The sequence below is a fragment of the Caballeronia sp. SBC1 genome (genome assembly GCF_011493005.1).
Classification (GTDB): domain Bacteria; phylum Pseudomonadota; class Gammaproteobacteria; order Burkholderiales; family Burkholderiaceae; genus Caballeronia.
Window position 1 is genome coordinate 2,868,366 of the sequence record NZ_CP049156.1, and the last position, 114,339, is coordinate 2,982,704.

A 114,339-nucleotide genomic window follows, 5' to 3' on the forward strand; every position below is an offset into this window, starting at 1 on the left:
CGGCGTGGTATCCGTCGATACCGCCGTCGCTCACCTGACCGGCGCGTTAGGAAAACCGCTATGGCTGATGCTGCCGTTCGCGGCCGACTGGCGCTGGGGTATCGATACCGCCTCGACCCCGTGGTACCCGAAAGCACGCTTGTTCCGGCAGCCGAAACCCGGCGCATGGGACGATGTGGTGGGACGGGTGGCGAGCGAGATAAGCGCTTCGTAGTACGGGTTCAGAAGCGCGGGTTCAGAAGCGTTGAATGCACAACAAAAATCCCTCGCCATTGGCGAGGGGATTTTTGGTTTCAAAGCCGGCAAATATCACGCCGTCTTGTATTGACTCCGCGCTTCCGACGATCGATACAACACCAGCGTCGCGATCAATCCGCAGACCGCGGCAACGGCCATCCACGCGCCCGGCGCCGCCTTGTTACCCGTTGCGTGAATCAGGTACGTGGAGATAGCAGGCGTGAAGCCGCCAATCGTCGTCGCCAAGCTATACGCTAGCGAAAACCCTGTGGTGCGGACTTCGACCGGCATGACTTCGGTGAGCGCCACGACCATCGCGCCGTTGTAGCTGCCGTACAGGAACGAAAGCCACATCTCCACGCCGAGCAAGCGCAGGAACGATGGATCGGCGACCAGCCACTGCACGGCCGGATACGACGTGAGAATGGTCAAAATCGTGAAGAACAGCAGCACCGGACGACGGCCGACGCGGTCGGAAATAGCACCGGAAAGCGGCAGCCACACAAGATTCGACAAGCCGATGAACACCGTCACCACCAGTGCATCAATGGAGGAAAGCTTGAGCACTTCCTTGCCGAAGGTCGGCGTGTAGGCGGTGATCATGTAGAACGATACGGTGGTCATGATGACCATGCCCATGCCTGCAAGCACGATGCCCCAGTTCGCGAGCATCGACTTCATGATCTCGCCCATCTTCGGACGGTGTTTGCGTGCAAGGAACTCTTCAGTTTCCTGCAACGAACGGCGAATGATGAACAGGAACGGCACGATCAGGCAGCCGATGATGAACGGCACGCGCCATCCCCACGACGTCATCTGGTCGGGCGGCAGGATGCGGCTCATGCCTACACCGATCAGCGCGGCGAACACAACGGCTACCTGCTGGCTACCGGATTGCCACGAGCAATAGAAGCCCTTGTTGCCCTTGGTCGCGATCTCGGAGAGATACACCGACACACCACCCAGTTCTACGCCAGCGGAGAAACCTTGCAGCAGACGTCCGAGTAACACGATGATCGGAGCCACCACGCCGATAGTCGCGTACCCCGGAATCACCGCAACCAGCAAGGTGCCGACAGCCATCAAACCCAGCGTAAGGATCAGGCCCTTGCGTCTTCCGTGATGATCGATATACGCACCGAGCACGATGGCGCCAATCGGCCTCATCAGGAAGCCGGCCCCGAATACAGACAACGCGAGCATCAGCGACGCAAATTCGTTACCGCTCGGGAAGTAGGTCTTGGCAATGGCCGAGGCGTAATAGCCGTAGACCATGAAGTCGTACATTTCGAGAAAATTGCCGCTGACAACGCGGAACACCGACTTCACCTTCGACTCGTTCGCGGGCGTTGCATGTGACGGGCTGGACATGGCTATCTCTAAAGACAGTGGCCGGATCCCGCTGCTGATGCGCCGTGAATCGACCGGGTGTTGACGACAACCCGGTAGCGTTGCACCGGATGCCTGTGTAAGCTTCGCCCTGCTTAAAACGGCGAAAAATGCTCAAAACAATGCGAAAGCGCGATCAATAAACGCGAATCAGGGTTAACCATAGCAACACTAAAACCATGCACGTCACCAATGTTACAGCGGGAAAGTGAAATTCGCCTACCCGGAACATCGCGCATGTGCAGGGGAAATAACATTAAAACTTCCTTACCTATGTCCATCTATCAGGCTGCATTTTCTGATCCGTCATGGCCCGTCGTGCTGCGGCCAGCCACGTCTGCCGATGCGCAAATCATCGCCGGCATGCACGCGCAAAGTTGGGCGTCGGCGTATCGGGGGATCTTGCCCGACGACTTCCTCGATCGCGAGATGCCGGCCGAACGAGAAACGCACTGGCATGCACGATTCGAAGAACTGGCTGCAGGTGCGGGCGAGGTATTGATCGCTATTCAAGATGATCGGCCAATTGGTTTCGTTTGCCTGGTTGCACCCGATGAAAACGGCAGCGTACTCGTGGACAATCTGCATGCGCTACCGGAAGCCAAAGGCAGCGGGTTGGGCACTGCAATGCTGAGCGTCGCCGCGCAATGGGCGCGCGATCGTGGCGCGACCAGCATGCATTTATTTGTACTTGAGCCGAATGTTGCAGCGATTGGTTTCTATGAGTCTCGCGGATGGCGACTGGCTGGCCGCGAAGCCGACACAATGGGCGGCATTGATATTATCGCCCTGCGTTATGTCCTGCCTATCGGCTGATACCCCGGCGATTCTTTTGCCTTCGCGGATGGGTCGTTGTAGTCACGTTCGACGCCTGTATGCCCGCTTGAAAGCACGTGTACGGATAGTCATGCGTCGTGCGCTGAAACGTCCGTTGCGTCCGTGTCGAATCAGTGAATTTTTTCACTCCAAACGCCCAATAATCGCAGAACTAAGAAGGTCCTGCGCGACGCGCGCAAGCTGGCGCCGGGGATTATCGTCAGCTGTTCTGCGGCCGGTCCGGGCAAGGTGACCTATTCAACACCTTTGCGGCAACAACCGGGCGACGTCCACACGGCTGCCCCTCTTGTTCGTTCGTTGAGCAGTCCTGACGCCCGCTTTCGGGAATAAGAAAAAGATGAATGCTCCTATGGTCTTTGTAGAGGGGGCGATCTACGTCTGACGACGCTGTTACCGCTTGCCGGATGCGGTCGTTTTGAGCGCTACCCCAATCATCAAACCCGCTTCCGATTCTGAGACGGTTCATGCATCCGCTGCGTCGAGCGCAACGGTGGTGGTTACGTCGGCTTTGCCTTCGGCTGACGCTTCTGCGGCAGCGAAGACTACGGCTTCGGCAACAGTGAGCCGCCGGTGAGCAAGGCCCCGAGTGTGAGCATGATGGCTCGCGAAGGACACACTGCCACACGCAATTCTGTCTCGGTACGCGCAACCAAAGCGCGGACGGTCGTGCATCCTCTGGAACGCCATGGTTCGAAAGCCAAGGCGAAAGACCCGCGCGACGGTCATCGGTACGAGGCGATATATCGGCGGCATGGGCATGAGTATGAGTATGGAGCGCCAGTTTATCGCAGCACTGGGAATGAGGCGCCGCTCGCATCCCCGGGGCGCCGGCGTTGTTTTTCTATCCAATAGATGGTGTATTACGTCGCTCTGTTCCAGGACAAAAATTTCTGGCGCGTCGTGAAATCACAGGACGATGCTCGTGTTGAAACGGTGTACGCGCAATTCGCCCGCAAGAGCATGCGCTTGCCGAGGGCGAGATCAAACGCACGCAGTTGCAGGCGCAGAAGGCATTGCTCGAACGTGTCATTGCGGTCTCGAACGACGAGGCGCAGCGCCTGACCGCCGATCTTTCCATTGCACGGGCGCAGTAAAGCGAAGTGTCGCAACGTCAACAACAGATGCAGGTGGAATCGGCGGCGTTGCTGAACGAGAAATCCGTCGCCGAGCGCAAGTTGCTCATCTTGCAGCGGCAGGTTCAGCAACTTCAGGATCAGAGCGAGGCAGGACTCGTTCAGTAACGCTCAAGCTCGATCTGGCGTTTGATCCGGGCAACCACGTAGCACCAAGAAGGCCGTTCCAACTTTCGTCTTGGAACGGCCTTTTGTCATCCATCTACTGGAGCTCACTATTGGGCCTCAATACTCGCTGTTCAAACCACGTACGCTTAAAAACGCGTTTCGCGTGCCACGCGCAGGAAGGTATCGAGCAAGGGCGTGCAATCGAGCAACTCGTCACCGCCCGCGCGATGAAACTCCGGATGCCATTGCACGCCCATCACGAACGGTGCACGCCGATAACGCACCGCTTCAATAATGCCGTCGTGCGCCGACACAGCCTCGATGTTCAGGTCACGGCCAATCGTCCTCACCGCCTGATGGTGGATCGAGTTGACGAGCGCTTCGCGGTGGCCCGGAAACATGTTGACGAGCGTGGAGCCATCGGGGAAACGAATCGGGTGGCGATGCTGATCGTATTGCTCGTTCACATGCACGCCGGCCGTGGGGACATCGGTTGCAATGTCCTGGTAGAGCGTCCCGCCGAACGCCACGTTGATCAGTTGGCAACCGCGGCACACGCCAAGCACGGGCTTGCCCGCCTCGATGAACTCATGCAGCAACTCCAGTTCATACATGTCCCGCACGCGGTCGCCGGGCCATTCGTGACGCGTGGCTGCTTCCGTATAGGATTGCGGCGATACGTCAGCGCCACCTTGCAGCAGCAGGCCATCTAGCTGTTTCGCGTAGTCGCGCAGGCGGATGTTGCTCGGATGCAGCATGCCCTGATGGCCGACCGTCGGAATCATGAAGACGAGCACGTCGCGCGACATGACCCAATGCGCAATCGATTCTTCCAGATACTGCAGCGTCTTACCGCGCAGTCCTTTGGCTCCCGGTTCAGGATGAAAAATCCGCGCCGACACGCCAATTCTCAATGTCCGCTGCGTGATCCGCTGACCCGCACGGTCAAAGATCTGACGCGCACGCGCCTTGATCACACGGCCAAACACCGACCACGCGGAATCGCTGTGGCGCAGATACGCCGGGGGCGCCTTCATGTCCGGTGCATCGGGTGGAATGGGCGGCGGACGGAATGTGCCGAAGTCCGGCGCGGCCGCAAATTCCGGCGGCAAGCTGGAAACCGGCTTTGACGTTACGCTTTCCGTGACGCTTTCTGTTGCGTTCAGCGCTTCGGCTGCGGCGGCTTGCGCTTCGGTGGCATTTTCAAGCTCCGCTGCAAGATTGGCCTCGGCTTGCGTCGCGGTCTCGAGCTGCGCTGCGAGGCTCGCCCTGGCATCGAGCGTTTTGTTCGCAGCAGATGCGGGCGTGGCCGTTCCCTGTGTGGTCGGCGTCGTCTTCACCGCCGATGCGCGGGCCTCGGCTGCATCGGCGCGTTGCGCTTTGGCGGTATCGACGGGTTCTACCGTCGACGCGCTACCTGGCGCATCCGTCGATGCCCGTTCAGCCGCCGTATCCTTCGGACCAGGCTGCGCGGCGGCAGCGGGAATATCAGAGCTCTTCGGGGATGACACGGGAGGGACGGCCGGCGCAGCACTACCCGGGATGGAACCCGAAGAATCGGCTGTGGGAGAACCCGTGCCGGGCGCGCCCTGCGTACTTGGCGTTAACGACTCGTTTGACTCATTTGACTCGTTTGACTTGTTTTCGCTCATTCCGTTTATAGGCGCGGGGCGCTGTGAGAATGGTCAGAGTTTAATTATCCGCCTCTGGTCCGGGGGCGGCAAACCATCAAACAATTGCTCACATTATCGGGGAAAACAAAGATTTCATGCTCAAGGATGATCTCTCGGCTCTTCGAATGTTTCTCGCAACGCAATCTGCATGGTTGCGTGGATTTTGACGCACCAGCGCCACAATACCGTGAGCAACAACGCCGCGCAGACGAGCACCGCAATCATCAAGCCGAACGGCGGCAGGATGCCGCCCGAGAGCACCGTCACCAGCAGGAAAACACCGAACATTGCGAGAATCGGGATCAGGCCGGAAATGGCCGATCGCAATGCCCGCGTGAAACGTCCGGCTTTCGCGGGCTGCACGCTCACTTCGGCGAGCATCAGTGCGAGCGAACCCAGTTTGCGATACACCGCAACCAGGAACGGCAGGGACACCAGCAACGCTACGCTCCAGAGCGCGACACGCTGGGCGTTATTGGTGGGCAACCAGCGTGACAGATATTCAGTGGCAAACGGCGCCGCGTAAGACGCTGCGAGGAAAATGGCCGCCACCAGCGCGAGATTCACCGCAATCTGCACCACGATCCGCCGCGTCATGCTGAACAGCGTCGGACCGTCGGTGTCCGGCGAAAGGCTCGCGAGCCATTGCGAATACAGGCCGAACGTGTTCGCAACGGGCACGGGCATTGAGCGGGCAATGCGACGCGTGATCGGATCGGCAGCCTTGATCAGGTACGGCGTGAACAGCGTGGTCAACGCGGAAACCGCGACGGCGATCGGGTACAGGAAGCTGCTTGTCACTTTCAGCGACAAACCCAGCGACGCGATAATGAATGAGAACTCGCCAATCTGCGCAACGCTCATGCCCACACGCATCGACGTGCGCCCGTCCCTGCCCGCGAGGAAGGTGCCGAGCCCGCACGACACGATCTTGCCAAACACGACCGCGACCGTGATGACCGCAATCGGCCACCAGTAATCCACGAGCACCGCGGGGTTCAACATCAGGCCGATGGTCACGAAGAAGATGGCGGAGAACATGTCGCGAACCGGCGCGATCAGGTGTTCAATGCGCTGCAGGTTGCGCGATTCGGCCATGATCGCGCCGATCAGGAACGCGCCGAGCGCAATGCTGTAATCGAGCTTCACGACCAGCAGGCAGAAGCCGAAACAAAATCCGAGCACAGTGACGAGCAGCATTTCATCGCTCTTCGCCTTTGCCACATAGTCGAGCGCGCGCGGCACGATCAGGATGCCGATCACCATCGATACGGTCATGAACAGCAGTAACTTGCCCAGCGTGACAAACGCCATGCCTGCCGAGACGGAACCCGTCTGCGCAATGCCCGAGAGCAGCACTAGCATGGCGATGGCCAGAATGTCCTCGACAATCAAAATGCCAAAGATCAGTTGCGCGAACGGCTCGCCCTTCATGCCGAGTTCGGAGAGCGCCTTGACGATAATCGTTGTGGACGAAATGGCGAGCATGGCGCCGAGGAACAGCGAATCCATTGCGTTCCAGCCGAACCACTGCCCGATTTCGTAGCCGATCCAGATCATCAGCACGATTTCGGAGGCCGCAGCCACGAAGGCCGTCGCGCCGACTTTGAACAGTTTCCTCAGGCTGAATTCGAGCCCGAGCGAAAACATCAGGAATACCACGCCGAGTTCGCCGAGCGTCTGGATGGTGGCTTCGTCGTGGATAAGCTGGAACGGCGGTGTGTAAGGCCCGATAATCACGCCCGCCACGATGTACCCCAACACGACCGGCTGCTTCAGACGGTGAAACAACACCGTGACGACGCCCGCAGTCGCCATGATTACCGCTAGATCTTGAATGAAGCCAATCGCGTGATGCATCCACGAATCCTTACAAAAAGCACACAGGGATGCCGATAATACCGCAATGGTTTTTTACATTGATGACGGAAATGGTCAGACGAGGGGCAAAGCGAGAAACGCCATCAGACAGGGCCGATGGCGGTATGACATGCGGTCGTCAGGTATCCGCGACCAGATACACATTCCGGCCTGATACGGGATCAGGCCGATTGCGGGCAAACGGGCTCAGACCGCCGCTTCGTCTTCTTCGCCCGTGCGAATGCGAATAACACGTTCGACGTCGGTCACGAAGATCTTGCCGTCGCCGATCTTGCCGGTACGGGCCGCACCGATGATTGCGTCAATAACCTGATCCGTTTGTGAGTCAGCCACAACCACTTCGATCTTCACCTTCGGCAGGAAGTCGACCACGTATTCCGCCCCGCGATACAGTTCCGTGTGGCCCTTCTGCCGCCCGAAGCCCTTGACCTCGGTGACGGTCAGACCGGTGAGCCCGGCGCTGGCGAGCGCTTCACGGACTTCGTCAAGCTTGAACGGTTTGATGACTGCGGTGATGCGTTTCATGGCGCGCCTCTTGGAAAATTGTGTGGATAAGCGAGAAAACGGATTTGGGAATCGATGTATTGATTCTAGCTGCGTTTTCACAGTTAACCGCAGAGATCTCGCGCCATAGCACCGAGATCATGCCGTTATCGGCGCATTTACGCGCAGATATGGTGCAAACACCTCAATCCACCGGAATATTCCTCAAATCGTTCATCCAGACGATCGATTCTGAATCGCTCGGCGCGCGCCAGTCACCACGGGGCGACAATGAACCGCCCGACCCCACTTTCGGCGCATTCGGCACGCAAGACCGCTTGAACTGGCTGGTCCGGAAAAACCGATCGAGGAAAATGCCCAGGTGGTGTTTGATGGCCGGCAACGCGTACTCGTTTCGCGCGACATGCGCGCCTTCGGGCCAGTCGCCAACGTCGCGGTCCTTCCATGCGGTGTATGCGAGGAACGCCACTTTCGTTGGCGCAAAACCGAAGCGCAACGTGTAATACAGGTTGAAATCCTGCAACTCGTACGGTCCGATGACGCTCTCCGTCTTTTGCTCCGGATTGCCGTTTGATTTACCGGGGACGAGTTCCGGGCTGATGTCGGTATTCAGGATGTTGACCAGGACATCCGAACCCGAGTTGCCAATTTGCCCGGTCTCCGCGACCCACCGGACCAGATGCGTGATCAGTGTCTTCGGGACGCTGGCGTTGACGTTGTAGTGCGACATGTGATCGCCCACGCCGTACGTGCACCAGCCAAGCGCCAGCTCGCTGAGGTCGCCCGTGCCGACCACGATTGCGCCCTTGAAGTTCGCGAGCCGGAACAGATGATTCGTGCGCTCGCCTGCCTGCACGTTCTCGAACGTGATGTCATATTCCTCTTTGCCCGACGCGTACGGGTGGCCGAGATCCTTCAGCATCTGCTCGCAACTTGGCCGGATGTCGATCTCGCTCGCCGAACAACCTACGATCTCCATCAGTTGACGCGCTTGCAGGAGCGTCCGGTCGCTGGTGGCGAATCCAGGCATGGTCACACCGAGAATATTCGTGCGCGGCAGCTTCAGCCGGTCCATGGCCTTGGCGCAGACAAGCAGCGCGTGGGTTGAATCCAGACCGCCCGAGATGCCGATCACGACCTTCGATATGCCGCTCGCCGAGAGCCGTTGCACCAGCGCCTGCACCTGGATGTTGTAGACCTCGTTGCAGCGTTCGTCGCGGCGCTTCGGGTCGGATGGAACGTAGGGGAAACGCTCCACGACGCGCTCCAGCGGCAATGCTCGGTTGAGCGGCAGATCGAGATTGAAGCGGACCGTTTCGAACTTCGATACTTCGTCGGCATGGCGACGCACTGACTGGCCGAACGTGGTCTGGTGCATGCGTTCACGCGAGAGCCGCTCGAGATCGACATCGGCGAAAACAAGATGCGAGGTGTCCAGGAAACGCTCGGATTCCGCGAGCAGTTCGCCGTTTTCGTAGATCACCGCCTGCCCGTCCCAGGCCAGGTCGGTGGTGGATTCCCCCCTTCCCGCCGATGTGTACAAATACGCTGAAAGGCACCGGGCGGACTGCTGGCCGACCAGTTGATGCCGGTAACTCGACTTGCCGACCACCACGTTCGATGCCGACAGGTTCACCAGCACCGTCGCGCCCGCGAGCGCCGCGAATGACGAAGGCGGCACCGGCACCCAGACGTCCTCGCAGATTTCCACGTGAAAGCGGAACAGCGGCATGTTGGCGATTTCAAACAGCAGCGCCGATCCGAACGGCACTTCGGTACCGAGCAACGTGACGCGATCCGTCGACGCGTTCTCAGCCGCGCTGAACTGGCGTGCTTCGTAAAACTCGCCGTAGTTCGGCAGATAACTCTTCGGCACGACGCCCTGAATCTGCCCTCCCGCGACGACCACGGCGCAGTTGAAGAGCGTATGGTCGACGCGCAGCGGCATGCCCACGATCATTGCAATAGCGAGGTTTTTCGATGCCGCCACGACGGATGCGAGCGCCTCTTCGCAGGCGTCGAGCAAGGCGCGCTGGTGGAACAGGTCGTCGCAGGTATATGCCGGTAGCCCGAGCTCCGGGAACGCGACCAGCACCGCGCCGTTCGCCGCCGCCTGCTTCGCCAGCTCGATGGTTTCGGCCGCGTTGAACGCGGGATCGGCTACACGGCAACGGGGCACGCCTACCGCGACGCGAGCGAAATCGTGGCTGTAGAGATTGAAGAATCGGTTTTTCATCTTGAGCTTGTCCATACGATGCCCCGCATTCGGGGATCCTGTTCCGGCGCATAACGGGTTAAGGGCGGGTTGCGAGTTACCGCTGTGAAAGCGAAAGCATTTCGACATGATGATAAGTCGAGTTGCAGTTTTCGGGCGCCTATTGGATCAAGCGTTAGCCATCCGGTCAGGTTTCGAGCGCGTCAGACGCCCGGCCCTATGCCTTCTTCCTGAAGGGCGTATGCGCTTCCAGCTCCTGGATATGCTGGTCCATCGCCGCCGTTTCTTCATCGAGAAACTCACTGATCGCGTGTGCGAATCGCGGGTCCGCGACCCAATGTGCGGACCACGTGGGCGTGGGCAACATGCCGCGTGACATCTTGTGCACGCCCTGTGCGCCGCCTTCGAAGCGGGCAAGCCGGTTCTCGATGCAATATTGGATTCCCTGCATGTAGCAGGTTTCAAAGTGCAATCCGGAGATGAATTCTTTCGTGCCCCAGTAGCGACCGAACATCACGTCGCCACCAATCATGTTCAGCGCGCACGCGAGCCGCTGGCCATCCGCTTCGGCAATCACGAGCAAGATGCTGTCGGGCGCGGCCGCGTGGATCTGGTCGAAGAATTCGCGCGATAAATACGGCGGATTCCAGTGCTCGCGGTAGGTATTTTCATAACAGGCGTAGAAAAAATCGAGCGCTGCCTCGTCTATCTCCGCACCGCGCAGCCACGTGTAGCTGACGCCGGCGTCGGCCACACGTCGACGATCCTGCTTCACCTTCTTGCGCTTGTCGTGGCTCATGGTGGCAAGGAATGTGTCGAAGCTGTCGTAGCCACCCGGGGCATTTTCCCAGTGAAACTGAACGCCTTCTCGCAGCATGTATCCGGCTTCGGTCAGGGCTTCGAGATCCTGCTCTTGTGGAAACAGCACGTGTAGCGATGAAAGCTCCAACTGCTTCGTCAACTCGATCGCGCCGCGCGCCAGCATCACGCGCTCTTCATGCGTGCCGGCGATCAGGCGCGGTCCGGTCACCGGCGAAAACGGCACCGCCGATAGCCCCTTCGGATAGTACTTAAGCCCATTTCGCTCGAAGGCGTCGGCCCAGGCGTGGTCGAAGACTTATGTCGTCAACCCTTTTGCGAAGCAAAACTGTATGAATAGGGTTTACATGTATTCACTCTTCTGAATTCCGAGGGTCGAGCACGACCCGAGGAGCATGAGGGCAAGCATGCCCGAATGCGGGAGGGGGTCCGGGGGAGGGAAATCCACGTCCACACAGAACCCGCTGGCGCCGCATCAGAGTGCATCCTATAACCGATTGATACTGACCAATCGAGCGAAGCCTACCATGCTGCAAAAAGACGTGCTGGGCCTGGACATAATCGTCGAGTCGGAACGAGACCAAAGAACACTCGATTATCTTATTTCCACTTGTGGCTTCGCGCGAGTGCGCGGGGCGCGGGAGAAACTTCCGGGCGAAACACGTCCCTACGTATCTAATCTCGCTAAATTTCTTGGCGTCACCATCCCTATCGAAGTATTGGCAACACCGCAAAGCGAGGCCCGCCAGCACATCACCGAGTTGAAGGAGCGCCTCGCTAAAAGAAAATGGGACTGAGCCCAGTGGGACTGAGCCCACAAATAGTCGTCGGGCAATTCAAAGCTTTCGCGCTGCGGCCGCCTACTTGCCACCCGCACGCAGAGCGGCCACGTCGTGGCGGTCGGGCGACGGGAAACGGTTCATCCCAGCGAGTTTCAGAATACCTCGGCCTGAAGTTGAGTGGCTTGAGCCGGATTTAGAGAGCCGACATAGCCCAATATGGCTTGCTGCCGATGGGGATTCTCGTTTCCTCGCATCGCGTCGAGGAACGCAAGCCACCTGTCAGGCAATACATGCAGAGAGTGCTGTGACAGCTCGATATTGAAAGCGCGGATTTTGTCGGCCGGCCCTTGTTCTTTTTTCTTATTTAAATCGAAACCACTCTTTTCGGATACGCTCTTAATCTCGGCCAAAATAACCTCCGCCGATGCGTGGTCAGCTAGTGAAATTATTATGTCATCGACATAGACGCTCACTTCTATGCCATCGGCCGCAGTGAGTCTCTTCAAATAATTGCCAAGTGCACTTTTACGCAGACAGATGCTTGCGAGCAAAGTGGACTGCACAAATCCATACGGCAGTATGTAACGCTTTTCCGTACCTTCAGGGAATCTCACTGTCGAGAGATTCGCGATATCGCGAGCTTCACCGTAGCTGTAAATCCCTTTCAGGACACGAGTTATCCGACTGCGATTAATGCGCTGAAAAAAATTCTCGACATCGACATGAATAAAGCAGGTCTGCCCGAGGTGTACTTTTAATGCGGCTACGTGGCCACCATCACGAAGATGGTAGTAGTACGCCGGCGCCTTCCACCGTTGGCTTAGGTCGTCTTTAATTTTCCGTCCAAGCTCTATCGTATCGACGTTAGGAACGAAGACCCATTTCCCAGGTTTCAACTCAAACTTCGAATCCCAGCGAGGTTCCATGATTTTTATAATTAATGGTCACGTTCTTGATGACAGCCCCTGCCAACCGAACGAGTTCGGTTACGAAGGGAATCAATGCAAGAACTAGACGCTGTACGAAAGTAAGATTATTCATAGCAGCTCTCTCCATTCAATCCCGGCTTGTCTAGCGCTGCGCGTAATGACCACAAATCAAAACTGATATGCATATGGGAAAGATATCCGCAATGCTATATCTCGATATCACATAGTGACGCAATGGAGGATAGGCGCCACCAGAGTGCCTATCGCCGGGAGTGCCACCCTACCAAACCAGGGCGAGCGGTGCAAGTAAATTTTACGGGAACAGAACATATTCGGCAAAATGCGTGAATTTGGGAGATGCTGATGCTTACGAATATCGAGCCGCGCAAGAAGGGAGCGCGAATTTGCCCAGACGCCCCCGCGCTTTCGACTGCCAAATACGGCATACCAAGTTGCTCTTGCATCGGTGGAGAGAGCCTTCCCTCTCGGGAGCGGACGTGACACTCGAGCTCGGCCTTGCGCCTGCATAACGCTAAGGAAACGGAGGCTTCTACCAAGAACTGATAAGAGTGACCGCCGATGCACGCGTCGAACGTACGCCTATCTCATAGAAGAGCACTAAGAACCTGACAGGGAATGGGGCAAACTGCATCGTTAGCAGTGGAATCCGCTTCGACCCGCTGGAATATGGGCACTCTACACTCCTTGTGAATTTCACCGATGTATTGGAACGCAGGAGGAGCAAACATGTAAACGCTTCGATTCCGTCGACCGGGGTTCGCTTCGTAGCTTGTACACATGCTTATTCCGGTTCAACCAAGTCAACGCATACATGACACCCTGTAGGCAGCCAACTACAGCGTTTGCCTACCTGCAGCACGATTTTCGCCCACTAGAACTCGCTAGTCACCCATCCTTTAAAATCATGATTTTATTGGATTTTTCCAAAAAACTTGTGTTGAATTTCAACGATTAAATTTAAGTGCAAATCAACTTCATGACAAGCTGTCGCAAGATGGTGACTATAATGCGTCGGCACCTCTTGTAACCGGTCAGTGGCGGTTGACAATTGACTGCATACTATCGTGCTCGGTGACTATGCCATCCTGCACCACACAAACGAATCGCTGGTGAGACAAAGTTCAGAAGCATCGTCTCTACAGCTTTTAATTTCGGTGTTAGAGGTACACGCGCGACCAACAGATGTCGAGCAAGCGATGAAACGAATCGCAAAATTGGTATCAGTGGAAAGCACAGCGCTGAGTAACCGATAAACCGCGGCGCACAACACTCGGGCCGCGACTCTGTGCAAGAACGTAAATAGATGGACCGCATTATGTCGGGGCGTTTTTTTAACGTTGTGTTGGACGACGCGGCACGGATGCCAGGAATCACAGGCATCTGTGCCGGTTTCGAACTCGGTTCGTGGCGGGTGAAACAGTTAGCGACCGTACTTTTTCGCTCCCTGCCTGATTTCTGTCTGCAATATTCCGAGCGCGAAGCTATCAATTTCGATAACGCGATGGAACGGGTAGCAGCCGCTGCCAGAACGATTTACCAAACCGAAAAGTTCAAGAGTCGCGGTGAATTCGGTGAACTTGTTCTGCACGTCGCGCTAAAAGAACTATTCAACACCATACCGGCAATATCCAAGATTTTCTTCAAGGACTCAGTCAACAACACCGTCAAGGGATTCGATGCTGTCCACGTGGTTCCGACCCACAGTGGTCTTCAGCTTTGGCTCGGCGAAGTGAAGTTTTATCAGGATATCAACGCGGCGATTGACGACGTGTGTTCGGAACTCGATGCTCACTTCGAGCGCGAATATTTACGGAATGAGTTTCTACTTCTTGAGCGAAAAATCGATTCAGCGTGGCCGCACGCCGAAAAGCTTCGGGCGCTGATGGACGAAAACGTGTCTTTGGACAAGGTCTTCGAAGCGGTTTGTGTGCCGGTGCTTCTTACTTACAACAGCCCTGTCACCGGTGTCCACACCCAATATTCAGAGCAGTATGTCCACGCAATGACAACCGAGCTTGAAAAACACTACGCGAAATTCAAATCGAAAAACAATCTGACGAACGTCCACGTTCGACTGATTTTGCTTCCCCTTCAAGAAAAGAAACTCTTGGTGGAAGAACTACACAAAAAGCTGGAGGCCGCACAATGCCTTTGAGTCTTGAACGTCTCCGCAAAGAGATTGTGGATGCAAGAACCACTGAGAGCACAGATTGGTTTTCTTTGCTTCGGGACGTCTCCTCATTTCTCAATGCGACTCGTGGTAGCGCCGACGAAGCAAAGGGACAGGAACTTGTCATTCGCCTGCTGGACATGAGACATCTGCTAGGCCAGTATGACTCAATCTTGGATGCCTTCGTGCGGGAAGCAGGATTATTCCCTTACCTCGAGCCCGATAGGCTGGGATTGTCCGACGCCATCGCATACGAAGCCCATAGACCGGCGACCGGCTCAGACACTGTCTTTCATCGAGTGCAAGGGCAGGTCTTCCAATTGTTAATGTCGGGACAGAGTGTCGTGCTCAGTGCGCCGACAAGCTTCGGCAAAAGCCTTATCGTCGACGCGGTTGTTGCGTCCCGGCGCTTTCACAACATCGTTATCGTCGTGCCAACATTGGCGCTACTGGATGAAACGCGTCGGCGGCTGGCTCGGTTCGGGCCGCTGTACAGAGTTATTACGCACTCCTCGCAAAAGCCGGGCGAACGCAATATCTTCGTTCATACGCAAGAGCGTGTCATCGAAAACGAGAACATTAAAAATACGGATTTCTTCGTCATCGACGAGTTTTACAAGCTGAATCCGTCGGACGAAAGTGAACGGGCGCAGACACTTAACTTGGCGTTCTACAAGTTGTCGAAACAAGCGAAGCAGTTCTATATGCTCGGTCCGAACATTCAAGGGATACCCCCGGCGTTTTCCGACAGATTCCGTTGCATCTTCATCAAGACCGACTTCAACACGGTTGTATCGGAAATTCACAAATTCGACGTCGACGATGACCTCCAGCACGCTATACAGCTCTGCTCGCGGCTCAACGAACCGACCTTGATTTACGTCCAGTCGCCCAACCGCGCCAGAACCGTAGCGACTAGGTTAAAAAATGTGTTGTCCGAGTCATCATCTCCCGAGGCTAAAGCCTCCGCCGCATGGGTCCGCGCTAACTTCCATCCACAGTGGATGTTTGCCGCTGCCTTGGACGCGGGAATCGGCGTGCATCACGGCAGACTGCCCCGGTCGCTAACGCAGTTGGTTGTACGCAACTTCAATAAAGGTGCGCTGAAGTATCTCGTGTGCACGTCAACGCTCATTGAAGGCGTCAACACTCGCGCCAAGAATGTCATCATCTTAGATAACAAGATTGCGACGAGAAAGTTCGACTACTTCACGTTCTCAAACATTCGCGGCCGGTCGGGGCGTATGCGCGAACACTTCATCGGACACGTCTACCTGTACCACGAGCCTCCTCAAGAAGACTTGCCGTTCATTGACATACCAATTGTCACGCAATCCGCTAACGCTAGCGATGCCCTTCTCATACAGGTTGATGCCGATGAACTCAGTCAGGCGTCCGCTGACAAGGTCTCTAAGTACTACAATGACCCGTTGTTGCCGCTGGAATTACTCAAAGAAAACGCGGGCATCGACCCGGCGGCGCAGATTGATATCGCCAATGCAATAATTAGCGACTTCCACAATGCGCACGCGATGCTGAACTGGCGGGGATATCCGTCCATACCGCAGTTGCGGTGGACCTGCGAACTAATTTGGAAGTATTTCACCAACGGGCGTTTCAAAAGCGGTGCAGGTAGCGGTTCGCAACTTTCATTTTTGCTTTCGATGACATTGCGAGCGAAACGTTTCGAGGATGCCGTCGAACTGTTCAAGAAAGATGGAATGGATATCGACGAGGCAATTGAACTGACGCTCGATTTCCAACGGCAGTGGGCAGAATTCCGGGCGCCGAACCTTTTATCGGCGCTGAACCGGATTCAACGACATATCTTTGAGCGATACAACCGGCAACCGGGAAATTACGAGGCATACATTGTTCAAATCGAGAACTTGGGCCGGAGCCCCATCGTAAATGCATTAGATGAATACGGAATTCCTACCCAGATAGGCCAGGTCGTGTGGCAGCAGTTAGGTACGCCAGATACGCTCGACCTGACTCTCGACAGACTGCGTAGTTCATCAAGCTTTTTTTCAGGGCTGACGTTGTTCGAAACCATGCTAGTGGCCGAGGTTCGCAACACGCTCTAGCGTTCGGACTTTTTGGGACAAAGGTGGTCGAGTCAACTACTAATGGTAAGCCTATTGGTGTGATTTTCGCTCGGTTCAACTTTTGCCCACCTGCGGCTTCAACGCGTTCGTCCATAAGTGCGAATACCGAGTTGCTTGCCCATGAGTTAACGACTTTCTATGACTAATTTGCGACCTCCACCGCGTCAGCAATTTACGATAGCGCATAAGACTTCGAGGGTACTCGGCACGCTTGTGGAACTCATTTCAGGGGAATGGTTTTTCGTTGTTCTTGACCGAGCGAACGGGGGAAGTATCATTCTGCTCCGCGCGTTATTCGTTGCAATTTGGATTTTTTTCCTGCTGTTACCCGCGGGTTTAGCCCTACATGACGTAATCGACCCCAGTCGACAAGGTACGCAATTCGATTGGCCGCGGCTTTTCCACTTTTGGGACCAGCATGCATCCTGGCTTGCTGTTGTGTTTGGGTCCGTCTACACCGCGCTCTATGCACGATTTGCCGCTCAGTGGCGTTACCTTGCCGACCTGTATAACAAGGTCAAAGAAGCCTCTATTAAATACGCTGGAGAGCCGAATTCCGATGAGCGGATAGCTGAGTGGAAGGCGGGGTTCGTCGAGGACGCACAAGAGCTTCATTTGGCAAAGAAGCGGATTTTCGCCCAAGTCATAAAGCACTGGCTTGCAGATGAAGCTGTGAAGAACGCGTTTGTCGGGTATTCGGGTGGCCCAAAAGACCGCTACCAGAAGTTGGTCGAGGACATCAATAGAGCAATAGGTGAAGACTAACCTTCTGTCGCCAACGCGCTCGTGACTACCCGCAGTAGTCAGGGCGTGCTGCGACATCAAGCCATGATTTTTTCGACGACGTCGAACGGTTGCTTCGCGATGAGCACTTCGGATTGCTGTGAACCATATAAGGCTGAGTGCCGAATCAGACGCGAGGATGGGAACTAATTCTAGATACCGTCAAGTGGACGGTGAGACTTTAATAAACGGCGTCGGGAGCGAGCGTCGTCCGGTCCTTCCACCGGAGTGCGCGCGAAGGGTCTTCCTTTACAGTTCGCTCCGAACACAGCGTTCACATCGGCTCGAGGTCCGCCCTGACGGTGAGTTGCTGCGTTAGTACCAATTCGAGCCCTATACGCGGCTCGTCCTCGACTTGGCCTGTTGCTCGAGTGAAACCCTTTAGCGAGGCCCCGCAGTGCTCGATGCACTTGAGGGAATCCTGCAATGAACCGAGCGTCGCCCTAATAGCAATGAAGAGCAACCATCATTCGTCGAGTGGATTAGAAACTTATGCTGGGGCGCTTAAGGCACGCACTGCGGAACAAAATTTTTCATCCATTTGCGGCATAATTTGCCGTCCATTTCGGGGGAGTAATGACTACAAGAACAAGACGAGTGACGGCCGCCGCCTACGATGTCGATTTATTTCAGGCGTTTGTAAGCGACCCGGACCTTGGGCACGCCATCGAGGCGCTCAAGCGCGCCAACGACATATTCGACATCATCGAACCGCAGGAGACGCAACACTCCCAGATGCTGCAGTGGTTACTCAACCCTCGCGAAGGGCATGGACAGGGCGACGCTCTCTTCAAAGATTTTCTGACAGCCGCGTGGGCGAACTGCGAGGTGCAAGACGGCCCGAATGCGGAGTTCTTTGCCCACTGGACGCCTTCGCGAATCATGATGACAGGGTTCCACTCGGTACTCCTCATGCGCGAGTACCGAATAGAAACCGGAAACCATCTGGATTTTTTCATCGTCGACCCGGTCAACGAGTTTGTCATCGTCGTTGAAAACAAATACAAGTCAATGCACGGTAACGAACAGCTCAAACGTTACCGCCGCTCTGTGCAGCAATTGGTGGCGCGCCACCCGAGTTTTGCGAACTATCACGTGGCGCTTGTTGCGCTTGATAAAGGGCGTTCACAGCAACTGGAATTGAAAGAGTTAGCTCGTTATTGGGTATATCTAGATTACAGCTGGCTGGAGGCCGGCGCGACCCGAGCGGAGGCACAGCTTAAGCGAGGCAACCAGTCCGCGAGTCTGCTTATTTCCTATTGCCAGCGGCAGTCAGGTTACGAGTCACAATCCGAGAAAGATGTTGACACCATGCTATCGCTCCTGACGCGGGAATATCGCCCGCTCCTCAAGCCGCTTGCGGAGGCGCGCTCGACCCGCCTGAGCAAATATCAGGCGCTCACGCTCGGCGACCCGGCGAGCGACCTCTGGCTTTTTACGCAGCACTATCCGGAGCTGGTGAGACGCCTTACGCGGATGAAGAATCTGTCGTTTGTAAAAGCGGACCTTCAGGCGGCCATTCCAGGAAAAAGATTCGTGTTCGAAACCGGGGCCAACTGGATTCAGATTTTCGACTACGGATGGAACGACTACGTCGAGGCGGATGAAAACGACGTCATCTGGTGGCCATTTTACCTTCGGGTCAGGCAGGTCCCACCGCAGCATTTAACAGAAGAGGAGCAAGCCGAGTCAAGCGAAAATCTGTACATGGTGAGCGTCGTCTACCACGAGGGGCACGTGAGGATTGATAAGGCGACGCGGATTCACGCCGCACTGGTTAAAGCGTTTCCCGAGCTGTCGGGTGGGAAGCAAAAGGCCCACATTAGGCGGATAGCTAAAGAAGAAGTCAGGGAAGGCAACCTCATGTCCGAACTTCAACGTCGGTATCGGTTGCTCTCAACGGCGCTTCAAGGCGTTTAGAGCTGGCCAAATACATTTAGTTATTAGGGCGGCCCATCTGAAGACTGTTCGATACAGAGCATCTTCGGTGCAATGGGTCGCTCACCGCCTCCTAAGCCGACTGCTGTTCCGATTTGACGGCCAGAGGGACCATGTCAGATTCTTCTTCCGAGTTTTGCCGCCCAAATTCCAGAGCTTGGCGGCCAGAAGCGTGGCCGCGGACGACTCCGTCTTCTTTAATTGCATGAAAGACAGGAAACCCGAGCGCCTTCGCGAGTTCTCTGACCTCATCGAAGAAAACCTGGCAATCCCACTCCATCGCCTGGCCGACATGTCCAGCATCGCCGTTTTTCTGGTTCCCTCGTGGATACCGACCTGCAGCGTTCGCTTGTTCCATACAATAGTTTTCCAAGTAACGCGCATGCGCAGCATTGAATGCGTCCATGACTCGCGATGTTAATACAAGCGCATGGTGCCAATCAGACCGATTCCATCCGTGATGCTGCAGACGGTGCCCAGCCTGGTTTCCGGTCTGTCCGATATAGGCTTTATCTTCATTTCTCTTGCCAAAGAGGATGTAGACGCTGGGCTTGCACGCCTGCTGCATTTTGAAGAACTCGGCAAGACGCTCTCTCGGTACGTGGGTTGCCTCCATGATGCCGGCAGTATAAATGGCGACCCGAATGGGTTCGAGGTCTGGGCTTTGCTCGGTGATTTGAATGGTCCGGGGTCGAGCTCGCATGGGGGTTGTCTTCAAGTTGGTAAATTTGTATCCTAAGGCGCGATTCGGGAAGCAAACAAGCAATCTTCAGTAGTGAATGATTGCCGACCCGGATGGTATTTTAGCCTCCAGGCTTGGCGTGCAGATTGGACCCAAACTCTCAATAACAGCACGCGGCTCAGGGTCGAACAAGGACGTCGAATTTTTCCGCCGAGGTCTCCCAAATACCCGGCTCATGCGATGGGGGTTCTTCATCGTGACCTCAAGGGTGAAGGATTGAAGGCTGTGAAGCTGAGGGCCCTGATGCGCCGGGAAACGATTTGCATAGCCGAACAACTCGTGCGCGCTGTCCAGGCGTGAGGCAAGGCGTCGTCCCAATCTGCAACACTCTCATGTGCCAGTAGTGCCGACCGAGTACCGTGGTCGCGCCGTATATTGCCAAGACGCGCTCAAGATGCGTGATTACTTCGTCGATGTTCTTCGGGGTGTAGGGGCTGGTCACAGCCGCTGTTCCTGCTGTCTTCGACTTCATTTGGATTTTCCATACCTGTTCGGTCGCAACAGGGTCATTCTTCCCGTTCATCGGGACACAAGCTGTCCGCATCGCCGGCTATCTTTGTTCAATCACGCAAGCATGACTTGAGCGTCCAAGCGAGCCGGTCGAGTGTATGCGACTCAAGTACGGGCGCCAAATTCCGTTAACAAAAATGTAAGCCCGAGATGGTCAATCAGAAAACAAACCGAGGAACACATGACCAAAGAGTTTGACGAAAAGTGGTGGAGCCTGAGCGCTGTCCTGCAAGTCGCAGACAACGAAGACCTGGATATTCTGGTCGAGCACCTCACTGACAAAGGAAACGGGCGCAATACCTTGTCCAAGGTTCACTTCGAACAACTGATGGCTTGCAGGAAAGCCAAGGTCTATGGGCGGAGCGACCGCAATCTAATCGCCGAGGAAATCCGGCTTTTCGGCGGCAATAGTATTGTCAATGCCATGCGTGGCGGAGAAGGCGCCGCTTACCAAGAAATCGTTGGGGACGCTGCGAAGCATTTGAAGCTAGATGTTCATGGCTCGGAACGGGCGTCGTCGGTGGAGACCCAGATTCTTCGTAGGCTGTTTTTAGATGCCCTCGATGCCATGCACGACGACCAGCGTCGTGCAACGCTGTTGAACGTCGGACTGGGTGACCTGCCTGGAACCAAACGAGCGGAAGTTGCAAGTGCGCTGCGTGCAGCGCCTCTGCACGGGGATGTCCGCTTGAATGTTGCCGCTTTCGTCGCCGACAGCACTGCAACGTCAGTTCTTGGTCGGGGGATTGTCGTCGGAGCAAAGGTGGGGCTGGCGCCGACACTTGCAGGCAGCCTCGCTCTGGGCACAGCCTTTATTCCACTGGCATTGGTCTTCGGCGTAGCAGCGCTGGCGAGCGCCGCTTACCGCGTAACCGTGCCGTGCGTTATCCAAGTGGCATACATCCGCCACAAGGCGTATCACAAACTAGAGGCAGGAGGCACCCTTGATGTGGTTGGGGCCGCAGCAGTGTCGGAAAAGAAACCTTGGATGCCGCCTGCGCCAGAAATTAAGATTCCAGACATCAAATTCCCTGCACTACGCATCAAACTGTAAATAGCAAGGTATCGGATTGCTACGGGCTCGCGTGAAGCTGGCCCGGTTCGACTTATGTGTAGCAGCAAAGAACCTTATGGCCCCGCTTAAGCATTTCTGCTCGAGCTCATAGTCTTCGGCGTTAGGTTACGACTCGTAGCGTGCTGCGAGCTTCCGATATTCGGCGGCGAATTCTTCACGCATCGATACAGGCGTGAGGATTTCGACGTTGGCGCCGAACGAGCGGAGCCACCAGCGCAACTTCAGACTCGGAATGACGGTACCTGTCACCCTCAGTCTCCCGTCGGCGAGGGTCGCCAGTTCCTGGTCCTTCGCCATCGGTGTTTCCTTAAGATGGTTTCCAGCGTTGCCATCGAACGCAATGCTTAGCTTCACCGCTGGCTCTGTCAGGAAGTTGAACGCCTGCTCGCCCTCAACATAGGTGCGCAGACTGAAGTCTTCCGGGTAAGCGAACGTCTTACCAGATTCAACCGTCGACACAATTCGGTCGAGCCGGAAGAGACTTCGCAGCCACTGAATCCTCGGCTTGTCCTTGCGTGGCTCGAATGAAGGGTCCTGCGCGACCATATACATTAAACCGGCGGACTCTACCAGAGCGAGCGGCCATAGCGTCTTCGGTGTTAGGTCCTCTGTCTCAGGCTTACCGGCTGGGCGGTATTTCACACACACTTCTCTTTCGAAGAAAGTCGCCGTCGCAATAACGTGGAAAATGTCTTCACGCAGATTGGGGCGGATAAGCGCAAAGGTGCCATCGACTGAGTCGACCTTATCAGGCCAAGCCCGGTAAATCCGGTTGTCTGCTTTCTCCTGGGAAAGCCGCACCTCGGCGGCGGAGAAAAGCGGCTCGAGGTCTTTGGTAACAGCGGCAGGCAGCTTGTTGCCCGCGAAGCGCTGCAGAATGTGAAAGGCAACTGCTTCGGCGGCCCCCATCAGACCCGCACCGTCGCGCGCGCCGTGCAACCACGGCTTTCGTTGCCAGAGCAGTTCGCGGCCATTTGACGTCGATAAAACAACTTTTTTCTTCTCGAGCTTGGCCAGCTCGCGCAAAACCTTCTTCGGATACTTCGTGCGATGCCCGCGTTCTTCAAGTTGTTGCCGGACTTCGGGTGTGGTCATCCATGCCGTTGCATCACGCTCCGTCGGCAGGATACGCAGGATTGCTTCGTCAAGGCTTGTGGTCATTGGTCCTCTTGTACATTTTATTCTCGATTTCTTCTCGTGCCACTAGCGCGGAATTTACGCTCTGGCGTCGATGCCCGACGAACCGGATTCTACGTTTGATTGAGACACTTTATGTCCCGATTCAGCGCCACTGCCATGCAGGCTACCGTTTGGCTTGTCCAAACCCCGCTCCCGGCGATGCGCTCGCGCAATACTTCGCGGCCGGATGTACGCGTATCTCGCGTTGTCTCAAACGTAGTGAAGAACGCCCGTTTTTTTGATTGACGTATCCGCATTAGGACATGAACTGTCCCAAACGCGTTTCAGTATCTGACCTCAAGCGAGACGCGTGCTTGTTGGTTTATTTCCCGCGGGTGGGCAGGTGTTGCGATTTGGCCTAAAGTTCGACGCCCCACGCGCCGATAAACCGAAGGGTTACTTTTGGTCCCGATTCCGAGAAGTGAATGCAGCACGCAGTCGCAGTACGTGCCCAGCGCGATATTTCGGCCCGGGGTGGCCGGCGTTGGGGAAGTCAGATAGAAACCGGAGAGTCACATGCTTAATAGAGAGGCAGCATCAACCGCTCGCAATCAACTCGAGGCGGCTGCCAAAGAATATGACAAGCGCCAGGGCGAAGTTCAGGCTCTTGCCACCGCGCTCTACAACCTGCGCCGCGATAGCAGCGAACTGCTGATTGGTGCTGTCGAGACTTACGTCAACAGTCTCGCTTCGACGCCGAAGGAATTCGACCGTGCCTTTGCCGAGTATAAGGTCGAGTACCACACCTTCGAGGGTGTCATCGCAGAAGTCGACCGGCAGATGCACGACATAAATGTGACCGGTGGCGCGGCCACGGGAGTGGGTGTGGCTGCCGGTGCTTCGACGGCACTGCTGGCCCCGACAGCTGCTATGGCCATCGCAACGACGTTCGGCACGGCCTCAACGGGTACGGCCATTGCCTCGCTTTCTGGCGCAGCAGCAACGAACGCCGCGCTCGCTTGGTTGGGCGGTGGGGCACTGGCCGCAGGCGGTGGTGGGATGTCCGCAGGCGGCGCGCTGCTTGCATTGGCTGGCCCCATAGGCTGGACCATGGCCGGAGCCGCAGTAGTTGGCGGTGGACTCTTCGTGTGGCGAGCGAATGGGAAGGTTGCGACAGACGCACATGAACGGCGGATACCCATCGAGAAGGGCATTGCCTCGCTCAGGATAGCCGCTGGCGAAATCGACGGTCTCAAGCATTTGACACTTATTCACACCATCGGCATGAAGTCGCTGCTCGGCAAACTCCAGCAGACAGCGCCGGCAGACTATGGCCAGTTTTCAACGGAAAGTAAGGAAGCACTGGGCGCACTCATCAACCACGTGCGGTCGCTGTCCGCGTTGCTGAACAAAACCGTTCTGTCGAACGCTCAGTGAGGTCAAACATGACTATTGACTCTACGGTCGAAGCAATTGGGAGCGCTACATCGCACGCGACGTCAGTGCCTCCCGGCACGTCTGCTATGGTTGACCAGGCCGCAGGCATTTTCGTTGGTGGTCTGAACAGCGCGCGTGCGGCTGCCGAGGCCGTATTGCAGTCTGCCCAGGACAAGGCGTTCGACAACGCGTTGGAAGCCATGGATACGTTGCGCAGCTTCATCGGTGACCCGAGCAAGATTCTCGGCCGCATAGACACGAAACATGGCGAAATAGCTGAGCAAGTTGAAGTCGGCGTGCGCCGCGCACGCGATTTTCTTGCGCAGGTGACACCCGGCGCGACCTTCGACGGTGTTGGGCGCACGGCGCCGATGGACTACACCATCGGCGGTATCGACGTACAGTCGAAGTTCATCAACGGCGCTAATAATGGCCTGAAGCATGTCCTCGAGCACATGGACACGTACAAGGACTTCGGCAAAGACGGTTTCTATCACATCCCAAAGGACCAGCATGCCCAGATTCTTGAGGTCCTCAAGGGTAATACGGGCGAGCTTGGCGATAAGACCGTGCGCGCCATTCACGAAAAGGTTGCGCAAATCGAGTTCGCGAGTGGCAAGCCGTTCGCCGAGGTCGTACAACCCTCGGTGTCGACATACAGCGAGGTTCAGCTTGGCAAGGTGGATGAAACGGTCAGCCACCACGAGCAGGACCTCAAGCAGCAGAACGAGGCACTCAAGGACCAGATTCGCATCAAGCACGAGCCATCGATTGCCGAGGGCGTGAGGGCAACGGCCGGCGCGGCGGCCGTTGGCGCAGCAGTCAGTCTTACCACGAAGGTGTGGAAAAAGTATCGCGAAGGAAAAAACGTCTTCGCCGGGGAATTTACCCTGGAGGACTGGAAGGAAGTCGGCCTGTCTACTGCGAAGGGTGCCGCGGGCGGCGCAGTTGCTGGTGGCGCAATATACGCACTGACGAACTGTGCCGAGATGTCGGCGCCGTTCGCTGGCGCCTTCGTCAGTGCAGCCAAGGGCATGGCGTCTCTTGTCGCGGATTACCGCGCGGGGAAGATTTCGCTCGACGCGCTCATCGACAACGCGATGTTCGTGTGCAGTGACGCAGCCATTGTGGGACTGTGCACGGCGGCCGGCCAAGCGTTCTTTCCTGTGCCTGTGCTTGGTGCAGTACTGGGCTCCATCGCAGGCAAGTTTATTTCGACCTTCATCGGCAGCAAGGCTCGCGAAGTCACCGACCGGCTCGCGGAACGCATGAAACGCATAGTGGCCGCACTCGACGAAGAGGTCCGCAAAGTTCTCGCGTTTCTAGAGCAGGAGTTTGACCGGCTGGGCGACCTGACTGTTGCCGCGTTTGACCTGTCCGCCAATACGCGTCTGCTTGAAGCGAGCCTTGCGCTCGCTCGCGCACATGGTGTGAACGAATCGCTTCTCATCAGGAACGATTCGGACCTGGACGCCTTCATGACGGGGCTTTAAGCGCCGTCATCACCCACCGGAGATATGCTCATGACGATTTTCTGGACGGCGCTCACAACTGCGCTCTACGGCTGCCTCGAGATTCTGGGCACGTTACTCGGCACTGCCCTGGCCGCAGCCTTTGTCTGCTTTCTCGTCGCGGCGCTTCTGGCGGCCGTCGTTGAGATGTTTAGGCAACAGAATGCCGCCGCGTAGTACAGACCAGCCCGCGGTCACGCCGGCAGTGCCACGGTACAGGACATCAGCATCGCGCACATTCCGTGCGCATTAAGGAACAGGGGATAAATTGGATACTGCCTTTCTGAAGGACTCAGGGGACCTCGCGGCGCTGTTGCAGGCCGCCGATGTTGACGACCTCGACGCGCTTGTCGACTACATCACGGACAATGGCTCGGGACGCGTAGCACTCGCGAAGGAAGTGCGCGAGCGATTCGTCACTTGCAAGAATGCTCGCAATTACCGGGAAAGCGACCGCGGGGCCATCGCGAGCGAGCTATTGCTTTTTGGCGGCAACACGATGGCTAACTTGTTTCGTGGCGGCAAAGGTGTGTCCTACACTGAGTTGGTCGGGGATGTCGGGACCCACCTGAAGGCAACCTATGCCAAAGGCGCCAACGCAGCGACGATTGAGGAAGCAATCCTTTCGAAGCTCTACGATGACGCCGTGAGCAAGATGACGCCTGAAGAGCGTCAGCGATACACAGCCGATATGGATATGTTCGGGGATGCGAAGGCGGCGGCGCACTCGGCAGGCTTTCCGGTAAGCCGGGCATACGTCATGTCGGCAGCTGTGGCTAACGCCATGGCCTCGACGCTCATCGGTCGAGGATTGCCGTTAAGCGCGAGCGTAATTGCTTCCCGGAGCGCGGGTCTGTTTCTTGGGCCCTTTGGGATAGCTCTGTCAAGCGTCTGGACCATTGCGGAACTCGCTAGCGCCGCCTACCGGGTTACCGTACCCTGCGTGATTCAAATTGCCCACATCAGGCAGAAGTCGATACGCCGGGCGCTCGAATGCCAGTGCAGTAAGTGCACGAAAATCAACACGCCGGAGGCGAAGTTCTGCTCGGAGTGTGGGAATCCAATGCCGCAGAGGCCTGCGCCGTCGACATCGCTCGTAGCGTCTGCGTTCTAGGGCTGGTTCCGGTTTCGAAATACCACGAGAAAGGAGCGCCCCGTCGTAATCGAGGGCGCCCCTTTTTGTTTGGAGTCTGTGTCGCACGGCTCCGAGAATGCAGTATTGTCGCCCCAGCCTTTCAACGATTTCCAGTGGTTTTGAAATTGTTCGAAGCCGCATGCACGGGAGACGACATCTGCTACCTCTCCACCGGCACATTCGCCAGACCTTCGTTTGCGGCAATATCGCCGCCAGACCCACCATGCTGCTCGCAATAGGCACATGCAAGGCCGAAATCGCAAAGCAGTTGACGGTCAAATTTGCCATCGTGTACCCCCAATATCCGCTCTCATTCCCCGGCCAAAAATGACCTCCTTGCAGGGCTTAAAGCCAACGACAAAGCAGCTGGTCAGAGACATCACCGAGCGCCTCGGTATCGAAATGACGACACAGTATGACTGGTGCTTCAGCAATCCGGACGGCCCTTACCTCGTTAATATCTGGCACGACGGAATGCTCGAAAGCGAGGGGGAATTTTATTTCGTCGACAAGGCGTCAGACTGGGCGGAAAAAAACATCGAAACCGCGACGCCAGTCCAATTGAATCGTGCGGCTGCTGTGTCAGCGCTGATACAGACGGCCTACTATCGGAAGGCTCCGCTTCACGTCGCCATTCTCGATGGCGTGCGCAAAACTGTCGGTCTTCGGGAAACCAGTGAGGCGCATCAAAGAGAACTCGACTCCGTTCTCTGGTATCCACATCACAAGGACACAGACCGCCGGATTCGCGTTGTCAGAGGTAAGCCGCAATCGGAAGAATTTGACCCCTATGGCGAAGAGCAGTCGTATCAGCGACAGAGTAAAAACCCTCCGCCACCGCCAGTGAAAAAGGTGGAAGGCTCAGTTACAGCGATTTATGAACGTGACTCCGAGGTGGTCAAGGAGGTGAAACGGAGGGCTGCGAAAGGATGTTGCGAACTGTGTGGCAAGGAAGGCTTCAAAACGGCAAGCGGCAGGTATTATCTCGAGGCCCATCACGTCATCCCCTTGAACTGCGGGGGGTACGACGACGCCCGGAATGTGGTTGCAATTTGCGCTGATGACTGTAGTGGTCTAATTTCCTCAGACAGGTCGATAGGAGGACAATCCTGAAATCGACGAGGAAAAAAGCTAGATGACGAGAAGGCGCCGACAATTTGACGCCAGCTTCAAGCTGGAAGTGGTGAGGATGATACGAGACCAAGGGTTATCGGTTGGTGAGGTTTGCCGGTCGATGGAGCTTGGAGAGACGGCTGTGCGGCGCTGGGTGGCGCAGTACGATGCCGAGTCCAGCGGGGGGGCTGGCGTGGGCAAACCATTGACGGCCGAGCAGCAGCGCATTCGGCAACTTGAAGTGGAAAACCGGCAACTGCGCGAGGACGTGAGCCTGCTAAAAAAAGCGTCGGCCTTCTTTGCGCGGGAACTGAAGTGAGTTACCGGGTGGTAGCTCGCTTGCAAGAGAAGGCCGTATCGGTCAGTCACGCTTGCCGCTTATTGCAGGTGAGCCGTTCGGGCTACTATGCTCACCGGCGTGCAACGCCCAGTCCAAAGCACTTGCAGGAGCGAACGCATGTCAGGGCCGCGTTCGCCGCCAGCGGCGCGAGCTACGGCAGCCGGCGTGTGATGCATGCGTTACGGGGGCAAGGGCTGCGCATGGGCCGCTACCGGGTGCGTACGTTGATGCGCGAAGCGGGTTTGCGTGCGAGTTGGAAGCGCAAGTTCGTCTCGACCACCGATAGTAAGCACACGCTGCCCGTGGCCGAGAATGTGTTGGACCGGCAATTTGAGGTGACGCAGCCCAATCGTGCGTGGGTGTCGGACATTACGTATATCCGTACGGCTCAGGGCTGGCTGTATCTGGCCGTCGTGCTGGACCTGTACTCACGCAAAGTGGTCGGTTGGTCAATGGCGCCGACCATGCCGGCCGGGTTGGTCATCTCAGCACTGAGCATGGCACTGCAGCAGCGCCGCCCACCACCGGGACTGGTCCTGCATTCGGACCGGGGCAGCCAGTACGCGAGTGTCGAATACCAGGCTTTGCTCAAACAGCATCACGTGGTTTGCAGCATGAGCCGCAAGGGAAATTGTTGGGATAACGCGGTGATGGAAAGATTCTTCCTGAACCTGAAGATGGAACGCGTGTGGCAGCGCCGGTACGCCAACCACGACGAGGCACGCAGCGACATCAATCAGTACATCGTCGGCTTCTACAATCCCGTGCGCCTGCACTCGACTTTGGGCTATCTGTCGCCCGCGGCCTATGAGGCAAAACCGACAGAGGAACAACCTATCTGCCTGTCTGAAATAACTTGACCACTACAGACCACCGGCGCGCGCATTTCGGTGAAGACCGTCACGACATCCGTGACGTCATGATTTGGGATGTGCTTGCTGTCCTCTATCCCGACGACGCAGAGAGGTTTGAAGACTTAGACGAAAAATCCCGTCAAATCAGAATCAGTGACGTCCGGCAACGCAAATTGGAAGATAACCGCGTAGATAGCTAAATCCGATATCACCAAAATGAAAGCGTTCCGCGCCCGTCACTATTGGGGGCATTGGAAGCTGACCCTCGTTTGCCTTTTATCCGAAGTGGACAACATCCAGCGGCATTTTGCGGGCAACGGCGTCGGTTGCCCACGTGTGCCGCAGCACGTGAGGCGCAACCCGACACAACAACTCGCGCTCGACGGCGGTTAGCGGGAGGCTTTTGTCCTTCGCTATGCGCTCCAGAATCGTTGTCAGCAGAAGGTAGATGCTCGCCGGGGCCAGGCCACTACCGGTGAGCTCGCCGCGCGTGTCCAAGTGCTTCTTCTTGGCGCTGTGAGTCGCCGGCACAACGACAGCCGATATCACGGCCAAATAGCTTATCTCGTCATCAAAATCATGACCGCGGTCTGCCCAGTGGGCGCGCAGGGCGTCGACAACTCGTTCGGAGAAGAACACGGTGCGGCGCTTGCGCCCCTTGCCGAGCACAGCGAGTTCCCACAACTGCTGATTTCCCCCCGCTGCCTCCCTGACGATTTTCATTTGATTTCGAGTTGCGGCGGCGACCTCTTCCCGGCGCATCCCGGTGCTCCCCATCAACAAGATGACCGCTCGTGCGAGACGGTATTGGGCCGCCACTGCAGCGAGCTCTCCGGCGCCAAGCGCACGCTCGAGAGGAGCGTCCGTATACCGGGCGCATACACGGTCGAGGATGCCCCCTCCTCCGAGAGAGCTTTCCACAGGTGCTTTGGTAGGGCCTTGTCGACGGCCATGGCCAGCTCCTTCTGGTCGACAGAGGGCAAGTCAACTGTGTGCCAAGGGTTACCTCCAAGATAGGCGACCGCGGTGAGCCACTTGAAAAAAGTACGCAATACCAGCACAGCGTATCGTTGGGACTCAGGTGACAAGGGCCCAGTGAAAGGCCGCCAGCAAGGGGACAAGCGTTGCGCCTTCCCTTTGGCAATCCAATCGTCCTCTGGCGCCGCTAGAAAGTCCTTGTAGCGCTCACACTCATCAGTCCCCACGCTCGACATCGCCGTGCCTTCGCGACAGACACACCAAAGGAGAAATCGCTCAACCTCTTTCCGGTACGACCGCGCCGTCTTCGCTTTGTTGCGATATTTGTTGAGAAAGGCGCGGACCGCGTCGAGGTCGTTGCGTGCGGTAATCAGGCAGAAGCCGTTCGCACGGTTCAAGCCAACGCTTCCATCCAGATGGGGGACCACGCTGCCCATGCGCTCGAACGGCACCAACTTCCGATTTTCCGCGCCCTGCGCCTCGCCGACCACCACCAAATCCATGCAGGCTTTCTCGGGCTCCGGCTTTAGCATGGCAAGGTTGCTGGGGTTAGCCCACATGGTCGCCGCCCCCAATCGTAACCACACGCAACGACAACTTACGGCTCTTCGTTTCGGGCCGAACCACGTACCGACCACGCAGAAAAAATCCGCCGTCCGGCAGCGCCGGGCCGAGCAATAAGCTAGCTGGGTTTGATTGCTCGACCGCGCGCTCGAGCGACCGTCGCAGGTCGCATCGCTGCAACTGCTCATGGAACCGTGGTCGCGTTTGGAGATGTGCTGGTTCGAGCTCGAAACAGACTACTGACATTATGCCGGGCTGCATGCTCAACGCCTCGTGATGTTGGAACCCCGTATAGCGTCGAGACCCAGCCATCACGGCTGCAAGCTCTTGCAAACTGAGCTGCACGTGACCCTCAACCGTTAAAACTCGATATAAAGCATCAAAATTTGATACATGATAATAGGAGTTATCATATAAGAAAGGTTTGAAAGGGACGGCGGATTTATTTTGTAGCACTGCTCGCAACGCCTCACAGATGACCGATGCGCAGCCACTCAATGGATGGGTGTTCGCCAGGAACGGTCGCCGGCAGAACTGTATGTGCAAGCCGCAAACCACGCGCCGAGTTCGCGAACCACACGACCGCATCCTGCGAATCACGATTGGCGAGAACGAACGCCCGGAACCCAGGATTGTTCCCCCAGTGGAAGAAGCAACGCTCGGCAGGCTCGAGCCCCCAACCTAATCCCCAGGCAACGTGGTCGTTCGGTGGATTCTCGCCGACCAGGTCTTCAGCGGCGTCGCCTTGCCTCGTATTCACGCGTGGCGCGAACCACTGCTCGTAGGTTTCATCCGTCAGGCCTCGGCGCGCCAGCACATGCTGAACGAACCCAATGTAGTCGGATGCCGTGGTGTGAAGCGACCCAGAGGCATGCGCTGTCTGGAAGCGGCGCTTTGGCACGGGCTCTTGTTCCCATTCGTGACCCTGAGCATGGTTCTCCGAAAATCGCACTTGCCACTCCAGGCTCGAATTGACCATGCCAATTGGCGTGAACACGCGCTCGCGCGCCAGCGTTTCCAACGAGCGTCCGCTCACGGTTTCCATGCTCCGCTGTAGCCATCCGAATGCGCTGCTGCCGTAGCTGAAGCGCTCGCCAGGGTCGAAGTACGTGCGAAGCGGCTTTCCATCCGGGACCATATTGGGTAATCCGCTCGTGTGCGATAGAACATGAAAAGGCGTTATTTGGTGCGACCTTGAATCACCCGCCACGTATTCGCCGCAGATGTCGAACAGGGGTCGATGCAGGTCCAATAGCCCTTCTTCGGCGAGCTGAAGCGCGATGAAGGCGACAAGCGGCTTTGTGAGGGACGCGGCCTCGAATACGGTTCGGGCGTCGACTGCAGACTGGTCGTGCGCACCACGACGTCCGAAATGATAGTCAGGGCCTCTGGCGCCCGAACGAAGCGTCGCGAGCGAGAGCCCGGGAATCGGGCCACTGGCCGCGGTTCTTGACAAGAATTGATTCAGGTCCGCCATTTGGCCGCCCGTCGAGAATTATCAATTGGCGAAATTCTACAGTCCGATACTCGCGCAAATCCGGCAGCCTTTATCGCACAATTGGAGCGGCGGTAATAAGACGGCGGGTTGATTCGGAAATTCATCTGCGCCGACATGATTGGCGTCGGTGACAGCCAAAATAACGTATAAATGGTTGATGACTCGCCTACAGATTGCGACTGAAGTGAACGCGGGCACCCCGGCGGAAACTTTGGGTGCGGAGCCACATTGCGCATTCGTAGACTAAGAACGACTACATGGAGAGATTCCACATGAGAATAGCTCGGAGCCCGCGGCATGCCGTCTAGAGTCAATCATTACGTTCCTCAATGGTATCAATGCGGATTCCTCGCACCGGGCGCATCGAAATTTGTGGTCTTGGACAAACACCCGGAGACCCGGACGCTAGCAGATGGCCGCACCGTCCCCACACAATCGCCGATTCAACACTGGGGGACCAAACGCTGCTTTCACGAACTGGATTTGTACACGACCTTCTTTGGCGAAGACGTCAACGACGAAATTGAGCGACTTCTCTTTGGCCCAATCGATGCCAAAGGTGCTCACGCTGTGGGCGCGTTTCTACGTGGCGACCCGGCGGAAATGCACGACGTGTTCCAAGACTTCTTTTCGTATCTGGATGCGCAGAAGCTGAGAACGCCCAAGGGACTCGACTGGATAAAGGCGTCTTACCCAAAACTCAGCCATGTTGAGCTAATGCAGGAGATGCAGGGTCTACGGATGATGTACTGCCAGATGTGGGCCGAGTCAGTACGTGAGATTGTCACGGCTCATGAATCGGACATCAAGTTCCTTCTGACAGACAATCCTGTGACAACGTACAACCCCGCTTTGCCTCCGAGCGCGAGAGAGTGCGCTTATCCATACTCGGCTCGCGTCGAACTCGCCGGAACGCAGACTATATTCCCGCTGGACGCAAACACCTGTTTGATACTGACGCACGTCGAATACGCGAAAAATCCGCATGAGGCAAATCCGACCTCGAAGCGAATCAACGCTCGGTTCCGCGGGAGTGGCTATGTGCACTCGCATGCGCACATACGAACGCGCGCTCTGACGCGAGACGATGTTGCCGCTATCAATCTAGTGCTCAAAGACGGAGCGAAGCGCTACGTCGCAGCAGCGGATAAAGAATGGTTGTATCCGGAACGGGTGTTCACCGGCCCGTGGGACGCTATCAAGGACGTGCTTCTCCCCAAAGACCATCTTTGGGAGTTCGGCGGCGAAATGTTCATCAAGTTCGAGGATGGGCATGTCCATTACCAGGACGCTTACGGTCGAACGTCGGGCGCACACAAATACCTGCGCAGGACTGAGATTCGCACCGACTTGGGACCGGACGACGCCTGCGGTTGTGGCAGGGGCAGAAGTTTTGGGCAATGCTGCCAAGATATTCCGCTTGAACGGCGCCCCGACTGGGAGGTGTACGGAATACGGGAAAGAAATTTGATGCTCTGCCAGGCAATCGAGCGCATTCTCGGCCTCGACGCTGACAAGACATGGGACGACGTCCGAAAATACATAAGCGACGAACAGGTTACGCAAATCCACAAAGCACTCGCCGCGCTGTGGCCGGCAGATACGAACCTGCCAGATTTATTGCCTAGACCTCGCAAAGATACCTTTCGTGCCGTCTATATGGGGCTGTCATCGGCGTTCTGAAAGTCGTCAAAAATTGACGGCGTGAAAGTGTTTTTTCTTCCTGCCTTTTCTTCCTCAGATTCACATCTCTAGAACCTGCCTTTTCTTCGGTTCTTCGTCGCTTCTTCGTCGGTCCATTCCGTGGCTGTGCTGGATGACTTGCCTGTTCTTCGCTTACGCGCTGCGTGGGCTTAGCTCGTGCAGCGGCGCATGATCTGGCCCCAGGGAGGGGCCGGTCCATGACACGCCAAAGACAGCGTAAGTGCCTGGGTTGCGGGACGTTGTTCCGGCCGGATCCGCGCAATGTGCGGCACCAGCGGTATTGCTGCCAAGCCGCGTGCCGTCAGGCGAGCAAGGCGGCCAGTCAACGCCGGTGGCTTTCCCGACCTGAGAACCAGGACTACTTCCGCGGCGCGGAGAACGTCGTGCGAGTGCAGCGCTGGCGTGGTGAGCATCCGGGGTACTGGCGGCATCCGGGCTCACCAGCGCCGGGTGCGTTACAAGATGACTGCCGCACGCAAGCCATTGAAATAAAAGAGGAATCTGCATTCTTAGTGGGCGAGGCGTTACAAGAGGTCTTATCGGCGCAACCGGCCGTGCTGATTGGGCTGATCGCCCATTTAACCGACAGTGCGTTACAAGAGGACATCGCGCGCAGCACCCGGCGACTGCTACAACTGGGAAAGGACATCTTGAGCGGGGGGCGCGAGCATGCCGATCAAGCGAGTCATCTGCCCTGAGCGGATGCGGCAGATTCCGGCGCACTTCAGCTGGGTCGATCACCGGCTGGTGCGCGAGCGGTATATCGAGCGCTGTGACGCGTGTGCCGCCGCGCTGTACCTGTTTCTGGTCACTGTCGCCGATGCCCAGGGCCTGAGCTATTACGCGGACACGTCGCTGGTGCATCGCCTGTCGATGGCGCCGGCGCGTCTGGAGATGGCCCGCAACGATCTGATCCGTATTGGCTTGATCGCCTGGCAAAGGCCGCTGTATCAGGTGCTGGCGCTGGATGCGCCGCCTCCTGAGTCGGCAGCGTCCCCGCGTGGCCACCCGGATGTGGCCACGCAGCTCGAGCGGCTGCACGCGGCGCTGGGCAAGCGCCATGCTTGACTATGAGGCGTACTGCAAGATCCGCGATTGCCATGATCGGCAGCACCTGACGATTACGCAAACGGCGCGCGCGCTCGGGCTGCATCCGCAAACCGTGACGAAATGGCTCAAGGCCGGTCAGTACCGGCCCCGCCAATCGCCCCCACGCGCCAGCCGACTTGATCCGTTCAAGGCGCAGGTGGTGCGTTGGCTTGACGGGCATCCGTACAGCGCGCAGCAGATCTTCCAGCGCTTGCGCGAAGTTGGCTTTGACGGTGGCTACACGATCGTGCGCGACTATGTGCACAAGGTTCGTCCGCCGCGGCGCCAGGCGTTCCTCAAGCTCGCCTTCGCCCCCGGCGAGTGCGCGCAAATCGACTGGGGCGAATACGGCTCGATTGGCGTCGGCTCGACTCGGCGGCGACTGTCGTTCTTCGTCATGGTGTTGTGCTACAGCCGCCTGATGTATGTGGAATTCACCGTGTCGCAGACGATGGAGCACTTCCTTGCGTGCCATGAGCACGCGTTCGCAGCCATCCATGGTTGCCCGAGGAAGGTGATGGTGGACAATCTGAAGTCCGCCGTGCTGCAACGCCTGGCGGGCGAGGCGCCAGTGTTCAATCCGCGCTACCTCGATGCGGCGCGGCACTGGGGTTTCGACATCGTTGCCTGCAACGTCGGCAAGGGCAACGAGAAAGGCCGGGTGGAAAACGGTGTTGGTTACGTCAAAAAAAATCTCCTCAACGGGCTCGAGCTATCCGAGTTCAGCGCGATCAACCCTGCGGCCCGACTCTGGCTCGACACCATCGCCAATGTGCGCATACACGGTGAGACGCATCAGCGACCCGCCGATCTGTTCGCCGCCGAACAAGCCCATCTGAAACCGCTCAATCCATTACCCTACGACGTTGCACGCATCGTGACGGTACGTGCGTCCAAGCAGTTTCGCGTGGCGTTGGACACCAACCATTATTCCGTGCCGGCACAGTACGCAAGCGAGCGCGTGACGCTCAAAGCCTATCCCGAGCGGGTCTGCATTTACCACGACAACTTGCTGATCGCCCGACATGCCCGCAGCTACGATCGCCGCCAGGACATCGAGGACCCCGAGCATCCGAAGGCACTCCTCGCACAACGCCGCAATGCTCGCGAACAGCGGTTGATGCTGCGCTTCCTGAGTCTGGGCCCTCACGCTCAGGCCTATTACGAAGGGCTCGAGCAACGGCGTGCCAATGCGCGGCAGCACATGCGCAAGATCGTCGCGCTGAGCGAGATCTACGGCATCGAGGCCCTCGCGCGCGCCTTGCAGGATGGGCTCTCGTTCCACGCCTTCAGTTGCGAGTACATCGCCAACATCCTCGAGATGAAAGCACGCGATTTGCCTGAACCCGGCGCGCTGCACCTGATCCGCCATCAGGATTTGCTGGACATCGAACTCGCGCAACCGGATCTCTCACGCTACGGACCGGAGCAGCCCCATGACGACGAAAGCTCAACGTAACACCACAATCGCGCACCCGAGCGAACTCGCCATCGATCCGTTGCGCACGCAGCTCACGGGACTACATCTGGGCTACGTGCTGCAACATTACGAGGCGTTGGCCACCGAGGCGGCGGCGCAGCACTGGTCGCATGTCGACTATTTAGCGAACCTGATCGAAGGTGAAGCGCATCAACGCGAGGATCGCAGTATTGCTCGGCGGGTCGCGCTCGCCCGTTTCCCGGTGCTCAAGACGCTCGATCAATTCGAATGGAATTGGCCCAGCAAGATCAATCGGCTGCAGATCCAGAATCTGTTTCGCCTGAACTTCATCGAAGAGCGAGCCAACGTGATCTTCCTCGGTGGCGTCGGGCTCGGCAAGAGCCATTTGAGTATCGCGCTCGGACATACCGCCTGTCTGCGCGGCTACTCTGTACTCTTCGCCACCGCGGTCGATATCATCAACTCGGTGAACGCCGCATACGCGCATGGCGGGCTCAAGCGTGAACTGCGCCGCTACGTCAAACCGCGCGTGCTCATCGTCGATGAGCTGGGATATTTACCCATCGATAAACAGGGTGCCGACGCGCTGTTCCAGATCATCAGTCAGCGGTACGAGCATGGCGCAACCATCCTCAGTTCAAATCGGGCGTTTAAGCACTGGGCCGAGATCTTCAACCACGACAGCACGCTGACCTCCGCGTTGCTCGATCGCGTCCTCCATCATGCCGAGACCGTCGTCATCGAAGGCAAAAGCTATCGCATGAAAGACCAGAGTGATCCTGAACCCACCACTTGATCATCTCGCCATGGTGAGTTTCAAACCGTCCGTTTTACGTGAAATTGACGCCGCCGCTGACAGGGGCCACTCAATGCGCGGATGGCCGGCGTTGTTGTCGTAAGCATGCTCTCCTTCTTCGACGAAATTGTCATTGCGAATCCGTTCATGAACCCCGCGATTGTTCGGCCCGAGTTCAACCCAATACAATCACCTGATTCCCACAAGGTCAACACCATCGAGAACGTGCTGTTGATGCTGTCGCTCTGGCCATTTATCGAGTACGGCATGGTCCACGTAGTCCCCGACATCGGGGACTACAATTTTGAGTTCGCGCAAACGTCGATGCAAGCAGCCGAAGCCCGGGTTAACGGCGCAGACATCGTCGCAAAGGAAGACTATCCGCACCTTGCGCAGTTGAGGTACAAGTCGCTGATTGCGATTAATCGAATGCCAGAAGGCGCTTTGGCATCTCACTTCAAGTCTGAGCGGCCGACGAGTTCCGCGGATGAAATCGCAGAAATAGTGTCAAAGATTAAGGAAACGATTGCTCAAGACCCATATGCGCTGCTGCAGCCGGCGAGCGAGGGTAAGTACGGGAACTTCCTATTCCAAAAGGGATTTGCTCTTGAATCCGGAATCTTTTTTGCGGCACTAACCGGCGCGGTGTTGTACACGGACTATCACTCGTTATGGCAACACGCGCATCGGCACGCGACAGAACATCTAGGACAAACTGCCAGAGACATTCGGCCCGTCGTGGAGGCATGTCAGTCCGTCGCAATACCCGTGGATTTAGGCCTAGAAGCGATACGTGAGGCTATGGAGAGCGGCATGTTTGAGCCGTTGCGAGCTGTCATGAGGGAAATCGTTTCATCTGCTCGCCAGCATCTCGACTCCTCTTGGATGTCAGAGCTGGCAGTGCAACTCGAAAAAGCATCCGAAACGACGAAAATCGAGTCAGCAACCTTGGCCTCCAGTGCGTCGGCTCGGGTGCTCGTCTCGTTTCCAATCGGCGGTTTCCATAGGGCTGCAATTTGGCGACACCTACTGACATTCGGGCAGGCACACCATATTGAGCCCATCCCCGCAGCGTTCTTTGTAAAGTTCACTGCATCCGCCACACCACTAGTGCCGTAACGTCATAGAGTCGCCGCTTCGCAGTCACTCCGGTTTTCGTCTCCTGCCGCCTTTCATCGAAACGTAGCTTGTGGTCTTCGCGAAAGATGCAAGCCGGGAGGCGTGGGCACTATCCGCGGTATCCATTGCGCCACCGTCAACCGACCACCGCATGCGACAAGAATGCTGAATGGGCAAACCCTTTTTGCATCGATTTTGTTGCCGTAGGTCTCGGCCTTGAAAGCGTGGCGCCCGCTCTCTAGCCTTGCTTAGGCCGTGGCATCCACTAACGTCAAGAACTTTTCGAGTGCCTCAGGCGTTAGCTCGAAGAGCTTAAAAATCTCACAATCAAGATTGCGCGGCAACGCAAAGCCAATTTCCGATTGAAGGCGCCTGCCGAAGTCTTCGAGGGCTACCGGGTCCATCTTCAACTTTCTACTGGGTACATAAAGGCCGCCGTCGACGTGAACCCCGACAAGCGGCTGGCCGCCGATGCCCCGCAGAGTCAAGCGTGGATTTTCCCCGGAGGATGTGCCGACAGCAAATTCGACATCGTGGCTCAGCCCCCAGTCTCGTAACCTTTCAAGGTTCGAAAGCATAGCGGGCTTGTACTCAGATTTGCTGATACCGCCCTTCGAGAATCGCTCGCGCTTGTGGACTAATTCAAAGAAGTCTTCGACGCTGCGGAGTATTCCATTTCCCGCTTCAGCCGACTTTCGGCTTTCGGCGCGAGCGGTCCGTCCGATGACCGACGGCACAAACGCCTCGCGGCCGCCGCATTCGAGGCGCTGTATTTCAATGCCCACGACCTCTTCGACGTCGAGTCGCTCATTCAGGAATTCGATGAGCCTACGCAAAGTGGCCGGAATCTCGTCGGCAACGAATACGAGCCGAATCCTGCCTGCTTCAAGGTTCGTCTGGACCGTCTTCCAGAAGGTATCGGCATCGCGCTTCCCGAGAAACTCGGCCAGTTGCGAATCCGCCTCGGCAGCGCGGTCCGCGCGGAACTGATTTTGGATGTCCCGCACTTCGCACGTCACCATGAGGGATGCGTAGTCGAGCATCTGAGCCACGACCTGACGCTTGTTTTCCGGGTTTGCCGAGCGCTTGTCTTCTACAAGCGTGGGGATGCCCTCCTGGTCAAGGAACAAATGGTCAACGCTGAGGGAGCTTCCACTGCCGTCGGAGAGCGGGAACTCGTCTTTCACCCGAAGCCACCTGCTTCGGCCGCTATCGTTCGGACCCGGCAAGCCGTCGGCGAGTAGCTCGGGGAAAGTAGATAGGAGGTCTTGCAGTTGTTTTTCTTGTCCGTATGGCTTGCGGTCGAACCGCACCAATTTCCCGTTGTCTGCCAAGTACATGCTTGTCATAGGGTCCTCGTTGAGCCTCTTCTCGATATCGGGACACGGTACCTGCAAGCATCAATGCTTTCCGTACGCCCAGGCACCAAGCATACGCAAAGCGTATAAGTTTTGCGTCGTCGGTCCGCGCTTGGTGGTCCGCAGATACCTATAAAGGTTTCTGCCGCCGTTGATAGCGCTCAGACTTTTTGTTTGACGGTCAGCTCAGCGCATAATTTCCGACCGACATCTACCGAAAGAGACAGCGATGACACTTGGCGTAGCGCGTTCAGACTCAAGCCCACCGTGCGCAGTCTATTCGACGGTCTCGGGTGGGGAAATTCGAAAGCAAATTGAAAACCATTTCTTGATTGAAAAAATCGCCGATTGCGCTCTACTGCAGCCGGGCTTTAACGATGTGTACGAGGTTTCGCTGGAAGACGGCGGCCTGACGCTCATCGCTCGAAGTCGGCGGCCGTGAGCGCTAATGTATCGCTTTTGGCTCGCAGCGCCATGCGCACCGCCAACGCGAAAACGCGGCCACGACCGTCTGAAAATGCCTTTACGACGCGAGCCTCGTTTGCCTCGGCGGGCAGCCAGAAGAACTGTTCGAGCGCATCCCGACTAATCGAACAACGTACTTCCCGACCGCCAGCTGAAACCGGGAACACGACGGCGCCGCCGTCAGACTGCAAATATGCTTTGAAATCGCTGGTCTTTTCCATCACCCACCTCTGCCCTCTCAACCGCAGTACCGCTGGAAACTGCGTTCTTCTCAAGCAACCTATTTTGCACCGCAAGTTGGCCGTCTCGCTATCCGTCTCGAACGGCGGCATGCCCATTCCCTTGGACGTGCTCGAAAAGGTCTTTGAACCTTACTGGCGGCCGGTTACAAGCGTCCCCGGGGGCGGCCTCGGTCTCGGCTTATACATCTGCAAGCAAATTGTGGAGGCTCACGGTGGAACCCTTGAGGCATCCTCGAGTGTTGCCGATGGAACATGCTTTACCGCGCGATTCCCGTTTGGGCAGTAAGGGGACTCCAGAGTCTCGACCGAAGCGTTACGACGTCTCGCAGCCGAGTTTTTTGACCTTCGACGAGATGGAAAGAAAAGCAGATGACAGCCTGTCATTTGCCGGAAAGCCGGCCGGGCAATGTTCCTATGGCAGTTTAAGAGCTTTGAGAATTCCTAGTAACTTCGGCATAGTGTACGGCTTCGCCAAAAACGTGTACGACGCAAGTGCAACGGGTTGCGCAGCGGCCGATGTCACTATTACCGGAATCGTCGACAGCAATAGTACTGATTCCAGAGAACGGATAAGCTCGGTACCATCCATTTTCGGCATGGTTATGTCCGTCACAATCATATTCGGTAGTTCCTTCTCAATGACGAGAAGCGCATCTTCTCCGTCGCCGGCCGTTCTCACACGATAACCCTCCCCACTAACAACGGTTTCAAGCGCGCATATTAAGTTTTCATCGTCATCGACAAGCAGTACTAATGTCATAGTTTCTCCGTCTACCTCTACAGTGCAACGTGTGTTCCTGACGGTAATCAAAACGCCTTTGCGTTTGCGGCTTTCGGAGCGTGGACGAACGTGAAACAACAAATCTGTTGAGCAGCGCGGTCACTTCCCGGCTGCTCGGTCCTCAATGGAATAGCGCCATAAGCCGGCGCAGCTTGCATTGGGAAGGGCGAGCCAACCGAACGCGGTCGCTTCGTGCTATTGCGGGTGAACGCCGGGCGCCTTCGGTTGCCGCGATGGCTCGAGTATCGCGGTCACTTCCGCGCCGATGAGAAACACGGCGGCGGAGAAATATAGTCACATCATGAGGACGGCTAGGGAGCCCGCCGCTCCGAATGAACCCGCTGTAGCGGCATGCGCCAAATAGAGTCCGGAAAGATGTCGTCCCACGGAGAACAACACAGCCGCCACTGCACCGCCGACAAGGGCGGTCCTGAAGCGCACGTGTACGTCCGGTAGCCATTTGATTAAGGCACCAAAGCCTGCCGTCATGACCAAAATCCCGAAAATCATTTGAGCAATGGCCGCGACGACGGTCAAGGTGATGCTGCCGAGCACGGTATGACCTACCGTTTGTATCGCCGTATCCAGGACCAGCGAGACAACGAGGAGGAAACCGAACCCCATCACAAAACCGAACGAAATCAGGCGAGCGCGCAAAAGCAGAGCGAACCCGGAGATGCCCTTCGGCGATTCGACCTTGAAGACGATGTCAAGCGCGGTGTTTAGCGACGAGAAAGTCGCCGAGGCGCCGACCACGAGGAGCACTACCGACACTGCGGCAGCAATTCCGCTGCCACTCGCGCGATGCGCGTGCTCCACCATGACTTGCATCGCGCCGGCGGCTTCCGGACCCGTGATGTCTTTAATTTGCTCGAAAAGCCTTCCTTGCGCCGCGTCCTTTCCGAAGAACCAACCAACAACTGCGAGAACATTGAGAAGCGTTGGCGCGAGCGAGAAGGCTGAGTAGAAAGCAATGCTTGCCCCGAGCGTGGCGCAGCGGTCAGAAAGAAACCTTGTCGCAGCAAGACGCGCGACTTCGAAAACTCCGTGGCGAGAAGGGGAGCTATTTGCAGGTGGCTCCTTGGTTTTCTGAATCTCAGCGCGTATGTTCATGCTCTCCTCGTTCGTCCCCTATATCATCGACGCGCAATTAGGCTGTCCTCCACGATGGGTTCCGCACGCGCTGCTCGGAAACGGCGTCGTTTGCCTCCAGCACGCGGGAGACATATGGTCGGCCGCTATCATCGAGAATTTGTCTCCAATCAGTGGCGAGCGCCTCATCCAGCGTCTCAAGCACACTAAATTCCACGTCGTCATCTCCTGTCCGGGCCGCCATCGTGAAGCTTGCGTCGCCGAGCTGGTCTATCAAGCCTTCGTCCTCGGGCAATACCTCTAGGACGTAACGTCTAGTCATCGCTCCGACTCCTAGGCTGAGATTTAGCCTGGCAGCGCCTGTGCCTCAGGCAATCAAGATGCTGCGAATGCTCCCTTATCGAGTGAGGCCTGCACGCCATTGCAGTGCGCACACATCTCACGGTGCCGAAGCAAACGCCGCGCCCACAGCGGCGCCGACCACATCCATAAAGGTATGGTCTTTGCGCCGGTCTACTCATTAAAAAAAATGGAGCGATTGGAACAATGGACAGCACGAATCACACTTTCGACCGGGCAGCGCCCGCAGAAGCCGCCTTCGAAGGCTACGTCAATCCCATCGTCGCCGAAGCCATCGAACACGCTTCCGCTCTTGAGGACGGCGCGGACGCTGAAACGCTCCACAAACTTCGCATTGCGTTGCGCCGGTTGCGAACGCTTCTCTGGGCATATCGGCCAATCCTCAATGGAGAATTCGACAATGAGCAGCGTGCGCTATTCAAGTCCCTCGCCAATGCAGCGGGCAACACGAGGTATTGGGACATACTGATTAGTCTTGTGGAGAAAAATGGCGAAGCTGCATTGCTGGAAGCTCTAAAACGAAACCGCAATGAAACTGCGAAAAAGAGCGTCGAGACGCTGCGCAACAACGAGCTTGGCAACTTCCTTCAGGAATCGGTAAACGAAGTACATCGCGAGCTTACGAACGCGCCAGACTGCACACCGCTCAAAAAATTTGCACGGAAACGAGTAAAAGCCGCACAGGAGCAACTGAAGAGGCGGATGCGGCACGCTCGCAAAGTCGGCAGTTCTGACTACGACTCGTACCATGACGTGCGTAAGGCCGGTAAGAAAGTGCGTTACCTCATCGAGTTTTTCGAGCCGCTTCTCGGTAAAACGCAACGCAAAAGCATGAAAAGCTTGAAGCGATTGCAAAAGCTCTTTGGCGCGCTGAACGATGTGGTCGCGAGCCATGAGCTTCTTTCCGCACATCGCGCCTCTCTGCCGCGCGGCGCAAACGCGAAGGACGCCCTTCGCTCGCTAAAAAAAGAACAGAAGCGCCGGATAAATGCAGTGGCGAAATTTCTGTAAAGGCCTAGCGACCGTGGCTCTCGCCAGGCATACCGTCTGGCTCCCACTGACCGGTCGCGGGCAGCGTCATTCTTGAAACACGACGACTGACCAGGCTTCCCGACTGGTACGTTGGCACGCAGGGCGGCGGTTTTTAGGCGCGTGTGCCCGGATGCTCCCCGTCCTCCCCACCGAACACCAATCGAACGTCATTCCGAAACTAATTGTTCTTCGACACTCTCGTCGCGTTCTCCATTCCATTCCCGGTACTCGACCAGAGCAGGTACGCGTTCAATTGCGCCAAGCGCTTCAATGCCGAGTGCGTGCATCTTCGCGAGCAGGTCGTTAAGTACGTCTTGCCGGCGCATCGACCATGTGGATGCGAAACAGCGCCAAAATACCCACCCAGCGCGTTCTAGCACACGCTGCCGGCCAATGTCGGCCTGCCAGCGGTCCGGACCATGGAATTCGTCGCCGTCCAGTTCAATAGCGAGACGCGCATCGTTCGCGCCCTCCACCACCATATCGATGCGAAATGCGCCTGCCTTGACCTGGGGAATGACGCGGTAGCCACGATTCACAAGCTCGGTGTACACGTCGCGCTCAAAGCCCGATTCGCACAAATCGATGAGGCTCTTTTCTTCCTCCCGGTCGCCTTGTCGCTCGACTGGCATAGAAAAATGCTGGAGCAGCCCCGCTCGCAGGTCCTTGCCTGACGCGGACAGCTCTGAGAGCTTGACCGAGCGCACGAGGTACATCCGGTCTTGCGCGCGGCTTGCGGCCACGTTGAAGCGCTGCTCGGACGACTGGTCGGAGAGAGCGCGGGTACCTGACGAGTCGATGACGAGCGATAGGAAGATGATGTGACGCTCTGCTCCTTGGAAGGTCCTGGCATCGCCGCATGCGAACTTCCGCCGATGAAGCTCCGCAGCGTCGCAGCGCTCACGCACGAGTGTGTCAATGTACTTGCCCTGCTCGGGCCCGAGGAGCGTCACGACGCCGAGGGTGCGATTCTCGAATTGCGGATTGGTGATGATGGCTTGAATTTCAGCGACGATTGCTTCTGCCTCCGCCTTATTGATGTCCTTCTTGTCTCGTACCCCGGCCGGCACGTAAATATCCACAAGCGGCGGGTCAATGCGCTGGCTCATTTTGGGAATGCGCAAGGGCTGGATGAAATCTTTATAAAAGTGCTTGTTGCTGTATCCGATGATGGGCGGCACGCAGCGGAAGTGCTCTCGAAGCATGACTTTCTGTGCGGCGAACACCGTCGAGGCGATGTCATAGAGCGACTTCTCCGGCGTAAGTACCGCTGCGTATGGTTGGTCAGCGAGGAAACGGTCCTTGAGTTCCTGGATGCGCACGGCTGAAATAAAGCTCCCGTCCGGCGATACCTGGCGGTCATCTCCCACAACCAAAATCTTTTTGCCGCGCAGCACTGCCGGGAGCGCCCACAAGTCCGACTGCGATGCCTCGTCGACAATCACCAGGTCAAATGCGCCCAAGGTTGCGGGAAGCGTTTCCGACACTTTCGCGTGGCTCATGACCCAACAAGGCACCGCATCCTGCGCATCGTGCATGGCCTTCTGGGCGTCGCGGCGGTGACGAACGGCGTTAGGGCCTGTGCCGGCGCCGATACGGCGAATAGCGGTACGGTATGTCTCTAGTGCGGACAGGACCTTGGGCGTGGCGTTCATTTTGGTCGAGAGCCAAGCGGACTTCGACACCATGCTTGAATACAGACGAGAAAGCCCTGCCTCTGCGTCGCGACGCTCGCCTGCGAGTACCCGCAGTTCTTCCCGCGCTTCAATGCTGTCCAGATAGTTACGAACTCGAGCCCAGTTCCAAGCCTCCCGCCAGTGGGCAGGCCATGTGAGGTCTTCTCCTGCAGCGTGTACAGGCACGCTGCGTAGACGCGAAGCCAGACGAACTGCGCCAGCCGTTTCAATCTTCTTGCTGTGAGTGCGAACTACCTCGAGTTCGATGAAAAGCCCTTCAATGCGACGCAATTCAGCAACGAGTTCAGCGTACTCGGATGCCGCCTTGTCGGCAGTGAGTGCAGAGTCGCCAAGCCGAGTTTCCGCGAAGTTCCGGAGGCGCTCGGCAACCGGACCGCGCGTACCCGCAAGCTTTTCACGCAAGATGGAAAGGTTCGTGGTTGCCTGCGCGAGTTCCACTCGACTCAAGTGTTGGCGCAGATACTCGCGCACACGCGCTAGCTGCTTGGAGCCGCCTCGCAGGTCTTCAACCGGCGGCTCGGCGAAAACCTTGTCGGCCGCCGCCGCGAGATGCACATCGTGGTTTGTCGCGAACTTATGTGCTTTGCGAGCGGCGATGGTGACGCGCTCGATGTTCCTCAATTGTGTCACGCTCGGCGTAAGCCGAGGCACCGCAAGTGCGTCGGCGAACTCATTCCAGCGGGCGCAGAAAGATGCGACTTTGTCGTGCAGGGCGACATAGCTGAAAACGTGCTGCCAATCCGACTCGTTTTTCGGCTCGATTTCCGAAATTCGGATGGCCGCGACTTTTTCTTTGGCGTCGCCGACACCCATGGCGAACATACCAAAAGGCTTACCGGTCGTGGCCGCTCGCTCCAGTGCCTCTTTCACCTTCGCTGACGCAAGTGCGGCCTCGTCGATTTTGACAGGACGCTGCATGAAGGCAGAGCGTGCCTCCATCAGTTGGTCAGACTCGGTGAAGAGCGCCTCTAAAGCGGTGCGTTCTGTGGAGTGGTCGGCGCGACGGCATTTGCGGCGCAACTCGAACGGCCAGGTTTCCTCCGTCTCTTCAATTTCGGCCGCGAGCGTTATCGCCGCATCTACGTTCGGTAGCATCTCCCGCGCGTGTTGGTAGACGTCGTCGGTCGTCGCCCGCAGGGCAAGCAGCGTGCCCTTCGCCTCGGCCTCTCGCAGGCTGGCGATATTGAGCATGACCGTATGCAACCGACGCACGTCATCTACTGCCAAAAGACTCGCACTCGACGGCAGCTTGGACGAAACGTATTCGAGGTCCGGGCCGAGGGTTCTTCTCGCCTCCCGCAACGCGCCGACCTCGTCCGCGACAAGCGGCGGGGCATGCTCGGCCTCGAGCGAAAGTAAGTCGTCAAACCATGAATAGGTCTTTTCGCCTTCGATGACAAGCTCAGCCATTTTTTGCGCACGCATTGGGACGCCATCGACCTGGATGTCGGACAGCTGTGTCATCGCAATTTCGTCGATGCGGTGGTCGATTCGGTGCATGGCCTCGTGGGCACGGTCGATATCGGAGAGGTTTGCCTTGATTTGGCTTGCCACCACGTCAGGATTCATTTGACTCACATGGTGGATGATTGCCTCAATGCTGGCCTGGAATTGCTGCATCCCCTGCCGGTCGCCGGAAAGCAGCGCCACGGTCAAAGGCCGTACTTCCTCTGGAATCTTTTCCTGCAGCAGCTCAAGCGCCTTCTCACCCTTCGAAGTCACGAGAATTTTCTTCCCGTTCGCCAGGTAGTGGCAAATGATGTTGGCGATGGTGTGGGTCTTGCCAGTCCCTGGTGGCCCTTGAACCGCGACGCCGTCCGAGCGCTCCAACTGCTCGACGATGGTCACTTGCTCATGGTTATACGGCAGCGGGAAAAACAGCTCTTTCGGCTTGCCAGAAGAAGCGCCAGATGCGCCGCCAGCGAGACCACGGAATGAGACCGCGTCGTAGCTGACTTTTTCATCGGAGGGCGCTGTCACAAGAGCAAGGGGCCCCTCGGGAATCTCGGCGCCGGCTTTGAGACGCGCTTTGAGACGCTCGATGTCCTCGTGCAAGAAATTGTTCGACCGAGGACGCGAATGAAGCACCCACAGGTCCGTTACGAGAAGCTTCTCGCCCGCTGGCGGCAACCCTACCTGACCTTCGACGTATTTGCCGTTGCGGTCGAGGTTGCCCGCGATACCGCGTAGCGCGTGTTGGAAGCTACCTGGGTCAAACGGATTCAGCAGCCGGTCCGACGAGCGCTCGAGTTCTTCCCGGGCAACGCGTTCCACAGCCGCTGCGCTTTGCAGTTGGCATGCGGCAAATGCATCGAACTCTATGCGCGGGCCGGTCGCACGCGGCCGGACTTCGATGGCGAGCGTGCGGTCGTCAATGGACAGTTCGAGCGATTGCGTGAGGACGGGATACTGGTAGTCGAATTCGACTTTTTTCGTACGCTCCTCGAAGTTCATCTTCCACGATGCGACACCGATACCGCAAACCATCTCCTGTGGTTTGGCTGTGTCTTCGAGTTCCAGCTGCTGCTTAAGCGAGAAAAGCTCGCCGTAGAGTCGAATGGCCTGCCAACGAGGCTTCTCAACCTCGGCCCAGGTCTGCCAAAGCACCGAGTATCGTTCAACGCCAGCCTGTACCGACGCTTTCTCGCTATCTACCAACGCTTGGGCCTCGGTTTCTGGGAGACCGTCCGTCAAGTTCGCGATGCGTCGCTCGAGCACGGCTTCGTTCAGGCGTGGAGGTTTCCCGGTCGGATTAGTGTCGACGACCAGCAAATCCTTAAGCTCCTGCGGAACAACTGGTGGATTCTGAGCCTCGAGTCGAGCAACCCGGAGCCACACATGGTCGCCCTCGACCTTCATGTCGAGGTCAACGCCGGGCAATGCACGTAGGTCGGCGCTCGTGCGTAGAAAACCATCAGCGCCCGAAAGCTTGAAACCGCGCGGGTCAATATCTTTTGATTGCTCGATGACGTAGTCAAGCAGCTTGGTAAGCAAGCCGGAAGTACTCATTTGCCCCTCGGATTCGATGCGGTCGTACGTGGGTCCGCCAGGCCGAGCTTTCGACAATGCGCGAGAATCAGCGTCTCAAGCAGGTTGGTCTGGCTGCGATTCTCATAATCCGCAGCAGCCTGAAGCAGACGCTTTATGTCCGGGCGTACCCGCGCGTTGATGGTTTCGGTCTTCCCAGCAGGCATAGCCTTCCCGATGATTTTGTAATGCGGTGTACGTTACACAAATGTCTCATGCACAGCAATGTGTGCTCGCCTATCCAGCAAGTGGATTTCACCTGCCGCTGCGATAAAAGGGTCACATCAATTTGATTTGCAAAATCGCAGTTGGCACGACATTGCTGTGAAAAAGCTTGCAGGCGTCACCGGATACGGCGCATCTCATGGGGCGGCTTCGCGGCATGCCTCTTGCCCGTGAGGGGCTTGGCAACGAAAGCAAAAGGTCGGGTCATCGAATATAGTTTCGAGCAACGAAAACCATTACCGAGGAGCCGAGCATGAAGGTCTTGTTTGTTGACGACGACCCTGCGTCAGCCGACGCGCTGGCCGCGCTTGCGATAGAGCTGGGACATGAGCCCTCCGCTGCCTATGACAGCGAGGGAACTGTCGCACAGGCACGTGCCGTGGCTTTCGACTTGATACTGTTAGACATCCAGCTTGGAGGCGCCGATGGTCGAGACGTTTGCGCCGACATACGACGCGAAGGCGCCTCACGACATTGTCAGATTCTTGCAATGACAGGGCATGTTGGCTTAGAGCAAGGCGTGAGTCTTGGTGATGTCAATGGGTACGTCCTGAAACCGCTACAATTCGACCGCCTTGAAGAATTGCTTACGTCATAACCGCCGTCTTTCACCAGGCGAAGAAGTCCCAAAGTGCTTTGCTCGGCTCCTCGAGTAAGGCAAATTTGGACCACTGTCGAATATCTTCGTGAACCTTCAGCCGAACGGAGCATGTCGTAATTATGCGCGGCCGGGCATAAAATGCGAATAAAGCAGCCGCGAAATCTCCGCAGCTCCTCCCACAGTTCCAACGCCTATATGCGGCACTATTAATTCCTCCCGGAGGGGTGGCTGTGTAATACGCGAGGTCTGTGAAGCTCGCCGAATCGTCGGACGGTAGGCAATGATTTGCCTGCACCCAGTTCCACTACTGTGTGGCGCTGCGAGCCGCGGAGCCGGCCTGTAAGCCGGTCCAATTGCCGTTCTGAATGCTTGTCAACGCAGGCCCGGTCGCCGAACATTAATATGTTGGGCCGCGCCCGCTTCCCGCATCGTGATTGAAGCGCAAAGGGCTCTTGTCCCCTCCAGACCAAAACTGGGTGTCAACTCAACTTAGCGCCGCTCATTGCTTCTGCACATACCAACAGCATGCGCTGAACCAGCGTGCTCGCCTTATTCAAAGACATATCTCCCGTAAACAGCGCCTGCACATGTGCTTGCCGAACAGCAACCCCGGCGCTGCGCAAGTCGCGTCGAGCAACCCGCAACGCAAGTTGCCCTAGGTTCACACGTTCGAGCCACGACATTCTCATGGAATTGCGCCTAAGCCATAGACGGCAGCTCTCAACTACATGGTCGACGCGCCACTCGCATGTAAGGCTATGTGATGCTGCTGCGGTCGCTACAAGAAAGCAAAGCAGTTCTGCGCGGTCCTCAAATGCTACGTTCATCTTTAAGCCCTCTTTCCTTATATCTTCGCGGAGCGCGTGAATCGAGCGCTGGCTGCAGCTGACGCCTGTAGCCACGCAGTTACCGTCGCATGCGGGACGATGGTGTCGATGGTGAACGTCCATCGTCCGAAACGTAGCACGTCGGCTTGCCCGCCTTACTGCGCACGATAACCTCGACGACCGTCTCGCCGAACGCAGCTCGCGCCTCAGCTTCGACCGCCGCCATCTGAGGCATCGGATGTTGCTTGCGTCTTACCACCATATCCACAAGCACCCTTACAGTCGACTTAAAAGGGGCAATTCACCGTTTCGCAAAGACAAGATAGACTACTGTACATCCATACAGTGTCCGACGTCCATGAGCCACCCGATTCCCATCACCGACGACGCTGTAGGCTCATTTCTCATCGAAGTGCTGGCAAAAGTGCCTGCGGGGTTTCCTAGCCCGGCGCAAGACCACACGCAAAAACGCATCGACTTGAACGAAGTGCTGGTCCTAAATCCAATAGCGACGTTCCTGTTTCAAGTGGAAGGGGATTCCATGGTCGATGCACGTATCTTCGATGGCGACCGTCTCATCGTTGACCGGTCGGTCGAGGCGGTTCACGGGCGCATCGTCCTCGCGTGCGTCGACGACGAGTTTACTGTCAAGCGGTTGTTCAAACGCGCCGGCGTGGTCCGCCTTCATGCCGCCAATCCGAAATATGCGCCAATTACTTTTGTCGAGGGCCAAGAGATGAGCGTGTGGGGCGTCGTTACCTGGAATTTGCGACAAGTGCTGCATCAGCAGAAACGTCGATGACAACCTTTGCGCTCATCGATGGCAACAATTTCTACGTCTCATGCGAGCGTTGTTTCAACCCGTCGCTTATTGGCAAGCCAGTCGTCGTTCTCAGCAACAACGACGGGTGCGCGGTAGCGCGCTCGCAGGAGGCGAAGGATTTGAAGGTTGGGATGGGCCAGCCTTGGTTTCAAATCCGCGACCTAGAGCGCACAAATGGGCTGATAGCGCTGAGCTCGAACTATGCGCTGTATGCGGACCTGAGCGACCGCATGATGTTTGTCATTGGGCAGTATTCCCCTGTTCAGGAAATCTACTCAATCGACGAATGCTTCATCGACTTGAGCGGCTTTCGCCGCGACCTTACAACTTATGGACTAGAGATACGCGCTCAAGTGCTGCAGTGGATTGGCATTCCGACTTGCATCGGCATCGGCCCGACGAAGACGCTCGCGAAAATGGCCAATCACATCGCCAAGAAAAACGTGGGGCGACTTTGGCAAGGCGTATGTGATATCAACGTGCTCACGGCAGACGAGTGCGATGGCATGTTCGCGAACGTTGACGTAGGGGAAGTCTGGGGCGTGGGCCGCAAGATTGGAGCGCGCCTAAAGGAGATGGGACTCGAGACGGTGCTGCAGTTCAAGCGCGCCACTCCCTCGTTCATCCGCAAGCAATTCTCGGTCGTACTCGAGCGTACGCTGCTCGAGCTCAACGGAATTGCTTGTTACGGATTTGAGGACGCGGGTCAGCCGCAGAAGCAAGTGCTTTGCTCGCGAAGCTTTGGCCACGTTGTGTACACACTTGATGAGCTTACGCAGGCAATGACGCAATTCGTCGCGACTGCTTCGGAACGTCTGCGTCGTCAATCATTAAAAGCGAACCACGTCCAGGTGTTCATTCGCACCAGCCCGTTCAAGAAGGAAGACCCTCAATACAGCCGTGCGATAAACGTACCTCTCGCTTCGCCGACGTCCGATACGCTCACACTTGTCGACTCTGCTCTTCTAGGCTTGCGTCAAATTTATCAAGAGGGTTTTCGATACGCGAAAGCAGGCGTCTTGCTTCACGAATTGCAAGCGACCTCTGTCGAACAAGTTGAGCTCTTTGGGCGCGATGCAAGCCGGAGCGCGAAGTTGATGGTCGCGCTCGATGCTATCAATGATAAGTACGGCCGAGGCACACTCAAAATCGGCGCTGTCGAGCAGCGTCGGACCTGGCACATGAATCAGGACAGGCGAAGCCCAGCTTATACGACTGATTGGGCGTCGCTACCCATCGTGCGTTAGCAACGCATTCCGCGCCAGCGGTACTATTGGTTGAATGGTTCGCGCTCGCGGAGCAACTGACGGATACCGATGCCATTGGTGCGGAGCAGGCTTATCGAAAAACGCTTGCGTTGGCTTCTGAGCCGCATTACCACGCTTACACAAATCTCGGCGTGTTGCTATGCGAGGCCGAATCTAAGTGCGACGAGGCGTTGTCCGTATTTGACGTCGCGTTGACGCATTTTCCTGACGACACCCTACTGCACTTTAATCGCGCCGTTGTGCTCGAGGACTTGGGGCGCTACACGGCTGCCGTGGCAGCGTATGAGCGATGCATTGAGCTTGACCCAACGCATGCCGACGCTCATTTCAACGTAGCGCGGTTAAGTGAGATAAGTGGCGACAAACAAGGACTTTTGCGGCACCTCAATGCGTATCGCAGGCTCATCGGCTGACGACGCCGCGGGCCTTTCCGGGGGTCGTGTTCGCGAAGACCGTCCTTCAGTCCGCTGCACGACGAACACGCTATCTACCATTGGGCAACGAGCTGTAGTGATGCATGGGAAAGAAAAGGGCAACGTCTTAGCCGTGTGTGTCCACCCACGCTCTCGCCCAATCGAGGCCAATGAGCCGAGCCTCATCTTCGGTTGAGCAGGTGGCGAGGACACCTGAGCCGCCGACTAGCTTCGTACCCAGCGTGATACTGCCGCTCGCCGCATAACCATCCTGCTGCGAAATGGCGTGCCCCCAGATTGTGTAGCCGTTATAACTTTCGGGTTCCATTCTTCGCCTGCGGTTCCAATAAGCCGGTATGTCAGTGTGAGACTGCACTGTTACATCGCCTCCAAATTTTGGCAACCATCGGCGAACCGTATTTCACTGTCATCGCGGTAGTGAAAAGCTGCTCGGGCCGAGCGTCATCGCTATCGCTCAGCCCGCATCCCACCACCTTCCGGGCGATTTCACGCGCCTGTGCGACAACTTCAATTCGTTCGAGCCAGCTCGCCGTCAACGCGTTCTGTTGCAGCCAGATGCGCGTCGATTCCACAAGGTGGTCGTTGCTGAGCCAACTGCCCTGCAGAGACAGCGCAGCAACATCGCTCACAGCGAGGAAGCAGCGAAGCACTGACTTGTGTGCGTCAGTGAGCAATGGCAACCGATGCATAGACCTGGAGAATTGGCGGAACGTAGATTGACGCAGGCGCGTCGCCAGTTGGCAATTGCGCAAACCGGACTGCATTATTCGGCGGAGGCTTTCGACAGGGAGCGCTACGAAGAAGTGCTGGGTATCGCCCACGCCCAGCTTGCCGAGCTCGCAGATATGCAAACAGAAGAGGTCATGCACCTTTTCGCTTGTGAAGAAGGCTACGCAAATCCGAGGCTCGACGTTCGCTGCGCCGTCTTTGATGACACCGGTCACGTCCTGCTCGTGCGCGAATCTGCGGATTGTTGCTGGTCCTTGCCCGGTGGATGGGCATATTGGCGCTTCACCGGCCGAAAACGCCATACGCGAAGTTCGCGAGGAAAGCGGGTACGCTGTAAGCATCAAGCGATTACTCGCACTCTGGGATATGCCAAAACACGGGCATCCGCCATCTGTCTTTCATATCTGGAAGCTGGTGTTTCTCGGCGAGCTTGGCGCTTTGGGCGAGATATCTGGCGTGGAAACGAACGCCGTCGGCTTCTTTCACATTGCCGCGCTGCCCCCATTGTCGCTGGGCCGGATTTTGCCTCAGCAGATTCGGAAACTGTATGAACTTCGATGTAATGGGGGCATGGAGTTTGACTGATTCGGCTTGGTTGTTACAGTCGGCCTTTGGTTCAGCCGACGCGTGGCCGCGAGCGCATTCTCTCCAATAACTCGCTTCCAAAGGTGACGCGAATCGTGCCGGCATCGGCCACCAATTCAAGGGCGGGCCCGCTATCGCCCATGTGGTCTCGACACATAATCATTGCGGGATAACCGATGCCCCCACTCGTTTGTAGAGTGTCAAGGTTGGAGTTCTGGCGCCGACGCTCTTGGTCAAAATACCAAGATAAGTACGGACCGCACGCACGGACAGCGGTTCCAGCGAGCCCTGACATATTTGAAGGTCGCGTGGATGTCATTATCTTCGGTACCAAAGAAATCGGGGTATTCGGAGAGCGATAGTGGGCGCCGAATATTGCAGCGACATCGACAAGAAAGCCTGAGCTTCAAACGCGCTGTAGGCTAGCGCACCAACATCGAAAAATCGAATGAAAGCGGATGGCAAACACTGCGAGCATTGGGACAAACGCAGACGACCCAAGAAAGGTTCGCAGTATGCACAACGCATACACCAAAGCTTATCTCAGATAGCAGCGATTGATAATCTGGAGGCAGCTGTTGCCATCTGCACCCGGGCCGCCCTACTCGCGTCATTGCCGCCTGGTCGCCATGTCATACCTAGCACCACGGGTAGTAGATGTACTGATTACGTTTTTTCAACTGCTTTTTGAAATCCTTCGGCTCTGGTTCCGATGGATAAACCTTCACGAGCAGCGGCGGCAGATAGTGGACCGCAGTGCGAAAGTGGATATCCGCATGGGTATCGTCCGGCAGAGGATTGGCAAAATCAAAGCGTGAGAAGGTACAAAATAGGCTCATCCATTTGTCCATTTCCTTGTCATGCGTCAGACGCCCCAGCGTGTCCAGCTCGCCCATGTCAACGGGAAATTGCATCTCGAGGTTACCCTTGTCCGTCTCGACGCGCAGGCTGTGCGTATCCATCGCGAAGATGGCAGCGGCAATCGTTGCGGGATGGGTCGTTGCGAGCAGCCGGGTCTCGTCGGCATGCAGTTCACCCACCCACACGCCTTGGGAGTTCGGGTAAAACCTCAGTCTCAGCATTTTGTATATTCGTCGAGGCGACCTGTCACTTCATTTACGAAACGGGCCAATGCAGATTGTCACGTGACAGCGTAAATCTGAAGCACTGACGGTCGACTTCGGCTCGCCTTAGAGGATGACGTACCTGCTTGAATGCTTCGGCGCAATCCACGTCGCGGTCCTGAAGCTGTAATCAGAATCATGGATGAGTATCCACGCCACCAAGAACGAGCAAGTGGTCTACATCTCAGTCGGTCGGTCCCCAAACGGGTTGCCGGTGTCTTTCACTTCGGTATTGAGGTTGTATTCGGCACGCACAGCCTTGAGCACGCCCTCGACGTCGCGCTCGAAGCCGACCGCGTTGCCGAAGTAAGTCATGTTCCAGTTGCAGCCTGTCTTGTCAGCCTCTTGCAACTGCGGCCGTGGCACACGAATCTTCACGCCATCCTCGACGATTTCCTGCAGTCGATGGATTCGCCGGTTGACCTCCTGCTGAAGCTGCGAGGCGTTGAGCGTCTTGCGTATCATGCAAGTCTCCTTCCGGTTGCTCAAGCCAGTCTAGCGTAAGCGGCGGCGCCGATTGCATTCTCGCATCGGCGATTTACGTTACAGTCTGCCCCATAACACGCTCGCTATTAACTGCCGTCGTTTGAATACGGCGGAAGTGCACCACGTGAGCAGGAAAATAGTCGACCGGGGGCCATAAAATTCAATGCTGGGCCATCCGTCCCTCGACTACGTAATCTTGCAGCAGGATTCGCACGACGGCGCACCGGTGCCTATGTCCAACGCGTTTGGCGCGACTAAGGACGTGACGCCGGTCTCCTATCGGACATTCGGCATTGGGAATATTCACGAGGTCTATATGGGGCTCGTGCCAAAGATGAAGCTGAACGTAAATTTAAAGGGCTTCTACTCATACGACAGGCTGTCCAAGACAATAAAACTACCGCCGGAAGCTGCTCGCGCGGGCGTCAAGGACCTCGCGATGGATGTCGAAGGAGTTGTCACGAGCGGCGTCCAGGGACATCCAGTAATCTGCACGCATACGAAAACGACCCCGACAATCACGGTCGCGTTCGAGGAGACTTGGGACGAGTGCGTCATCGCCGCAAAGCTGGCTCGTGTCGTTGTTCATTCGCCGTCTTGGGGTGTGATAGCCGATTGGTCGACGACACCACAACGGGACAAATCGAAAGCAGCGCCTTAGAACGTCTTTGCTCACGTACCTGGTAGGAGCGAGTTACACGTGACACTCGAAGAAAAGCTTGAGAAAGCAACGCAATGGTTGCGTGACGCCGACGGCCTTCTCATCACCGCGGGGGCCGGGATGGGGGTGGATTCGGGTTTACCTGATTTCCGCGGCGCCGAGGGATTCTGGCGCGCCTACCCGGCGCTTCAACATCACGGACTATCGTTTGAAGACATGGCAAATCCAGCCAGCTTTTCGAACGACCCAACGCTCGCGTGGGGATTTTACGGGCACCGGCTGGCGCTATATCGTAAGACCGAGCCGCATTCCGGATTCGCCTTCCTCCGCAAATGGGGCGACCGCATGCAGTACGGCGCTTTCGCTTTCACAAGCAACGTCGATGGTCAGTTCCAGAAGGCCGGCTTCCCTCCGGAACATGTGGCGGAGTGCCACGGGACGATTCACTCGCTCCAATGCATCAAACCGTGTGTGAACGCCGCATGGTCAACACAAGGATTTGAGCCAGACATCAACGAAACGACGGGGCGACTCATAAATGACCTGCCCACGTGCCCACGATGCGGGAAGGGGGCGCGGCCCAACATATTGATGTTCGGCGACTGGGCCTGGGTCGACAAGTATTCAGAACGGCAATTGGACCGACTTACAGGCTGGCTCCGCGGCCCGCAGCGCCTCGTAGTGGTTGAACTGGGTGCAGGCAAAGCATTGCCTACTGTCCGACGATTCAGCGAGCTTCACGGTCCCCGCGTAATTCGCATCAACCCCCGGGAGGATTCGATAGCGGCGCATATAGGCGTCGGAATCGCGGGGGGAGCTGCGGAGATTTTGGGGCAGCTTGATTCGAGATTTATTCCTGGCCGCGCATAATCACGACATGCTCCGCTAGGCCGACGAGGTTTATGAACATACTTCGACGGCAACCCAAACTCGTCTGACTCGGGGAGCCGGAGCGACGCACTTTGGGACGTCTTGGCCTAGTGGAAACGCCCGCTATGACGTAAGCAACTCATGAGAGAACGCAGTGAAAACCACCAAGGAAGAAAGGGCGGGGGTGAGTCCCTATACGCCGCAGAACGTTGACATCGCAATCAGCCATCTTGAGCGAGTTTTATCTGTGGAAGGTGCAGATTCGATATTTGCGCAAGCATACTGGCGCGGTCGCATTCTTCAGGCATATGCGACCCGGGGGCTGATGCGAGCTCAACAGGAACGGCTGCAGCAATTGCTTGACCGGCTCTCCAGCGCTTCCACGGATTTCAATCCTCGAGCACATGTCGCGTAAGAATGCTCCAATCAATACGCTCCATCTTTGGGATAGTGGCTAGGGGATTGCTGACTGGAGTAAAAAAATCAGGGCGCGGCGGTTACTTTCGGTCAGAAAAGAATCGTCACATCAGGCACGCTTTCCAAACTGGTAGGCTATTCGCATTCCTTAGCTACATCCTCCTCGAAAATTAGCTATAGCTTCTCTTGACGAACAGTTGGCGCATGGACCACGTTGTCGAATCTTGCTGAATCTGGCTCGCTAGAAATCGTATCGTCGTACCTTGCTTAACCGCGTCAAGCTGGGCTAGCTCACCCTCCCGATTGCGGGTCGGGGCTTGCGCGCAGCGGGCATCTTGATACGGCATGCGAAGTTCAACGCATATTCACAGCTGAAATGGGCATCAATCAAGCCAGTACCTTGGTGCGGCGTATTGCCTGCGTGTGCGTGAAGCCTTGCGTGCGCGCCCGGCCATCTAAGAAGGTATAACACTTTGACGGTGAGCAGCTCGACACAAACACCACATGGTCGAACCAAGCGCCGGATACGTCGAAGTCATTCCGACCTTGGCTCGCACCTTCAAAGCACGAAAAGGTTATTTGCAGTCGTGGACATTCGAATCTCCCCCGTTGCCGTTGTTTCCGATGACGGAAATTTAGTCGTCTTTGATGCTCACATGCGTGAGCGTTCCGTCCGATGCTCCATTGCACGCGAGGCGTTGGAACAGTACTTTTGGGCGCCCGCGGGAGCAAGCAATGCCCAATTGCTTAAGTCGTACGCTGACGGCCGAAAACGGATTGAGGCAATAGTGTGCCGGAAGCTTCTCGCGACGCAGGGCGAGGCTGTTGGCCTGAGCATGTCGGACTTCGCGCGATGAACTAAGCGTGAGCGCAAACTGAAGTTACTTGGAACTACATGCCCGTGGCAGCCCTCCTATCTGTCATACATCAGCGGAGGGGCAATCGAAGCAACTAGGCACCAAGGCAAAGCTAATCGACAATAGAATCCCGCAGCTTGATAGCAGCTCCGCGAGGCGGTGCCGGGAACGCGTTGGCACGGTCGTTGGTTACCGACCCGGCGCGAGAGGTTCACTTATCTGACGCAGATGAACACGACGTTCGGAGAAACTGCAGGACGTCGCGCCAGGATACTTCGAGGTTCTGCCGGCATAGCGACGTCTAACGTTTTGCTCGGCACTCAAGATGGTCATGAACAGAACGGCAACTTCCGCACCGGAAAGAGAAAATGACGGGAGCTGAAAAACCACGGTCGGACGAAGCTTTCGCGCTTGAGCGCGTCGCGGTTGCGGCCCGTGAAGTGCAGGTGGCGTCCGCTGTGTTGCAAGCTCACTTCGCGGTTGATGGCGGGCGACAACCATCGACGCTGGAACTTGCGCGGTTTGCGGCCGCCATGCAAGAGCTCAAAGACGCCCGTGAGGCTTTCGACCTGCTGATTGCTGACGACACGGACCGCTAACAGCTAGTGCTGGCGCCTCGTTCGCCGCGATAACCGTCACAGGACGATGCCAATCTGGCGTGTGAAGTGCACATATCCCTCAGATTGCTCATCGATTATGGGTGATTCGCCGACTTTCCCAAACGTTTTGTTGCGCCGTCGAGTTAATCGGCGCCGTCGTCGTGATGACATTCATGATGGTGGTCCCATCGCCGGTCGCCGCTGCCGACGGCGTCATGTTTGAGACGATGGCTCAATCGTCGCCACCATATCTATCTCCTGGGCCGCCCTGCATACGACCTGCGGCTCTCGATAGTGCGCCTGCGAAGCCTAATAGGAAGGGGCGTGATTCTGCGGAAACGGGGCCGGGTACAGCTAGGTAATCAGGAACTGACCAGTTACAGGTTCCTCCGACGCGCGCATTTTCCCGCATTCACCACCGCATGCTCACTTAATGTCCGGTAGCGCGGGTAGCGCAGGCGGTGCTCCCTCAACGGTGTTGAGCGCAATCGGGCTACTGGGTGACTGTTCAGATTCGAGCCGACGCTTTTGTTTATCTGCCTCATATTCTCGCAGCCAACAAATGAGCTCGACCGTTCCGCGCGTCGGGACGCTGGATTTGAGTTGAGTAATGGCTAACGGCTGAAACCACTCGCATTTCGCTATCTCATCGCATGGTCGAGCGGCAACATCATCAGGGACTGTCGCCTCGAAAACATGATGCAAGGTGCTATTTCCGCGGAACTGGAACAAAAACACCAGCGATTCGGCGATAAGCGCAGTTTCCTCGCGCAGTTCGCGCCTGGCAGCTGCAATAAACGCCTCCCCCGTCTTGACCCTCCCGCCCGGGAGCGCCCACCGGGCGCCCTTTCTCGCAACGAGAAGTATCTTGTCGCCGCGTCGGCAAATGAGGGTAGCTCGTTGTTTCATTGGGTGTTCACCCTTGATGGCGAAATATACGTGCCCGGAAATTATGAAGCATCACGCGGCTTGAGCAACTCGGAATGACGCCCCGGCGGTCGGTCAAATTCCCCCGGGTATGGTCACTTCAAATTCCCCCACCTGACGACCGTCCACTGAGCTGACGGGAGAAGTGTTGCAGGACGTCTATCTTCGTCTCCTTCGAACAAGAGGGAGTTCAGGGAGTGAACGTCTTGAAGCCGCACCTGCAAAGCACCGTATTCACATTACTCGAGCGCAACAAGAGCCAGCGCCAGATCCAGCGACTTACGGGGATCGACCGCAAGACGATTCGTCGCTATCAGGCGATGTTCGAGTCGGAGAAGTCCGCTTCGGCAAACTCCTCCATGGTGACCACCGGCTCTGAAACGGCCGTCACGCAAACTCCCCCACCACCGCGACCACCGGCGACCGACGATTCCAGCAAAGCCACAACATTCAATTTCGCCCGCTCGGCAAGCGAACCGCATCGCGACTGGATCGAACAGCAGGTCCGGCTGAGGCGCAACGCGCAGGCGATCTATCAGGATCTGGTCGATCAGTTCGCATTCACCGCGAGCTACGAGAGCGTCAAGCGTTTCGTGCGCGCCTTGCGCCACATTGATCCCGAGCAGTTCGACCGTCTTGCGTTCGCCCCCGGCGAAGAAGCTCAAGTCGATTATGGTGAAGGCGCACTGACCCGCGATCCGAAGAGCGGCCGGTACCGGCGCCCGCGGTTGTTCGTGATGACCCTGCGGTACTCGCGACGCAGTTTCCGGCGCGTGGTCTGGAAGTCCAGCAAGCAGGTCTGGGCCCAGCTTCACGAAGAAGCCTTTCGCTACTTCGGGGGTGCGGTCAGCTACGTCGTTCTGGACAACCTCCGGGAAGGTGTCATCACGCCTGACCTGTACGAACCAGAGATCAACCGGCTCTACGAGGCAATGCTCGAGCATTACGGTGTCGTCGCCGATCCGGCACGTGTGCGGGACCCAAATCGAAAGGGCACCGTGGAGAACGCGATTCAACATACTCAAAGTACCGCGCTTGCCGGCCGCCGTTTCGAGTCGCTCGAAGCCCAGAACGAATTCCTGACGCACTGGGAGGCAAACTGGGCGGCCAAACGCATCCATGGCAGCACCCGGCGACAGGTCGAGGCCATGTTCCAGGAGGAGAGGCCGCATCTGCGAGCGTTGCCGACCACCGGCTTTCGCTACTTCACAGAGGTCGTGCGTACCGTGTGGGACGACACCACTGTCAACATCGATCGCAGCAACTATGCGGCACGACCTGCACCGATCGGCAGTCTCGTTTCAGTGCGGATCTACGATTCCACCATCGAGATTCGCGATCGCCGTACGCAGGCGTTGCTACGCACCCATCCTCGCGCCCAGCAGGCCGGTTCGCTTGAACTGCCAGAAGACGAACGCCCGTTCAATCCGTCCCGTCAGAGCGCCTTCCTGCTCGCGAGCGCGGCGGACATCGGGCCGCAAACGAAGGCGCTTTGCCAGCACATGTTCGACAGCGAAGGTCGCGTCGGCCATCGCGCCATGTGGGGCATCGTCGGTCTAGCGAAGAAGTATCCCACCCGGCTCGTTGAACAGGCCTGCGATCACGCCTTACGCCATCAGGTCTATCGCTACAAACAGGTGCGCGCGATCGTCGAGCGGCTGTTCGAACAGGCACTCGAGCGGCTCGATCAGGCACCGCAACTCGAACTGCCTCTCACGCAGGATCACCCGCTGATCCGTTCCGCCTCCGAATACGGCGAACTCTTTACCCTCGGTGCGCAGTACGGCGCCGAATCTCAACCTCCGACTGGAGAAACACAGGCATGACCATGACATTACCGGAAATCGAACGGGCTCTCGGACAGCTCCGCCTGTCTGGCGTGCGCGACACACTTGAAACGCGCGTGTTGCAGGCCCAGGGCTCCCAGCAGCCATTCCTCGAAACCTTCGCGCTGATCCTGCAGGACGAACTGGATCGCCGCCAGTCCCGGCTCATCGAACGCCGCTACAAGCTCTCCGGCCTCGAAGAGAAGCTCACGCTCGCCGAATTCGACTGGGCCTTCAATCCCAAAGTGCCTCGCCAGGCCTGCTTCCAGCTTCACACGCTGAAGTTCATCGCCGCCGGCGACAACGCGCTGATCATCGGCAAACCAGGCACCGGGAAATCGCACGTTGCGAAGGCCGTCGCCTACCAGGCCGTCCTGCAGGGCCACAAGGTGCAGTATCTTGAGACCGATGACTTCTTCAACCGTTACGCGCTGAGCCCGACGGCCCAGCGCGAAGCCCGGCTGCGAGCCATCCTCGAAAGCGATCTGCTCGTGCTGGATGACCTGTTCCTGTCGCGTACGATCCCCGACGCCGCGGGCGCGCTGCTGCAAACGCTAATCCATCAACGCTACAAACTGCATCGCAGCGTTGTCGTCACATCCAATCGCGTTGTGCAGGATTGGGGCGCATACCTAGGCGACAACACGATGAGCACCACGATCCTCGACCGGCTCATGCATCACTGCCATCTGCTTGAATTCGACGGCCGCAGTTACCGTCTCAAGGAAGCCGCTGAAACGCTTGCGCGGAAATCGAAAACCAGCTAAATAAAACCCTTAGTCCTGCTCCACAAGGTGGGGGAATTTACGCGACCATAAGTGGGGGAGTTTCAACTGACCGTCCGGGGACACGATGTCAATGAGTCAGGGCGCCTCTGGGTGTGCAGCAGAGTATTCGATTTGCCGCGGGGACGACACACTCATGTCACGAAATAGGAATAAATACTTGATGGTCCCGTAAGGAGTGCCGCCTTGCACCCTAGTCACCCTGCGCAATGGACAATGAAGGCAGACAATCGCCGCTCTATTTCACCTCGCCCCACTGAGAGACCCTTGGAGCCTGCAATGGCGGCAAAGCGCAAGTCTGCATTGAAGGGCGTCAACCCATCGGAATTTCCGAGTCCGCGCGACTACCTGAAACCGGCGCTTGCGCCCGTAGCCGCCGCGTTGACGGAGGAACTTGCTGCTCTGCTTGCAGCTGCGCTCGATGGTAGAAAGAAAAGGACGCTTGACCGGCTGTCGCAGGTGCTAAGCGACGCCGTTCCCGAGTTACTCGAACGAGCGTTTGACCACGAATTGCTCGCAAATGGTGTTGTGGCTTCTGAACGCCGCGCGACGCTCGTCGCCGCGTTGAGCGCGGGTGACACGCCTCAGCGAAGGACGTCCTCCAGGCAAATTCCGATAAACGATACGAACGAAAGCTCCCACTGGCTGCCGGCAGAGGCGGTTGCGAAGCTCCTCAACATCTCGACGGCAGGGGTGAAACGACTTGCGAAGGCTGGAGAGCTAGGTGGGGTCGGCAAGGACAGCGATGGCGTAATGAGGCTCGAACGGACTGCCGCGCTCGCGGGTTACGAGGAGATGAAACGACGGCCGCAAACGGGATTGCAAAACATGGTTAATGGCAGCAAGCGCCCTAGCATCCATGCCCTCAAGTAGAGGCGCCCACGGATTGAGGTAATAGTGTGCCGGAAGCTTCTCGCGACGGAGGGCAAGGCTGTTGGCCTGAACATGTCGGACTTCGCCCGATGAACTAGTCCCTGAGTGCATTTGCATTGCACAAATAGGCAGTTATCCATTAACAACAGGCGCGACGGTAAGCGTTGGCGCGAGCGTCTTTGGCCACCGGGCAAGAGCCGACACCGAGTTCGACAACTGCTGTCGGGGCGGCCACGGCCGTGCTCTTTGGTGACGTCTTTTTCGTCGATACCTTCTTTACGGCTTACTTCTGAGTTGCTTTCACAGCAACTTTTCTACCTGCAGTCTTTGCGGTCACGGCCTTCTTTGCAGTAGCTTTCTTGCTCGCAACTTTCGCGCTTCCCGCATCCGCTGAACCGGCGTCCGCACCACCAATCAAAAACTTCGAACGGTCTTTGGCTGCAGCGAGCCACGCAGGCGCCGGACCGCGTCCGCTCCAGGTCGCTCCGGTCTTTGGGTTAGGATATTTCGCCAGTTGCGGACCGCGGACATAATTGCCAGCAGCTTTCTCTTTTTTCACAGCAGCAGGTTTTGCAGTTGCCACGCCGGCGTCAAACAGGAACTTGTCACGTTCTTTGCAGTTGCCATCCAATTCGGCGCGCGGCCGTGCCCGGTCCACGTTGCTCCGGTTTTCGGGTCGCGATACTTGGCTACACCCAACGTTGCTCTTACGCACTGCCTTACCCGCAAGCTTGGTGGATGACCGCTTGCTGCCGACTTGCGTACTGATGTCCGCGGTTGTGAGGCCGTGTTCTGCCATCAACTTGCGAATCTTTTCGATGACGCCCAACGCCTGCTTCGCAATCAACGCTTCAGCTTATCTTTGGAGCTTTTGAATCTTCGCTTGTATCGATTCCAAGGTTGCCACTTGAGCCTCTATTTTGAGAATGATGAAACTATCGCACGCAAGGTTCGAGGACGCCAAGTCATCTCGCACAAGGAGCGCTTCCAATGCAGATTCCCAATGTGGTTAAGTATGAGAGGGCTAGCCTGCGAGTCCCTGTGCTTCGACCATAAAGTTTCAACCGGCATTGCCGTTATCTCAAGGAACATGCCAAACGCGCGGGTATCTTCGCGCCACGACCAATACCGTATGCCACTTCCGAACGGTGTCAATCCAAGCGGCTCAATCGCGTCTACCTGTCCCTCTGCGAGATGGTTGGGTAATCGCGGCGAACTGCATGACGCTGAGCGTCGCCTGAGACGGGACTGGAAAGTAAAAGCATGGGTGACCTGCCAGCTCTCCTACAAAGGTTGGAACCGCAAACCGTTGATGCAACCGGGCCGGTACACGGAGCTTTTCTTTCTCGATGAGGCCACTGCCTTGGCAGCAGGACACAGACCGTGCGGCATGTGTCGCAGGCCGAGCTATTTGGCGTTCAAGTCGCTGTGGACACGTGCGAATGGAATGCCTCCCGAAATGCTGATTGGCGATGTGGATAAATTGCTGCACGCGGAGCGGACGAATCGTCTGGCTGATGGTGCTTGGGTGCGCCGGCTCGCTGACCTACCGCCCGGCGTAATGGTGCATTGGAACAACGACATCCATCTTTGGTCCGGCTCCTCGTTGCGACTTTGGGCTTCGGAGGGTTATGGGGCAGAACAGCGTGTCGACGAATTCGACTCTGAAGTGCACTTGGCTACGCCGCCTTCGGTAGTTAGGGCGATTGCCGCCGGATACCCAGTTCAATCGCACAAAAGCGCGCAACTATAGGGTACACACGGACCCATCGAGCGGCCCCATTACCAGAATCTTGGCGAAGAAATCCAACTGAATTCATAAAAAGATGACCGCATATCTAAGCGATGAAGACGCGCTCGACAAATTTATTTCGTTCGAGCGAACAGCGCTCTCGAGCACCGATGGGCATAACGAGCGCTGGCTTCAGGAACGTCTTTTCACAAGCCCAAAACTGCTGCCGATGACCGAAATGTTCGGGCATGGCGAGGCGTTCGTCCCACTATGCCGCGAGCTTCCACTGCGTTTTGGAACATCGAGCGTGTTCCTCGATTTGCTGGGCGTCTCGCCCACTGGAAAGCTAGTTCTCATCGAATGCAAGCTCTGGCGTAACCCGGAAGCGCGACGTGAGGTCATCGCGCAGCTATTCGAATATGCATCTTTGCTTGCTGATTGGTCATATTCTGACCTTGAGGCGAAGCTGAAGCAGTCTCGAGGGTTGACTGGCGAAAATCCAATGTTCCACGCGGTGCGCATGGTGTACCCGCATCTGCTGGAAGCTCCATTTGTCGATGCGGTGAGTGAGTCCCTGCGAACGGGCAACTTTTTGCTCGCAATCGCTGGCGACGGCATACGTAGCGACCTTCACTCCCTTCGTCGGCTGCTGGAGAATCGGGGAGGACTTCTCGCATCGCTGGCCCTGCTTGAAATTCAGCTATACCGCGACAGCGCAGGTAGAACATTGCTCGTCCCTTCGGTTCCACTTAAGACCGAAGTAATTGCGCGTAGAGTCGTTACGCAGAGCGACGGCACACCGATGACACTCGAGGCGGTGACGTCGCGCTCCGAAGACACGCCTGCTACCAATGTTGAAAGGGACCCGACTTCGAACGCCACGCGCCTCGCCAATCGGGCTTTTTGGGACGCGGTTATATCTTCCGTCCGATTTGACCACCCCGACCAACCGCCTCCGCGGCACGGCGGCAACAACTACGTTCGTATCGAACTTCCAGGCCCGGTGACCGGCCTCGTCGCTTACCGCACGGCGGATGGGACTGCTGGTTTCATGTTGAAGTTCGTAGGAGAACAGGGGCGCGAGGTGCTACAGCGCTTGTTAGATGACCAGGCCGCGTTGGAGGCAGAGATAGGCGAGGCTCTGATGTTCGAGGTCGGCGTCTTGCCCGGTGAAAGCAATCGAGTGGTCGGGGAAATCACGCTGGCCTGGAAGCCACCCGCGGAGGCAGTTGAGAACGACCATATGCAAGCTGAATGGCTGCGAGCAATTGCAAACAAGTTGGTAAATGCGCTTCGACCGCGTCTTGCTTGACTCCACCGGCAGCAGAGGTCGCACCGCGAGACGCTAGGCGTCATTTCCCGCCGGCCACCCGAGTCAATCTCCACGTTGAAATGAACTCGCCTTGGCCGTCAATAGACTCCTGGCAAAGGCTCCTAGACTTTCCACAAAACCCTGGGCTATTTTCTCGGCGGGCTTTATCGACTGAGGGTTTAAATTTGCGACCCACCCGCTGGAGACAGTGCGACTTGTGTATTGAATATTCCAATAGCACTGGCAGTCAGATTGCCCTGCGTATTCCACGCAAAGTGAACAGCCATTCCAGGGCAAAGTGAATCGTGATTCCACGGCAAAGTGAACAAGGATTCCACGCCATCGCGAACAAGCGGAGCGTAGCGACGCGGGACCTTTACCTTTTTACTCGGACTGCGGCTTTGCGGTCAATCGACTGCGCGTCTTGCGTAGCGATTCGCCCGCGAGCGTGATGCGATGAGCGTTGTGCACGAGTCGGTCAAGGATCGCGTCGGCGACGGTGGGTTCGCCGATTGCCTCATGCCAGTGCTCCACTGGAATTTGGCTGGTGGCCAGCGTGGATCGGTGTCCGTGCCGGTCATCGAGCACCTCCAGCAGGTCGCGCCGCGCGGAATCGGTCAGCGGCGCCATTGCCAGATCGTCGAGAATCACGAGATCCGTCTTGGCAAGTTGTGCGAGCCATCGCGCATAGCGCCCGCTGCCGTGTGCAATCGCCAGTTCGTCGTTTAGTTTCGGCACGCGCAGATAGCAGGCGGAGAACCCCTGGCGGCACGCCTGGATGGCGAAGGCGCAGCCCAACCAACTCTTGCCGAGACCAGTCGGACCAACCAGGATAAGGTTCTGCCTCTCCCGAAGCCACTCACCGGTCAGCAGCCGGGCGGTGAGCGCCCGGTCCAGGCCGCGAGGGGTGCGATAGTCGATGTCCTCGGGCGACGCGTCGGGGACCTTCAGTCTGGCCCGACGCAGCCGGGCCGCCGTTTGTCGCGAGTCACGTTCACTGGATTCACGCTCGACCAGCAGCCCCAGACGTTCTTCAAAGCCCAGCCGGTCAATGCCGTCCTGGGACTGTTGCTCGGCAAGCGCCGCCGCCATGCCGGGCAGGCGCAGCGCGTGTAGTTTGTCGACAGTGGGATGATGCAGCATATAGACTCCCTTTCAGCTTCAGTGATAGTACGAAGGCCCGCGCACATTGGCATGCACAAGCGGCAGGTCGGCCTGCACGGTAGTGGGTTCGGGCTCCCGGTCCAGGCCGTTCTTTAGCGTCGAGTCAATGAACTTGTAGTTCGGCGCTTTCAGATCGATGGCGCGGCGGCAAGCAGCTTCGAGCCGGTCGCGCCCGTAGTCCTTGCCCATGCGCAGCACACCCAGGCAGGTGCGATACGACTGCTGGGGATGCTTGCGGGCACCCAGCAGGTGCTGGATGACGGCTGCCGTATGCGGGCCGATGTCGGCGGCCCAGTTGCGCAGCCGCTCCGGATCCCAGCCCTTGGCAACAGCCAAGTGCTCCGGCGGCATGTGCGCGTCGATCGTGGTGTGGTAACGACGGCGAGCGCTTTTGCCGTGAGCGGCAATGCGTTGGCCGCGATGGAAGATCTCGACGGTGTTGATCGTGTGGCGCACGTCAACCTGTTCGCGCGCGTAGCGATACGGCACCGAGTAATAGTGCTGATTTAGCTCGACGTGATAGTCCGGGCCGATACGCGCGACCTTCCACTCCGCGTACTGATAGGGCTGCTCGGGCAACGGCCTGAGTGCCGGGCGATCGATTTCGTCGAAGACGCTACGGCGTGAGCCAGGCAGCTTCTTGAAGGGCCGGTTGTTCAGATCACTCAGCAACGCGGCGATCGCCCGGTTAGCCTCGCCCAGGCTGAAGAAGCGCTGGTTGCGCAGGCGGGCGAGGACCCATCTCTGCACCAGGAGGACGGACAGCTCCGCTTTCGGCTTGTCCCTCGGTTTTTTACTGCGAGCCGGGATGACGGCCACGGAGTAATGCCTAGCCATTTCCTGGTAGGTTGGATTGATGTCCGGATCGTAAAACCCCGGCTTGTGCACGCCCGATTTTAGATTGTCAGGGACCAGTATCTCGACCAGACCGTTATAGAACGCGAAGGCGCGCACGTGCGAGCCGATCCAGTCTGGCAACTGCTGGGTCCACGTGAGTTCCGCGAAGGTGAAGCCGGACACGCCGAGCGCAGCGACAAACAACTCGGCCTCGCGGATTTCACCGGTGTCCGGGTTGATGATGCCCAGCTTCTTGCCCGAGTAGTCGACGAACAGCTTCTGGCCCGGCACGTGCGTTTGCCGCATCGTGACCGGAAGCCGCTGTGCCCATTCCTGGTAAGCCTTGCAGAACCAACTGTAGCCGCAGCCGTCCGGATGCTGCGCCTTGTATTCCTGCCACAGCAGATCGAGCGTGACGCCTTTCCTGCCGATCTCGCGATGCACCGTCGGCCAGTCCGGCATGCCGCGCGTTGGCTCGCGCCGCGCCGGCGGCGGATACAGCCTTGCCTCGAGCGCCGCGTCGTCTGTCAGCAGTTCCGGTGGCAGCGGCCAGCTCAGCCCTGCCAGCCGCGTGCGGCGCAGGTAATGCCACACCGTCGTCGTCGAGGCACCCACCGCGTCGGCGATTTCCCTCTGATTGCGGTCACACTCGAAATGCAACCGCAGCACTTCCCTGATTTTGCGCATGGTCAACCTGACATTTGCCATTCGGCACTCCCGACAAAACTGTCGATCGTGCCACCGTTGACCCGCGTCGCCGCCACCTCAAATTCCTGTTCGCGATGGCGTGGAAACCCTGTTCTTTTTGCCGTGGAATCGGCATTAACTTTGCCGTGGAATTCGTGTTCTTTTTGCCGTGGAATCCCTGTTCACTTTGGCGTGGAATATTCATTGCCCTATTCACCACTACGAATACGCACAATCAACATCTCTCGGTGCACTGTTCTGCTTCAACGTGCGATAACCAGCAGAACGAGATGCGCCCTCGTATCAGTCTTGTGTCTCAGGTCTCTCGCTGAGGGACGCACGCTACGGCGCAGGCCGCCGAATTGCAATTAGGAGCGACCAATGCTGAATGAACCTATCTCTGCGAGTAAGCAGTTCGACGGCATCACGATGCGAGCTGAATTTCATCTCGATAGTGGGCGCCTTCGTATATTCGAGGAAACAGCGATTCGGGCTGAGTGGTTCCCACCACAGTCGTGGTTAGCCGTAGTTTCGGTCGCCGGCTACAGCACATGGGGGAGGCGCCCCAACGCGAGGGACTTAGTCCTATTGCTCGACGATTTCCGGTCTAGGCGTATGGGTGCCCGTAGTGAAGACGGCCCCCGCTCCGTGGCGAGCTAAAAACCTCAGACGAGTACGCTCGACAATTGACTTTGAGGCGGCGCCGTGACGCTCGCACTCGAATCGAAACTTCTTTCAAAAAATTCTGTGAGCTGCTTTTATTAGCATGAGCGTGCTAACCGAGCTCATTCAATGTTGAGCTGCAGATTCTCAGGTATGACGCCACTCCAGTTTCGCCAGCTGAAACAGGTACTGGGGTGGCGCAGTGCGTCGGACATGCCTTCACCGAGCCAGGCGCACATATCTGAAAGCCGCTTGGGCGAGCCCTTCACCATCACCTCCACGGAGCCGTCCATGCGGTTGCGGACCCAGCCAGTAACGCCCAGCGAATGGGCGCGGCGCACACAGGCTTCCCGATAGCCGACACCTTGCACGATGCCACGCACCCTCACCAGCCAGGTCTCAAGCACCCCATCTGTCTGCTCATCTTTCATCCGCGTGACTCCCGGGCTGGTTTTCCCAAAGTCGCCCCTACTCTGGCAAGATTGCGCGCCGTTCTTGGGCATTTCCAGCCCCGTTAAGGAAGCCGATTCACGTCCACTACCGTTCTTCCTCGCACCTGTCCGGCGAGAATATGTTCAGCGGTCGCAAAGACGTCGCCAAGGCCGATGACCGTGGTTAGCGCACCAAGCTTGCGGGCATCAAAGTCGCTGGCAAGCGCGTTCCAGGCGCTCGTGCGTCGCTCCATCGGGCACATCACGGAATCGATGCCGACGAGTTTTATGCCGCGCAAAATGAAGGGCGCGACGCTTGCCGGAAAATCCATGCCCTGGGCCAGTCCGCAGGCCGTGACGACACCACCGTATCTCGTCTGAGCACAGACATTCACAAGCGTATGCGAACCCACTGAATCGACCACGGCCGCCCATCGTTCCTTCTGTAGCGGCTTGCCGGGTGCCGCAAGTGATGCACGGTCCAGAATCTCTGCTGCGCCCAGCGAGTGCAGGTATTCCGCTTCGTTCAGCTTGCCGGTTGCCGCAACTACCCGATAGCCCCAGGAACTCAGGATAGCGACCGCGATGCTGCCGACACCACCGCTCGCACCGGTGACGAGCACATCGCCAGACCCCGACGTTACGCCTTGGTCGCGGATGGCGAGGCAACTGAGCATGGCCGTGAAGCCGGCCGTTCCGACCGACATGGCGTCCAAGGTGCTGAAAGAGCCGGGCAGCGCGACCAGCCAGTCGGCTTTGAGCCTGGCGCGCTGGGCAAGGCAGCCCCAATGTGTCTCCCCGAGGCCCCACCCAGTGACGACTACACGGTCGCCTTCTTTCCATTTTGGGTCGGACGAAGACTCAACAGTGCCGGCGCCGTCAACGCCGGCTACCATCGGCCACGCGCGCACGACAGGACTGCGGTTGGCAATTGCCAGCCCGTCTTTGTAATTGATGCCGGAGTGTTCAATGCGTACCACGACCTCGCCCTCTGCGAGAGGATTGCTCTCAAGCGCGTTGTCCTCGAGATGTTTCAATTCAGCAGTGAACTGGTCGCCATCTTTGTTCAGGAAAACAGCAGTGAAGGACATGTCGGTCTCCAGATAGTTGTTCGCCGGGAGGTGCGTGACCTACGTCAGGGTCGGCTCACTGAATTTTGGGGTTCCACTTCGGTATCTTCGGTATCCTGGCGATGTTGCTTGCGGGGAAATGCTTTATACCGGCGATGGTTGGTCGCGGTCAGGAACTCCCCAAGTGCGACCTCTAAGCACGTTGCTGAGCCGTTACGCGTAGCTGTCCACCCAAAGCCCGAGCCCACTCCGGGCCAGTAAATTCCGCGTCCTCCTGCTTATCGAAAATTCCAAGCACACCCGATGCCTCGACCACCTTGTTACGATGGGTAATAGTGCCGCTTGCAGCGTACCGTTCTGGAAGCATCAGCTCTTCCTGCTGCGGGATTGCGTAGCCCCAAACGTTGTACCCTCGGTAGGTCTCTGACTGCATCAGCCTTTCCCCGCGCTCGCCGCATATCGAGCAACGGCCACCGTTAATTCTCCGTCTTCATTCGTTTGAGCCACTCTGCGCAGCGTACTCCCTCGCCGATGCATCCGCCATCGCAACCGGGACAATAATGCCGGTCCTGTACGTCAGCGTCGACGCACCACGCATTCTCGTGCGTCGGGCTCGCGGTGCCGACCGCGCGGCCATTTTCGCGGGCGTAAAACGTCGCCTCTCCAGGTTTGCCGCGCCGAGCCGCCTCGTCGATGGCCTCGTCACCGAAGGCGGTACGCAGTCTTTCCATGAATGCGGCCACTTCCGGCATCGGATGGCCAGCTTTTCGAACGCCTGCATCAACGGCCAGCCTCCGATTGAGAGTGCACTGACACGAGGACATGCATGCGTTTCATGATTAGCTCCACATTGAGTTGGGAGCACTGCCGGCGGCGCAATAAAGCGCCTGCGGAGCTTCCCGGTTGCGAAAATCGTCAATCCAGTTCCATCGCTGCAAAGCGTGTCAGAACAGAAACCGCGTTAGCGTTGTTGCTCTTCTTCCTCTAACTTTCACGCGCAAAATCGTCGAGTCTTTCCCTGCAGAGAGCCGTCGTCCGCGAGGGCTCAAAGGGTTTTGGACATGCAGACAGCGCTGGCAGGGCAAAGCTCAGCAAATTGACTGTTTCTCTGCAGCGAATTCGGAGCCTCGACACGGCTGATGACTTCATATCCAACCCGCGCGAAGAACTGACTCGCAGTCGTCGTAAGCAGGTACAAACGGCTCAATCCTGTGGTACGCGCTGAATCTTCCATCGCGGCCACTAACCCGCGCCCGGCGCGCCTTGCCTTCTCATCGCTGGAGGTACCGCCAGCGACCGAAGAAGCGCTTCGCTGCCATATGCCTCGAGCCCAACGCAGGCGACCGGGTGCTCGTCTTTGTCGTCCGCTATCAAGAACTGAATTCGACCGCTGTCGTCAACATCGCTGTTCGGCAGCGCGCTATTCACCAGCAACGTACGCACGAACGCTAAGTCCGCGCTGGTGGCCTTCCGTATGTTGAAATTCTCGTCTTTGGTCATAGGTCATTCGCTCACAGCATTCGCGTGTCGTGCTCGGACTTCCGTGGAATGACTCCGAGCGAACCGCATCGCAACGATGAATGAATGACCACCTCAGGACACTGTTTAGCGGAGCGGCCTTTTGCCCAATCCAATCCTGGCAATTGGTTCCAAATGATATCGGCATCCCGCTCGGCTGCTTCAATGACAGGTATCAAACAACGAGTGGCCCGCATCATCGGGCCATCCGTTCCACGCAATCAAGCTCGCGAAGGCATTTCAAATTTTTACACGGGTTCTTCGACTGACGGAGCGCCCTCGTGGCCCTCAGCCGTCGAAGTCGCTAACTGGCTTTTACACGCCATCACCTGCCTACGATAGACTCAAGCACAGTCAGTAATCGACAGGGAGTGAGTGGCTTTGCGCAATGAACGTCAAAGCCGGCCTCAAGTGCCCTAGCCCGGTCATTCTGCGAGGCTCGCGAGTGAATGCGACAAGCAGCATATCGCGCGTGAGCACGCCTGCCCTGAGCCGACGCGCCAACTCTAGCCCCGTCACCCCCGGCATCACAACGTCTACTACGACAGCGAAGGGCAGCCATTCTTCCGCAACCGCGCACGCGAGGCTCGCGTCGTTGACTGCGCGCGCCTCGAACCCGTTTTGCTCCAAAAGCAATTGCAGAGCATCCGCGCCAGCGGGATAGTCATCGACCACTAATACTCGGGGATTCGCAATCGCACCAATTGCGTCCACAGCGCGCCACATAACGAAGTCGTCGGTGCTGTCGACATAGACGCGGTGGGCCATGATGATGCTGCCTCCGGCGGAACGAACGTATGGGGCATATGTGCCACCTGCTCGCATCGCAGCCGAGTGGTATCGCCGCCACTGCCGGGCAGCGCCGTAGACTTCACGGTACCCTCCAAAAAAAACACCGACAACTCATCGAAACTACTTACGAGCCCGAGCTAGGCAGCCGTGCAGATGAGGTTTTCATTCGATATGCAGGTCAAGGCGGATTGACCCGCCGGCAGAGATACCCGCGTCAACTTTTCGGAAGTGGCTCAGCGCTACGGGTCTGCAGCGGGCGCCGTTCAGACCCTGCCGCGCAGAAGGAGGTGCCGAGGTCAAGCGTTACGTTGAACACTGAGCGGCCTCGCACGCCTTCACGGCCCCGAAACTCGACGGTCCCGTCGGCACCCACGACGATGACCTCCTCCGCTCCGCTGCACAGGTAGGCGTGAGTCCGGCTGTCGAGACTGGCCGCGCAGGCGGCGTTGCCGAACAGTACCTCCACGCACAGGTCCGGGGCGAAGGCTAAGGGATTGGTCGCTTGCTCCGCGTCATCGTCGGGCCACTTTTCATCCGGCATCCATACGACATCAGGAACCAGGACACCGAAAGACCAGGTGACAATGGGGAGGCGTAACGCCACGCGGGGACCCAATTGCGTAGCGAGTTGGCAGAACACGTCGGTTTTAAATATTTGATGCCAGGGGTCTTCGTCCCGAACCAAAATATCGCCGGCCGGGCTGAGTTCAAATGCGGTGTCAGCGAAGTCGCGCCGGAGCGCTAACGTGCGCCAAATAGCAAGGAGTGAATTTTGTTGTAGAAAATGTGTTTTCATGGCGTGCTGTCTTGCCGACAAATCAAGTGTAGTACGCAGGCGCGCGGGGAGCGCGGGTAAATCAAGCATCGTCGAGTGCGGCATGAACTAAGCGTGCTCTCAGCGCGGTTGGATATTTGTGGCTTGTTTGCCCTTCGGGCCCGGCTTCACGTCGATGCTCACTTTCGGGTTTTCGTGCAGCGATTTGAAGCCGCTGCATTGGACCTCAGAAAATGCGAGAGCAGGTCTTCTCCGGCCCCGTCAGGCGTGATGAAACCAAAACGCTTTGCATCGTTGAATCGCTTCGCAGTACCCGTCTGCATCATTTAAATCCAAAGAGATTGAAGATGAGAACGACCCCGCGAACCAAATTTTGGAGACGCGCCGTAGGCGCCGGTGCGCACTCGCAGACTCCTTTAGAAAAGCTATCGCCCATTTCCGACGAAAATTTTAGCTTCCGCGCGCTACGGGTCCGTCGATGTATCGATGAAGGATTCTCAAGCGACCTGCGTCCGAGGATTCACATCCGTGGGAGCAGTTGCAAGGCGGTCAAGCAAACGCTGCAACCGTTCCTGTTGCGTGCGCATTAGCCCCCGCGTCGCATACGCCTGAAGAACCCGACCGCGCCAGTAAGCGTGCGCGAACAATGAATCCGCGCCTTCCGAGCATAGGACTCGCTCGAGATGGGTAATTGCGACGTCAACGTTTTGCGGCGTATATGGGCTCACGCCCGCAGCCCCTTTTTTATTGGCCGTTTTCACTGCGTTCTCTCATTTGTAAATTTTTATACCTAACGCGCGTCCGTCGTTAGCGTTTGCAGCCCGCTTGCGCCAAGCATGCCATTAGTCGAATGTTTAGCATCTTAAACTAAACCCGGTAACAAGATACAGCAAAGGGACCTTGACAAGACTCAGGGTTAACGTAAGTCATCGGCATTCTCAGCCAGCGCGGTTTGATAACGATACTGAGCCAGGCACCTCAAGTCGCAGCTCGCGCGGCATCATCCGCCCAAGGTCGTGCGAGTCCATCGCATTTTCGTCGACAAAACATAAAGATGGTGCGGGCGCAGATGCCCACACTCCGGGAGATGCTGGATGTCGGTACACGCGCTCGTCGCGCCGCGAAGCTGTGCCTAGCCTACCGTTCAGTCTGTTCGACGAGTGGCAGCAACACCTCGAATATGCATCCAGCGTCCTCTTCCGAACGGAACTCTATTTCACCTCCGAGCGACGCGACCAACTCTCGAACTATCGCTAACCCCAGACCCGTTCCAGGAAAATCATTGCCGGCGGCCCGTTCGAATTCTTCGAACACGCGCTCCTTGTCTTCTTGGGCGATGCCAATCCCTGTATCAGTTACCTTAATCCGAAAATGATGCTCGCCTACCGTTGTCATGAAGAGACCAACCTCGCCGGTCGCTGTGTACTTCGCCGCGTTGCCTAGCAGGTTCAAAGCGATTTGTTTGATTTTGAGGCGATTCGATGTCGTCGTGCTGAGGAAGGGGTCGAACGTGGTATTGAACTTCAAGCCTTTCTCCTCGACCGCAGGTTGTGTCGCAGCGACGAGGTCGTCGTAGAGCTCGCGGAGCTCGAACGTCTCGAGCGCACCGGGGTCACGACTACTTAGAACAACTGCATAGTCGACCATCTCGTCGATTAGCAACTTCATGTCCGACACCTGTCGCTTGGCAAGCGCAAGCGCAATCACCACTTTCGAGGGGACCTTCTCCGCGAGTTGAAGTGCGTTCGAGAAAATGTTGAGAAAATTTCGCAGGTCGTGCGTGACGCGACGCGTGACTTGCAGACGCCTTTCGTAAAGTTTGTCTATGCGGCGTTTGCTGCGACGCAACTCGTTATTCGTTCGCTCCAACTGCCTCGTGTACTCGTCGAGTTTATTGTCGCGCTCACGGAGCACCTCGCGGATGGAACCGAGCGTAACGTAGCTGATGACTTCATCGACGACATATCGGGCCCTTCCTTGGTCCGAAACCCTGAACTGGTCGTCTGTCGCTGCGTATGCTTCGACAGCATCGGTAAGAACTTGCCGAAACAAATCGAGCTCACGCACGAGCTCGTCCAAACGATACCCCTGGCGCCAGCGCCATTGCCCGTGTTCCCTGGCATCTCGTTCAACGGCAACCTGCGCGACATCCAGGTCTTGGTGCTCCAAAGCCGCGCAGATTTCCTCGAATACGGCTGGGAGGTGGTCAGCCAGTTGCATACGGCTCAGTGAATCTGACTTCTCGACGTCGGTATCGCCGCTGACGATTTTCATCCAGCGCGCGACGAGACTGTCTTTCTCTCGGCGAAGATAATTGGCAAGCAATCGGAACGGGCGGATGTCAGTCACAGGATGTCGCTGTGAAGTAGCGCGTAGGCAGCAGGCGATGCGCGCTTCGCCGAGTAAACTTCCCACTTCGAAGTGCATATTAGAAAATTATACCCGCGCCAATTGGGGATTTTTAGATGAGCTTGTCGATAAAAGACGGTCGGTGGCGCCGGCGCGGGGCCCTGGAGGTCGCGCCAACGAAATCAAGTGAGCTAGTGCTCCGGCTCGTTCGAGGCCCGAGCCCTTCGCAAGAACTCTTCTAAACTTGTGGCATCCACCGGCTTCGTCATGTGAGCGTCAAAGCCTGCCTCTATCGCAGCTATCTTGTCCGAATCAGATGCATATCCCGTAATCGCGACGAAGGTCGTATTCGCCAGACAGTCAAGGCTACGCATTGCCCGTATGAGCGCGTAGCCGTCCATGTCCGGGAGTCCGATGTCACTCAGCACAACCTCAGGCCGCCACTCCTTGGCGATGGCAAGCGCTTCGGCCGCGTTATAAGCCACGCGAGCAGTATTGCCCGAAAGCTGCAGATACAGCGCAAGCGCGTCCGCTGTATCGTGATTGTCTTCGGCAATCAAAATGGACATTGGCATGGTCGACGCCGCAACCTCGACGCGCCCGGTGGGCGGTATGTCCTGAGGACTCGCACGGCGAAGCCTCAGCGTGAACTCGCTTCCGCGTCCGACGCCCTCGCTTTGAGCGACCAACGTCCCGCCGTGCAACTCGGCTAGTTTTCGAGCGAGCGTCAAACCCAGGCCCATTCCTCCGATGGACCGGGCGAGTGGCCGCTTCCCCTGCTTAAACAGCAAAAATATCGCGTCAATTTCTTCTTGCGCGATTCCAACGCCGTTGTCAGTCACGCGAATGAATACGCTCGAGTCCGCGCCTTCGACCTTCAGGTGTATGCGCCCGTTGGTCGGCGTGTATATGGCAGCATTCTCCAACATGTTAGCTATGACAATTGAACTCTGAGTCCGGTCGGCGAACGCATATAGCGTAGCGTCGACGGAGGTTGAAATCGTGTGCCCTCGGTCGACGATGGCGGCATTGGTAAGCTCAAGCGCGTTCTCAATCAAGTCCTTTACGGAAACCGGTTCGATGTTCAGTTGCATGACGCCGGTAGTTGCTAGCGACGTCGATAGCAGGTCATCGACAATGTGACCCATCTGTTCGACGTAACGTCGGACAAGCCCGCGTGCCCATGCGCGCTCTGCGTCGGTGGCTTCGGGTCGGTCGACAATTGCGATACCGGTCTGAATTGGGGCGAGCGGTGCTCGCAGCTCATGGGCAAGCATGGCAAGAAACTCTTGCTGGTGTTGCTCGGCTGCCTCGAGGCGACGTCGCATCTCCAGCAACTCTTCCGATGCCTGCCGTTTTTCAAGATGCAGCACGGCGTGTTCCGCCAGACTTATCAGCGTTGTCTTCTCGGATTCACTTAAATTCCTAGGTTCATGAGCAATAACGCACAGGGTCCCGAGGGCAGTTCCATCCGATGCTTTTAGTACGGCACCCACGTAGAAGACCACGTTGCGCTCACCGACTACTTGGGGATGGTTCCGAAACTCGTCGTCAGCGGTTGCGTCTGAAATCACGAGGATATCGTTGGTCAGGAGGGCCTGCGCGCAAAGCGACTCCTCACGCTTGGTCGGCTGAGGCTCGATGCCCCATGCAGACTTACACCACTCTCGCGCGTCGTCAATGAAGTTTAGCAAGGCAATCGGCGTCTGCAAGAGACTCGCAGCGAGCTTGGTAATGGCGTCGAAATGCGCCTCCGCCGGGGTGTCAAGAATCCCGAGTGTCTTTAGCTTTTGTAATCGATGAGATTCATTAAAGGGAACGGCGGCGGCCATGACAAAAGACTTTTCGAGAGGGAGGCACCACGAAAGGGGCAATAACCATTCCGCTGCTGAAAGGTGTCTGTCCTAAAACTACCACACGCTGGGTTACAGACAAGCGAGCCCGACGCACTATCGACCCTTGCGGCACGTTTGCCCGAGTCAGCGGCCGAATCGGAAGCCCTAACACCAGCGGTGCCCGGACTGGGCGCCCATTGGCGTTCCCGCATTCGTACAAGCTATCCGTCTCCGGTTAACTCAGCCTGTTTCGCGTCTGTTTCTGTTTCGAAGCGACGGACGAGTACTGGGGCAAGTGCAAACTGCCGTCCGAAAAGGACCCTTACTCGAGCCTTCGCCGAGGAGGTGGGGTGAACTAGCCTTAAACGAAAGGTTGTTTGGCGAAGCCTGCGGCCGCGCTCGAGTAAAAGTGACTTCGGAAATGAATAGGAAGCGTGACATTGCAGTTATCGGCGCTTCACTTGGTGGAACCCAAGCGCTCTGTCGTATTGCGGCGTCTCTTCCGGCGAGTTTCCCCGGTGCAATACTTGTTGTTCTGCATACCGCCGCCGATAGCCCACCGCTCACGGTTCATATCGTCAGTCGGCACACGCCTTTGCGTGTGACCTACGGCCGCAACGGAGACGAGATTCGGTCCGGATGTATTTACGTCGCTCCCGCCGACCATCACTTGGTCGTGCCATCTCCTGGAATGCTCGGCTTGGACCGTGGCCCGAGGGTCCGATATTCGCGGCCAGCCGTCGACAAATTGTTCGAGTCCGCCGCGATTGTGTATGGGTCGCGAGTAGTCGGAGTCGTTTTAACTGGTGGGGGGCGTGACGGTACGGACGGAATTCGGAGGATAAAGGAAAAAGGCGGTTTGGGTATTGTGCAGCATCCGAGCGAAGCGCTTAACTCGCAGATGCCGATGGGCGCACTGGACGGCGGGCACGCGGACCTTTGCGTGTCGCTAGACGAGGTCGGGCCGGTGCTTATCGAGCTAGCCAAGGGAACCGACGTGCACGCAACGGGACTTCTATCGTCAACTGATTATCGCCGAACACTTGATACAAATCTGTGTTGGTCGGAAACGCGCGTAGCCACCGACACATAACCACGTGTCAGGACACCCACCCCCTGCTGCCGTCGAGTTTTCCGATGCGGTTGAGGCGGCTTCTGACTCACGGCCCAAACGACACGTGCAAGAGCTTAAGGCCGCGCGGACCTGACCGCCGCGTGCCAGTTCCGTTGACGACAGCGGGCGACGGTTGAACGTACCGTACGCTGACGCCTCAATGATGGCTGGAACTCGTTCGGCTTTAAGCAAGCCTTCCACCATTCGCGTTTCGGCCTTGGCGATACTATGAAGGGACGCAACAGACAACTGACGGCCGAAAATCTCGAGCGCTACGCACAAGCATGCGTGCTCGACATCGCCCATTAGCCAAACACTCTCTTCCTTTCGGGTAGCGTCGATATGCATCATCGCCGCGAGCGCTTGTTGTATCTCCGCAATCTCGTCTGGGTGGTATCCGATGAGACAAAGCTCCTCAGCAACAAGCAGCTGTCGACCCAGAGTCGTAGACAGTTCGCGCGAGCCGTGACCTCGTCGAACGCACCCAGACCCACATAGCATTGAAGAAGCATGGCCTCGGTTATGGGTTCGCGTCCTTCAGGGAACGGGGGCACCAAAAGATGGTCATAGAAACGGCCATTCCGTGAACATCTAAGTTCATATTTTCTAGGTCGCGCCCTCATTCCGCGTGGCGCAAGGGGAACGCGACTGTCCATTTTTCTGGCCAAAGAAACCAAAAAAGACTGGCGAGCTGAGGTGTTTCGCCCGCAATTGCCCCGACCCCAAGCATATCCGTGAGCGGCACGAACATCCACACACTTACGAGATTTTGGACCATAACCATCGACACTGGCACGACGAGCACCATCAGCATACGAATGATTTTGATTGGAACGGTGAGGAGTCGCTCACGCATCGTCATCAGCATGCGCCTATCACTCACACACACGCGCACTTTCCCGACATCCATCACCGGCATATCCATTGACGCGCGGAGGACAGTACAAGGCTATTTGGCCTTCTATTTACGTGCGGCTGCGTGGGCAGCATCGGCGACTGGTGCAGAAGAAAGGTCGCTCAAAAAACAAATAGTCTTAGTGCGAGTCCGATGACACCGCATGTGAGCACGACGGGTATCACCCCGACTTTGAACCGGAACAGTGCGATACCGGCAGCCACACCTATAAGCAGCGAGGGCCATTCGAATCTGCCCGGCATGCCATGTGGCCACAACACGTGAAGGGCGAAAAACACGGCGAGGTTCACGATGACGCCAACCACAGCGGAAGTGACGGCCGTCAAAGGCGCAGTAAATTTCAGATTACCGTGAGTCGTTTCGATGAAGGGACCGCCGAGCAGAATGAACAGGAAAGACGGCAGGAACGTAAAGAACGTCACCACGACGGATGCGGCGACAGCGGAGGCGAAGATTGCGTCCGGTCCGAACACAGCCTTGGTCCAGCCACCCACGAACCCGACGAAGGAAACGACCATGATGAGCGGTCCCGGCGTCGTCTCTCCGAGCGCCAAACCATCTATCATCTGCAGTCCGGTCAACCAGTGGTAGTTATCGACGGCACCCTGGTAGACGTACGGCAACACCGCATACGCGCCTCCGAAAGTTAGCAGGGCGGCCTTCGTAAAGAACCAGGCCATTTGCGTAAGCGTTCCCGTCCAGCCGTACACAAACGAAAGTACAGAGATGGCCGCGAGCCATATAAGCAAGAAGGTCGCAAGCACGACAGCGAATCGCTTCCATGTGAAGAGCGCGTGTCGAGGGGTGGGTGTGTCGTCGTCGAGGAGTGCGGGACCGAACGCCTTGTCACCGGCCTTATGTCCTCCGCCGACCACGAATCTGGATGGAGCGTATTTACCTCCAAAATGACCAATGATGCCGGCCACCAGGACGATGAGAGGGAACGGAATATTGGCGACGAAGATAGCGAGGAATGCTGCCGCAGCAATTGACCACAGCCACGCGTTCTTCAGTGCGCGAGAGCCAATCCTGTACGCGGCGAAGACGACGATGGCCGTGACCGCCGGCTTGATGCCGTAAAGCACGCCTGCGACGGCCGGGACACTGCCAAAGGCCATGTAGACCCAGGACAGTCCTATCAGAATGAAAAGCGACGGAAGAACGAAAAATCCCCCGGCGATTATGCCGCCCCACGTGCGGTGCATCAGCCAACCGATGTATGTGGCCAACTGCTGCGCCTCCGGTCCGGGAAGGACCATGCAGTAGTTCAACGCGTGCAGGAATCGCTTCTCGGAAATCCAGCGTTTTCGCTCGACCAGGTCCTGATGCATGATGGCAATCTGCCCGGCCGGGCCTCCAAAGCTGATAAAGCCTAGCTTGAGCCAGTACCAAAGCGCCTGGCCGAAGGTCACCGACTCGACCGCCTGAATGCGCTGATTGCTCATTTCGTTATCTGGCGCCGGTTGACTCTGTTGCACTTGAAACTCCGAATGCTTCAGCTTGCGATTGATTATTCGGCGGTGTGCCGATACCTTGGCGGCGTCACTCCAGACGGGTGTTGTAAATCGCGTGGGCGCTGACTGCGACACCGGTTTCCACGGCGATTGGCGACGCACACTGTGAATGAAAAAAGCTACTGCGAAACCATTGAGAGGCCCGTTCACCTCCGTCGCTTGCCTGCTCCCGTTGCCAAAGCATCTGCCGAAATAGCACTTATTTGCTCTGCATTTCGCATAGATTCAAAACTGCCCTTGAAGCGTTCTACTTGAAAGATTTTGTTACAATCAAAAAAAAGCGTTTAATTTCGGGGGCGAGTGTGGCAAAGACCGTCAAACCGAGCGGGAGCACTGGAACGACAACCCTGCCGGCTCCAACACCATGGCCAGGCGCCAATGCTCGGCTCTTGGGACTAGGGGTTGGACTTCCTGTTTCTCCATTGGGCCGCCTCGCTCAGTTTAGCGCAGCAGAATTCGAAAGATTTACGCTCGAGTGGGCTACGGACTACTTCGCGAAACAAACTAATGTGTTTGAGGTTCAAGCGCGGGGAGGCTCTGGGGATAAAGGTCGAGACATTATCGTGTGGCTCGATTCCGCAACTAAGACTCCACGGCGCTGGCAGCTTTATCAATGCAAGCACTACGATGCAAAGCTCGGCCTGTCCAAAGCGGGTATCGAAATAGCGAAAGTGCTGTACTACACGCACATCGGCGACTACACCCCACCTGAAAGCTATTACTTTGTGACGCACAAAGGCGTCACCTCGCCATTCCAAGACTTGCTCGACGCGCCAGAAAGTCTTAAGAATGAAATGATTGTTACTTGGAATTCCTACTCGAAGGCTATAACCTCGAAGGAGACCATTGCGCTTTCTGCTGAGCTCAAAGCGCATATCTTGAATTTCGATTTCAGCGTCTTTGCCGCCAAGCAGCCACATGACTTGCTTGCGGAGCATGCGCAGACCAAATATCACCTGACGGTGTTCGGCGCTCCATTGGTGAATAGGCCGCCGCCGCCCCCTCCTCCATCGACAGTTGCAGCAATCGAGGCGAAGTACATTGGACAACTGTATCGCGTCATCGGCAATGACATTCGCACCGAAGTTGGCAGCGCCGAAGACTTCAAGCACAGCCCGTATCACGCCCGTATGTTCGAGCGTTCGCGGTTAACCTTCTACAGCGCAGAGGGCCTGAAAGAGGTGGCGCGAGACCAGATGGCAGACCAGGCATATTTCGATACTTTGCTGACTGAGTTCTCCGACGGGCTGTACTACCAATACACCGAGCCCAATGGAACTCCGATTGAGCGCCTGAAGGCGACGGTAAGCGCCGCGCAGAGCATCCAACTTGGGTCACACCCGCTCAAGCCGCATGTCAGCAGCAAAGACCGTGAAGGCATGTGCCATCAGATGGCAAACGAAGAACGCCTCGATTGGTGCAATCCATGAACAGTGCGGACAATCCAATCCGAACGCCTCAAGTTCGCCCGTTTAATTCAGCCCTAGAGTACGGGTTCCGGACGCTGTTCATCCTGAAGGCGGCACACGGTCATGCAATGGACCTCCAGCGACTCGTATCCTACGACTACCTGCTCGTCCACTCCGGTGACGTGGATGATGGCCCAGCCAGCTTGCATCCGGCGATGCCCCATCGAGGCACGGAGCTGCTCGTGAAGCGCAACGTCATCCACGCTGGGTTGACCCAGATGCTGGCGAAGGAATTGATTGAAATTGTCTTTGCCCCTCAAGGCTTCTTGTACCGGGCTACCGATATGACTGCCGCGTTCATCAAGCTACTGAAATCTGCCTACGCGCACGAGTTGGGCGCGAGAGCGAACTGGATAGTCGACCGGTTTGGTCGTTACACCGACCAAGAGCTCGAGGCCTTCATGGCGCAAAACGTGGGACGATGGGGCACAGAATTCGACCGCCTCACCGCCGTTGATTTACTGGAACTTTGACTATGCTTCAAATCCGAAAGATTCTGCTCCGGGGAGCTGGGCTGGAAGACGCCGTCGTCCAGTTCTACAGCGGCGCCAACGTTCTCGCGGGCGAGTCTGACACTGGGAAAAGCTTTCTCCTCGAATGCATCAACTTCATCCTCGGAGCGGACAAGCTGACGCTTGTCGACGAAGCGAAGCCGTACACTCACCTCGCCGTCGAATTCGTGAACTCCAACGATGAAATCATCACATTGGTACGGCCAACCAGTGGCGGCAAACTCACGGCATATCATGTACCGATTGCAGACATTTCAGGTTCCGGACAGTCAATAACACCAACTAGAAAAGGTAAGAGCAAAGGCCCAGATGTAACGTCGGTCCTTCTGCCATTTGCAGGCATCAAAGAAGCCCGTCTTCGAAGGAATGTTGAGGGTGAGACGCAGCGCTTTACTATCCGGACGATTGAACCACTGTTCCTCGTTGATGAAGTTGCGGTCATCGACCAGCAATCTCCGGTAACAGGAAAGGCTACCTTTGGCGATACAGCCCAGAAACGCGCCCTTTCGTACATCCTGACCGGGATTGACGATGAAAGTGTGGCCGCCGGCGAAAAGAACGAAATCGTGAAAGCCCGCCTGAAGGCGAAGCTCGAACTTGTGACCGAGATGTTGCAGCCGTTGAACGAGCGCTTCGCGTCGCCGGCTGAGTTGAATGTATCGACCGACGATACAGAGCTAGACACGTTGCTTGGTAGCCTGACCGGCGAGCTGAAGAATCTTGCTACCTCTCGGGATGCACTCCAGGAACGGTCGCAAGGAGCAACTCGCAATATCCTGAAAGCTGATTCTCAGCTGCTCGGCATCCGTGAACTTCTTTCGCGGTATCGTCTGCTGGACGAACGATACACCTCCGATTTGGACAGGTTGGACTTCATTTCCGAAAGCTCTTTCTATTTCGACGCACTTCAGGAAGTCCCTTGCCCTGTTTGTGACCAGATAATGGCACCCGGTCACTCGCACAGTCCGGATTCCGCCGCTCGACCAATCCGAGAGTCAGCTGTGGCCGAAGCCGCGAAAATCCACGCGCATCGAACCGACTTAGCGGCGGCGATTCACGACCTTGAGGTTCGTCAAGGCTTGGTCGAAGGTGAAAAAAGCACCATCGACACGGTACTCCAATCGTTGAATACAGAGTTGAATCGCACTTTAGCCCCACGTTTGGAGTTCACGACGCAGCGCCTCGAGCAACTCGTAAGTCGACACACCGAACGAGAGGCTACGCGAGTCGAACGAGAACGTTGGCAAAGTTTGGTTAAACTCCAAAACGACATTAATTCCGCCCTCGCTGAGAGTGGCGCAGCGAAGCAAACCTGGGCCGGCATCCCGCCGAAAGAGCTCGGGGAATTTTGCACGGAGATTCAAGCTGTCCTGGTCGAGTGGGCATGGAAAGGAACTCCACGTGTCGAATTCGATGAAAAGGCATTCGACATCGTCGTGGATGGCAAGCCACGTCAGTCTCACGGCAAGGGTGTTCGGGCAATCCTCTACGCGGCCTTCACCATTGGTCTGCTCAGATACGCCGCTATCAACGGCCGGCCGCATCCTGGCGTAATTGTTATCGACTCACCTCTGACTAGCTACAAAAAGAAAAAAGCAGAGTCAGTGAAAGGAGAAAATGGCCAAATTGACGCGGGCATCGAGACGGCTTTCTGGACGTCGCTTGCCAACACGTCAAAAGCTGTGCAGGTCATTGTGATAGAAAACAAAGAGCCGCCAAGCGAAATCGCCGCGGAAGTTCACTATCAGTGGTTCGCAGGCGAGGCTGCGATTGAAGGCGAACGTGCTGGTTTCGTTCCGGCGAAAGCCTGACGTGAACAAGTTACCGTGCTCTCTCATTGACGCTGGCGCGGTCGGCTATCCTATACGCGCCTTTCATTTAAGCGCCCCTCGTCATCCAACTCTTTGGTCAAGCAGCTTAAGCGTCGCGGCCGCCGCGCCTTCTAATCCAACACCATGCGAAGGGCTAACATGGGGCTCCCTAAGATTAATCCGAATGAGCCTGCCCAATGCGTATCGTTCACTGAAACGTCGTACTGTGGGTAGGGATTTTCCGGCGCCGAGTTCAACGACAATCAGCCTAGAAACGGAACAAATCCAAGCTGCAAATCGCTTCTGTTGCATCTCATACGGCGCATCAACCCACGCCCAATCTGCAAACATCAAAATATTTGGACGTGCGAAGGCGCCGCAGTGCGGACAACGTGGCATTGGGCTTTCCAGTTCGGACGTCTTCTCATTCACGAGCGGATGAAATTGCTTGGCCGACCATGTATCGTTCGTGCAGACATCGAGGCATTGAAGTGTGTGAATCGACCCATGGCATTCGTGGATTCGGTCTGCGGAGAACCCGGCTTTTTGGAACTGGCCATCAACATTGCTCGTGAACACGAAGGCACCATGACTCATCCGGTCCGCCCATCTGCGCAGAATCGCGAAGCCTTCATGCGGAACGGTGTCACGGTAAAGCTTCAGGCGGTGTCCGTAGAAGCCCCAAGCGAGCTCCGGATGCTCCGCAAACCTTTCAGGGTTTGCCATGTCTTCGAACGAGAGGCCTTGGTGCCGAAGCGCGGGATAAGCTCGCCAGAAACCTTCCGAGCCGCGGAAGTCGGGAAGGCCCGAATCGACGCCCATTCCTGCGCCCGCGGTGATGAGCAATCCGTCGGCTTCTCGCAGCCAGCCAGCAGCTTTCTCCAGCTTTTCATCTTGCGAACCGGACATATCTGTTCCCCCATTAGATTACGACGACTATCGAAGCTCCTACCGGCGAAATCTACCGCTCGCCAGACGTCTGGACGCCCCGCGGCACCGTACTCAAGCCGGTCGGCGAGTCTAGGTGCCATTCAAGATAGAATCGCTCACAATTTCTTGGTGGCGAGATGCCGGGCTTTATGCCTGGATATACACCTGACTATGACCGGACGAACCAGCTCTGATGCTTGACGACATCAAAAAGACCCTGTGGGCAACCGCCGACAAGCAACGCGCCAATATGGACGCTGCCGAGTACAAACACATCGTGCTCGGCCTCATTTTCCTTAAGTACATATCCGATACTTTTGCTGCCCGGCGCGCCGAGCTGACCCGCCGCTTTGCCGACGAAGGCGACGAATACTTCCTGCATGGCAGCGACGACGAGCTGCTCGCCGACGAGCTAGAGGACCGTGACTACTATCGCGAGGTCAACGTATTCTGGGTGCCCGAAACCGCGCGTTGGGAGAGTCTGCGCAGCGCAGCCAAGCAGACCGACATCGGCAAGCGCATTGACGAGGCGCTGGCGGAAATCGAAGCCGAGAACCCCAAACTCAAAGGCATCCTGGACAAGCGCTATGCCCGCTCGCAGTTGCCGGACGGCAAACTAGGCGAGCTGGTCGACCTGATTTCGACCATCGGCTTTGGCGAGGACGCCAGCCACGCGCGCGATGTGCTCGGGCAGGTGTACGAATACTTCCTCGGCCAGTTCGCCAGTGCCGAAGGCAAAAAAGGCGGGCAGTTCTACACGCCAGCCTCCATCGTCAAGACACTTGTCGCGGTATTGGCGCCCCACCACGGCAAAGTCTACGACCCCTGCTGCGGCTCCGGCGGCATGTTCGTGCAGTCCGAGAAATTCATTGAAGCCCACGGAGGAAAACTTGGGGACGTGTCCATCTACGGGCAGGAGTCCAACCCCACCACCTGGCGGCTAGCCGCGATGAACCTCGCGATTCGAGGTATCGACTACAACCTCGGGCGCGAACCGGCCGATACATTCGTGCGCAACCAGCACCCGGACCTGCGCGCCGACTTCGTGCTGGCCAATCCACCCTTCAATATCAGCGATTGGTGGCACGGCAGCTTGGAAGGTGACCCGCGCTGGGTGTATGGAACGCCGCCGCAGGGCAACGCCAACTACGCCTGGCTCCAGCACATGCTGTATCACCTCAAGGCCAATGGCCGCGCTGGCATCGTGCTGGCCAATGGCTCGATGAGTTCCGGCCAGAACTCCGAAGGCGACATCCGCCGCGCCATGGTGGACGCCGATGTGGTCGAAGTCATGGTGGCCCTGCCGGGTCAACTTTTCTTCAACACGCAGATTCCGGCCTGCCTGTGGTTCCTCGCCAAACAGAAAGCCAGCCGCCATGGTGAGGTGTTGTTCATCGACGCCCGCAAGCTCGGCAGCATGATTAGCCGTGTGCAGACGGAACTGACCGACGAGATTATTGCGCGCATCGCCAAAACTGTCGCCGCCTGGCGCGGCGACGCGATTGATGGTGTCGGCAAGTACGTGGACGTTCCCGGCTACTGCCGGACCGTGAGTCTCGCCGAGATTGCTGAGCACGGCCATGTGCTGACGCCGGGGCGCTATGTCGGCGCCGAGGAAGTTGAGGACGACGACGAACCTTTTGCCGAGAAAATGCAGAAGCTCACGGAAAAACTGGGCGAGCAGATGGCGAAAGGAGCAGAGCTTGACCAAGTGATTCGGCAGAAGCTGGGGGGGCTGGGGTATGAGTTTTGACCTCCCCGCACTGCCCGACCGCTGGAAATACACTCCCCTTGAGCAATTGGCGCAAAAGAATTCAGTAACCTACGGTGTTGTCCAACCTGGTGCAGCGTTGACGGATGGAGTGCCAATTGTACGAGTAAACAACTTCAAAGACGGCCACATTGAAATGGCCGACTTGATGCGAATTGCCCCTGAAATTGAAGCAAAATACAACCGTACTCGTTTGCAGGGCGGCGAGGTTTTACTAACGGTAGTCGGTAGCGTCGGCCAGGTGGCCGTTGTGCCGCCGTCGCTGAGGGGGTTCAATGTCGCCCGTGCTGTGGCTGTGATTCATCCGGTCAGCACAATCGAACCCGAGTGGATTGCGTTCTGCCTTAGGTCGCCATTATCCCAACATCTTCTCGCAAGCCGCGCCAATACCACAGTTCAAACAACGATAAATCTAAAAGACCTTCGGGCGCTTCCGATTCCGTTACCGCCAGCGGTCGAGCGCAAAAAGATTGCCGCAATCTTGGGAGCCATTGAGGACCGCATCACCCTCCTGCGCGAAGGTAACGCGACGCTGGAAGCCATTGCCCAAGCCCTTTTCAAGTCGTGGTTTGTCGATTTCGACCCGGTACGCGCCAAGCGGGAAGGGCGCGTGCCTGACGGCATGGATGAACGCACCGCTGCGCTTTTCCCCAACGGGTTCGAGGGGGCTGAGCTGGGCCTAGTGCCCACGGGTTGGCGCTTGACCACATTGGCAGGCGCGTACGAAATAAATCCGAAGCGCACGCTGAGGAAAGGGGCGCCAGCGCCCTATGTGGATATGGCGAGCGTTTCAACAGTCGGGCATTCTGTGGAGTCGGTGGTACCCCGAGCAATGGGCTCCGGTTCAAAGTTTCAAAATGGTGATTCCCTGTTAGCGCGAATTACGCCGTGTCTTGAAAATGGAAAGTCAGCTTTCGTCGATTTCCTTGAGTCAGACCAGGTAGGGTGGGGTTCGACGGAGTTCGTGGTTCTGCGACCCAGACCACCGCTGCCTTCTTTTCATGGGTATCTGCTTTGCCGGCATTCCGCATTTAGAGAATTTGCCATTCAGAGCATGTCGGGAACCAGCGGCCGTCAGCGAGTCGCGAATGATGTCTTGGCGAGGTACATAATTGCCTGCCCCTCCGAAGCAGTCGCGAATGCATTTGCTGAGATTGTTGAACCTCTGCAGGCAAAGATTACAGGCAATCATACTCAGCTCACTGTGCTTGCAGATATGCGCGACACCCTTCTCCCTCGTCTGATTTCCGGACGACTCCGTCTGTCCGAAGCCGAGGCGCTCGTCGCCTGAGAACGACCATGACCGAAGACCAACTTGAACAGGAAACGCTGGGCTGGCTGGCCAATGTGGGTTACTGCTGCCTTTTCGGCCCGGACCTCGCACCGGATGGTGCCGATGCAGAACGGGCCAACTATCGTCAGGTATTGTTGGTCGAACGTCTGCGCAGCGCCATTGCTAGCTTGAACCCCGGCATTCCACTCCAGGCACGGGAGGATGCTTTGCAACGGGTACGGGACCTCGGCATCCCAGCGCTGCTCTCGGCTAACCGGCGCTTCCATCAATTGCTGGTCGGTGGCGTACCGGTGGAATATCAACGCGACGGTGAGACACGCGGTGATTTCGTGCGGCTCATCGACTGGGCCAATCCGGCGGCCAACGAGTGGCTAGCAATCAATCAATTTGCCATCAAAGGCCCGCACCACACACGACGGCCCGACGTGATGCTGTTCGTCAATGGCCTGCCGCTGGTACTGCTGGAGCTTAAGAATCCCGCCGACCAAAACGCTGACATCTGGAAGGCCTATGACCAGATTCAGACCTACAAGGCGCAGATTCCGGACGTCTTTCAGTACAACGAGGTCCTGGTGATTTCGGATGGGTCGCAGGCGCGCATGAGTTCGCTTTCAGCCGATGCGGAGCGCTTCATGCAGTGGCGCACCATCGACGGCGCCACGCTTGACCCACTCGGCCAGTTTAACGAGCTGGAAACTTTGATACGCGGTGTGCTGGCACCGACCTACCTGCTGGACTACTTGCGCTTCTTCGTGCTGTTCGAGGACGACGGCGTAGTGGTCAAGAAGATTGCTGGCTACCATCAGTTCCACGCGGTGCGCGCGGCTATCCAGCAGGTGGTCACGGCATCGCGCCCCGGGGCGAGCCACAAGGGCGGAGTGGTCTGGCACACGCAGGGCAGCGGCAAGAGCATCACCATGACCTGCTTCGCAGCCCGCGTGATGCAGGAAGCGATGATGGACAATCCGACCATAGTCGTCATCACCGACCGAAACGACCTCGACGGTCAACTTTTCGGCGTGTTCTCGCTGGCACAGGACCTGTTGCGCGAGCAGCCGGTGCAGGCCGGCACCCGCCAGGATTTGCGCGCGAAGCTCACTAACCGGCCCTCGGGCGGCATCGTGTTCGCCACCATCCAGAAGTTCATGCCCGGTGAGGACGAAGACACGTTCCCGGTGCTCTCGGACCGAAGCAACATCGTGGTCATCGCCGACGAAGCGCACCGCACCCAATACGGGTTTGAGGCGCAACTGAAGGGCAAACCGGGCCAGGAAAAGTATCAGGTCGGCTACGCGCAGCACCTGCGCGACGCACTCCCCAATGCCACCTTCGTAGCCTTTACCGGCACGCCGGTATCGAGTGAGGACCGTGACACGCGCGCCGTGTTCGGGGAGTACATCCACGTCTATGACATGCAACAGGCCAAGGAGGATGGGGCCACGGTAGCCATCTACTTCGAGTCGCGCCTGGCCAAACTGTCGCTCAAGGCCGGGGACCTGCCACACATCGACGCGGAAGTGGACGAACTGGCTGAGGACGAAGAGGAAAGCCAGCAGGCCAAACTCAAGAGCCGCTGGGCAGCGCTGGAAAAGGTCGTCGGTGCAGAACCCCGCGTGGCCGCTGTGGCGACCGACCTCGTCGCGCACTTCGAGGAACGCAACAAGGCTCAGAACGGCAAGGCCATGGTGGTGGCGATGAGCCGCGAGATTTGCGTCCACCTCTACGACGAAATCGTCAAACAGCGCCCCGACTGGCACGACCCGGACCCAGAGAAAGGCGCCATCAAAATTGTCATGACTGGCTCAGCGAGCGATAAGGCTCTGTTGCGGCCGCATATTTACAGCGGCCAGGTCAAGAAGCGGCTGGAAAAGCGTTTCAAGGACCCGGCTGACCCGCTGCGCATCGTCATCGTGCGCGACATGTGGTTGACTGGCTTCGATGCGCCTTGCGTGCATACGTTGTACGTGGACAAGCCGATGAAAGGTCACAACCTGATGCAGGCAATTGCCCGGGTGAACCGCGTCTTCAAGGACAAGCAAGGCGGCCTCGTAGTCGACTACATTGGCATCGCCAACGAGCTGAAGAGCGCGCTGAAGGAGTACACCGCCAGCAATGGGCGAGGTCGTCCGACGGTCGACGCGGCCGAGGCGTATTCCGTGCTGGCAGAAAAGCTCGACATCCTGCGCGGCATGCTCCACGGTTACGATTTCAGTGGCTTCCTGACGGGCGGACATAAGTGCCTCGCTGGTGCGGCCAATCATGTGTTGGGCCTTAAAGACGGCAAGAAGCGATTTGCCGACACAGCGCTCGCCATGAGCAAAGCCTTTACACTGTGCTGCACGCTCGACGAAGCCAAAGACGTGCGTGAGATGGTGGCCTTCATGCAGGCGGTGAAGGTCATCCTCACCAAGCGCGAGCTGAGCGACAAGAAGAAGACCAATGAGGAGCGCGAACTTGCCATCAGGCAAATCATCAGTTCGGCCGTGGTGTCCGAGAAGGTGGTCGATGTGTTCGAGGCGGTCGGGCTCGAAAAACCCAACATTGGAATTCTCGATGAAGCCTTCCTCGCTGAAGTTCGTAACCTGCCCGAACGCAACCTCGCCGTGGAACTGCTAGAGCGGTTGCTGGAAGGCGAAATCAAGAGCCGCTTTGCAAGCAACGTGGTGCAGGAAAAGAAGTTCTCTGAGATGCTCGCCAACGTGGTGACGCGTTATCAGAATCGGGCCATTGAAACTGCCCAGGTCATCGAAGAGCTCATCGACATGGCCAAGAAGTTCCGCGCTGCCGCGACTCGGGGCGAGGAACTGGGCCTGACGGAAGACGAAATCCGCTTCTACGACGCGCTCGCCAATAACGAGTCAGCCGTGCGCGAGTTGACCGACGAGACGCTCAAGAAGATTGCGCATGAACTCACCGAAAACTTGCGCCAGAACATCACAGTGGACTGGTCGGAGCGAGAGAGCGTGCGAGCCAGACTGCGGCTGATGGTCAAGCGCATCCTGCGTAAATACAAGTACCCGCCGGACCAGCAGGACGGCGCAGTGGAATTGGTCCTGCAGCAGGCTCAGGCGCTCGGGGAGGCATGGAGCTAGCCAGGCCTCAACATTTCCCCGAAGCGCTCCAGCGGTCGCTTCGGTACTGTGATTTCACGACATCAGAGTCAACCGCTCCCCATGATTGACCTATCTGGAGATAGAACAGGTGCGGTAGCTCTCCCGTGTAGCCGCGTCGGCGCGCCTCCTGGAACAGCGCCCAGGATTGTGTTCGTACGCCATGAAAACGGGCCTGACGGGCAATGCGTTCAAGCGTTTCACCCAGCGCAGCGTAATGTCGCTGGTTAGCTTGCGCTGTCAGTAGCGTGTGCAACTCTGCCATCTCGTGCCGGTGACGGCGCCAGGTCCACGCGGTGCGTACCGGCGAAGCTAGCGGACCATTTCATAGCCCAGCCAGCGCAATCGGGGCTTCGCATCGACAGCGCGCAGGGTTTCGCCCTCCAGGCCGTTGCCCGACGCCGGAGGTAAGGATGTATCGCGGAAACAAGCTAAAGGGCTCGATGGTGTAGCGCAATTAAGGTCGTTTTTCTTTTGCGCCTCAGTACCGTACGACCATCAGCTTGGTAGCTGTAGCGTGGTCTTGCCAGTTGGTAGCCGTTCCGCATACGTTTGTTCTGCCCTCGGTTCGCGTGACAATGACGTCACGCCAGCCGGAGTAATCACCTGTCATGCCGTCTTGCAACAACACACCGGATTTGAGCGAGGTCTTCTTCTTGCCGGTACCGACAGTTTCGTATTTGACAGGAAGCTTGAAAAATGTGTTCCCATGACGGCCAGACAGTTCGACGGTTTTCACTTTGGCCCCTTTTGGTGTGCGCACGCATACCACCGAGCAGGAGGCTACGTCCTTTTTCCCGAGGGCTTTATTCCAATACTTGGCTAGCTCGCCGCCATGTGAGTCCGAGATTTGGTCCGCTTGAGCCGCAATCACCACGACGGTTGCCGCATGTGGACCGAATTCGGCGCCCGTTGCAGCCACGAATGCCGGATTACTTAACACGGCAAGTGGACTCTTGCTAACCCCGCACGGCGGGTGGCCCTTGAACTTATGGATGTACACCCCCTCTGGGACGACTGTCTGAATGCTTTCCTCCTCCGCTTGGACAAATGTAGGTGAAAGAGCCAAAGCAGCAACGATACAAAAGGTGAGGTTCTGCATGACGCCCTCCTATATCGCCGATTTGTTGGGCGAATGATAGGTTTCGGATAGTCGAACGCAAGGAAATAGTCGCCCGCTTGTGTGCGGTTTCGCACATTCAAAGAAGCACGAGTTCTTCTCCGTGCGAGGCGGCCGCGAAGAATCGAGAAGTTGGTGAACGCAAAAAGCTCCGCATAGTCCGGAAGCACTGACGACGGGAAGTCCGCGACGACACCTTATTATCCGAACAGGCCGTGGAGAAACCAGCGGACTTCTTCCGACTTCACGCTCGGACGCTTGCGATAAATCCAGTAGCAGCTTTTATCCGTAGCTTCTGCCACGTAGTAGTCGCGCGTGACCAGTTCGCCGTCATGCCATCCGGCTAATGCGCTCGCCCGTCGAGACGAGCTTGAGGGGCGAGCCGTAAAACGGACGATAGTTCTTCACCATCAGGCGAATGGGCTCGTCGAGCAACCAGGCCGGTCGTGGCAGGCCAGGCGGCGGCACGGACGCTTTCGCCTCGTCCTAGACGAGCACCCAGCGGTTCGCGAATTCTGGTCTGTGCCAAGTTCCACTACAACCTGCTTCGATACCGATGAAATCCAGGCCGCCAATCGTTCCCCTTGCTTTTCATATGGCACGTCAACCCACGCCCAGTCTCCGAACATCAAAATATTTGGACCCGCAAGCGCAATGCAGCGCGGGCAACGGGGCGTTGGGCTTTCCAGCTCGGACGTCTTCTCAATTACGACCAAATGAAATTTTTTGGCCAACCACGTATCGTTCGTGCAGACATTCAGGCATTGAAGTGTATGAATCGACCCATGGCATTCGTGGACCCGGCTTTCGGGAAATCCGGCCTTTTGGAACTGTCCGTCCACGTTGCTCTTGAATACGAAAGCGCCACAGGCATGCGGTCCGCCCACCGGCGCAAAATCGCGAAGCCCTCGTGCGGGACGGTCTCACGGTAAAGCTTCAGGCGGTGTCCGTAGAAGCCCCAGGCAAGCTCCGGATGCTCCGCAAACCTTGCGGGGTTTGCAATGTCCTCGAACGAGAGGCCGTGGTGGTGAAGCGCAGGGTAGGCTCGCCAGAAGCCTTCCCAGCCGCGAAAGTCAGGAAGGCCCGAATCGACGCCCATTCCGGCGCCTGCAGTGATGAGCAGACCGCCTGCTTCGCGCAGCCAACCAGCCGCTTTCTCCAGCTTTTCGTCTTGCGAATAGGTCATCGGTGTAAGCGTCTCTGTGCAAAAGAGCGTGGCGCGACGAAATGTTGCCGGTATGCGTCTGCCAAGCAATCTCAAGTCGCCATGCTCGGTCACCTGCTGCTAAGCACGAACGTACCATTCGTCGGGGCCGTAATTCCGGTTCAGCGTGTCGATGTCACGCTTGTACCCGAGTTCCTCCGCAAAGCCCAGCGACCGCAGCACTTCACGTATGTGCAAGAGGTCTTGTCTGTCTGTCCAGTCCCGTGTGTATACGCAAATAACGTGACCATCACGCCGCTGACTCCGCAAAGCCGTGGATACCTTGGCGAACAAGAGCTCATCGGCCTCCACTGCGCCCCTAATCTTGGTCCAGGCCAAGTCGACATCGGCTGACGTCACGAAAATGCACCACTTGCCCGTTGTAGGTCCCGAGCGGATGATGCTGCAGCTAGGGGATTTCCTCATCTGCCAGCTCCGACTGAAGTCTTCCGAGGGGCGCTCGGACCTACTGAATAGCAGCTCTTCAAGACGCGATTGCTCGTTCATTTCAAGTCGGTTGCGAAGAATGTCTTGGGTCTCGCTGAGCACGCGCTGTCATCACTTCTGCCCGCGCTCATCGTGTTTTAATTGAGACAGGTATATAGGCGGGACTACCGCGGTAAGCCAAACGCCGTTATCCGAGCGAGAGAAAGGGTGCCCATCGACGTACATCTGCGAAGCGTTCACGACGAGAACCAATGGTGACCCGTGGCGAGCACCTACTTGCGTTGCCGTGTCGATGTCCGTGCTCAGATGGACGGCGTGCCTGGTTCGAGGTGTCAATCCTTCAACGGTGATACTCGCCCAGTTGCTCCACGCGGTGCCGTGATAGAGAATGGCCGGGGGCTCTATTGCGGCATAGCCTAGGTTCACCTCTATCGAGTGACCTTGCGCCGCGCGTATTCGCTCGCCGTCTGCGGATAGTGAGAAGCGCTGTTTGTCGCTCGTCGCGACGACCGCCAGAATGACGTCTCGCGTAACTGCTGGCATCGTTCTCAACCGCTTTGACGCACCCGCAGTACGCGCAGCGCGTTCGATTGCGCGTATCAGTTCGTCGACAGGTACCCAGCCCTGACTGTCGAGCCGGATGCCAATCATCTCGGGTTCATGTCGCAAAATCTTCGAAAGAAGTCTGCCAACCGCGACCAAGTCAGTGGGGAGATGCTTATCGGCTTTCATGTCCACTTAGATATGTGTCCGCGCACAACGGGGCGCATTTCGCTCATTCTTCGCCCGCTGTTGAAGCTTGATAGGCTCTTACCGCAGCACGCTGGTCGGCCTGATAGGCCAGTACTGACGCCTTTTCCACGAATCGGTGGTTCCCCGCTATGTGGTGAAGCTTGAGTTTTCCTTGCTCGAGCAGCTTCAGAACGTGTGGACGGGAAACGAATAACAGTTTCGCCGCGTCGGCGATAGATATGAAATCGCCAGCTTCGGATGGTGGGGAAATCTTTGCGTTCTTCGACATTGTGGCTCACCTCCTCGCAAAACAACCATCCCTACCGCGCCTTGTTTGAACGATGCAAGCTCTCAACCGCTTAGCGTTGCGTTGGCTTCAATTCCTTTTCTGTCGCGTGGCGCGCAACTGTTCCAACTCAACGCTGAGCGCGTCGATTTGCGCTTGCATGCCAGCCGCTCGTTTGAGTAGCTGCCCGACTGCATGCCAATAGGCATATCCCAGGTCCCCGTCCGCCAAGCCCAATTCATGGAACTTGCGAAGCGCAATCTCAAGGTCAATATCGGTACCCGAGTTCATCTCATTTCCCTGTTTTAAGGCGCTGTGGTCGCGCTCCGCCGCAGGCGTGCGCCCGAACAAATTCCCTTCGTTCACGTATCTCTTTTTGATGTGCAGCATGACCAAGCTGAGTACAAACGCGACTGCCGGCACGACCAGAAGTGCGGGATTACTGAGCGCGAAGGTCAGGAGTTCTTTCATGACAGGCGGACGTAGGAACCTGGGGTCTCGTGTTTACGGGAACAGTCGCGCATATTGTTCCGCAAAGGTCGCGGCTTCTTTCACAACCGACTTAACATCTTCGGCTGATAACCATTGGAGTGGCGTAGCACCTTCCAGCGCCTCAGCCGGGGTCGTGAAGAAGTCGAACTTGGTCCATGAGTCAATTTTTCCCAGACGACGTATGACTTTTCTGAAGTCGTCACGGAAAATCATGGGCGTTAGGAAGAACGCGTGGTGCGCGACAATTGGGAAGTCCGCTTTTGCGACAACTATGATGGCCGGTGGTGAGGTGTCGAAGGCGGCGTAGCCGCCGTAGACGACGAACCACCGGCAGCGCTGATTCGGCGGGGAATAGGATGGTCGACTGCAGCTAAAGAGCAGTTCGCCAATGTCTGGAACCCACATCACCGATCGACAGGTTCATCTCTACATGACCAAGCGCAAAGACCACACACAGGAAGTTGCCGCCGCGAAAGCAGGTATGAGCGTGCGCACGGCTCGCCGCGTAACCAAAGCGACCGAGTTGCCCTCGCAGAAGCCAGAACGCGATTGGCGGACGCGGACAAATCCCTTTGCCGACGTTTGGGACAGCGAAATCGTGCCGTTGTTACGCTGTTCGCCGAAACTCAAAGCCATCACCCTTCTGCGCAAGCTGCAAGAAGACCATGCTGATCGTTTCCCCGACAGCATGCGTCGCACCCTTGAACGGCATATCAGCCAATGGCGCGCGCTCGAAGGACCCGGCAAGGAGGTGTTCTTCCCTCAAACCTACCAGCCCGGCGTGCGCGGGCTGTCGGACTTCACGCACATGGAGAAACTGGGTGTAACGATCGCCGGTGTTGCGTTCGGACATTTGCTCTATCACTTTGTGCTGGCGTTCTCGCGCTGGGAATACGCCAGCGTCGTTGACGGCGGAGAGAGTTTCCAGGCACTGGCAGCAGGATTGCAGAACGCTTTATGGCAGGCGGGCGGCTGCCCCAGCGAGCACCGCTCCGACAGTCTGTCGGCAGCTTTTAAGAACCTTCAGGAGAAGGACGACTTTACGGTTCGCTACGCGGCGTTGCTTGGGCACTATGGCATGGAAGGCACGCGCAACAACCGTGGCTTAGGTCACGAGAACGGCAGCGTGGAATCATCGCATCGCTACTTGAAGGACGCGGTCGATCAGGCACTGGAGCTGCGCGGTCATCGCGATTTCGCTGATCGGGCGGCCTACGAGGAGTTTGTGCGCAGCGTGGTGATGCGCCGCAATCGACGTAATGCTGCCGCGTTCCAAGTGGAGCGCGGATACCTAAAGGAGCTGCCTGAGCATCGTACGACCGACTTCATTGAGGACGAAGGACGCGTGACACGCTCTGGCACATTTACGGTGGATGGCAGCATCTACAGCGCGCCCTCACGCCTAATCGGACATCGCTTGAAAGTACGACTCTACAGCGATCGGCTTGACTGCTATCTGTCGGGAGCGCTCGTGCACAGCACGGCGCGAGTCAGGCGTACGAGCACAGGTCGCGGGCGTGGAATTGATTATCGACACTTTATTGAGTCGCTCAAACGCAAACCCCAAGCCTTCAGGGGCCTCGTGTTTCGTGACGATCTGTTTCCACGCGATGCGTACCGCCGGACTTGGGAGCGCCTGGATCAAGCACTGAGCCCGCGCAACGCGTGCAAGGTCATCGTGGGCCTGCTGGAGCTTGCCGGCAACTACGGCGTAGAGGCAGAACTGGCCCAGCGGCTTGACGTGTTACGGGAACTCGGAGAGCTGCCCGATTTGGAAGCGCTCTTCGCAGAATTTGCTCCGCGCCAGGCCGAATGTCCCATTGTGTTAGTCGAGATGCCCGACGCCTCGATCTACGACGCGTTGCTTGACGAAGAGGTGCTCGCATGAGCGCACCGACGTACGACACCGGCAGCATGGGACTGATGCTCAACGAATTGCGTCTGCCAACAATCGGTCGACTGTGGTCTGACTTCGCCCAACGGTCCGACAAAGAAGGCTGGCAAGCATCGCAACTGATGGGCGCATTGTTCGAGCACGAATTGGCTGAACGTGCAAAACGCAGGCTGGAACGTCATCGCGTCGAATCGCAATTGGATCCGACCAAGACCCTCGCCACGTTCGACTTCAGCGTCGTGCCCATGGTATCGAAGGCACATGTCATGGCGCTGGCCACAGGCGATGCGTGGCTCGAGAAAGGTGCCACGATCCTCCTGTTTGGGCCGCCTGGCGGGGGCAAAAGTCATCTTGGAAGCGCCATCGGACACGCCTTAATCGACGCGGGCTATCGGGTCCTGTGCACCCGCACCAGCGAATTAGTGCAGAAGCTTCAGGTAGCGCGAAAGAGCCTGCAATTGCCGTCGGCGCTCGCCAAACTCGATCGCTTCGATCTTATTATCCTGGACGACCTGTCCTACGTCAGGAAGGACCAGGCCGAAACCAGCGTGCTGTTCGAGTTGATAGCCGAGAGATATGAAAGAAAAAGTCTTCTCATCACGGCCAATCAACCATTCTCGGGGTGGAATGACGTGTTTCCTGACCCTGGTATGACCGTCGCCGCCATAGACCGCCTCGTTCATCACTCGACGATCTTCGAACTGAATGTCGAAAGCTATCGGCGCCGCAACGCCAATGACAGACAGAAAGAGCGGCGGCGTCAATTACCCACAGACGACCACAACGGAGCGACAACTATAGCCAATTGACAGCGACAATTACCCCCGTCGACCGGCGCATTGACTCACCAAAACTGCAACTTCCGCTGACCTGTTGCCTCATGTAGTTTGCTACCGGTCGGATTGTCCGGCAGGAGCGGCGCGAGGTGACGAGGCAAATCAGCATGACGACACGCAAGGAGTTGGTTGCAGCATTGCAATTGCGGTATAGCAGCGCGGCGTTCGGCGACCGGATCAAGATTCTCGACGAGTTCGTAGCTTTGACTGGGTATCACCGCAAGCACGCCATACGGCTGCTGCGTGAGAAAGCATCCCCGACGCAGGGGACGCCCGCACGGAATCGTCTCTATGACGAGGCAGTGCGCCAAGCATTGATTGTGTTGTGGGAAGCGGCCGATAGGATTTGCGGCAAGCGTTTAAAGGCGCTGATTCCAATGTTGGTTGATGCCATGGAACGGCATGGTCACCTTGACCTGGATCCAGTTGTCAAATCGAAGCTCCTTCAAATCAGCGCGGCGACCATCGATCGCATGTTGGCCGATGCGCGGTTGCACATCGACGGGCAGCGTAAGCGCCGCAAGGGCGTGGGTGCAGCCATTCGACGAAGCATCCCGGTGCGCACATTTGCTGACTGGCGCGATCCGCCACCCGGCTTCTTTGAAATCGACATGGTCGAACACTGCGGTGGCCCGAAGACCGACGGTGACTTTGTTCACACGCTCACGTTGACTGACATCGCCACCGGCTGGACAGAATGCGTGGCCATGCGAGTGCGTAACCAGATGCTGGTCATTGAAGGATTGGACAAAGCGGCGGCCGATCTGCCATTCGCAATGCTTGGGGTGGACTCGGATAACGACAGCGCGTTCATGAACCAGAGCGTCTTCGATTACTGCAAGGGACGTGGTCTTGTTCAGACGCGCTCGAGAGCCTACAAGAAGAACGATCAAGCTTGGGTGGAGCAGAAGAACGGCTCTATCGTGCGTCGGTTGGTGGGCTATGGTCGGCTGAGTGGCCTCGATGCCAGGAACGCCTTGGCGCAGCTGTACGCATCATCGCGGCTATACATTAACTTCTTCCAACCCTCGTTCAAGCTGAAGTCCAAGACGCGCGATGGCGCACGCGTGCACAAGGTCTACTTCGCGCCGGCGACGCCGTGCGATCGGCTTCTGGCGCACGACAGCATCGAACCCGCTATCAAGGAGAAACTGAAGGTGCAGTTCAAAGAACTCGATCCTGTGCGCCTTCTGCAGGAGATGCGAACGGCTCAGCAAATATTGAGCGATCTCGCTGCCCACGGAGTGCGTGCCGAAACGGTATCTGCGGACGCATCGGACGTTGCAGTCTTCCTCGCAAACCTGTCTGTGGCGTGGAAGGACGGGGAAGCACGGCCCACTCATCGAAAACAGCCTGCAGCGAAACACTGGTGGAGAACCCGAGTCGATCCGTTTGCCGACGTATGGCCGGTTATTGAAGGCTGGCTAATTGCTGAACCCTCTGCGTCGGCCCGAGCAGTGATGAGTCGACTTGCCGCAATGGTGCCCGACGTCTATGCAAGCAAAGCACAGTTACGGACGCTACAGCGCCGCGTTAAGGTGTGGCGAGCCGAGCGCGTAAGAGAACTCATCTTGGGCGGCGTGCGCAAGTCCGCCGAGACGCCGGTTGAAGCTTAAGGTGGGGAAAACTGAAATCCGAAGAGGCCGGGCGCTCCGCGCCCGGCAAACCATAAGAGGAAGGAAAAAGACAAAACGACAACAATCGGTCGGGTAACATTCCTTCTTGAGGCAACACGACCGGCCATCATAGTTGTCGCGCAACCGGACATCGTAGTTGACGATATCCAAACGCGGGATAGTAAGCTTCAGGTCCAAAGTAGGTGCGGAAAATCCGCCCGGAATCGACAAGCTTATCGAGCTTCTTTTCTGTGATGCCGGCGGCGTTGCAAAAGTCGCGAGTTCGAAGCAATTTGCCTTGAAGCACAAGTGGGTAGCGCTCAGCGTTCGCTTTATTAGCCCCGGGTATAGGCTCATGTTCGGGTGTCCCCTTCGATGCACGTTTGACGCGCTTTCGAAGATTCTCTTCTTCTTCGCGAAGCGCAGATAGGTCAAGTCCGTACGCCTCGGCTATGCCCATCGCTTCACAGAGATGATTCTTGAACATGCGGCCAAGCGCTGCATCAGGGATTTGCAGCAGCGTTTCAGTGGCTTTCGGGTCGCAAAGGATTGCGGCGACGACGGCGCGACGTAAAATATGTTGTATCCATTCTTCATTGAGCGATGTGTCGTTCTTCGTCTCACGCGTAGACCGAGGCGGCATGGTCATTCCCTTACTCAAGCAATGCGAAGTGTTATGCATCGTTTCACGGGAGTGCAAACACTTGACAGACTTCCGTCTGTTGGTGGCTTGTGCAGGCTCCAGATGACACTTTGCAACCGCTGCCCCATCTTTGCCCCCAGTCCTTACTAGCATTTGGCAATCAATCAGGGTCGGCGCTAAGCATCGTCGTGACCCGCTAACTTCGTGAGCATTTCCTCTGTGACATCCTTAGTCATGCCGCCGCCTCCGTTGAAGTCAAACCTGCTGTCCCATACGTCCACAACCTCCCAAAATCCCCCGGGCTTGCCAACGAGTTGATAGGTGAGGCCGTCGCTCGACTGCGCGCGCATCGCTTTCTGGTTGAATGAAATGAGGGCCGAACTCACGCATCCCTGGTCAAGGAAGTCATAGCCGACGAGACGCTTCAAACCGTCATCGTTCTCGAAGATTCTCCAGCGCCATAAAGAGACATCAGGCTCGACCGCTGCAAGAGAACGCTTCCGGAGTGACATCAGGTTCACCTCATTCTCGTGACGGGGTTGTCCACTAGTATTTCGTGGTGCACATCCACCTTCGGAATCGTGCACACCCGCGAGGACCGCATTGTCTACGTTTGCACAGTAGACGTTTGCACAGTATATATATAAACAGTAGAAGTTTGAGCAGTATATGTAAATACAGTATATGTTTAAAAGGTAGACGTAAAGGTCATGTTGCTCCAACCTCCGGGCCATGACCGACACTGATAGCAAAGACATCGACCCCATCCTCCGGCGCAGGGTGGCAGACCACGTCCGAAGACTGCGCCTGGAAAAAGGTATGTCCCAGGAACTACTCAGCGTCGAGTGCGGTTTCCACCGGACGTACGTAAGCCAAGTTGAACGCGCAACGACCAATATCACGCTCGACAACCTGCAGCGGCTCGCGCAAGGGCTTGGGGTAGACCCATCAGAGCTGCTCCGCCCCTAAACTCGCCAAAGCACCTCGTGCCCTTAACTTGTTGTGGCTGGGGCAACGGACGCGCAGTTGCCGACCGCGTCGCGCGAGCAACCTGTCGAGCTGAGCCTCCCCACCTCCTCGAAACACCGCTCCGCGATACGACGGTCGGCCGACCAAATGCCGACTGACGTCAATCTCCATGGGCGACGGACGCTCGCTGCGTCCGGTCGGTCAAAGGCTTGGACAGGCACTGTTTTGTCCTAGTCGATAGCGGTCGCGGCGTGCTGAGCGGGGGTCTCGGGCAGTCGAGCAAGACTTGTAGCAGAATGCTTCATTCGGGACGCCCGGTCGTCCCCTTGAAAAACTCTTCAAAGGTCCACCGCAGCGTGACTTCGAGCATCGAAATCCAGGTAGTTGATTCCATTGAAGATGTACCGGCAGACGCCTGGAACGCTCTCGCGGGCAGCAATCCGTTCGTCCAGCACGCGTATCTCTCTGCTATGCATGTCTCGGGATGTGCCTCGAAGCGCTCGGGATGGCAGCCTCTCTATTTATTGATGCGCCGACAAGACGCCCTGATTGGCGCCATGCCGCTGTACCTTAAAAGCCATTCAAGGGGGGAGTATGTCTTTGACCATTCATGGGCAGATGCCTTCCAGCGGCATGGTCTGCGTTACTACCCGAAGCTGTTGAGCGCAGTTCCTTTCACGCCGGTGACGGGACCTCGGCTTCTTGCGAAAACGCATGAAGACAGAGTGCTGCTCGCCCGTGGCGCGATTCAATATGCCCGCCAAATCGACGTTTCCTCATTGCACGTCCTGTTTCCACAAGAAGAAGATTTGGCCGCGATGTCCGACGCCGGCTACATGCAGCGCGAGGGTGTTCAATTCCACTGGACGAATGACGGATATGCCGATTTCGACGCCTTCTTGGCCTCGATGAATCAGCAGAAACGGAAGAAGGTCAAGCAGGACCGCCGACACGTCGCGGAGGCAGGTGTCACGTTCAGGTGGCTGCGCGGATTGGAGATTGACGAAGATGCACTAGATTTTTTCTACTCGTGCTATGAGAACACCTACAAAGAGCACTGGAACCCGCCGTACCTGACTCGCGAATTCTTCGGCCTCATCCACCAAGCGATGCCAGATACTATGCTGCTCGTCCTTGCGGAATCCGATGGCGAGCGGCTTGCATGTGCTCTTAACATCATCAATGACGGCGTGATGTATGGGCGTTACTGGGGTACCCGAGAGTTCGTGTCAGGCCTCCACTTCGAGACTTGCTACATGCAAGGAATCGAGTATTGCATAGTGAACGGGCTGGACGCCTTCGAAGGTGGGGCGCAAGGCGTTCACAAGATGTCGCGTGGGATGCTGCCGACTCCGACCTGGTCTGCCCATTGGATTGCTGATGACCGATTCGCCCATGCCATCAGCGAATTTTTGGACGAAGAGACGGCCGCCATGGACGAGCACATTGGTGAACTTGAAGCACATACTCCGTTTAAGAGCAGGAAGTGATGTTAGTGCTCCATACGGCGTTTCGCGACTGCGCGCCAGTAATGTGCCTCCCTCTTGGCCGCGTCCAACTGCATCAAGAGCCGGGCCTCCGCTCGCGCTGCCATTACCTCAACTTGAATTAGTTTTGTCTCGAGCATCGCTGTCTCCGCTTCCTGCTCGACAAGAGCCTCCTGCAAGCGGGCCTCAACGCTCGTACCCTGCAACCGCTTTACTGCTCGGACGTAGCACTCCCACGCGTAATCGCTCTTGTGGTCGAGCGCCTGTCTCATAGTCGATGCGAGGTTCTCCCACGTCAAAGCGATACGGCGTTTCTGGAATGAGGCAACAATCTCATCGGCCTTGTTGTCGCCATAGAGACGCTTTATCGAATGCAGCCCCGCGCCTTTAGGCGCCCCAATTGTTAGCGGCGGTGTAAATCCGGCACTAAACGGCGGTGCAAGATTGAGTACGAGCGTCAACAAGTAGGGGCCGTTACCGGCGCCTACTGTCGAGTAATGGTCATCAGAATGGATCGTCGACGTCGTTCAGGTGAGGGTTCACGGGAGGGACGCGTTGTTCGTGCAGCTGTTCATGCAATTGGACCTGATAGTGCATGCAGATTCGCTCGCGTAGATCGTCGATGAGTTCGACGACAGCGAGCGCTTGATCGGCGGACCAGTCGTCGGGGATCAGGAAGTCGAGCCCACCGGTGGTTCCGGAAGGCAGGTGAAGGCGGGTCATGATGTCTTCTTCTCGGCCTTTGCCGCACTACGTTTCTTCGTGCGTTGCTCAGCGCGTTCACGCGCCTCCTTCACGCGATAGGACTCTCCCTCGATCACGACGACTTCCGCACGATGCACCAGTCGATCAACAAGGGAGACGACGCAAGCCGCGTTCGGAAACACCTCATGCCATTCGCCAAACGGTCGATTGGTCGTGACCACCGTTGATGCAACCCCGTATCTCCTGCTGACGAGTTCGAACAGCAGATCCGCGTGGCGGTTCGAGTATGAGAGGTAACCGACCTCGTCGATCACGAGGACGTCGGGCGCGGCATAGCGGTTCAGTCGGCGGCGCAAGGCCGAATCGCTATCGAGCGCGGCCAGTTCACCGAGCATCTGGCCGGCCGTCGTGAACAAGGCCGTGTGGCCATGCACGATTGCCTGATAGGCGAGATTGAGCGCCAGTGTCGATTTGCCGACGCCGTTTGGGCCTATCAGCACGACGTTCGCGGTGTCCTTGACGAACTCAAGCGCCATCAACTCTTCGACAACGGCGCGATCGCACCGCTTGGGCCATGCCCAGTCGAAGTCGCACAGCGGTTTGAAGCTGCCCAGATGGGCATCGCGGATACGTCGCTCCAGAGAACGGCGTCCGCGCTCGTCCTCTTCCCACTGCAGCAATGGCGCGACCCACGGCTCGACCACCACATCGGGCCAGTGTGCTATGAGTCCATACAGGCGCAAGGCGTGCGCGCGGTTTTGCAGATCATCAGGCGAGCTCATCAGTGCCTCCCGTGATCTGGTCGTAAATGTCGAGCCGATGGGGTGTCACCAGCGTGTCTTTCTTACGCACGTGTTCCGGCATCGGGATGACCACTGGCGGAGGCAGCTTGCGCGCCTCGCGCCGGCGCTCCAGCGCCAGACGTACCGGATTCGGGTGAGGTGCAGCACCACTGGCGAGAGTCTCCTCAATGGCCGCCTGCAGTTCGGAGGCGCCATAGCGGTCAAGCAGGCGCAGCAGGTTGGCTGTGATGTTGCCCAAGTTGCCGCCTCGTTCAGCGGCGCGCAGCATCAGCTTCTGGCTGGCCGGTGCCGCCTGGGCCAGATGGTCGAGGCCGCGATGGTGACGGGCCTCGCGTTTGCGTGCAACGAGGGTGTCGATGTGTGTAGCAATTTCGATCTGTGCGCCGCGATCGTAACTTCGCACATGGGTGGCGAGCAGATCGGCGCCGTCCAGAATGCGTACCTGGTGCGGATCGGCCCGTACCGTGGGCGTGCGCCGCACGTGCGTATGTGGGATCGTGTAGTCGTTCAGGTCGAAACGTACGTAAGGCGTCTTGTTGACCTTCACGGCCAGTTGTAGCTCGCGCGGGTACGGATTCGCCGGCAAGGCTAGCAGGCTGGGCTGTTCGCGGGCGAAGGCCTCACGCACGGTGATCGTGGGCTCTTCCCGGCACGGTCGATCAGCCGCAGGTCCAGCGCACCAGAGGGCGGCCTGGGCATTGAGGTCGTCAAGGTCGACGAATTTGCGCGCGGCAAAGAAATTCTCGCGTACAAACCGTATAGCCCTTTCGACGCGACCCTTCTCATTTCCTCGGTACACGGCCACGGGACGGGGCTCGTAGCGATGATGCGCGGCGAACGCGAGCAGCGTCGGGTTGAAGCGGATCGCGTCGCCCCGACGTTCGAGCACTGCACTTTTAAGGTTGTCGTACAGGACGACCCTTGAGACGCCGGACCATGCCGCGAAGGCACCGGCGTGACCAGCCAGGAAGCTGTCCATGCGCGCATCGAGGAAGAAGTGCAGATAGATCTGCCTGGACCACGACAGCACCATCACGAAGGCCATCAGGGGTCGGCGCGCACGTCCGATCTGCAGATGGCCGAAGCTCCCCCAGTCGCATTGAGCTTGCTCCCCAGGCAAGGTGCGAAGCCGAAGGTACGCTTCGGCCACCGGGCGCGGACGATGAAGCGAAACCAGGTGTCTGAAGTGGTGCTGACCGCCGCGGTAGCCGCGCTCATAGACCATCGCATACAGGCGGCTGGCCGTGAGTGACGGAAACTTCTTCAGAGTCTCATGGATGAACGGCAGATAGGCATCGATCTGCGAGGGCCGCAGCACTGGGCCAATCCGGGGCAGTCCAGCCTGCGCCAGCACGCGCTGGACGGTGCCGCGGTTGACGTGTAACTGGCGCGCGATGGTGCCACAGCGCCACTTCTCGACATGGTAGTAGCGCAGGATCTGCGCTTCGAGTTCAACTCCGATGGTCATGGGTCACTTCCTGTGCAGTGAGTAGCAGTACGAACGTCACGAAAGACCCGACGGCGCAGTGGCCCGAGGCGTACGAAGCCCGGACAGACGCAGTGGCAGAAGTGGCAATGCTCAGCCACCGGTGTGGCGCTGTTAGGTACCGCTGCTCTGGCCGCCGACGTCGTCGAAGTCGGTGCCAGTAGAGCATCGGCGGCAGGCACGGCGGAACCGTGATGCGTCACTTTATTCTGGCGGCTGCGATAGCGGCGCATTCGTTGGGCGTGCGCAAACCGGCCGTGGCGACTGCGCTGATAGCGCTGAGCGGCCTCGCGCAAGCTGGCCTGGCGTGAGGCCCGAGAGCAGTCGCCTTCGCAGTAAATCTGTCCGCGGTCACAACGGCGGCAAACAATGACCTGCGCCCGGCAGCTGGCGCAAACAAAGAGGCGGCCTGACGCCGGCATCGGCAATCCCCGTCAATGCCGATGCGATATCGACAGGGCTGACGGGGCATGCAATACTTTGCAGGCACCGTACCCCGTCGTGCGCGTGCTGGGCTCGACACCGGATTGGACCTGGCAGTTTAGGCCGGTGTCGGGCCTGTTTCTTCGGCGGTAAGCCTTCTTCTACCGCATCCAGACCCCTGCGTCACCCCTTCCTGAAACGAGCCGCGCCGGGTGCGTCTGCACTCGCCCTTCGGGCTCCTTTCGACGCACCCGATACCGCCCATCGATGCCGTCGACAACAAGCACCGAACAGTTCTGCAGAACAGGAATCGTTTCGCATTTCTGATCGACGCCGCCATCCGGTGTCGGATTCTGATCGCCGTTCACACCCAATCGCTCGAAATGCTTCCCCAAACTCTTCCGAGATATGCTGGAGGGTCAGCGGTTCACCGTTGTCGACTCGCACGAAAAGGAATTCACATCTTTTCCTTTTTGGCACTTTTGCATCGTCGAGGAGATGTTCACGACCTCCAGTGATGTAGTCGTTGACCATCCGGCACCAAAGAAGGCTTATCGGCTTCTTGAACGCATTGCCAAACTTCTGAACTGAGGGACGTATCAAAATTTTCGTCTCACCCCTCGCAGCAGCTTTTGCAATTTCTTTATCGGAAAAATCGTCGACCGTGAGGCTTTGAAGCGCATTTCGCCGCCAACCAGTACAGTGCGCAAGGCGCAGCATCAACACGTTTCTCTCCGCAACCGCCGGGGTTCGATTTTGTCGGAACCAGACAATCAGCGCCTCAACGTCATCTTCTGTCGCCCAATACTGGTTCTGTGATGTTCGCGACCCCTCGCCGACCTGGGAGAAGCACTTAGGGTAAAGACGCTTGCTCGAAAAGGTCTTCAACGTGCCGTCCCGCTTCGCTTCAACAATAACGCTTCGAATTCGGAAGCCTCGTCCGCTTCCTATGACCTTCTCACAAAGGCGGCATTCCTCCTGTGCCCACCAGTAGAAATCGTAAAGAACCCTCATTCGATAATTCGCTGTACGCTTCGCTGATAAGTCGTTGCGGCATCGAGGGTCCTTCTCGATTTCACTAAGAACCCAATCACGGAAAACAGCGAAATGGTTATCGTCGAACTCGGTCCATTCAATCCCTGATGCTGCGAGGTACCGCGAAAGTGCCTGGAGAGCATACGCTACCTGTTCGATACCGGAGTCGTATGCCTGGGAGCCAGTCGGAGAATTCTTATCAAGTAGATTGCGGGCGCTGTAGAGGGCGTATTGATTAAACGCGTCGATGCGCTGGAGCTTAGAGTCCCGAAAAATCGGCACTCGACGGTCTTCGCGAAACATAACCATCCGCATACTGGGGTCGAAGACTCGCTTAGCTCTCGACGCCGATAGACCGACCACCTTAACCAGATAAGCCTCCGTCGTGGTTGGAGCAATTGCTAAGCTAGGCTGGTCTCGACCGGTACGTGCCATCTTCGACCTCACTTTTCCATTTACCCAGACAACCAGCTGACTTCAGCAACTGGTTAGTGCCTACTACTATCGTCGCCGAGGCCGAACATGAAGTCGCGAGAGTGACGGCGCTGACTGCCAGGAAACGCCTATCGGCCAAAAGGAGAATGACGAATTCGACGCGCGGTTGAATTGGCTCGTTGTACGAGCTTGAATACCCAAGCCGTAGCAACGAAAGCTCACTTTTCCGAATCTGGACTTCGCCAACGCAATCAAAGCAAACCACCATTGCCAGTTCATGTACTCCACCCTCATCATCGAATTCAACTCGACCGCGCTTGAACACTTCACGAACCTGCCCTCGCGCGCCGCGTAAAAGCCGGCGACGGAAGTTGTTGCCATTCCAGATAACGAAATCGCCATTTGTCGCAAACTGTTGCCGCGACAGCGCCGCGAGTTCACACGGCAAAGACTGGTACTGTCTTGCATCAATGTTCTCGTTGTGAAACTGCCGATTTATCTCGTTCGCCGCGCCCCGGGTCATGGTCATGAAGAGCGTTTCGCCGACCGAAGAACACATGCGAAACTGCCTGCACGCGATGTCATACCCTTCTTGATGGTGGCTCGCTTGGAGGTAGAGCCTAACGATATGACTCTCTCCATTTAAAGCTCTACGTAGCGTTTCCGGAGAGCAGAGGTCGAGCGTCGTTTCGGTCCATTTCACTGTAGTCTTTCTCGTGCTCGCGGACTGAATGGCACTGGTTCCTAAAAACTTTAGGCTCACGTTATCTTGAAGATGCGAGTCGACCGCGAATGGTGCATATAGAATTAGAACTATCCGGTCAACCGAGCTGAGACGACGCAGGAGAGCATGCAACACAGTGAAGCTCAGAAGAGAGGCGTCGTAAACTACGGCGACGTGGAAGGAGCCTAGCGCCTCGATTCCCGACGCTAACACCTCCTGTACGGAACTCCGCGCGCTGCTCTCCGGAACACGCACTCTCCGGGAGATGCTGTCCGACCCACACAGATGTAGGATATGACGCCCATCCGCCACTGGGCGTAATGCCGTTATTCCCTCCGCATCTTCACAAGCAAGTATCTGGAGCTCGGGCGCGGTTCCGAGTTCGGTGAGCAGAATGTCCTTGTCAAAGGTACCCACTAAATGACGCCGACTATTTACAACCTGGACAAAGGATTTCTCAAGCATCGCGGCGCCGAGGCCTTGGATAAGGCTATTTCTTACGGGCATGCAGTACTGAACCGACTTACCCTTTACGGTTTCCCTGATAGCCAATGCTGCCTCAGCATTGTCGTCAAGCAAGCGGGAAACTCTACGCTCTACGTCTTCACGTTTCACTCTTAAAAAGCCGAGTGCAGCAGCATCGTTGAGCACCTTTACGCATGCTGCGAGGCGTCTGCGCTTCGATTTCGGTTTGACTCCGAACACATCCCTCGCCATGCGGTCGACGGGCCCCCAAGTGTCGAAGGGCGTCAAGCAGTAGGGGTCGCTCTCTACTCTGCTCTCTAAGGCTCGTCCCCACATCTCATAGGCTCTTTGCACTGTTTGGAACGACAGGTTGTTACGTATTGCCCATCCTTCTATCCAAACCTGTTCACAATACTGTGCCCACCCACGGATAAGAGTCTCAGATTGCCGTCGTGTCAGCCCGTGAGCAATGAGCGCCTCCGAGTCGTACGAATCCAGAATCAGGAAAAGTCGGGTATTTGTCCTTCGCCATATCTCGGAAATCGCAAGACGACCAATCCCAGTGAAGAACGGATGATATTCAACTAGCGAAACGATTTGCTCACCTTGTGGCAACACACGAAATACCGAGTTGGCCACAAGCTGCAGTCCATAGACCGTTTCCTCGTAGGTTCCGAGCACTTCGACTACCTCACCGAGCCAAGGCGCATCCCTCAGGACGCGAAAGGACGCTTTGACTCGTACCCCGCCGACCGACGCACCTCCCTTAATCCGGAAAATGGCACCTCCAAATGGGCCATGACTTGTGACTTTGTTAACAGTGCCTACCAACCGAGCGGACCTCATTCCGGAATCCATGTTGCAAATTCCTCCAGGTAAGACAGTCTCGATAGCTTGCGACGCGCCACTGCAAGCTCAGCAAGAAGGTCACATTTCTCCTCGCGGGTGCCCTCCGATACAAAGCTCTTGTGCGAGCGACTCGGCGCCGGCGAGTGCAAGCGAAGTCGTAAATCAAGACCATCAAGCAGAGCACGGATTTCCGCATTGCTGCCTACAGAAGATGCGGGGACTCCCACAATCTTACAAACCTTTTGGCGGCTCACCGTTCCAAATTGGTTTAGAGGCAACTCAGCCAATGGTGTGTTCTCAATCCACTCTGACAGTCGCTTCGCATTTCTGCCAGCCTTGTCTCGATTCGACATTGTGGTCATGACTTCTCCAGTTTCGCGTCTCGAAGTCCCGTCACGTTGTGCAAAGAAGACGAAAGGTCCGCGTTCCTCTTCTCTAACTGCTTGATGCGTTCCTGGAGTTGTTGCTCGTTGTACAACCGAGTCGACTTCTCGCTTTGAAGGTCGTCACGCGCCTCAGTTATTCCGTCCAACAAGATGGCAATCTCCGTTTCCTGCTGCTTAATTAGGCTGCGCTGCCACGCGCGTTCGCTGAGTAGTCTTCTTATGAGGTTGGACTTATTTGCGTGCAAGAGTTGACGTTGAGCTCGCTTGAGAAGCGTCTCAAACAGGCTTATGACGAGCGACTTCGATGCCGAATGATACGGTTGGTCCAGAGTACCCCGACTCGGTCCACGGAATTCAAGATGTTCCGACTCGCGAACAAACTTTGAATTCTGGCTACCGTCCCATGTCGTGAATGCGCTGATGCTGGTCGGAAAGTACTCAAGCACGAGTTCACCATCTCTGTCCCTCAGCGGCTGCCCGTCGTCAAGCGCTCTCCAAGGTATTGCACGCACCCACCGTTTAAGGACGTCAATCTTCTTATTGATTGTTTCCTCAGCTCGCTGCTTCCCTACGATAGAAATCAGCTCAGGCATACGTTTTCTCCTGAAACATAATTGGCTTCCACGTATCTACCAAGCGACCGACAAATTTCTGCATCTCCGTCGCAGTTTTCAACTCTGAGTCCAGAACCGCTCTCAGTCCATCGGCAGCGTCCCGTGCTGCTAATTGCAGTTTCAATGGACGACGCGTGTCACCGGCAGCGGCCATCAAAGAGGCGATTTCCAACTCTACAGCGGAGCGGTGACTCGGCGTGGTGATAGCGTGAATACAGCCAGCACACAGTTCGGCGCTAGCCTTTTCGGGACATACTCGACTTTCGTTAGGGCTATAGCAGTTCGCTTGGCGTTTCGTTTTATTCGCGCAGCCCGCTGCACAAGTCGTATTCGCCTTCGGTACCGGGGAATAGCCTTCCTCCTCCGCGACCTCCCGCGTCTGCCTCGCCCTTTCCTCCATTGAGGCCTCCTTGAACGAAGCTCTCGACTCCAAACTTCGTGCGATTCTCGCGACGATTCGAGAGAAATGACCTCCAACGCTCTCGCCACTAAGAATCTGAAGAATCTTCTTCTCGAAATATTCTGAGCGCTCCTCCTCGAGAATTGAGTCGAATGCCGCATCTTCCAAATCAACCAGAGGAAAGAGCGACTCAACGCTTCGACCATCTTCCGTATCTTTGGCGTCCTCTGTGTACACCCGAGTCGTCTCGAGGGTGATATGGCAAAGATGCCGGCTCAGAGCCATTAAAATAGGATGGTCATGCCTATACATGTATATCAAGGCGAAGCACCGGCGGTATATATGCGATGCAGTGCTTTTTTTAACTGATACGTTTAACTTCGAAAAGAAGAACTTTGCCACTCGGTCGAACGCCCATTCGGACGCTTTGCCTTCGAACGAAGCATAGGTGAAGTTGCGAAAAACAAACAACTTGTCCTTGCGCGCCGACCGGACGTCGCTAGCCGATTCCAAAAGCGGCGCGCCGAGAGGACGAAAAACTTGTCCAAGTCGCTCAAGGACATCTACAGCTCGCTCCACCACCTCGTTTGCCCACATCGTGACATAGCACTGGAGCGTTTTCTCCACATAGATGTCCAGATATGAGCCACTGTCTTGACCTTCTGCGGCCGTCAAGCACCCGCGGTATAGTCCATACGATTTCCCAAATCCAATCACCTCTTCCCGCCGACGTCCATGATTGAAAAGGACCGAAATTGCGCAAGAAATCTGTAGTTGCAGAATCAGAGTACGGAGACTGAATCCCTCCTCCTTAACGAGGGAGGGGAGTCCCTCCGGGAGGTCAAACGTTCGTGCAATTTCTTTGTACTTCTCGTGCACCCTGCGAGTTATGGTCCTCCTCGCCACGTTCGGATGAACCGACTTAAGATGGTCCGACTCCAAGTGGGCCCGAGCAACTTCGCACAGTTGGATTACACCGTCTGCTCGGACGTAGGTCCATTTGAGCGCCTCGGAGAAGATAGTTACAACATCATCGATGCTCAAATTTTCAGTGCGCTTATCTTCCTTACCTAAGAGCGATTTCGCACGGGCTAAGGGTGCGGGAAAGGGACGAGTCTTGAATGAGTCAAAGCCGGGAACGAGCGCACAGCGATTCAAG

102 protein-coding genes and 11 pseudogenes (2 of these 113 running past the window's edge) are annotated in these 114,339 nt (G+C 57.1%); 53 read left to right on the forward strand and 60 right to left on the reverse strand.

Annotated features, from left to right (window positions below):
• On the forward strand, positions 1–214 hold the final stretch of the coding sequence (locus SBC1_RS12690) for a tetratricopeptide repeat protein (RefSeq protein WP_165987852.1). 1,655 nt of this gene lie to the left of the window's left edge; the window shows 214 of its 1,869 coding nt (coding positions 1,656–1,869); its start codon lies beyond the left edge, outside the window; its stop codon occupies positions 212–214.
• Between the two features lie 95 nt (positions 215–309).
• On the opposite strand, the gene SBC1_RS12695 is transcribed toward SBC1_RS12690, so the two are convergent.
• The gene (locus tag SBC1_RS12695; RefSeq protein WP_165987854.1) at positions 310–1,608 is read right to left on the reverse strand and encodes an MFS transporter; all 1,299 of its coding nucleotides are present in this window, start codon (positions 1,606–1,608) and stop codon (positions 310–312) included.
• A gap of 291 nt (positions 1,609–1,899) precedes the next feature.
• On the opposite strand from SBC1_RS12695, the gene SBC1_RS12700 reads away from it, so the two are divergent.
• From SBC1_RS12700 to SBC1_RS40540, 3 genes and pseudogenes are all read left to right on the forward strand, one after another.
• The gene (locus tag SBC1_RS12700; protein ID WP_165987856.1) at positions 1,900–2,442 is read left to right on the forward strand and encodes a GNAT family N-acetyltransferase; all 543 of its coding nucleotides are present in this window, start codon (positions 1,900–1,902) and stop codon (positions 2,440–2,442) included.
• A gap of 873 nt (positions 2,443–3,315) precedes the next feature.
• Positions 3,316–3,557: pseudogene (locus SBC1_RS40535) on the forward strand (DUF2968 domain-containing protein).
• A gap of 6 nt (positions 3,558–3,563) precedes the next feature.
• Positions 3,564–3,704 (forward strand): hypothetical protein, encoded by a 141-nt coding sequence (locus SBC1_RS40540; protein WP_371826727.1) that lies wholly within the window; start codon positions 3,564–3,566, stop codon positions 3,702–3,704.
• Positions 3,705–3,850: 146 nt separating this feature from the next.
• Here SBC1_RS40540 and SBC1_RS12710 read toward each other — a convergent pair whose 3' ends face one another.
• From SBC1_RS12710 to SBC1_RS12730, 5 genes and pseudogenes are all read right to left on the reverse strand, one after another.
• Positions 3,851–5,356: a gamma-glutamyl-gamma-aminobutyrate hydrolase family protein gene (locus tag SBC1_RS12710; protein ID WP_165987858.1), complete on the reverse strand. Its 1,506-nt coding sequence runs from the start codon at positions 5,354–5,356 to the stop codon at positions 3,851–3,853.
• 120 nt (positions 5,357–5,476) lie between these two features.
• Positions 5,477–7,237 carry a cation:proton antiporter gene (locus SBC1_RS12715; protein ID WP_165987860.1) on the reverse strand — a complete coding sequence of 587 codons (1,761 nt, stop codon included), beginning with the start codon at positions 7,235–7,237 and terminating at the stop codon, positions 5,477–5,479.
• A gap of 207 nt (positions 7,238–7,444) precedes the next feature.
• On the reverse strand, positions 7,445–7,783 hold the full coding sequence (locus SBC1_RS12720) for a P-II family nitrogen regulator (RefSeq protein ID WP_165092273.1): 339 nt from the start codon (positions 7,781–7,783) through the stop codon (positions 7,445–7,447).
• 163 nt (positions 7,784–7,946) lie between these two features.
• Positions 7,947–9,998: an NAD(+) synthase gene (locus SBC1_RS12725; protein ID WP_165988836.1), complete on the reverse strand. Its 2,052-nt coding sequence runs from the start codon at positions 9,996–9,998 to the stop codon at positions 7,947–7,949.
• A 196-nt stretch (positions 9,999–10,194) separates the two neighbouring features.
• Positions 10,195–11,094 (reverse strand): annotated as a pseudogene (locus SBC1_RS12730) (GNAT family N-acetyltransferase); the annotation flags it as partial.
• Positions 11,095–11,323: 229 nt separating this feature from the next.
• On the opposite strand from SBC1_RS12730, the gene SBC1_RS12735 reads away from it, so the two are divergent.
• Positions 11,324–11,593: a cryptic plasmid protein A gene (locus SBC1_RS12735; RefSeq protein ID WP_165987862.1), complete on the forward strand. Its 270-nt coding sequence runs from the start codon at positions 11,324–11,326 to the stop codon at positions 11,591–11,593.
• Between the two features lie 137 nt (positions 11,594–11,730).
• Here the strand turns inward: SBC1_RS12735 and SBC1_RS12740 are convergent, their stop codons facing one another.
• Positions 11,731–12,504, reverse strand: a complete 774-nt coding sequence (locus SBC1_RS12740; protein WP_165987864.1) for a reverse transcriptase domain-containing protein — start codon at positions 12,502–12,504, stop codon at positions 11,731–11,733.
• A 1,327-nt stretch (positions 12,505–13,831) separates the two neighbouring features.
• Between SBC1_RS12740 and SBC1_RS12745 the strand changes: the two genes are divergently transcribed.
• From SBC1_RS12745 to SBC1_RS12760, 4 genes are all read left to right on the forward strand, one after another.
• Positions 13,832–14,683 carry a DUF1837 domain-containing protein gene (locus SBC1_RS12745; RefSeq protein WP_243830207.1) on the forward strand — a complete coding sequence of 284 codons (852 nt, stop codon included), beginning with the start codon at positions 13,832–13,834 and terminating at the stop codon, positions 14,681–14,683.
• Complete coding sequence (locus SBC1_RS12750; RefSeq protein ID WP_165987866.1) at positions 14,674–16,785, forward strand: DEAD/DEAH box helicase; 2,112 nt, start codon at positions 14,674–14,676, stop codon at positions 16,783–16,785. The genes SBC1_RS12745 and SBC1_RS12750 overlap by 10 nt, the downstream gene beginning before the upstream one ends.
• A gap of 234 nt (positions 16,786–17,019) precedes the next feature.
• The gene (locus SBC1_RS12755) at positions 17,020–17,571 is read left to right on the forward strand and encodes a hypothetical protein (RefSeq protein WP_165987868.1); all 552 of its coding nucleotides are present in this window, start codon (positions 17,020–17,022) and stop codon (positions 17,569–17,571) included.
• Between the two features lie 594 nt (positions 17,572–18,165).
• A complete protein-coding gene (locus SBC1_RS12760; RefSeq protein WP_165987870.1) occupies positions 18,166–19,509 on the forward strand; it encodes a PD-(D/E)XK nuclease family protein in 1,344 nt (447 codons plus the stop codon).
• A gap of 91 nt (positions 19,510–19,600) precedes the next feature.
• Here SBC1_RS12760 and SBC1_RS12765 read toward each other — a convergent pair whose 3' ends face one another.
• The gene (locus tag SBC1_RS12765; RefSeq protein ID WP_165987872.1) at positions 19,601–20,230 is read right to left on the reverse strand and encodes a GIY-YIG nuclease family protein; all 630 of its coding nucleotides are present in this window, start codon (positions 20,228–20,230) and stop codon (positions 19,601–19,603) included.
• Positions 20,231–20,960: 730 nt separating this feature from the next.
• Here SBC1_RS12765 and SBC1_RS12770 point away from each other — a divergent pair.
• Positions 20,961–21,833, forward strand: coding sequence for a hypothetical protein (locus tag SBC1_RS12770; protein ID WP_165987874.1), 873 nt, complete (start codon positions 20,961–20,963; stop codon positions 21,831–21,833).
• Positions 21,834–21,959: 126 nt separating this feature from the next.
• On the opposite strand, the gene SBC1_RS12775 is transcribed toward SBC1_RS12770, so the two are convergent.
• Positions 21,960–22,949: a helix-turn-helix transcriptional regulator gene (locus SBC1_RS12775; protein WP_371826728.1), complete on the reverse strand. Its 990-nt coding sequence runs from the start codon at positions 22,947–22,949 to the stop codon at positions 21,960–21,962.
• Positions 22,950–23,549: 600 nt separating this feature from the next.
• On the opposite strand from SBC1_RS12775, the gene SBC1_RS12780 reads away from it, so the two are divergent.
• From SBC1_RS12780 to SBC1_RS12805, 6 genes are all read left to right on the forward strand, one after another.
• Positions 23,550–24,410 (forward strand): hypothetical protein, encoded by an 861-nt coding sequence (locus SBC1_RS12780; protein WP_165987878.1) that lies wholly within the window; start codon positions 23,550–23,552, stop codon positions 24,408–24,410.
• 8 nt (positions 24,411–24,418) lie between these two features.
• A complete protein-coding gene (locus tag SBC1_RS12785; RefSeq protein ID WP_165987879.1) occupies positions 24,419–25,903 on the forward strand; it encodes a hypothetical protein in 1,485 nt (494 codons plus the stop codon).
• Positions 25,904–25,933: 30 nt separating this feature from the next.
• Positions 25,934–26,098 carry a hypothetical protein gene (locus SBC1_RS12790; protein ID WP_165987881.1) on the forward strand — a complete coding sequence of 55 codons (165 nt, stop codon included), beginning with the start codon at positions 25,934–25,936 and terminating at the stop codon, positions 26,096–26,098.
• A gap of 91 nt (positions 26,099–26,189) precedes the next feature.
• Positions 26,190–27,035 carry a ubiquinol-cytochrome C chaperone family protein gene (locus SBC1_RS12795; RefSeq protein ID WP_243830208.1) on the forward strand — a complete coding sequence of 282 codons (846 nt, stop codon included), beginning with the start codon at positions 26,190–26,192 and terminating at the stop codon, positions 27,033–27,035.
• Between the two features lie 348 nt (positions 27,036–27,383).
• Positions 27,384–28,169 (forward strand): HNH endonuclease signature motif containing protein, encoded by a 786-nt coding sequence (locus SBC1_RS12800; protein ID WP_165987883.1) that lies wholly within the window; start codon positions 27,384–27,386, stop codon positions 28,167–28,169.
• A 22-nt stretch (positions 28,170–28,191) separates the two neighbouring features.
• A protein-coding gene (locus tag SBC1_RS12805; protein WP_207958399.1) for an IS3 family transposase occupies positions 28,192–29,369 on the forward strand; the annotation gives its coding sequence in 2 pieces (ribosomal slippage) (positions 28,192–28,459 and positions 28,459–29,369; 1,179 coding nt in all).
• Positions 29,370–29,639: 270 nt separating this feature from the next.
• Here the strand turns inward: SBC1_RS12805 and SBC1_RS12810 are convergent.
• The 3 genes from SBC1_RS12810 to SBC1_RS12820 all read right to left on the reverse strand — a co-directional run bounded on the left by SBC1_RS12810 (position 29,640) and on the right by SBC1_RS12820 (position 32,382).
• A complete protein-coding gene (locus tag SBC1_RS12810; RefSeq protein WP_165987885.1) occupies positions 29,640–30,125 on the reverse strand; it encodes a hypothetical protein in 486 nt (161 codons plus the stop codon).
• 14 nt (positions 30,126–30,139) lie between these two features.
• Positions 30,140–30,874 (reverse strand): hypothetical protein, encoded by a 735-nt coding sequence (locus SBC1_RS12815; protein WP_165987887.1) that lies wholly within the window; start codon positions 30,872–30,874, stop codon positions 30,140–30,142.
• 500 nt (positions 30,875–31,374) lie between these two features.
• Positions 31,375–32,382, reverse strand: a complete 1,008-nt coding sequence (locus SBC1_RS12820) for a serine hydrolase (protein ID WP_243830209.1) — start codon at positions 32,380–32,382, stop codon at positions 31,375–31,377.
• A 318-nt stretch (positions 32,383–32,700) separates the two neighbouring features.
• Here SBC1_RS12820 and SBC1_RS12825 point away from each other — a divergent pair, with 318 nt between their 5' ends.
• The 6 genes from SBC1_RS12825 (at position 32,701) to SBC1_RS12850 (ending at position 38,552) form a co-directional block, all read left to right on the forward strand.
• On the forward strand, positions 32,701–34,086 hold the full coding sequence (locus SBC1_RS12825; RefSeq protein ID WP_165987890.1) for a DUF4238 domain-containing protein: 1,386 nt from the start codon (positions 32,701–32,703) through the stop codon (positions 34,084–34,086).
• Between the two features lie 218 nt (positions 34,087–34,304).
• Positions 34,305–34,805 (forward strand): hypothetical protein, encoded by a 501-nt coding sequence (locus SBC1_RS12830; RefSeq protein ID WP_165987892.1) that lies wholly within the window; start codon positions 34,305–34,307, stop codon positions 34,803–34,805.
• Complete coding sequence (locus SBC1_RS12835) at positions 34,777–35,175, forward strand: hypothetical protein (protein WP_147408238.1); 399 nt, start codon at positions 34,777–34,779, stop codon at positions 35,173–35,175. The genes SBC1_RS12830 and SBC1_RS12835 overlap by 29 nt, the downstream gene beginning before the upstream one ends.
• Positions 35,168–36,655, forward strand: a complete 1,488-nt coding sequence (gene istA / locus SBC1_RS12840) for an IS21 family transposase (protein WP_165097075.1) — start codon at positions 35,168–35,170, stop codon at positions 36,653–36,655. The genes SBC1_RS12835 and istA (SBC1_RS12840) overlap by 8 nt, the downstream gene beginning before the upstream one ends.
• Positions 36,633–37,433, forward strand: a complete 801-nt coding sequence (gene istB / locus SBC1_RS12845) for an IS21-like element helper ATPase IstB (RefSeq protein ID WP_165097072.1) — start codon at positions 36,633–36,635, stop codon at positions 37,431–37,433. The genes istA (SBC1_RS12840) and istB (SBC1_RS12845) overlap by 23 nt, the downstream gene beginning before the upstream one ends.
• Positions 37,434–37,538: 105 nt before the next feature.
• On the forward strand, positions 37,539–38,552 hold the full coding sequence (locus SBC1_RS12850; protein WP_165987893.1) for a hypothetical protein: 1,014 nt from the start codon (positions 37,539–37,541) through the stop codon (positions 38,550–38,552).
• Positions 38,553–38,800: 248 nt separating this feature from the next.
• On the opposite strand, the gene SBC1_RS12855 is transcribed toward SBC1_RS12850, so the two are convergent.
• A complete protein-coding gene (locus tag SBC1_RS12855; protein ID WP_165987895.1) occupies positions 38,801–39,901 on the reverse strand; it encodes a hypothetical protein in 1,101 nt (366 codons plus the stop codon).
• 425 nt (positions 39,902–40,326) lie between these two features.
• On the reverse strand, positions 40,327–40,596 hold the full coding sequence (locus SBC1_RS12860) for a DUF1488 family protein (RefSeq protein WP_165987897.1): 270 nt from the start codon (positions 40,594–40,596) through the stop codon (positions 40,327–40,329).
• A 109-nt stretch (positions 40,597–40,705) separates the two neighbouring features.
• Between SBC1_RS12860 and SBC1_RS12865 the strand changes: the two genes are divergently transcribed.
• A complete protein-coding gene (locus SBC1_RS12865) occupies positions 40,706–40,903 on the forward strand; it encodes a HAMP domain-containing sensor histidine kinase (protein ID WP_165987899.1) in 198 nt (65 codons plus the stop codon).
• 126 nt (positions 40,904–41,029) lie between these two features.
• On the opposite strand, the gene SBC1_RS12870 is transcribed toward SBC1_RS12865, so the two are convergent.
• The 3 genes and pseudogenes from SBC1_RS12870 to SBC1_RS12880 all read right to left on the reverse strand — a co-directional run bounded on the left by SBC1_RS12870 (position 41,030) and on the right by SBC1_RS12880 (position 42,812).
• Positions 41,030–41,377 (reverse strand): response regulator, encoded by a 348-nt coding sequence (locus tag SBC1_RS12870; RefSeq protein ID WP_165987901.1) that lies wholly within the window; start codon positions 41,375–41,377, stop codon positions 41,030–41,032.
• 216 nt (positions 41,378–41,593) lie between these two features.
• Positions 41,594–42,511 (reverse strand): annotated as a pseudogene (locus SBC1_RS12875) (YihY/virulence factor BrkB family protein).
• A gap of 37 nt (positions 42,512–42,548) precedes the next feature.
• The gene (locus SBC1_RS12880) at positions 42,549–42,812 is read right to left on the reverse strand and encodes a hypothetical protein (RefSeq protein WP_165987905.1); all 264 of its coding nucleotides are present in this window, start codon (positions 42,810–42,812) and stop codon (positions 42,549–42,551) included.
• Positions 42,813–43,036: 224 nt separating this feature from the next.
• Between SBC1_RS12880 and SBC1_RS12885 the strand changes: the two genes are divergently transcribed.
• Positions 43,037–43,861 (forward strand): CHAD domain-containing protein, encoded by an 825-nt coding sequence (locus tag SBC1_RS12885; protein WP_165987907.1) that lies wholly within the window; start codon positions 43,037–43,039, stop codon positions 43,859–43,861.
• A gap of 188 nt (positions 43,862–44,049) precedes the next feature.
• Here SBC1_RS12885 and SBC1_RS12890 read toward each other — a convergent pair whose 3' ends face one another.
• Complete coding sequence (locus SBC1_RS12890; protein WP_207958400.1) at positions 44,050–47,634, reverse strand: AAA domain-containing protein; 3,585 nt, start codon at positions 47,632–47,634, stop codon at positions 44,050–44,052.
• Between the two features lie 138 nt (positions 47,635–47,772).
• Here SBC1_RS12890 and SBC1_RS39615 point away from each other — a divergent pair, with 138 nt between their 5' ends.
• Entirely contained in the window at positions 47,773–48,468 is a 696-nt protein-coding gene (locus SBC1_RS39615; RefSeq protein WP_207958401.1) for a hypothetical protein, read from the forward strand.
• 116 nt (positions 48,469–48,584) lie between these two features.
• Here SBC1_RS39615 and SBC1_RS12895 read toward each other — a convergent pair whose 3' ends face one another.
• Entirely contained in the window at positions 48,585–48,773 is a 189-nt protein-coding gene (locus SBC1_RS12895; RefSeq protein WP_165987912.1) for a hypothetical protein, read from the reverse strand.
• A 311-nt stretch (positions 48,774–49,084) separates the two neighbouring features.
• On the opposite strand from SBC1_RS12895, the gene SBC1_RS12900 reads away from it, so the two are divergent.
• Complete coding sequence (locus tag SBC1_RS12900; protein WP_165987915.1) at positions 49,085–49,429, forward strand: response regulator; 345 nt, start codon at positions 49,085–49,087, stop codon at positions 49,427–49,429.
• A gap of 482 nt (positions 49,430–49,911) precedes the next feature.
• Here SBC1_RS12900 and SBC1_RS40545 read toward each other — a convergent pair whose 3' ends face one another.
• Positions 49,912–50,259 (reverse strand): hypothetical protein, encoded by a 348-nt coding sequence (locus SBC1_RS40545; RefSeq protein WP_165987917.1) that lies wholly within the window; start codon positions 50,257–50,259, stop codon positions 49,912–49,914.
• 238 nt (positions 50,260–50,497) lie between these two features.
• Between SBC1_RS40545 and SBC1_RS12910 the strand changes: the two genes are divergently transcribed.
• The 3 genes and pseudogenes from SBC1_RS12910 to SBC1_RS12920 all read left to right on the forward strand — a co-directional run.
• Positions 50,498–51,061 (forward strand): LexA family transcriptional regulator, encoded by a 564-nt coding sequence (locus tag SBC1_RS12910; protein ID WP_243830210.1) that lies wholly within the window; start codon positions 50,498–50,500, stop codon positions 51,059–51,061.
• Positions 51,058–52,329 carry a Y-family DNA polymerase gene (locus SBC1_RS12915; RefSeq protein ID WP_165987919.1) on the forward strand — a complete coding sequence of 424 codons (1,272 nt, stop codon included), beginning with the start codon at positions 51,058–51,060 and terminating at the stop codon, positions 52,327–52,329. The genes SBC1_RS12910 and SBC1_RS12915 overlap by 4 nt, the downstream gene beginning before the upstream one ends.
• A gap of 32 nt (positions 52,330–52,361) precedes the next feature.
• Positions 52,362–52,763: pseudogene (locus tag SBC1_RS12920) on the forward strand (tetratricopeptide repeat protein); the annotation flags it as partial.
• A 127-nt stretch (positions 52,764–52,890) separates the two neighbouring features.
• On the opposite strand, the gene SBC1_RS12925 reads toward SBC1_RS12920, so the two are convergent.
• Both SBC1_RS12925 and SBC1_RS12930 read right to left on the reverse strand, forming a co-directional pair.
• Entirely contained in the window at positions 52,891–53,091 is a 201-nt protein-coding gene (locus SBC1_RS12925; protein ID WP_165987920.1) for a hypothetical protein, read from the reverse strand.
• 31 nt (positions 53,092–53,122) lie between these two features.
• A complete protein-coding gene (locus tag SBC1_RS12930) occupies positions 53,123–53,413 on the reverse strand; it encodes a hypothetical protein (RefSeq protein ID WP_165987922.1) in 291 nt (96 codons plus the stop codon).
• 54 nt (positions 53,414–53,467) lie between these two features.
• Here SBC1_RS12930 and SBC1_RS39820 point away from each other — a divergent pair.
• A pseudogene (locus tag SBC1_RS39820) lies at positions 53,468–53,599 on the forward strand (NUDIX hydrolase N-terminal domain-containing protein); the annotation flags it as partial.
• 115 nt (positions 53,600–53,714) lie between these two features.
• Entirely contained in the window at positions 53,715–54,098 is a 384-nt protein-coding gene (locus SBC1_RS39825) for a hypothetical protein (protein ID WP_243830299.1), read from the forward strand.
• 638 nt (positions 54,099–54,736) lie between these two features.
• Here SBC1_RS39825 and SBC1_RS12940 read toward each other — a convergent pair.
• Together SBC1_RS12940 and SBC1_RS12945 are read right to left on the reverse strand one after the other, a co-directional pair.
• Positions 54,737–55,138, reverse strand: a complete 402-nt coding sequence (locus SBC1_RS12940) for a hypothetical protein (RefSeq protein ID WP_165987923.1) — start codon at positions 55,136–55,138, stop codon at positions 54,737–54,739.
• Positions 55,139–55,399: 261 nt separating this feature from the next.
• Positions 55,400–55,687 (reverse strand): hypothetical protein, encoded by a 288-nt coding sequence (locus tag SBC1_RS12945; protein ID WP_165987925.1) that lies wholly within the window; start codon positions 55,685–55,687, stop codon positions 55,400–55,402.
• Between the two features lie 184 nt (positions 55,688–55,871).
• Here SBC1_RS12945 and SBC1_RS12950 point away from each other — a divergent pair, with 184 nt between their 5' ends.
• The 5 genes from SBC1_RS12950 to SBC1_RS12970 all read left to right on the forward strand — a co-directional run bounded on the left by SBC1_RS12950 (position 55,872) and on the right by SBC1_RS12970 (position 59,112).
• On the forward strand, positions 55,872–56,369 hold the full coding sequence (locus SBC1_RS12950) for a hypothetical protein (RefSeq protein WP_165987927.1): 498 nt from the start codon (positions 55,872–55,874) through the stop codon (positions 56,367–56,369).
• A gap of 39 nt (positions 56,370–56,408) precedes the next feature.
• The gene (locus SBC1_RS12955; RefSeq protein WP_243830211.1) at positions 56,409–57,239 is read left to right on the forward strand and encodes a Sir2 family NAD-dependent protein deacetylase; all 831 of its coding nucleotides are present in this window, start codon (positions 56,409–56,411) and stop codon (positions 57,237–57,239) included.
• Between the two features lie 154 nt (positions 57,240–57,393).
• Positions 57,394–57,654, forward strand: a complete 261-nt coding sequence (locus SBC1_RS12960) for a Zn-dependent oligopeptidase (protein ID WP_165987929.1) — start codon at positions 57,394–57,396, stop codon at positions 57,652–57,654.
• A gap of 658 nt (positions 57,655–58,312) precedes the next feature.
• Positions 58,313–58,513: a DUF1488 family protein gene (locus tag SBC1_RS12965; RefSeq protein ID WP_165987932.1), complete on the forward strand. Its 201-nt coding sequence runs from the start codon at positions 58,313–58,315 to the stop codon at positions 58,511–58,513.
• Between the two features lie 368 nt (positions 58,514–58,881).
• A complete protein-coding gene (locus SBC1_RS12970) occupies positions 58,882–59,112 on the forward strand; it encodes a hypothetical protein (protein WP_165987933.1) in 231 nt (76 codons plus the stop codon).
• Between the two features lie 426 nt (positions 59,113–59,538).
• On the opposite strand, the gene SBC1_RS12975 is transcribed toward SBC1_RS12970, so the two are convergent.
• Entirely contained in the window at positions 59,539–60,021 is a 483-nt protein-coding gene (locus SBC1_RS12975; RefSeq protein ID WP_165987935.1) for an NUDIX hydrolase, read from the reverse strand.
• A 179-nt stretch (positions 60,022–60,200) separates the two neighbouring features.
• Between SBC1_RS12975 and istA (SBC1_RS12980) the strand changes: the two genes are divergently transcribed.
• The 3 genes from istA (SBC1_RS12980) (at position 60,201) to SBC1_RS12990 (ending at position 63,523) form a co-directional block, all read left to right on the forward strand.
• Positions 60,201–61,865, forward strand: coding sequence for an IS21 family transposase (gene istA, locus SBC1_RS12980; RefSeq protein ID WP_243830286.1), 1,665 nt, complete (start codon positions 60,201–60,203; stop codon positions 61,863–61,865).
• The gene (istB, locus tag SBC1_RS12985; RefSeq protein ID WP_006397378.1) at positions 61,862–62,632 is read left to right on the forward strand and encodes an IS21-like element helper ATPase IstB; all 771 of its coding nucleotides are present in this window, start codon (positions 61,862–61,864) and stop codon (positions 62,630–62,632) included. Before istA (SBC1_RS12980) ends, istB (SBC1_RS12985) begins: the two co-directional genes overlap by 4 nt.
• 297 nt (positions 62,633–62,929) lie before the next feature.
• A complete protein-coding gene (locus SBC1_RS12990) occupies positions 62,930–63,523 on the forward strand; it encodes a hypothetical protein (protein ID WP_165987939.1) in 594 nt (197 codons plus the stop codon).
• 283 nt (positions 63,524–63,806) lie between these two features.
• Here the strand turns inward: SBC1_RS12990 and SBC1_RS40550 are convergent, their stop codons facing one another.
• Together SBC1_RS40550 and SBC1_RS40555 are read right to left on the reverse strand one after the other, a co-directional pair.
• Positions 63,807–64,106, reverse strand: a complete 300-nt coding sequence (locus tag SBC1_RS40550; RefSeq protein ID WP_371826729.1) for an H-NS family nucleoid-associated regulatory protein — start codon at positions 64,104–64,106, stop codon at positions 63,807–63,809.
• Positions 64,079–64,252 carry an H-NS histone family protein gene (locus SBC1_RS40555; RefSeq protein WP_371826730.1) on the reverse strand — a complete coding sequence of 58 codons (174 nt, stop codon included), beginning with the start codon at positions 64,250–64,252 and terminating at the stop codon, positions 64,079–64,081. The genes SBC1_RS40550 and SBC1_RS40555 overlap by 28 nt, the downstream gene beginning before the upstream one ends.
• A gap of 1,097 nt (positions 64,253–65,349) precedes the next feature.
• Here SBC1_RS40555 and SBC1_RS13000 point away from each other — a divergent pair.
• Positions 65,350–66,567: a hypothetical protein gene (locus SBC1_RS13000; protein ID WP_165987941.1), complete on the forward strand. Its 1,218-nt coding sequence runs from the start codon at positions 65,350–65,352 to the stop codon at positions 66,565–66,567.
• Between the two features lie 384 nt (positions 66,568–66,951).
• Here SBC1_RS13000 and istB (SBC1_RS13005) read toward each other — a convergent pair whose 3' ends face one another.
• The 12 genes and pseudogenes from istB (SBC1_RS13005) to SBC1_RS13060 form a co-directional block, all read right to left on the reverse strand.
• Entirely contained in the window at positions 66,952–67,710 is a 759-nt protein-coding gene (gene istB / locus SBC1_RS13005; protein WP_165987049.1) for an IS21-like element helper ATPase IstB, read from the reverse strand.
• Between the two features lie 18 nt (positions 67,711–67,728).
• Complete coding sequence (istA, locus tag SBC1_RS13010; protein WP_165987047.1) at positions 67,729–69,276, reverse strand: IS21 family transposase; 1,548 nt, start codon at positions 69,274–69,276, stop codon at positions 67,729–67,731.
• 764 nt (positions 69,277–70,040) lie between these two features.
• Positions 70,041–70,349 carry an acylphosphatase gene (locus tag SBC1_RS13015; protein ID WP_165987943.1) on the reverse strand — a complete coding sequence of 103 codons (309 nt, stop codon included), beginning with the start codon at positions 70,347–70,349 and terminating at the stop codon, positions 70,041–70,043.
• Positions 70,350–70,432: 83 nt separating this feature from the next.
• Positions 70,433–71,440 carry an MDR family oxidoreductase gene (locus SBC1_RS13020; protein WP_165987944.1) on the reverse strand — a complete coding sequence of 336 codons (1,008 nt, stop codon included), beginning with the start codon at positions 71,438–71,440 and terminating at the stop codon, positions 70,433–70,435.
• Between the two features lie 192 nt (positions 71,441–71,632).
• A pseudogene (locus SBC1_RS13025) lies at positions 71,633–71,852 on the reverse strand (hypothetical protein).
• Between the two features lie 43 nt (positions 71,853–71,895).
• Positions 71,896–72,150, reverse strand: a complete 255-nt coding sequence (locus SBC1_RS13030) for a hypothetical protein (RefSeq protein ID WP_371826731.1) — start codon at positions 72,148–72,150, stop codon at positions 71,896–71,898.
• A 511-nt stretch (positions 72,151–72,661) separates the two neighbouring features.
• A complete protein-coding gene (locus SBC1_RS39830; protein WP_243830212.1) occupies positions 72,662–72,919 on the reverse strand; it encodes a GNAT family N-acetyltransferase in 258 nt (85 codons plus the stop codon).
• Positions 72,920–73,262: 343 nt separating this feature from the next.
• Positions 73,263–73,705 (reverse strand): annotated as a pseudogene (locus tag SBC1_RS13040) (response regulator).
• Positions 73,706–73,943: 238 nt separating this feature from the next.
• Positions 73,944–74,525 (reverse strand): Uma2 family endonuclease, encoded by a 582-nt coding sequence (locus tag SBC1_RS13045; protein ID WP_165987949.1) that lies wholly within the window; start codon positions 74,523–74,525, stop codon positions 73,944–73,946.
• A gap of 99 nt (positions 74,526–74,624) precedes the next feature.
• Positions 74,625–74,827, reverse strand: a pseudogene (locus tag SBC1_RS13050) (cold-shock protein).
• Between the two features lie 814 nt (positions 74,828–75,641).
• On the reverse strand, positions 75,642–76,853 hold the full coding sequence (locus SBC1_RS13055; protein WP_243830214.1) for a sensor histidine kinase: 1,212 nt from the start codon (positions 76,851–76,853) through the stop codon (positions 75,642–75,644).
• 191 nt (positions 76,854–77,044) lie between these two features.
• Positions 77,045–78,685 (reverse strand): ATP-binding protein, encoded by a 1,641-nt coding sequence (locus SBC1_RS13060; RefSeq protein WP_165987953.1) that lies wholly within the window; start codon positions 78,683–78,685, stop codon positions 77,045–77,047.
• 424 nt (positions 78,686–79,109) lie between these two features.
• Here SBC1_RS13060 and SBC1_RS40560 point away from each other — a divergent pair, with 424 nt between their 5' ends.
• Both SBC1_RS40560 and SBC1_RS39840 read left to right on the forward strand, forming a co-directional pair.
• Positions 79,110–79,781: a chemotaxis protein CheB gene (locus SBC1_RS40560; protein WP_165987955.1), complete on the forward strand. Its 672-nt coding sequence runs from the start codon at positions 79,110–79,112 to the stop codon at positions 79,779–79,781.
• Between the two features lie 748 nt (positions 79,782–80,529).
• Positions 80,530–80,730 (forward strand): annotated as a pseudogene (locus tag SBC1_RS39840) (EamA family transporter); the annotation flags it as partial.
• 89 nt (positions 80,731–80,819) lie between these two features.
• Here the strand turns inward: SBC1_RS39840 and chrA are convergent.
• A complete protein-coding gene (chrA, locus tag SBC1_RS13075; RefSeq protein ID WP_165987957.1) occupies positions 80,820–82,163 on the reverse strand; it encodes a chromate efflux transporter in 1,344 nt (447 codons plus the stop codon).
• A gap of 320 nt (positions 82,164–82,483) precedes the next feature.
• Here chrA and SBC1_RS13080 point away from each other — a divergent pair, with 320 nt between their 5' ends.
• The 3 genes from SBC1_RS13080 to SBC1_RS13090 are packed head-to-tail and all read left to right on the forward strand — an operon-like array spanning position 82,484 to position 86,024.
• Positions 82,484–83,662 (forward strand): ABC-three component system protein, encoded by a 1,179-nt coding sequence (locus SBC1_RS13080; protein WP_207958404.1) that lies wholly within the window; start codon positions 82,484–82,486, stop codon positions 83,660–83,662.
• Positions 83,659–84,174, forward strand: a complete 516-nt coding sequence (locus SBC1_RS13085) for an ABC-three component system middle component 2 (protein ID WP_165987959.1) — start codon at positions 83,659–83,661, stop codon at positions 84,172–84,174. The genes SBC1_RS13080 and SBC1_RS13085 overlap by 4 nt, the downstream gene beginning before the upstream one ends.
• 2 nt (positions 84,175–84,176) lie before the next feature.
• Positions 84,177–86,024 (forward strand): hypothetical protein, encoded by a 1,848-nt coding sequence (locus SBC1_RS13090; RefSeq protein WP_165987961.1) that lies wholly within the window; start codon positions 84,177–84,179, stop codon positions 86,022–86,024.
• A gap of 81 nt (positions 86,025–86,105) precedes the next feature.
• Here the strand turns inward: SBC1_RS13090 and SBC1_RS13095 are convergent, their stop codons facing one another.
• Positions 86,106–86,933, reverse strand: a complete 828-nt coding sequence (locus SBC1_RS13095) for a Sir2 family NAD-dependent protein deacetylase (protein ID WP_165987964.1) — start codon at positions 86,931–86,933, stop codon at positions 86,106–86,108.
• 214 nt (positions 86,934–87,147) lie between these two features.
• On the opposite strand from SBC1_RS13095, the gene SBC1_RS13100 reads away from it, so the two are divergent.
• From SBC1_RS13100 to SBC1_RS13110, 3 genes are read left to right on the forward strand one after another with little or no spacing between them, the layout of a single operon-like run.
• Positions 87,148–88,707 carry a class I SAM-dependent DNA methyltransferase gene (locus tag SBC1_RS13100; protein WP_165987966.1) on the forward strand — a complete coding sequence of 520 codons (1,560 nt, stop codon included), beginning with the start codon at positions 87,148–87,150 and terminating at the stop codon, positions 88,705–88,707.
• On the forward strand, positions 88,697–90,016 hold the full coding sequence (locus SBC1_RS13105) for a restriction endonuclease subunit S (protein WP_165987967.1): 1,320 nt from the start codon (positions 88,697–88,699) through the stop codon (positions 90,014–90,016). Before SBC1_RS13100 ends, SBC1_RS13105 begins: the two co-directional genes overlap by 11 nt.
• A gap of 8 nt (positions 90,017–90,024) precedes the next feature.
• Positions 90,025–93,111, forward strand: a complete 3,087-nt coding sequence (locus SBC1_RS13110) for a type I restriction endonuclease subunit R (protein ID WP_165987968.1) — start codon at positions 90,025–90,027, stop codon at positions 93,109–93,111.
• Positions 93,112–93,610: 499 nt separating this feature from the next.
• On the opposite strand, the gene SBC1_RS13115 is transcribed toward SBC1_RS13110, so the two are convergent.
• The 8 genes and pseudogenes from SBC1_RS13115 to SBC1_RS13150 form a co-directional block, all read right to left on the reverse strand.
• Positions 93,611–94,231, reverse strand: coding sequence for a hypothetical protein (locus tag SBC1_RS13115; protein ID WP_165987970.1), 621 nt, complete (start codon positions 94,229–94,231; stop codon positions 93,611–93,613).
• 218 nt (positions 94,232–94,449) lie between these two features.
• Positions 94,450–94,774 (reverse strand): annotated as a pseudogene (locus SBC1_RS39845) (DNA polymerase Y family protein); the annotation flags it as partial.
• Positions 94,774–95,435 (reverse strand): annotated as a pseudogene (locus tag SBC1_RS13125) (NAD-dependent deacetylase); the annotation flags it as partial. The pseudogenes SBC1_RS39845 and SBC1_RS13125, both read right to left, overlap by 1 nt.
• Before the next feature lie 99 nt (positions 95,436–95,534).
• Positions 95,535–95,960 carry a putative phosphothreonine lyase domain-containg protein gene (locus tag SBC1_RS40565; protein WP_371826753.1) on the reverse strand — a complete coding sequence of 142 codons (426 nt, stop codon included), beginning with the start codon at positions 95,958–95,960 and terminating at the stop codon, positions 95,535–95,537.
• Between the two features lie 51 nt (positions 95,961–96,011).
• Positions 96,012–96,632 (reverse strand): RNA 2'-phosphotransferase, encoded by a 621-nt coding sequence (locus SBC1_RS13135; RefSeq protein ID WP_165987974.1) that lies wholly within the window; start codon positions 96,630–96,632, stop codon positions 96,012–96,014.
• A 43-nt stretch (positions 96,633–96,675) separates the two neighbouring features.
• Complete coding sequence (locus tag SBC1_RS13140) at positions 96,676–96,921, reverse strand: helix-turn-helix domain-containing protein (protein ID WP_165987976.1); 246 nt, start codon at positions 96,919–96,921, stop codon at positions 96,676–96,678.
• Between the two features lie 87 nt (positions 96,922–97,008).
• Positions 97,009–97,389, reverse strand: coding sequence for a hypothetical protein (locus SBC1_RS39850; RefSeq protein ID WP_243830215.1), 381 nt, complete (start codon positions 97,387–97,389; stop codon positions 97,009–97,011).
• Positions 97,390–97,422: 33 nt separating this feature from the next.
• The gene (locus SBC1_RS13150) at positions 97,423–97,815 is read right to left on the reverse strand and encodes a hypothetical protein (RefSeq protein ID WP_165987978.1); all 393 of its coding nucleotides are present in this window, start codon (positions 97,813–97,815) and stop codon (positions 97,423–97,425) included.
• Between the two features lie 25 nt (positions 97,816–97,840).
• On the opposite strand from SBC1_RS13150, the gene istA (SBC1_RS13155) reads away from it, so the two are divergent.
• From istA (SBC1_RS13155) to SBC1_RS13165, 3 genes are all read left to right on the forward strand, one after another.
• Entirely contained in the window at positions 97,841–99,298 is a 1,458-nt protein-coding gene (gene istA / locus SBC1_RS13155) for an IS21 family transposase (protein WP_371826754.1), read from the forward strand.
• Positions 99,295–100,113 carry an IS21-like element helper ATPase IstB gene (istB, locus tag SBC1_RS13160; RefSeq protein ID WP_165987981.1) on the forward strand — a complete coding sequence of 273 codons (819 nt, stop codon included), beginning with the start codon at positions 99,295–99,297 and terminating at the stop codon, positions 100,111–100,113. Before istA (SBC1_RS13155) ends, istB (SBC1_RS13160) begins: the two co-directional genes overlap by 4 nt.
• Before the next feature lie 134 nt (positions 100,114–100,247).
• Positions 100,248–101,756 carry a DDE-type integrase/transposase/recombinase gene (locus SBC1_RS13165; protein ID WP_165105819.1) on the forward strand — a complete coding sequence of 503 codons (1,509 nt, stop codon included), beginning with the start codon at positions 100,248–100,250 and terminating at the stop codon, positions 101,754–101,756.
• Between the two features lie 127 nt (positions 101,757–101,883).
• Here SBC1_RS13165 and SBC1_RS13170 read toward each other — a convergent pair whose 3' ends face one another.
• Together SBC1_RS13170 and SBC1_RS13175 are read right to left on the reverse strand one after the other, a co-directional pair.
• Entirely contained in the window at positions 101,884–102,405 is a 522-nt protein-coding gene (locus SBC1_RS13170) for a hypothetical protein (protein ID WP_165987983.1), read from the reverse strand.
• A gap of 170 nt (positions 102,406–102,575) precedes the next feature.
• Entirely contained in the window at positions 102,576–102,920 is a 345-nt protein-coding gene (locus SBC1_RS13175) for a hypothetical protein (protein WP_165987985.1), read from the reverse strand.
• A gap of 298 nt (positions 102,921–103,218) precedes the next feature.
• On the opposite strand from SBC1_RS13175, the gene SBC1_RS40570 reads away from it, so the two are divergent.
• Both SBC1_RS40570 and SBC1_RS13185 read left to right on the forward strand, forming a co-directional pair.
• Entirely contained in the window at positions 103,219–103,368 is a 150-nt protein-coding gene (locus SBC1_RS40570; protein ID WP_371826732.1) for a helix-turn-helix domain-containing protein, read from the forward strand.
• A 356-nt stretch (positions 103,369–103,724) separates the two neighbouring features.
• A complete protein-coding gene (locus tag SBC1_RS13185; protein ID WP_165988851.1) occupies positions 103,725–104,858 on the forward strand; it encodes a GNAT family N-acetyltransferase in 1,134 nt (377 codons plus the stop codon).
• Positions 104,859–104,860: 2 nt separating this feature from the next.
• On the opposite strand, the gene SBC1_RS13190 is transcribed toward SBC1_RS13185, so the two are convergent.
• The 9 genes from SBC1_RS13190 to SBC1_RS13230 form a co-directional block, all read right to left on the reverse strand.
• A complete protein-coding gene (locus tag SBC1_RS13190; RefSeq protein ID WP_165987989.1) occupies positions 104,861–105,319 on the reverse strand; it encodes a hypothetical protein in 459 nt (152 codons plus the stop codon).
• Between the two features lie 40 nt (positions 105,320–105,359).
• Positions 105,360–105,578 carry a hypothetical protein gene (locus SBC1_RS13195; RefSeq protein WP_165987991.1) on the reverse strand — a complete coding sequence of 73 codons (219 nt, stop codon included), beginning with the start codon at positions 105,576–105,578 and terminating at the stop codon, positions 105,360–105,362.
• Positions 105,575–106,342: an IS21-like element helper ATPase IstB gene (gene istB / locus SBC1_RS13200; protein WP_165987993.1), complete on the reverse strand. Its 768-nt coding sequence runs from the start codon at positions 106,340–106,342 to the stop codon at positions 105,575–105,577. The genes SBC1_RS13195 and istB (SBC1_RS13200) overlap by 4 nt, the downstream gene beginning before the upstream one ends.
• Positions 106,329–107,831: an IS21 family transposase gene (gene istA, locus SBC1_RS13205; protein ID WP_165987995.1), complete on the reverse strand. Its 1,503-nt coding sequence runs from the start codon at positions 107,829–107,831 to the stop codon at positions 106,329–106,331. Before istA (SBC1_RS13205) ends, istB (SBC1_RS13200) begins: the two co-directional genes overlap by 14 nt.
• A 624-nt stretch (positions 107,832–108,455) precedes the next feature.
• Positions 108,456–109,610: a hypothetical protein gene (locus SBC1_RS13210; protein WP_165987997.1), complete on the reverse strand. Its 1,155-nt coding sequence runs from the start codon at positions 109,608–109,610 to the stop codon at positions 108,456–108,458.
• Between the two features lie 103 nt (positions 109,611–109,713).
• Positions 109,714–111,612: a hypothetical protein gene (locus SBC1_RS13215; RefSeq protein WP_165987999.1), complete on the reverse strand. Its 1,899-nt coding sequence runs from the start codon at positions 111,610–111,612 to the stop codon at positions 109,714–109,716.
• Positions 111,613–111,773: 161 nt separating this feature from the next.
• Positions 111,774–112,142 carry a hypothetical protein gene (locus tag SBC1_RS13220; protein WP_165988001.1) on the reverse strand — a complete coding sequence of 123 codons (369 nt, stop codon included), beginning with the start codon at positions 112,140–112,142 and terminating at the stop codon, positions 111,774–111,776.
• The gene (locus SBC1_RS13225; protein ID WP_165988003.1) at positions 112,139–112,759 is read right to left on the reverse strand and encodes a hypothetical protein; all 621 of its coding nucleotides are present in this window, start codon (positions 112,757–112,759) and stop codon (positions 112,139–112,141) included. Before SBC1_RS13225 ends, SBC1_RS13220 begins: the two co-directional genes overlap by 4 nt.
• Positions 112,752–114,339, reverse strand: the 3' portion of a protein-coding gene (locus tag SBC1_RS13230) for a hypothetical protein (protein ID WP_165988005.1). The gene runs 464 nt beyond the window's last position; only the last 1,588 of its 2,052 coding nucleotides appear in the window; its start codon lies off the right edge, out of view — the gene reads right to left on this strand; the stop codon is at positions 112,752–112,754. The genes SBC1_RS13225 and SBC1_RS13230 overlap by 8 nt, the downstream gene beginning before the upstream one ends.

What these genes read in the sequence shown, in the direction of transcription:
- SBC1_RS39825 (WP_243830299.1), top strand. Translation starts at nt 53,715, where the DNA reads ATGACACCGGTCACGTCCTGCTCGTGCGCGAATCTGCGGATTGTTGCT.
- SBC1_RS13060 (WP_165987953.1), bottom strand. Translation starts at nt 78,685, where the DNA reads ATGGCCGCCGCCGTTCCCTTTAATGAATCTCATCGATTACAAAAGCTA.
- SBC1_RS13220 (WP_165988001.1), bottom strand. Translation starts at nt 112,142, where the DNA reads ATGACCACAATGTCGAATCGAGACAAGGCTGGCAGAAATGCGAAGCGA.
- SBC1_RS12860 (WP_165987897.1), bottom strand. Translation starts at nt 40,596, where the DNA reads ATGGAAAAGACCAGCGATTTCAAAGCATATTTGCAGTCTGACGGCGGC.
- SBC1_RS12835 (WP_147408238.1), top strand. Translation starts at nt 34,777, where the DNA reads ATGCCGATCAAGCGAGTCATCTGCCCTGAGCGGATGCGGCAGATTCCG.
- SBC1_RS12870 (WP_165987901.1), bottom strand. Translation starts at nt 41,377, where the DNA reads ATGACATTAGTACTGCTTGTCGATGACGATGAAAACTTAATATGCGCG.
- SBC1_RS12775 (WP_371826728.1), bottom strand. Translation starts at nt 22,949, where the DNA reads ATGACCACACCCGAAGTCCGGCAACAACTTGAAGAACGCGGGCATCGC.
- istA (WP_165097075.1), top strand. Translation starts at nt 35,168, where the DNA reads ATGCTTGACTATGAGGCGTACTGCAAGATCCGCGATTGCCATGATCGG.
- SBC1_RS40545 (WP_165987917.1), bottom strand. Translation starts at nt 50,259, where the DNA reads ATGAACGTAGCATTTGAGGACCGCGCAGAACTGCTTTGCTTTCTTGTA.
- SBC1_RS13000 (WP_165987941.1), top strand. Translation starts at nt 65,350, where the DNA reads ATGACCGCATATCTAAGCGATGAAGACGCGCTCGACAAATTTATTTCG.
- SBC1_RS13015 (WP_165987943.1), bottom strand. Translation starts at nt 70,349, where the DNA reads ATGAAAGATGAGCAGACAGATGGGGTGCTTGAGACCTGGCTGGTGAGG.
- SBC1_RS12800 (WP_165987883.1), top strand. Translation starts at nt 27,384, where the DNA reads ATGACCTCCTTGCAGGGCTTAAAGCCAACGACAAAGCAGCTGGTCAGA.
- SBC1_RS13085 (WP_165987959.1), top strand. Translation starts at nt 83,659, where the DNA reads ATGAACAGTGCGGACAATCCAATCCGAACGCCTCAAGTTCGCCCGTTT.
- SBC1_RS12720 (WP_165092273.1), bottom strand. Translation starts at nt 7,783, where the DNA reads ATGAAACGCATCACCGCAGTCATCAAACCGTTCAAGCTTGACGAAGTC.
- SBC1_RS12865 (WP_165987899.1), top strand. Translation starts at nt 40,706, where the DNA reads ATGCCCATTCCCTTGGACGTGCTCGAAAAGGTCTTTGAACCTTACTGG.
- SBC1_RS12710 (WP_165987858.1), bottom strand. Translation starts at nt 5,356, where the DNA reads ATGAGCGAAAACAAGTCAAACGAGTCAAATGAGTCAAACGAGTCGTTA.
- istB (WP_006397378.1), top strand. Translation starts at nt 61,862, where the DNA reads ATGACCATGACATTACCGGAAATCGAACGGGCTCTCGGACAGCTCCGC.
- SBC1_RS13195 (WP_165987991.1), bottom strand. Translation starts at nt 105,578, where the DNA reads ATGACCCGCCTTCACCTGCCTTCCGGAACCACCGGTGGGCTCGACTTC.
- SBC1_RS12850 (WP_165987893.1), top strand. Translation starts at nt 37,539, where the DNA reads ATGCTCTCCTTCTTCGACGAAATTGTCATTGCGAATCCGTTCATGAAC.
- SBC1_RS13095 (WP_165987964.1), bottom strand. Translation starts at nt 86,933, where the DNA reads ATGTCCGGTTCGCAAGATGAAAAGCTGGAGAAAGCTGCTGGCTGGCTG.
- SBC1_RS12725 (WP_165988836.1), bottom strand. Translation starts at nt 9,998, where the DNA reads ATGAAAAACCGATTCTTCAATCTCTACAGCCACGATTTCGCTCGCGTC.
- SBC1_RS13115 (WP_165987970.1), bottom strand. Translation starts at nt 94,231, where the DNA reads ATGCAGAACCTCACCTTTTGTATCGTTGCTGCTTTGGCTCTTTCACCT.
- SBC1_RS12715 (WP_165987860.1), bottom strand. Translation starts at nt 7,237, where the DNA reads ATGCATCACGCGATTGGCTTCATTCAAGATCTAGCGGTAATCATGGCG.
- SBC1_RS12810 (WP_165987885.1), bottom strand. Translation starts at nt 30,125, where the DNA reads ATGCGCCGGGAAGAGGTCGCCGCCGCAACTCGAAATCAAATGAAAATC.
- SBC1_RS40570 (WP_371826732.1), top strand. Translation starts at nt 103,219, where the DNA reads ATGTCCCAGGAACTACTCAGCGTCGAGTGCGGTTTCCACCGGACGTAC.
- SBC1_RS12885 (WP_165987907.1), top strand. Translation starts at nt 43,037, where the DNA reads ATGGACAGCACGAATCACACTTTCGACCGGGCAGCGCCCGCAGAAGCC.
- SBC1_RS12950 (WP_165987927.1), top strand. Translation starts at nt 55,872, where the DNA reads ATGCTGGGCCATCCGTCCCTCGACTACGTAATCTTGCAGCAGGATTCG.
- SBC1_RS12830 (WP_165987892.1), top strand. Translation starts at nt 34,305, where the DNA reads ATGACACGCCAAAGACAGCGTAAGTGCCTGGGTTGCGGGACGTTGTTC.
- istA (WP_165987047.1), bottom strand. Translation starts at nt 69,276, where the DNA reads ATGGCAAATGTCAGGTTGACCATGCGCAAAATCAGGGAAGTGCTGCGG.
- SBC1_RS13045 (WP_165987949.1), bottom strand. Translation starts at nt 74,525, where the DNA reads ATGAAAACACATTTTCTACAACAAAATTCACTCCTTGCTATTTGGCGC.
- SBC1_RS40560 (WP_165987955.1), top strand. Translation starts at nt 79,110, where the DNA reads ATGAATAGGAAGCGTGACATTGCAGTTATCGGCGCTTCACTTGGTGGA.
- SBC1_RS12735 (WP_165987862.1), top strand. Translation starts at nt 11,324, where the DNA reads ATGCTGCAAAAAGACGTGCTGGGCCTGGACATAATCGTCGAGTCGGAA.
- SBC1_RS12695 (WP_165987854.1), bottom strand. Translation starts at nt 1,608, where the DNA reads ATGTCCAGCCCGTCACATGCAACGCCCGCGAACGAGTCGAAGGTGAAG.
- istB (WP_165987993.1), bottom strand. Translation starts at nt 106,342, where the DNA reads ATGAGCTCGCCTGATGATCTGCAAAACCGCGCGCACGCCTTGCGCCTG.
- SBC1_RS12990 (WP_165987939.1), top strand. Translation starts at nt 62,930, where the DNA reads ATGGCGGCAAAGCGCAAGTCTGCATTGAAGGGCGTCAACCCATCGGAA.
- SBC1_RS13170 (WP_165987983.1), bottom strand. Translation starts at nt 102,405, where the DNA reads ATGACCATGCCGCCTCGGTCTACGCGTGAGACGAAGAACGACACATCG.
- SBC1_RS13030 (WP_371826731.1), bottom strand. Translation starts at nt 72,150, where the DNA reads ATGGAAAGACTGCGTACCGCCTTCGGTGACGAGGCCATCGACGAGGCG.
- SBC1_RS13135 (WP_165987974.1), bottom strand. Translation starts at nt 96,632, where the DNA reads ATGAAAGCCGATAAGCATCTCCCCACTGACTTGGTCGCGGTTGGCAGA.
- istA (WP_165987995.1), bottom strand. Translation starts at nt 107,831, where the DNA reads ATGACCATCGGAGTTGAACTCGAAGCGCAGATCCTGCGCTACTACCAT.
- SBC1_RS12825 (WP_165987890.1), top strand. Translation starts at nt 32,701, where the DNA reads ATGCCGTCTAGAGTCAATCATTACGTTCCTCAATGGTATCAATGCGGA.
- SBC1_RS12765 (WP_165987872.1), bottom strand. Translation starts at nt 20,230, where the DNA reads ATGCGAGCTCGACCCCGGACCATTCAAATCACCGAGCAAAGCCCAGAC.
- SBC1_RS13105 (WP_165987967.1), top strand. Translation starts at nt 88,697, where the DNA reads ATGAGTTTTGACCTCCCCGCACTGCCCGACCGCTGGAAATACACTCCC.
- SBC1_RS12880 (WP_165987905.1), bottom strand. Translation starts at nt 42,812, where the DNA reads ATGACTAGACGTTACGTCCTAGAGGTATTGCCCGAGGACGAAGGCTTG.
- SBC1_RS12915 (WP_165987919.1), top strand. Translation starts at nt 51,058, where the DNA reads ATGACAACCTTTGCGCTCATCGATGGCAACAATTTCTACGTCTCATGC.
- istB (WP_165987049.1), bottom strand. Translation starts at nt 67,710, where the DNA reads ATGCTGCATCATCCCACTGTCGACAAACTACACGCGCTGCGCCTGCCC.
- SBC1_RS12925 (WP_165987920.1), bottom strand. Translation starts at nt 53,091, where the DNA reads ATGGAACCCGAAAGTTATAACGGCTACACAATCTGGGGGCACGCCATT.
- SBC1_RS13210 (WP_165987997.1), bottom strand. Translation starts at nt 109,610, where the DNA reads ATGTTTCGCGAAGACCGTCGAGTGCCGATTTTTCGGGACTCTAAGCTC.
- chrA (WP_165987957.1), bottom strand. Translation starts at nt 82,163, where the DNA reads ATGAGCAATCAGCGCATTCAGGCGGTCGAGTCGGTGACCTTCGGCCAG.
- SBC1_RS12855 (WP_165987895.1), bottom strand. Translation starts at nt 39,901, where the DNA reads ATGACAAGCATGTACTTGGCAGACAACGGGAAATTGGTGCGGTTCGAC.
- SBC1_RS12750 (WP_165987866.1), top strand. Translation starts at nt 14,674, where the DNA reads ATGCCTTTGAGTCTTGAACGTCTCCGCAAAGAGATTGTGGATGCAAGA.
- SBC1_RS12780 (WP_165987878.1), top strand. Translation starts at nt 23,550, where the DNA reads ATGCTTAATAGAGAGGCAGCATCAACCGCTCGCAATCAACTCGAGGCG.
- SBC1_RS12815 (WP_165987887.1), bottom strand. Translation starts at nt 30,874, where the DNA reads ATGCTAAAGCCGGAGCCCGAGAAAGCCTGCATGGATTTGGTGGTGGTC.
- SBC1_RS12970 (WP_165987933.1), top strand. Translation starts at nt 58,882, where the DNA reads ATGACGGGAGCTGAAAAACCACGGTCGGACGAAGCTTTCGCGCTTGAG.
- SBC1_RS13140 (WP_165987976.1), bottom strand. Translation starts at nt 96,921, where the DNA reads ATGTCGAAGAACGCAAAGATTTCCCCACCATCCGAAGCTGGCGATTTC.
- SBC1_RS12965 (WP_165987932.1), top strand. Translation starts at nt 58,313, where the DNA reads ATGCGTGAGCGTTCCGTCCGATGCTCCATTGCACGCGAGGCGTTGGAA.
- SBC1_RS13110 (WP_165987968.1), top strand. Translation starts at nt 90,025, where the DNA reads ATGACCGAAGACCAACTTGAACAGGAAACGCTGGGCTGGCTGGCCAAT.
- SBC1_RS13165 (WP_165105819.1), top strand. Translation starts at nt 100,248, where the DNA reads ATGACGACACGCAAGGAGTTGGTTGCAGCATTGCAATTGCGGTATAGC.
- SBC1_RS13225 (WP_165988003.1), bottom strand. Translation starts at nt 112,759, where the DNA reads ATGCCTGAGCTGATTTCTATCGTAGGGAAGCAGCGAGCTGAGGAAACA.
- SBC1_RS39850 (WP_243830215.1), bottom strand. Translation starts at nt 97,389, where the DNA reads ATGAAAGAACTCCTGACCTTCGCGCTCAGTAATCCCGCACTTCTGGTC.
- SBC1_RS13150 (WP_165987978.1), bottom strand. Translation starts at nt 97,815, where the DNA reads ATGTGGGTTCCAGACATTGGCGAACTGCTCTTTAGCTGCAGTCGACCA.
- istB (WP_165987981.1), top strand. Translation starts at nt 99,295, where the DNA reads ATGAGCGCACCGACGTACGACACCGGCAGCATGGGACTGATGCTCAAC.
- SBC1_RS12745 (WP_243830207.1), top strand. Translation starts at nt 13,832, where the DNA reads ATGGACCGCATTATGTCGGGGCGTTTTTTTAACGTTGTGTTGGACGAC.
- SBC1_RS12945 (WP_165987925.1), bottom strand. Translation starts at nt 55,687, where the DNA reads ATGATACGCAAGACGCTCAACGCCTCGCAGCTTCAGCAGGAGGTCAAC.
- SBC1_RS12785 (WP_165987879.1), top strand. Translation starts at nt 24,419, where the DNA reads ATGACTATTGACTCTACGGTCGAAGCAATTGGGAGCGCTACATCGCAC.
- SBC1_RS12900 (WP_165987915.1), top strand. Translation starts at nt 49,085, where the DNA reads ATGAAGGTCTTGTTTGTTGACGACGACCCTGCGTCAGCCGACGCGCTG.
- SBC1_RS12895 (WP_165987912.1), bottom strand. Translation starts at nt 48,773, where the DNA reads ATGCCTGCTGGGAAGACCGAAACCATCAACGCGCGGGTACGCCCGGAC.
- SBC1_RS12760 (WP_165987870.1), top strand. Translation starts at nt 18,166, where the DNA reads ATGACTACAAGAACAAGACGAGTGACGGCCGCCGCCTACGATGTCGAT.
- istB (WP_165097072.1), top strand. Translation starts at nt 36,633, where the DNA reads ATGACGACGAAAGCTCAACGTAACACCACAATCGCGCACCCGAGCGAA.
- SBC1_RS12975 (WP_165987935.1), bottom strand. Translation starts at nt 60,021, where the DNA reads ATGAAACAACGAGCTACCCTCATTTGCCGACGCGGCGACAAGATACTT.
- SBC1_RS12700 (WP_165987856.1), top strand. Translation starts at nt 1,900, where the DNA reads ATGTCCATCTATCAGGCTGCATTTTCTGATCCGTCATGGCCCGTCGTG.
- SBC1_RS12740 (WP_165987864.1), bottom strand. Translation starts at nt 12,504, where the DNA reads ATGGAACCTCGCTGGGATTCGAAGTTTGAGTTGAAACCTGGGAAATGG.
- SBC1_RS40565 (WP_371826753.1), bottom strand. Translation starts at nt 95,960, where the DNA reads ATGAACGAGCAATCGCGTCTTGAAGAGCTGCTATTCAGTAGGTCCGAG.
- SBC1_RS12790 (WP_165987881.1), top strand. Translation starts at nt 25,934, where the DNA reads ATGACGATTTTCTGGACGGCGCTCACAACTGCGCTCTACGGCTGCCTC.
- SBC1_RS13100 (WP_165987966.1), top strand. Translation starts at nt 87,148, where the DNA reads ATGCTTGACGACATCAAAAAGACCCTGTGGGCAACCGCCGACAAGCAA.
- SBC1_RS12910 (WP_243830210.1), top strand. Translation starts at nt 50,498, where the DNA reads ATGTTGCTTGCGTCTTACCACCATATCCACAAGCACCCTTACAGTCGA.
- istA (WP_371826754.1), top strand. Translation starts at nt 97,841, where the DNA reads ATGACCAAGCGCAAAGACCACACACAGGAAGTTGCCGCCGCGAAAGCA.
- SBC1_RS39830 (WP_243830212.1), bottom strand. Translation starts at nt 72,919, where the DNA reads ATGACCAAAGACGAGAATTTCAACATACGGAAGGCCACCAGCGCGGAC.
- SBC1_RS13020 (WP_165987944.1), bottom strand. Translation starts at nt 71,440, where the DNA reads ATGTCCTTCACTGCTGTTTTCCTGAACAAAGATGGCGACCAGTTCACT.
- SBC1_RS12820 (WP_243830209.1), bottom strand. Translation starts at nt 32,382, where the DNA reads ATGGCGGACCTGAATCAATTCTTGTCAAGAACCGCGGCCAGTGGCCCG.
- SBC1_RS13090 (WP_165987961.1), top strand. Translation starts at nt 84,177, where the DNA reads ATGCTTCAAATCCGAAAGATTCTGCTCCGGGGAGCTGGGCTGGAAGAC.
- SBC1_RS12770 (WP_165987874.1), top strand. Translation starts at nt 20,961, where the DNA reads ATGACCAAAGAGTTTGACGAAAAGTGGTGGAGCCTGAGCGCTGTCCTG.